Annotated in this window: 112 protein-coding genes, 1 tRNA gene, 1 other RNA gene and 2 pseudogenes (2 of these 116 only partly in view); 77 read left to right on the top strand and 39 right to left on the bottom strand. The window is 59.8% G+C overall.

Features of this window, described 5'->3' with window-relative positions:
• Window positions 1-508: pseudogene (locus AB8B33_RS15185) on the bottom strand (L,D-transpeptidase family protein) (it extends 45 nt beyond the left edge of the window).
• Between the two features lie 528 nt (window positions 509-1,036).
• On the opposite strand from AB8B33_RS15185, the gene rpoD reads away from it, so the two are divergent.
• The 6 genes from rpoD to AB8B33_RS15155 all read left to right on the top strand — a co-directional run bounded on the left by rpoD (window position 1,037) and on the right by AB8B33_RS15155 (window position 6,754).
• Complete coding sequence (rpoD, locus tag AB8B33_RS15180) at window positions 1,037-3,091, top strand: RNA polymerase sigma factor RpoD (RefSeq protein ID WP_112543627.1); 2,055 nt, start codon at window positions 1,037-1,039, stop codon at window positions 3,089-3,091.
• Window positions 3,092-3,335: 244 nt separating this feature from the next.
• The gene (locus tag AB8B33_RS15175; RefSeq protein WP_113324502.1) at window positions 3,336-3,629 is read left to right on the top strand and encodes a GYD domain-containing protein; all 294 of its coding nucleotides are present in this window, start codon (window positions 3,336-3,338) and stop codon (window positions 3,627-3,629) included.
• Window positions 3,630-3,737: 108 nt separating this feature from the next.
• The gene (locus AB8B33_RS15170; protein WP_439017257.1) at window positions 3,738-4,478 is read left to right on the top strand and encodes a DUF930 domain-containing protein; all 741 of its coding nucleotides are present in this window, start codon (window positions 3,738-3,740) and stop codon (window positions 4,476-4,478) included.
• A 48-nt stretch (window positions 4,479-4,526) separates the two neighbouring features.
• Window positions 4,527-5,642 carry a DUF930 domain-containing protein gene (locus AB8B33_RS15165; protein ID WP_439016001.1) on the top strand — a complete coding sequence of 372 codons (1,116 nt, stop codon included), beginning with the start codon at window positions 4,527-4,529 and terminating at the stop codon, window positions 5,640-5,642.
• A gap of 101 nt (window positions 5,643-5,743) precedes the next feature.
• On the top strand, window positions 5,744-5,905 hold the full coding sequence (locus tag AB8B33_RS15160; RefSeq protein ID WP_183740999.1) for a hypothetical protein: 162 nt from the start codon (window positions 5,744-5,746) through the stop codon (window positions 5,903-5,905).
• 51 nt (window positions 5,906-5,956) lie between these two features.
• A complete protein-coding gene (locus tag AB8B33_RS15155; RefSeq protein WP_439016000.1) occupies window positions 5,957-6,754 on the top strand; it encodes an APH(3') family aminoglycoside O-phosphotransferase in 798 nt (265 codons plus the stop codon).
• Here AB8B33_RS15155 and AB8B33_RS15150 read toward each other — a convergent pair.
• On the bottom strand, window positions 6,751-6,873 hold the full coding sequence (locus AB8B33_RS15150; protein ID WP_439015999.1) for a hypothetical protein: 123 nt from the start codon (window positions 6,871-6,873) through the stop codon (window positions 6,751-6,753). The two genes, AB8B33_RS15155 and AB8B33_RS15150, sit on opposite strands and share 4 nt — an antisense overlap.
• Between AB8B33_RS15150 and AB8B33_RS15145 the strand changes: the two genes are divergently transcribed.
• On the top strand, window positions 6,872-7,672 hold the full coding sequence (locus AB8B33_RS15145; RefSeq protein WP_439015997.1) for an AraC family ligand binding domain-containing protein: 801 nt from the start codon (window positions 6,872-6,874) through the stop codon (window positions 7,670-7,672). The genes AB8B33_RS15150 and AB8B33_RS15145 overlap by 2 nt on opposite strands.
• Window positions 7,673-7,744: 72 nt before the next feature.
• Window positions 7,745-8,632, top strand: a complete 888-nt coding sequence (locus AB8B33_RS15140) for a DMT family transporter (RefSeq protein ID WP_439015996.1) — start codon at window positions 7,745-7,747, stop codon at window positions 8,630-8,632.
• Here the strand turns inward: AB8B33_RS15140 and AB8B33_RS15135 are convergent.
• On the bottom strand, window positions 8,629-9,492 hold the full coding sequence (locus AB8B33_RS15135) for a helix-turn-helix domain-containing protein (RefSeq protein ID WP_439015995.1): 864 nt from the start codon (window positions 9,490-9,492) through the stop codon (window positions 8,629-8,631). The genes AB8B33_RS15140 and AB8B33_RS15135 overlap by 4 nt on opposite strands.
• A 135-nt stretch (window positions 9,493-9,627) precedes the next feature.
• Here AB8B33_RS15135 and AB8B33_RS15130 point away from each other — a divergent pair, with 135 nt between their 5' ends.
• The 8 genes from AB8B33_RS15130 to AB8B33_RS15095 all read left to right on the top strand — a co-directional run bounded on the left by AB8B33_RS15130 (window position 9,628) and on the right by AB8B33_RS15095 (window position 15,241).
• Window positions 9,628-10,563 (top strand): phytanoyl-CoA dioxygenase family protein, encoded by a 936-nt coding sequence (locus AB8B33_RS15130; RefSeq protein ID WP_439015994.1) that lies wholly within the window; start codon window positions 9,628-9,630, stop codon window positions 10,561-10,563.
• 226 nt (window positions 10,564-10,789) lie between these two features.
• A complete protein-coding gene (locus AB8B33_RS15125; RefSeq protein ID WP_007824207.1) occupies window positions 10,790-11,188 on the top strand; it encodes a DUF427 domain-containing protein in 399 nt (132 codons plus the stop codon).
• A gap of 140 nt (window positions 11,189-11,328) precedes the next feature.
• A complete protein-coding gene (locus AB8B33_RS15120) occupies window positions 11,329-11,985 on the top strand; it encodes a hypothetical protein (protein WP_439015993.1) in 657 nt (218 codons plus the stop codon).
• A 124-nt stretch (window positions 11,986-12,109) separates the two neighbouring features.
• Window positions 12,110-13,333: an MFS transporter gene (locus AB8B33_RS15115; protein ID WP_439015992.1), complete on the top strand. Its 1,224-nt coding sequence runs from the start codon at window positions 12,110-12,112 to the stop codon at window positions 13,331-13,333.
• 106 nt (window positions 13,334-13,439) lie between these two features.
• Complete coding sequence (locus AB8B33_RS15110) at window positions 13,440-13,793, top strand: DUF1428 domain-containing protein (protein WP_113324512.1); 354 nt, start codon at window positions 13,440-13,442, stop codon at window positions 13,791-13,793.
• Window positions 13,794-13,866: 73 nt separating this feature from the next.
• The gene (locus AB8B33_RS15105) at window positions 13,867-14,289 is read left to right on the top strand and encodes a secondary thiamine-phosphate synthase enzyme YjbQ (RefSeq protein ID WP_439015991.1); all 423 of its coding nucleotides are present in this window, start codon (window positions 13,867-13,869) and stop codon (window positions 14,287-14,289) included.
• Window positions 14,290-14,411: 122 nt separating this feature from the next.
• Complete coding sequence (locus tag AB8B33_RS15100) at window positions 14,412-14,717, top strand: hypothetical protein (protein WP_439015990.1); 306 nt, start codon at window positions 14,412-14,414, stop codon at window positions 14,715-14,717.
• A 152-nt stretch (window positions 14,718-14,869) separates the two neighbouring features.
• Window positions 14,870-15,241, top strand: a complete 372-nt coding sequence (locus tag AB8B33_RS15095; RefSeq protein ID WP_113324515.1) for a hypothetical protein — start codon at window positions 14,870-14,872, stop codon at window positions 15,239-15,241.
• A 115-nt stretch (window positions 15,242-15,356) separates the two neighbouring features.
• Here the strand turns inward: AB8B33_RS15095 and AB8B33_RS15090 are convergent, their stop codons facing one another.
• Window positions 15,357-16,100: an SIMPL domain-containing protein gene (locus tag AB8B33_RS15090; RefSeq protein ID WP_113324516.1), complete on the bottom strand. Its 744-nt coding sequence runs from the start codon at window positions 16,098-16,100 to the stop codon at window positions 15,357-15,359.
• A gap of 229 nt (window positions 16,101-16,329) precedes the next feature.
• On the opposite strand from AB8B33_RS15090, the gene AB8B33_RS15085 reads away from it, so the two are divergent.
• From AB8B33_RS15085 to AB8B33_RS15060, 6 genes are all read left to right on the top strand, one after another.
• Window positions 16,330-16,476, top strand: a complete 147-nt coding sequence (locus AB8B33_RS15085) for a hypothetical protein (RefSeq protein ID WP_439015989.1) — start codon at window positions 16,330-16,332, stop codon at window positions 16,474-16,476.
• On the top strand, window positions 16,455-16,628 hold the full coding sequence (locus AB8B33_RS15080; protein ID WP_439015988.1) for a hypothetical protein: 174 nt from the start codon (window positions 16,455-16,457) through the stop codon (window positions 16,626-16,628). Before AB8B33_RS15085 ends, AB8B33_RS15080 begins: the two co-directional genes overlap by 22 nt.
• Window positions 16,625-16,858, top strand: a complete 234-nt coding sequence (locus AB8B33_RS15075) for a hypothetical protein (RefSeq protein WP_439015987.1) — start codon at window positions 16,625-16,627, stop codon at window positions 16,856-16,858. The genes AB8B33_RS15080 and AB8B33_RS15075 overlap by 4 nt, the downstream gene beginning before the upstream one ends.
• A complete protein-coding gene (locus tag AB8B33_RS15070) occupies window positions 16,852-18,195 on the top strand; it encodes an O-antigen ligase family protein (RefSeq protein WP_113324517.1) in 1,344 nt (447 codons plus the stop codon). Before AB8B33_RS15075 ends, AB8B33_RS15070 begins: the two co-directional genes overlap by 7 nt.
• 62 nt (window positions 18,196-18,257) lie before the next feature.
• On the top strand, window positions 18,258-18,437 hold the full coding sequence (locus AB8B33_RS15065) for a hypothetical protein (protein WP_162748099.1): 180 nt from the start codon (window positions 18,258-18,260) through the stop codon (window positions 18,435-18,437).
• 199 nt (window positions 18,438-18,636) lie between these two features.
• A complete protein-coding gene (locus tag AB8B33_RS15060; protein ID WP_439015986.1) occupies window positions 18,637-20,859 on the top strand; it encodes an adenylate/guanylate cyclase domain-containing protein in 2,223 nt (740 codons plus the stop codon).
• A 7-nt stretch (window positions 20,860-20,866) separates the two neighbouring features.
• Here AB8B33_RS15060 and AB8B33_RS15055 read toward each other — a convergent pair whose 3' ends face one another.
• Window positions 20,867-21,379: a YHS domain-containing (seleno)protein gene (locus AB8B33_RS15055; RefSeq protein WP_439015985.1), complete on the bottom strand. Its 513-nt coding sequence runs from the start codon at window positions 21,377-21,379 to the stop codon at window positions 20,867-20,869.
• Between the two features lie 30 nt (window positions 21,380-21,409).
• Complete coding sequence (locus tag AB8B33_RS15050) at window positions 21,410-22,000, bottom strand: ankyrin repeat domain-containing protein (RefSeq protein WP_439015984.1); 591 nt, start codon at window positions 21,998-22,000, stop codon at window positions 21,410-21,412.
• A gap of 254 nt (window positions 22,001-22,254) precedes the next feature.
• On the opposite strand from AB8B33_RS15050, the pseudogene AB8B33_RS15045 reads away from it, so the two are divergent.
• From AB8B33_RS15045 to AB8B33_RS15035, 3 genes and pseudogenes are all read left to right on the top strand, one after another.
• A pseudogene (locus AB8B33_RS15045) lies at window positions 22,255-22,530 on the top strand (trypsin-like peptidase domain-containing protein); the annotation flags it as partial.
• A gap of 27 nt (window positions 22,531-22,557) precedes the next feature.
• Window positions 22,558-22,914, top strand: coding sequence for a phage tail protein (locus AB8B33_RS15040; protein ID WP_439015983.1), 357 nt, complete (start codon window positions 22,558-22,560; stop codon window positions 22,912-22,914).
• Between the two features lie 203 nt (window positions 22,915-23,117).
• Window positions 23,118-23,792 carry a helix-turn-helix domain-containing protein gene (locus AB8B33_RS15035; RefSeq protein WP_439015982.1) on the top strand — a complete coding sequence of 225 codons (675 nt, stop codon included), beginning with the start codon at window positions 23,118-23,120 and terminating at the stop codon, window positions 23,790-23,792.
• On the opposite strand, the gene AB8B33_RS15030 is transcribed toward AB8B33_RS15035, so the two are convergent.
• The 3 genes from AB8B33_RS15030 to AB8B33_RS15020 all read right to left on the bottom strand — a co-directional run bounded on the left by AB8B33_RS15030 (window position 23,789) and on the right by AB8B33_RS15020 (window position 25,649).
• Window positions 23,789-24,745, bottom strand: coding sequence for a site-specific integrase (locus AB8B33_RS15030; protein ID WP_439015981.1), 957 nt, complete (start codon window positions 24,743-24,745; stop codon window positions 23,789-23,791). The genes AB8B33_RS15035 and AB8B33_RS15030 overlap by 4 nt on opposite strands.
• Window positions 24,745-25,473, bottom strand: a complete 729-nt coding sequence (locus tag AB8B33_RS15025; protein WP_439015980.1) for a DUF6538 domain-containing protein — start codon at window positions 25,471-25,473, stop codon at window positions 24,745-24,747. Before AB8B33_RS15025 ends, AB8B33_RS15030 begins: the two co-directional genes overlap by 1 nt.
• A 100-nt stretch (window positions 25,474-25,573) precedes the next feature.
• Window positions 25,574-25,649 (bottom strand) — tRNA-Ile (locus tag AB8B33_RS15020).
• Window positions 25,650-25,841: 192 nt separating this feature from the next.
• Here AB8B33_RS15020 and AB8B33_RS15015 point away from each other — a divergent pair.
• The gene (locus AB8B33_RS15015; protein ID WP_439015979.1) at window positions 25,842-26,210 is read left to right on the top strand and encodes a response regulator; all 369 of its coding nucleotides are present in this window, start codon (window positions 25,842-25,844) and stop codon (window positions 26,208-26,210) included.
• A 15-nt stretch (window positions 26,211-26,225) separates the two neighbouring features.
• Here AB8B33_RS15015 and AB8B33_RS15010 read toward each other — a convergent pair whose 3' ends face one another.
• The 4 genes from AB8B33_RS15010 to AB8B33_RS14995 form a co-directional block, all read right to left on the bottom strand.
• Window positions 26,226-26,456 (bottom strand): DUF2934 domain-containing protein, encoded by a 231-nt coding sequence (locus AB8B33_RS15010; protein ID WP_439015978.1) that lies wholly within the window; start codon window positions 26,454-26,456, stop codon window positions 26,226-26,228.
• Between the two features lie 141 nt (window positions 26,457-26,597).
• Window positions 26,598-26,789 carry a hypothetical protein gene (locus tag AB8B33_RS15005; protein ID WP_007824152.1) on the bottom strand — a complete coding sequence of 64 codons (192 nt, stop codon included), beginning with the start codon at window positions 26,787-26,789 and terminating at the stop codon, window positions 26,598-26,600.
• The gene (locus tag AB8B33_RS15000) at window positions 26,786-27,451 is read right to left on the bottom strand and encodes an acyl-homoserine-lactone synthase (RefSeq protein WP_113324525.1); all 666 of its coding nucleotides are present in this window, start codon (window positions 27,449-27,451) and stop codon (window positions 26,786-26,788) included. The genes AB8B33_RS15005 and AB8B33_RS15000 overlap by 4 nt, the downstream gene beginning before the upstream one ends.
• A gap of 247 nt (window positions 27,452-27,698) precedes the next feature.
• Window positions 27,699-28,424 (bottom strand): LuxR family transcriptional regulator, encoded by a 726-nt coding sequence (locus AB8B33_RS14995; RefSeq protein WP_007824148.1) that lies wholly within the window; start codon window positions 28,422-28,424, stop codon window positions 27,699-27,701.
• Between the two features lie 126 nt (window positions 28,425-28,550).
• Between AB8B33_RS14995 and AB8B33_RS14990 the strand changes: the two genes are divergently transcribed.
• Together AB8B33_RS14990 and AB8B33_RS14985 are read left to right on the top strand one after the other, a co-directional pair.
• Window positions 28,551-28,736 carry a hypothetical protein gene (locus AB8B33_RS14990; RefSeq protein ID WP_007824145.1) on the top strand — a complete coding sequence of 62 codons (186 nt, stop codon included), beginning with the start codon at window positions 28,551-28,553 and terminating at the stop codon, window positions 28,734-28,736.
• A gap of 599 nt (window positions 28,737-29,335) precedes the next feature.
• Window positions 29,336-31,264: a DUF5054 domain-containing protein gene (locus AB8B33_RS14985; protein ID WP_439015977.1), complete on the top strand. Its 1,929-nt coding sequence runs from the start codon at window positions 29,336-29,338 to the stop codon at window positions 31,262-31,264.
• On the opposite strand, the gene AB8B33_RS14980 is transcribed toward AB8B33_RS14985, so the two are convergent.
• Window positions 31,261-31,506 (bottom strand): DUF2934 domain-containing protein, encoded by a 246-nt coding sequence (locus tag AB8B33_RS14980; protein WP_113324527.1) that lies wholly within the window; start codon window positions 31,504-31,506, stop codon window positions 31,261-31,263. The genes AB8B33_RS14985 and AB8B33_RS14980 overlap by 4 nt on opposite strands.
• A 238-nt stretch (window positions 31,507-31,744) precedes the next feature.
• Window positions 31,745-31,951 (bottom strand): hypothetical protein, encoded by a 207-nt coding sequence (locus tag AB8B33_RS14975; RefSeq protein ID WP_007824135.1) that lies wholly within the window; start codon window positions 31,949-31,951, stop codon window positions 31,745-31,747.
• Between the two features lie 321 nt (window positions 31,952-32,272).
• On the opposite strand from AB8B33_RS14975, the gene AB8B33_RS14970 reads away from it, so the two are divergent.
• Together AB8B33_RS14970 and AB8B33_RS14965 are read left to right on the top strand one after the other, a co-directional pair.
• The gene (locus AB8B33_RS14970; protein WP_007824133.1) at window positions 32,273-32,656 is read left to right on the top strand and encodes a hypothetical protein; all 384 of its coding nucleotides are present in this window, start codon (window positions 32,273-32,275) and stop codon (window positions 32,654-32,656) included.
• Window positions 32,657-32,751: 95 nt separating this feature from the next.
• The gene (locus AB8B33_RS14965; RefSeq protein WP_113324532.1) at window positions 32,752-33,159 is read left to right on the top strand and encodes a DUF4174 domain-containing protein; all 408 of its coding nucleotides are present in this window, start codon (window positions 32,752-32,754) and stop codon (window positions 33,157-33,159) included.
• A gap of 4 nt (window positions 33,160-33,163) precedes the next feature.
• Here the strand turns inward: AB8B33_RS14965 and AB8B33_RS14960 are convergent, their stop codons facing one another.
• Window positions 33,164-33,874 carry a GntR family transcriptional regulator gene (locus AB8B33_RS14960; protein WP_007824129.1) on the bottom strand — a complete coding sequence of 237 codons (711 nt, stop codon included), beginning with the start codon at window positions 33,872-33,874 and terminating at the stop codon, window positions 33,164-33,166.
• Between the two features lie 267 nt (window positions 33,875-34,141).
• On the opposite strand from AB8B33_RS14960, the gene AB8B33_RS14955 reads away from it, so the two are divergent.
• From AB8B33_RS14955 to AB8B33_RS14925, 7 genes are all read left to right on the top strand, one after another.
• Complete coding sequence (locus AB8B33_RS14955) at window positions 34,142-35,230, top strand: ABC transporter ATP-binding protein (RefSeq protein ID WP_113324528.1); 1,089 nt, start codon at window positions 34,142-34,144, stop codon at window positions 35,228-35,230.
• Window positions 35,231-35,259: 29 nt separating this feature from the next.
• A complete protein-coding gene (locus AB8B33_RS14950; protein WP_037072416.1) occupies window positions 35,260-36,558 on the top strand; it encodes an ABC transporter substrate-binding protein in 1,299 nt (432 codons plus the stop codon).
• Window positions 36,559-36,647: 89 nt separating this feature from the next.
• Complete coding sequence (locus AB8B33_RS14945) at window positions 36,648-37,559, top strand: ABC transporter permease (protein ID WP_439015976.1); 912 nt, start codon at window positions 36,648-36,650, stop codon at window positions 37,557-37,559.
• Window position 37,560: 1 nt separating this feature from the next.
• Window positions 37,561-38,382 carry an ABC transporter permease gene (locus AB8B33_RS14940; RefSeq protein WP_113324565.1) on the top strand — a complete coding sequence of 274 codons (822 nt, stop codon included), beginning with the start codon at window positions 37,561-37,563 and terminating at the stop codon, window positions 38,380-38,382.
• 1 nt (window position 38,383) lies between these two features.
• Window positions 38,384-39,127 carry an aspartate/glutamate racemase family protein gene (locus AB8B33_RS14935; RefSeq protein WP_439015975.1) on the top strand — a complete coding sequence of 248 codons (744 nt, stop codon included), beginning with the start codon at window positions 38,384-38,386 and terminating at the stop codon, window positions 39,125-39,127.
• 110 nt (window positions 39,128-39,237) lie between these two features.
• Window positions 39,238-39,726 carry a heme-degrading domain-containing protein gene (locus AB8B33_RS14930; protein WP_439015974.1) on the top strand — a complete coding sequence of 163 codons (489 nt, stop codon included), beginning with the start codon at window positions 39,238-39,240 and terminating at the stop codon, window positions 39,724-39,726.
• A 123-nt stretch (window positions 39,727-39,849) separates the two neighbouring features.
• The gene (locus tag AB8B33_RS14925; RefSeq protein ID WP_007824115.1) at window positions 39,850-40,473 is read left to right on the top strand and encodes a DUF2799 domain-containing protein; all 624 of its coding nucleotides are present in this window, start codon (window positions 39,850-39,852) and stop codon (window positions 40,471-40,473) included.
• A gap of 10 nt (window positions 40,474-40,483) precedes the next feature.
• Here AB8B33_RS14925 and AB8B33_RS14920 read toward each other — a convergent pair whose 3' ends face one another.
• On the bottom strand, window positions 40,484-41,728 hold the full coding sequence (locus AB8B33_RS14920) for an AGE family epimerase/isomerase (protein ID WP_439015973.1): 1,245 nt from the start codon (window positions 41,726-41,728) through the stop codon (window positions 40,484-40,486).
• Window positions 41,729-41,909: 181 nt separating this feature from the next.
• Between AB8B33_RS14920 and metH the strand changes: the two genes are divergently transcribed.
• The 3 genes from metH to AB8B33_RS14905 all read left to right on the top strand — a co-directional run bounded on the left by metH (window position 41,910) and on the right by AB8B33_RS14905 (window position 46,513).
• Entirely contained in the window at window positions 41,910-45,683 is a 3,774-nt protein-coding gene (gene metH, locus AB8B33_RS14915) for a methionine synthase (RefSeq protein WP_439015972.1), read from the top strand.
• 198 nt (window positions 45,684-45,881) lie between these two features.
• On the top strand, window positions 45,882-46,115 hold the full coding sequence (locus AB8B33_RS14910) for a type II toxin-antitoxin system Phd/YefM family antitoxin (protein ID WP_439015971.1): 234 nt from the start codon (window positions 45,882-45,884) through the stop codon (window positions 46,113-46,115).
• On the top strand, window positions 46,112-46,513 hold the full coding sequence (locus AB8B33_RS14905; RefSeq protein ID WP_439015970.1) for a type II toxin-antitoxin system VapC family toxin: 402 nt from the start codon (window positions 46,112-46,114) through the stop codon (window positions 46,511-46,513). The genes AB8B33_RS14910 and AB8B33_RS14905 overlap by 4 nt, the downstream gene beginning before the upstream one ends.
• Before the next feature lie 3 nt (window positions 46,514-46,516).
• Here the strand turns inward: AB8B33_RS14905 and AB8B33_RS14900 are convergent, their stop codons facing one another.
• Window positions 46,517-47,281, bottom strand: coding sequence for a GntR family transcriptional regulator (locus AB8B33_RS14900; protein WP_439015969.1), 765 nt, complete (start codon window positions 47,279-47,281; stop codon window positions 46,517-46,519).
• Window positions 47,278-48,162: a BadF/BadG/BcrA/BcrD ATPase family protein gene (locus tag AB8B33_RS14895; protein ID WP_439015968.1), complete on the bottom strand. Its 885-nt coding sequence runs from the start codon at window positions 48,160-48,162 to the stop codon at window positions 47,278-47,280. Before AB8B33_RS14895 ends, AB8B33_RS14900 begins: the two co-directional genes overlap by 4 nt.
• A 532-nt stretch (window positions 48,163-48,694) precedes the next feature.
• Here AB8B33_RS14895 and AB8B33_RS14890 point away from each other — a divergent pair.
• The 5 genes from AB8B33_RS14890 (at window position 48,695) to AB8B33_RS14870 (ending at window position 54,033) form a co-directional block, all read left to right on the top strand.
• Window positions 48,695-49,954 (top strand): ABC transporter substrate-binding protein, encoded by a 1,260-nt coding sequence (locus AB8B33_RS14890; RefSeq protein ID WP_439015967.1) that lies wholly within the window; start codon window positions 48,695-48,697, stop codon window positions 49,952-49,954.
• A gap of 201 nt (window positions 49,955-50,155) precedes the next feature.
• The gene (locus AB8B33_RS14885) at window positions 50,156-51,100 is read left to right on the top strand and encodes a carbohydrate ABC transporter permease (protein ID WP_439015966.1); all 945 of its coding nucleotides are present in this window, start codon (window positions 50,156-50,158) and stop codon (window positions 51,098-51,100) included.
• A 14-nt stretch (window positions 51,101-51,114) separates the two neighbouring features.
• A complete protein-coding gene (locus AB8B33_RS14880; protein WP_439015965.1) occupies window positions 51,115-51,957 on the top strand; it encodes a carbohydrate ABC transporter permease in 843 nt (280 codons plus the stop codon).
• Window positions 51,954-53,021 (top strand): Gfo/Idh/MocA family protein, encoded by a 1,068-nt coding sequence (locus AB8B33_RS14875; protein WP_439015964.1) that lies wholly within the window; start codon window positions 51,954-51,956, stop codon window positions 53,019-53,021. Before AB8B33_RS14880 ends, AB8B33_RS14875 begins: the two co-directional genes overlap by 4 nt.
• Before the next feature lie 10 nt (window positions 53,022-53,031).
• Window positions 53,032-54,033, top strand: a complete 1,002-nt coding sequence (locus AB8B33_RS14870) for an ABC transporter ATP-binding protein (protein WP_113324553.1) — start codon at window positions 53,032-53,034, stop codon at window positions 54,031-54,033.
• Between the two features lie 66 nt (window positions 54,034-54,099).
• Here the strand turns inward: AB8B33_RS14870 and AB8B33_RS14865 are convergent, their stop codons facing one another.
• The 7 genes from AB8B33_RS14865 to AB8B33_RS14835 form a co-directional block, all read right to left on the bottom strand.
• Window positions 54,100-54,978 (bottom strand): DMT family transporter, encoded by an 879-nt coding sequence (locus AB8B33_RS14865; RefSeq protein ID WP_439015963.1) that lies wholly within the window; start codon window positions 54,976-54,978, stop codon window positions 54,100-54,102.
• 184 nt (window positions 54,979-55,162) lie between these two features.
• On the bottom strand, window positions 55,163-55,468 hold the full coding sequence (locus AB8B33_RS14860) for an NIPSNAP family protein (protein WP_439015962.1): 306 nt from the start codon (window positions 55,466-55,468) through the stop codon (window positions 55,163-55,165).
• A gap of 224 nt (window positions 55,469-55,692) precedes the next feature.
• Entirely contained in the window at window positions 55,693-56,754 is a 1,062-nt protein-coding gene (locus AB8B33_RS14855) for an ABC transporter ATP-binding protein (protein WP_439015961.1), read from the bottom strand.
• Window positions 56,755-56,766: 12 nt separating this feature from the next.
• Window positions 56,767-57,555, bottom strand: coding sequence for an ABC transporter permease (locus AB8B33_RS14850; protein ID WP_113324551.1), 789 nt, complete (start codon window positions 57,553-57,555; stop codon window positions 56,767-56,769).
• Window positions 57,552-58,445 carry an ABC transporter permease gene (locus AB8B33_RS14845; RefSeq protein ID WP_310389255.1) on the bottom strand — a complete coding sequence of 298 codons (894 nt, stop codon included), beginning with the start codon at window positions 58,443-58,445 and terminating at the stop codon, window positions 57,552-57,554. Before AB8B33_RS14845 ends, AB8B33_RS14850 begins: the two co-directional genes overlap by 4 nt.
• A 74-nt stretch (window positions 58,446-58,519) precedes the next feature.
• Entirely contained in the window at window positions 58,520-59,623 is a 1,104-nt protein-coding gene (locus AB8B33_RS14840; RefSeq protein WP_439015960.1) for an ABC transporter substrate-binding protein, read from the bottom strand.
• Window positions 59,624-59,811: 188 nt separating this feature from the next.
• A complete protein-coding gene (locus AB8B33_RS14835) occupies window positions 59,812-60,684 on the bottom strand; it encodes a MurR/RpiR family transcriptional regulator (RefSeq protein WP_113324548.1) in 873 nt (290 codons plus the stop codon).
• Window positions 60,685-60,860: 176 nt separating this feature from the next.
• On the opposite strand from AB8B33_RS14835, the gene AB8B33_RS14830 reads away from it, so the two are divergent.
• The 7 genes from AB8B33_RS14830 to AB8B33_RS14800 all read left to right on the top strand — a co-directional run bounded on the left by AB8B33_RS14830 (window position 60,861) and on the right by AB8B33_RS14800 (window position 69,636).
• Window positions 60,861-61,631, top strand: a complete 771-nt coding sequence (locus AB8B33_RS14830) for an N-formylglutamate amidohydrolase (protein WP_439015959.1) — start codon at window positions 60,861-60,863, stop codon at window positions 61,629-61,631.
• 121 nt (window positions 61,632-61,752) lie between these two features.
• Window positions 61,753-63,300: an amino acid permease gene (locus AB8B33_RS14825; RefSeq protein WP_310389261.1), complete on the top strand. Its 1,548-nt coding sequence runs from the start codon at window positions 61,753-61,755 to the stop codon at window positions 63,298-63,300.
• A gap of 146 nt (window positions 63,301-63,446) precedes the next feature.
• Window positions 63,447-64,811, top strand: coding sequence for a glutamine synthetase family protein (locus AB8B33_RS14820; protein ID WP_439015958.1), 1,365 nt, complete (start codon window positions 63,447-63,449; stop codon window positions 64,809-64,811).
• 96 nt (window positions 64,812-64,907) lie between these two features.
• Window positions 64,908-66,293, top strand: a complete 1,386-nt coding sequence (locus AB8B33_RS14815; protein ID WP_439015957.1) for an aldehyde dehydrogenase family protein — start codon at window positions 64,908-64,910, stop codon at window positions 66,291-66,293.
• Window positions 66,290-67,444 (top strand): iron-containing alcohol dehydrogenase, encoded by a 1,155-nt coding sequence (locus AB8B33_RS14810; RefSeq protein WP_439015956.1) that lies wholly within the window; start codon window positions 66,290-66,292, stop codon window positions 67,442-67,444. Before AB8B33_RS14815 ends, AB8B33_RS14810 begins: the two co-directional genes overlap by 4 nt.
• 236 nt (window positions 67,445-67,680) lie before the next feature.
• Window positions 67,681-68,391: a ParA family protein gene (locus AB8B33_RS14805; protein WP_007824085.1), complete on the top strand. Its 711-nt coding sequence runs from the start codon at window positions 67,681-67,683 to the stop codon at window positions 68,389-68,391.
• Window positions 68,392-68,520: 129 nt separating this feature from the next.
• Window positions 68,521-69,636: a helix-turn-helix transcriptional regulator gene (locus AB8B33_RS14800; protein WP_439015955.1), complete on the top strand. Its 1,116-nt coding sequence runs from the start codon at window positions 68,521-68,523 to the stop codon at window positions 69,634-69,636.
• Between the two features lie 6 nt (window positions 69,637-69,642).
• On the opposite strand, the gene AB8B33_RS14795 is transcribed toward AB8B33_RS14800, so the two are convergent.
• Complete coding sequence (locus tag AB8B33_RS14795) at window positions 69,643-71,028, bottom strand: L,D-transpeptidase family protein (protein WP_439015954.1); 1,386 nt, start codon at window positions 71,026-71,028, stop codon at window positions 69,643-69,645.
• A 255-nt stretch (window positions 71,029-71,283) separates the two neighbouring features.
• On the opposite strand from AB8B33_RS14795, the gene AB8B33_RS14790 reads away from it, so the two are divergent.
• The 3 genes from AB8B33_RS14790 (at window position 71,284) to AB8B33_RS14780 (ending at window position 72,965) form a co-directional block, all read left to right on the top strand.
• The gene (locus tag AB8B33_RS14790) at window positions 71,284-72,120 is read left to right on the top strand and encodes a DUF4432 family protein (RefSeq protein WP_439015953.1); all 837 of its coding nucleotides are present in this window, start codon (window positions 71,284-71,286) and stop codon (window positions 72,118-72,120) included.
• Between the two features lie 86 nt (window positions 72,121-72,206).
• On the top strand, window positions 72,207-72,545 hold the full coding sequence (locus AB8B33_RS14785) for a TIGR01244 family sulfur transferase (protein WP_113324539.1): 339 nt from the start codon (window positions 72,207-72,209) through the stop codon (window positions 72,543-72,545).
• 75 nt (window positions 72,546-72,620) lie between these two features.
• Window positions 72,621-72,965 carry a RidA family protein gene (locus AB8B33_RS14780; RefSeq protein ID WP_113324538.1) on the top strand — a complete coding sequence of 115 codons (345 nt, stop codon included), beginning with the start codon at window positions 72,621-72,623 and terminating at the stop codon, window positions 72,963-72,965.
• Window positions 72,966-73,024: 59 nt separating this feature from the next.
• Here AB8B33_RS14780 and AB8B33_RS14775 read toward each other — a convergent pair whose 3' ends face one another.
• From AB8B33_RS14775 to AB8B33_RS14760, 4 genes are read right to left on the bottom strand one after another with little or no spacing between them, the layout of a single operon-like run.
• Window positions 73,025-74,683, bottom strand: coding sequence for a thiamine pyrophosphate-binding protein (locus AB8B33_RS14775; protein WP_439015952.1), 1,659 nt, complete (start codon window positions 74,681-74,683; stop codon window positions 73,025-73,027).
• 13 nt (window positions 74,684-74,696) lie between these two features.
• Window positions 74,697-75,896 (bottom strand): CaiB/BaiF CoA transferase family protein, encoded by a 1,200-nt coding sequence (locus AB8B33_RS14770; RefSeq protein WP_439015951.1) that lies wholly within the window; start codon window positions 75,894-75,896, stop codon window positions 74,697-74,699.
• Between the two features lie 44 nt (window positions 75,897-75,940).
• Window positions 75,941-76,897, bottom strand: coding sequence for a DMT family transporter (locus tag AB8B33_RS14765; protein ID WP_113325781.1), 957 nt, complete (start codon window positions 76,895-76,897; stop codon window positions 75,941-75,943).
• Window positions 76,894-77,841, bottom strand: a complete 948-nt coding sequence (locus AB8B33_RS14760; protein ID WP_439015950.1) for an alpha/beta fold hydrolase — start codon at window positions 77,839-77,841, stop codon at window positions 76,894-76,896. Before AB8B33_RS14760 ends, AB8B33_RS14765 begins: the two co-directional genes overlap by 4 nt.
• Before the next feature lie 170 nt (window positions 77,842-78,011).
• Here AB8B33_RS14760 and AB8B33_RS14755 point away from each other — a divergent pair, with 170 nt between their 5' ends.
• From AB8B33_RS14755 to metF, 4 genes are all read left to right on the top strand, one after another.
• Window positions 78,012-78,749, top strand: a complete 738-nt coding sequence (locus AB8B33_RS14755; RefSeq protein WP_439015949.1) for a ribonuclease T2 family protein — start codon at window positions 78,012-78,014, stop codon at window positions 78,747-78,749.
• A gap of 108 nt (window positions 78,750-78,857) precedes the next feature.
• The gene (ettA, locus tag AB8B33_RS14750) at window positions 78,858-80,507 is read left to right on the top strand and encodes an energy-dependent translational throttle protein EttA (RefSeq protein WP_113322247.1); all 1,650 of its coding nucleotides are present in this window, start codon (window positions 78,858-78,860) and stop codon (window positions 80,505-80,507) included.
• 158 nt (window positions 80,508-80,665) lie between these two features.
• Complete coding sequence (locus AB8B33_RS14745; RefSeq protein ID WP_113181102.1) at window positions 80,666-81,691, top strand: metalloregulator ArsR/SmtB family transcription factor; 1,026 nt, start codon at window positions 80,666-80,668, stop codon at window positions 81,689-81,691.
• The gene (metF, locus tag AB8B33_RS14740; RefSeq protein WP_439015948.1) at window positions 81,692-82,594 is read left to right on the top strand and encodes a methylenetetrahydrofolate reductase [NAD(P)H]; all 903 of its coding nucleotides are present in this window, start codon (window positions 81,692-81,694) and stop codon (window positions 82,592-82,594) included. It abuts the gene before it with no gap.
• 428 nt (window positions 82,595-83,022) lie between these two features.
• On the opposite strand, the gene AB8B33_RS14735 is transcribed toward metF, so the two are convergent.
• The 5 genes from AB8B33_RS14735 to AB8B33_RS14715 all read right to left on the bottom strand — a co-directional run bounded on the left by AB8B33_RS14735 (window position 83,023) and on the right by AB8B33_RS14715 (window position 88,164).
• The gene (locus AB8B33_RS14735) at window positions 83,023-83,928 is read right to left on the bottom strand and encodes a DMT family transporter (RefSeq protein ID WP_439015947.1); all 906 of its coding nucleotides are present in this window, start codon (window positions 83,926-83,928) and stop codon (window positions 83,023-83,025) included.
• Window positions 83,929-84,023: 95 nt separating this feature from the next.
• Complete coding sequence (locus tag AB8B33_RS14730) at window positions 84,024-85,250, bottom strand: lytic murein transglycosylase (protein ID WP_113322248.1); 1,227 nt, start codon at window positions 85,248-85,250, stop codon at window positions 84,024-84,026.
• 83 nt (window positions 85,251-85,333) lie between these two features.
• Window positions 85,334-86,131 (bottom strand): glycoside hydrolase family 25 protein, encoded by a 798-nt coding sequence (locus tag AB8B33_RS14725; RefSeq protein WP_113322243.1) that lies wholly within the window; start codon window positions 86,129-86,131, stop codon window positions 85,334-85,336.
• 120 nt (window positions 86,132-86,251) lie between these two features.
• Entirely contained in the window at window positions 86,252-86,905 is a 654-nt protein-coding gene (locus tag AB8B33_RS14720) for a class I SAM-dependent methyltransferase (protein WP_439017256.1), read from the bottom strand.
• A gap of 14 nt (window positions 86,906-86,919) precedes the next feature.
• The gene (locus tag AB8B33_RS14715; protein ID WP_439015946.1) at window positions 86,920-88,164 is read right to left on the bottom strand and encodes a DUF3419 family protein; all 1,245 of its coding nucleotides are present in this window, start codon (window positions 88,162-88,164) and stop codon (window positions 86,920-86,922) included.
• Between the two features lie 196 nt (window positions 88,165-88,360).
• On the opposite strand from AB8B33_RS14715, the gene AB8B33_RS14710 reads away from it, so the two are divergent.
• Window positions 88,361-89,764 carry a serine hydrolase domain-containing protein gene (locus AB8B33_RS14710; RefSeq protein ID WP_439015945.1) on the top strand — a complete coding sequence of 468 codons (1,404 nt, stop codon included), beginning with the start codon at window positions 88,361-88,363 and terminating at the stop codon, window positions 89,762-89,764.
• 27 nt (window positions 89,765-89,791) lie between these two features.
• On the opposite strand, the gene AB8B33_RS14705 is transcribed toward AB8B33_RS14710, so the two are convergent.
• From AB8B33_RS14705 to AB8B33_RS14695, 3 genes are all read right to left on the bottom strand, one after another.
• A complete protein-coding gene (locus AB8B33_RS14705; RefSeq protein WP_439015944.1) occupies window positions 89,792-90,760 on the bottom strand; it encodes a transglycosylase SLT domain-containing protein in 969 nt (322 codons plus the stop codon).
• Between the two features lie 115 nt (window positions 90,761-90,875).
• Window positions 90,876-91,511 carry a LysE family translocator gene (locus AB8B33_RS14700; protein ID WP_439015943.1) on the bottom strand — a complete coding sequence of 212 codons (636 nt, stop codon included), beginning with the start codon at window positions 91,509-91,511 and terminating at the stop codon, window positions 90,876-90,878.
• A 57-nt stretch (window positions 91,512-91,568) separates the two neighbouring features.
• Complete coding sequence (locus AB8B33_RS14695; RefSeq protein WP_439015942.1) at window positions 91,569-92,780, bottom strand: pyrophosphate--fructose-6-phosphate 1-phosphotransferase; 1,212 nt, start codon at window positions 92,778-92,780, stop codon at window positions 91,569-91,571.
• A 468-nt stretch (window positions 92,781-93,248) separates the two neighbouring features.
• On the opposite strand from AB8B33_RS14695, the gene AB8B33_RS14690 reads away from it, so the two are divergent.
• The 17 genes from AB8B33_RS14690 to murB form a co-directional block, all read left to right on the top strand.
• Window positions 93,249-93,956: a J domain-containing protein gene (locus AB8B33_RS14690; RefSeq protein ID WP_113322237.1), complete on the top strand. Its 708-nt coding sequence runs from the start codon at window positions 93,249-93,251 to the stop codon at window positions 93,954-93,956.
• On the top strand, window positions 93,953-94,714 hold the full coding sequence (locus AB8B33_RS14685) for an N-acetylmuramoyl-L-alanine amidase (RefSeq protein WP_113322236.1): 762 nt from the start codon (window positions 93,953-93,955) through the stop codon (window positions 94,712-94,714). The genes AB8B33_RS14690 and AB8B33_RS14685 overlap by 4 nt, the downstream gene beginning before the upstream one ends.
• Before the next feature lie 263 nt (window positions 94,715-94,977).
• A complete protein-coding gene (locus tag AB8B33_RS14680) occupies window positions 94,978-95,595 on the top strand; it encodes a lytic transglycosylase domain-containing protein (RefSeq protein ID WP_439015941.1) in 618 nt (205 codons plus the stop codon).
• An 81-nt stretch (window positions 95,596-95,676) separates the two neighbouring features.
• The gene (locus AB8B33_RS14675; RefSeq protein WP_439015940.1) at window positions 95,677-96,852 is read left to right on the top strand and encodes an NAD(P)/FAD-dependent oxidoreductase; all 1,176 of its coding nucleotides are present in this window, start codon (window positions 95,677-95,679) and stop codon (window positions 96,850-96,852) included.
• Between the two features lie 58 nt (window positions 96,853-96,910).
• An RNA gene (rnpB, locus tag AB8B33_RS14670) (RNase P RNA component class A) lies at window positions 96,911-97,304 on the top strand.
• 430 nt (window positions 97,305-97,734) lie between these two features.
• A complete protein-coding gene (gene mraZ / locus AB8B33_RS14665; protein ID WP_439015939.1) occupies window positions 97,735-98,172 on the top strand; it encodes a division/cell wall cluster transcriptional repressor MraZ in 438 nt (145 codons plus the stop codon).
• A 17-nt stretch (window positions 98,173-98,189) separates the two neighbouring features.
• Entirely contained in the window at window positions 98,190-99,215 is a 1,026-nt protein-coding gene (gene rsmH, locus AB8B33_RS14660; RefSeq protein WP_439015938.1) for a 16S rRNA (cytosine(1402)-N(4))-methyltransferase RsmH, read from the top strand.
• A gap of 1 nt (window position 99,216) precedes the next feature.
• On the top strand, window positions 99,217-99,642 hold the full coding sequence (ftsL, locus tag AB8B33_RS14655; protein WP_113322231.1) for a cell division protein FtsL: 426 nt from the start codon (window positions 99,217-99,219) through the stop codon (window positions 99,640-99,642).
• Window positions 99,642-101,390, top strand: a complete 1,749-nt coding sequence (locus tag AB8B33_RS14650) for a peptidoglycan D,D-transpeptidase FtsI family protein (protein WP_113322230.1) — start codon at window positions 99,642-99,644, stop codon at window positions 101,388-101,390. Before ftsL ends, AB8B33_RS14650 begins: the two co-directional genes overlap by 1 nt.
• Before the next feature lie 64 nt (window positions 101,391-101,454).
• Window positions 101,455-102,915: a UDP-N-acetylmuramoyl-L-alanyl-D-glutamate--2,6-diaminopimelate ligase gene (locus AB8B33_RS14645; RefSeq protein WP_439015937.1), complete on the top strand. Its 1,461-nt coding sequence runs from the start codon at window positions 101,455-101,457 to the stop codon at window positions 102,913-102,915.
• The gene (locus AB8B33_RS14640) at window positions 102,912-104,345 is read left to right on the top strand and encodes a UDP-N-acetylmuramoylalanyl-D-glutamyl-2,6-diaminopimelate--D-alanyl-D-alanine ligase (RefSeq protein WP_439015936.1); all 1,434 of its coding nucleotides are present in this window, start codon (window positions 102,912-102,914) and stop codon (window positions 104,343-104,345) included. Before AB8B33_RS14645 ends, AB8B33_RS14640 begins: the two co-directional genes overlap by 4 nt.
• 20 nt (window positions 104,346-104,365) lie before the next feature.
• Window positions 104,366-105,466 (top strand): phospho-N-acetylmuramoyl-pentapeptide-transferase, encoded by a 1,101-nt coding sequence (gene mraY / locus AB8B33_RS14635; protein WP_113324358.1) that lies wholly within the window; start codon window positions 104,366-104,368, stop codon window positions 105,464-105,466.
• 7 nt (window positions 105,467-105,473) lie between these two features.
• On the top strand, window positions 105,474-106,886 hold the full coding sequence (gene murD, locus AB8B33_RS14630) for a UDP-N-acetylmuramoyl-L-alanine--D-glutamate ligase (protein ID WP_439015935.1): 1,413 nt from the start codon (window positions 105,474-105,476) through the stop codon (window positions 106,884-106,886).
• A gap of 1 nt (window position 106,887) precedes the next feature.
• Complete coding sequence (ftsW, locus tag AB8B33_RS14625) at window positions 106,888-108,042, top strand: putative lipid II flippase FtsW (RefSeq protein ID WP_007824016.1); 1,155 nt, start codon at window positions 106,888-106,890, stop codon at window positions 108,040-108,042.
• A gap of 6 nt (window positions 108,043-108,048) precedes the next feature.
• A complete protein-coding gene (gene murG, locus AB8B33_RS14620) occupies window positions 108,049-109,173 on the top strand; it encodes an undecaprenyldiphospho-muramoylpentapeptide beta-N-acetylglucosaminyltransferase (protein ID WP_439015934.1) in 1,125 nt (374 codons plus the stop codon).
• Window positions 109,170-110,585, top strand: a complete 1,416-nt coding sequence (gene murC / locus AB8B33_RS14615; RefSeq protein WP_113324355.1) for a UDP-N-acetylmuramate--L-alanine ligase — start codon at window positions 109,170-109,172, stop codon at window positions 110,583-110,585. The genes murG and murC overlap by 4 nt, the downstream gene beginning before the upstream one ends.
• On the top strand, window positions 110,582-110,619 hold the beginning of the coding sequence (gene murB, locus AB8B33_RS14610) for a UDP-N-acetylmuramate dehydrogenase (RefSeq protein ID WP_439015933.1). It continues 937 nt past the right edge of the window; the window shows 38 of its 975 coding nt (coding positions 1-38); its start codon is at window positions 110,582-110,584; its stop codon lies off the right edge, out of view. The genes murC and murB overlap by 4 nt, the downstream gene beginning before the upstream one ends.

The following is a 110,619-nucleotide window of genomic DNA, read 5'->3' as shown; positions in this document are numbered from 1 at the left end:
GATATCGCGCATCTCCTGGTCGGTCACGGCAATACACCCATCCGTCCAATCCCACAGCCGGTGCATGTTCTGGAGAAAGCCCCAACCATTGGGAAGCCCGTGGATCATGATATCGCCGCCGGGAGCAAGGCCTTTCGCTTCGGCATTCTGCCGATCGGCCGGATTTGGATAGGAGATGTGCAGACTGAGATGCGCCATGGAGTTGGGATTTCGCCAGTCGATTTCATAACGCCCTTCCGGAGTTTTTTCATCGCCCTCCCGTTGCTTCGGCCCTCCATCGGCAGCACTGCCGAGAGAAATCCGATACGTCGAGACGGGAGTGTCGCCTTTGAAAAAGGACCATGCGGCGTTGGGATTTGTAGACCCTAATGAGGTCAGCCTGTTGCGCAAGCGGCGCGTCCGGAGGCGGCGAGCCTGAGCCGATCCTCGCCATTACCTTCGTATAGCCGAGAACGCTGACGGCGACGGCTGCTAGGACGGTTGCCAGAATGATCAGCTTATTTCTCAACGCGATCCTCGCCCCACCACCGGATTATGGCTTTTGAAGAATTAGAGATTCGCCATAATCGTGCGCGATTTGCTTTTGCAACTCATGTTGGCGATTTGCGAAGAATCTGTGGCGTGCGGTTGGAATGATCCGCAGCTATTCTCGTGTTTATCCGAAAGCCCTTGTCTTTCCCTGGTGACATACTAAATAAGCGTAGCAATCGCTGGCGCGGTTCAAAGCCTGTGGATAAGGCTTTTTCCGGGTTTTCGGGGGCTTTTTTTCTGGAAAAGCTTGACGAGAACGAATTTTGTGGGAATCACCGTTCGACTTGAGCGGTGAACTGGGTCAAGGCGGATCGCACAACCATGGCCGGAAATCCAATAGCAATGAAATTTTGCTGTCCGATGCCGGCTATCGTGGTTAATCAGGCTTTAAATGTCATCCCGTTAGGTGGGTATAGGTGATTCGAGGCCGGCGCGCACGTGCCAGGCCACGACAGGGCCATTCACCGAAGCGAGTATGAATAGCGTCAGGAAGGCGACGATATAAATGGCAACGAAGGTCAAAGAGAACGAAGAAGCGGAAGTCGAACGCGACGGCGCAAGCGACGGCCCTCTTCTCGATCTTTCCGATGACGCGGTCAAGAAGATGATCAAGGCCGCCAAGAAGCGCGGCTATGTGACGATGGACGAGCTGAACGCCGTCCTGCCTTCCGAAGAAGTGACGTCCGAACAGATCGAAGACACGATGTCGATGCTGTCAGATATGGGCATCAACGTCATCGAAGACGAAGAAGCCGAGGAAGCCGGCGCTTCCGGTAGCGATGACGACGACAGCTCTGATAGTGAGGACGGTGAGGGCGGCGAACTCGCACCTTCCAGCGGTACCGCGCTTGCGACCGCCAAGAAGAAAGAGCCGACCGACCGTACCGACGACCCGGTGCGCATGTATCTGCGCGAAATGGGTTCCGTCGAGCTTCTGTCGCGGGAAGGCGAAATCGCCATCGCAAAGCGCATCGAGGCCGGCCGCGAAACGATGATCGCAGGCCTCTGTGAGAGCCCGCTGACGTTCCAGGCGCTGATCATCTGGCGCGACGAACTGAACGAAGGCACGACGCTGCTGCGCGAGATCATCGATCTCGAAACGACCTATTCCGGTCCGGAAGCCAAGGCTGCCCCGCAGTTCCAGAGCCCCGAGAAGATCGAGGCCGACCGCAAGGCTGCCGAGGAAAAGGAAAAGACCCGCCGGGCCCGTTCCGGCGACGACGACATCACCGATGTCGGCGGCGAAGGCATGCCTCCGGAAGAGGAGGAAGAGGACGAGGACGAATCGAACCTCTCTCTCGCCGCGATGGAAGCCGAGCTTCGCCCGCAGGTCATGGAAACGCTCGACATCATTGCCGAGACCTACAAGAAGCTGCGCAAGCTGCAGGACCAGCAGGTCGAGCAGCGCCTTGCCGCCACCGGCACGCTGTCTTCCGCCCAGGAGCGCCGCTACAAGGAGCTCAAGGACGAACTGATCAAGGCCGTGAAGTCGCTGTCGCTCAACCAGAACCGCATCGATGCGCTGGTCGAGCAGCTCTATGACATCAACAAGCGCCTCGTGCAGAACGAAGGCCGCCTGCTGCGTCTGGCCGAATCCTACGGCGTCAAGCGCGACTCGTTCCTGGAACAATATCAGGGCGCCGAGCTCGATCCGAACTGGATGAAATCGATCGGCAATCTGGCTGCCCGCGGCTGGAAGGAATTCGCCAAGAGCGAGAACACGACGATCCGCGACATCCGCCAGGAGATCCAGAATCTCGCAACGGAAACCGGCATTTCGATCTCGGAATTCCGCCGCATCGTGCACATGGTGCAGAAGGGCGAGCGTGAAGCGCGTATCGCCAAGAAGGAAATGGTCGAAGCGAACCTTCGCCTCGTCATCTCCATCGCCAAGAAGTACACGAACCGCGGTCTGCAGTTCCTCGACCTCATTCAGGAAGGCAATATCGGCCTGATGAAGGCGGTCGACAAGTTCGAATACCGCCGCGGCTACAAGTTCTCGACCTATGCGACGTGGTGGATCCGTCAGGCGATCACCCGCTCGATCGCCGACCAGGCCCGCACGATCCGCATTCCGGTGCACATGATCGAGACGATCAACAAGATCGTCCGCACTTCGCGCCAGATGCTGCATGAAATCGGCCGTGAGCCGACGCCGGAAGAACTGGCTGAAAAGCTCGCCATGCCGCTCGAAAAGGTCCGCAAGGTCCTGAAGATCGCCAAGGAGCCGATCTCGCTCGAAACCCCTGTGGGCGACGAAGAAGATTCGCATCTCGGCGATTTCATCGAGGACAAGAACGCGCTTCTGCCGATCGACGCCGCCATCCAGGCGAACCTGCGCGAGACGACGACCCGCGTTCTGGCATCGCTGACGCCGCGCGAAGAGCGCGTTCTGCGCATGCGCTTCGGTATCGGCATGAACACCGACCACACCCTCGAAGAAGTCGGCCAGCAGTTCTCGGTCACCCGCGAACGTATCCGCCAGATCGAGGCGAAGGCGCTGCGCAAGCTCAAGCATCCGAGCCGCTCGAGAAAGCTGCGCTCGTTCCTCGACAGCTGAGCTTTTACGTCTTCCAGACGATCGATACCAGAACCCGGCCAGCCTTGTTGGCCGGGTTTTTCTCTGCCTGCGATCCTGAGTGGATTAGCCCGTCGGGGAACGTCTAGCCCGATTGATGACTCTCGCGCCGCTTGTCCCTATGTGGTGACAGGCCTATAATTTCGGTAGCGGGGGAAGAGAGCGGTCGCGGCGTGCGAGCTGTATCATGCGCCGCGTGACCGTGACCTCCGTCGGGAGGTGCAGCATGACCACCTACATTCTGCTGATAAACTGGACCGATCAGGGCATCCGGAACGTGAAGGATTCTGCCAAGCGACTGGATGCGGCAAGGAACATGCTCGGCGGCATGGGCGGTTCCTTCGACAAGTTTTATCTCACCATGGGCGAATATGACATGGTGGCCGTTTGCGAGGCGCCTGATGATCGCGTGATGGCGCGCTTCACGCTGTCTCTTGCCACAGGCGGAAACGTCCGCACGAAAACCATGAAGGCATTTTCGGAAGTGAACTACCGCGACATCATCGCGTCGCTCTCGTAGGTCAGGATGGCCAATAGCTGGTGATGAGCCGGATGCGGCGTTGCGGTTGTCCCGCGGCGCTGGCAGTGTCGCTGCGCCTTGAACCCAGAGCATGGACTTGCCTTGCCGATGGAACATGCCGGCCAGTTGCAGAGAGGAAAGTTCGATCCGGCCTGGCCGGTGTCGCTCGTACTGCATCTGGTCATCGGCCTGCTTCTGCTTGCTTTCCTGCCTGATGTGCAGTCCATCAGGCCTGCGCCGGAAGACAGCATCGACGTTGAAGTCGTGACACCGTCCGCGATCACCACTCCAGCTCCGCCGCCTGCTGTCCAGCCGCTGCCGGACAAGAGCGAAGACAAAGCAAATTCTGCCGCGGGAGAGGATGCCCCGCCGGCAGCCGAGACGGCATCGAGGGAGATGCCTCCTCCATTGCCAACATCGCCGAAGCCGGTGACGTCGGGTCCGCCGGAGCTGACGCAGGCAAAAGAGCTCTTTTCGGGAAAGACGCTGGCCAGTCCACGCAGTCGCGAGGCGCGCCAGTTGCTCGGCACATTGTCCGGCGGGGAGCGCAATCTGCAGCTCTGCAATCTCGAAGCGCTGGAGCAGATCAGCCGTTCGCGTCCGGGCTCTGCCCCTGACCTCGTTGCGCCCTATGCCATGAAAGCGGAGAAGGTGAGGGGTAACAGCGTCGAGGTGGATGGCGGGGCTTTTCGCAGCAAGCGCAGCTGGTTCAACGTCCGGTTCCATTGCGAGGTCGACCCAGCGGGGCAGGCGGTTGTCGCCTTTGCCTTTGCCATAGGTGACGCCATTCCGAGGAGCGAGTGGCAGGAACACAATCTGGTCGCCGATGATGGCGAGGCCGATCAGTGAGCCAGGAGCGAGAAGCGCTGTGGGCAAAGTTCACGAGGTTTTTTCGATTTGTGGCTTGATGCTGCCAGTTTTAAAGGCCACATCGCTGCTGTGACAGAAGAAGACGTCGAACCGGCAGATACCGATCACGAAAAGGAGCACCAGGAGCCTCGCGTTCGCTGGCGTGTCATTGCGTCTGTACTTCTGCATGTTCCTGTTGTCGCGCTTCTGATTTTCGGCCTGCCGAAGATCCAGGCGAAACCTGCTGACGACGAAAGCGTGAAGGTGGAACTCGTCCCGCCGCCTGAGGAGAAAAAACCGGAGGAAAAGAAGCCGGAGGAAAAGCCGAAAGAGGAAGAGAAGCCGAAGGAGCAGGCAAAGGCTGAGCCTCCTCCTCCGCCACCACCACCTCCTCCTCCGCCGGCTCCTTCTCCCGCGCCATCGCCTTCGCCGCAAACGCGCGCTGGCGGAAGCGCGCCTGTTTTCGAGTTTGGAGACAAAAACAGCGGCCCAGCGAAGTCGGTAAACGGAAACGCATCGGAGGGGGAGAAAGAGAATACGCCGCTTCCTCCACCATCTTCATCTCCGCAACCGATAGAGGAGCGAGCGGCAGAGGCGGTTAAAACACCGCAACCATCGGAGCAGCCCACGGGTAATCCGGTTCCTGAGGATGTGAAACTGCCTGAGATAGCGGCGACTGATACCCATTCAGAACGGAATACACCCGTCGCTGCAGCCACCGAAGAAGTGAAGACGAGTTTCGAACCTGAAAAGCCTTTGGAGCCTAAAAAGCCAGTACAGCGACAGGATAAGGCATTGAAGGCGCCATTGCCAGAAGTAAAGACGCTGTTTTCGCAGAATATGACAGACGATCAGATTGCGCAGACGGCAATGGGTAATATGCCGCGAGGCAAACGCATGGACGAATTATGCAGGACAGAACTTAACCAGCAAATAATTCACGAGAATCCGAAATTTCAGGGCGCTGCGTTACCAACATATCCGCTTACCAACGAGACCGTAGTTGAGGTGAGGAAAGGGGCCTTTTTCAAGGGCGGAAAGTGGTACAATATCCAGTTCCGATGCGAAGTTGACGCTGACGCCAAGAAGATACTGTCATTTGCCTTTAAGTTCGGCGGGCTGATTCCTCAAAGCCAATACCCAAACTATAACCTCCGCCGGTAGTCGGCGGTGCTCTTGCTTCGTTTCGTAACAGCCACGCGCAAGGCACAAAGCCTATCTTCCCGCTTGGCCGCAATGGTACGGTGGATAAGGGGACGAATGATATGTCGAACGAGATCGAGCACTTCTTCGAGCGCCAGGAAGAAGCCGTCAGCCTGATGTTTCTGGAAAACAAGGCAGACGAGCTGACCGATATTCTGGTCGCCGCTCTGGAAGAAGCTTTCGAAATTCTGCTGGAAAGCGCGCCGGCCGAAACCTTCCACTAAGGCGCCCACACGGAGCTCTCGGGCAGAGCCTCTTCCCATCACAGGATCGTCATGGTCGTTCCGCTTCAAGAGGATGGCAGACTTCCGGTTTCGCTCCGGAGCCATCTTGGTGGCTTTGAATGGCGGCGGGACGCGCTTGGCCGTTCCTCGGCTTGCGTTTTCCGATTGGAAGGCGAGAGGCGTCCCGGGCTTTACCTGAAGGTCGAGGAGGCGGGGCCGTTTTGCGAGCTTGCCGATGAGGCCGAGAGGCTTGTCTGGCTTCGTGGCCAAGGCCTCTATTGCCCCGAGGTCATCGCCCATGAGAGCGATGGCGAACGCAGTTTTCTCCTGATGACGGAGCTGCCGGGTGCGGATCTCGTCAGTGCCGCGACGCTGTTGCCGGAAGAGCGCGTCGGGATCTTCGCCTCTGCGCTCAGCACTCTCCATAACGTCGATATCAGCGCCTGTCCGTTCGATCATCGTCTGGAGAAGCGCCTCGCGGTCGCTGAAGCGCGCATGCGAGCCGGCGTCGTCGACGAGACGGATTTCGACGAGATACGGCTCGGCAAAAGCGCCTTCTTCCTCTTCAGCGAATTGCAGCGGCTGCGGCCCGAAAGCGAAAATCTCGTTGTTGCGCATGGCGATGCCTGCCTGCCGAACTTCATGGTCGCAGACGGGCGGTTTGCCGGTTATATCGATTGCTGCCGCCTTGGCGTCGCCGACCGCTATCAGGATGTCGCGCTTGCCTGCCACAGCATCGCCTATAATTTCGGCGAGGAGTTCGTGCGGCTGTTTCTCAATGCTTACGGCCTGTCGATCATCGATCCCGTGAAGCTGGACTATTATCAGCTCCTGGATGAGTTCTTTTAGAACTCTTTGATTTGGCGCAATTCCTGACGCAAAACCGCTGCGCACTCTTGCTGGACCTGCTTCAGCGCTTGCCCGGCTTGCTGCCGGCTGGCAAAATCGGCCGCGAAGGAGATTGCCATGGCCACCAGCCAGTTCAGGATGCTGCGTTCGTCCGTGCCGGGCGTTGAAGCAGTGGTGGCGACATCAGGCCATCGTTTCGCGCGCCATACGCATGAGCAGTTCGGCATTGGCCTCATCTTTTCCGGTGCGCAGAAATCGCTGAGCGGACGCGGCATAGTCGAGGCGGAGGCCGGCGATCTCATCACCGTCAATCCGAATGAGGTTCATGACGGAACGCCGATCGGCGAGGCGCGCTCCTGGAGCATTCTCTATTTCGATCCTGCCATGATGGAGGGTCTTGCGCGCGAGGTTGCACAAGGCGGGATCGGCCGCTCGGAGATTCCGCACCCCGTCATTCACGACAGGTTGCTCGCCGAACGATTTCGCGCGCTGTTTTCTGCCGTGACCGGCAACGAGGAACGAATGCGCTGCGAGGAACTGCTGTTGTCGGTCATTGCCGATGCCCTGCGGGAAACGGCGATGCGGGAGGAGCCGGCAACGGCACCGCATGCCATTGTTCACGCCCGCAGCATGATCGATGACGATCCGGCGGCCGAGATTTCGCTTTCCGATCTGGCAGGGGACAGCGGCCTCAGCCGGTTTCAGGTGCTGCGCGCTTTTGCACGGGCGACGGGTTTTACGCCGCATGCCTATCTCGTTCAGGCTCGCGTGCATCTTGCCCGGCGGCTGATCGCCGGTGGTAAGTCGCTGGCGGAGGCTGCTGCCGAAAGCGGCTTTGCCGACCAGAGCCATATGACACGCGCCTTCGTTTCCCGCTATGGCCTGACACCCGGCGCTTATGCGCGCGGCCGTTCCTGATCTCCTGCAATTTCCTTCAAGACCCCGCGCTGTCCAACCTGTTTGTTTGCTTCATCTCGAAGGGAGCGGCAGATGAGCAGGGAATTTCAGGGTTATATCTATCTCACGCTGGCCATGGTGACGGTTGGCAGCACTGTCATCGCCAGTAAGGTCATTACCTCGGGCCTGCCGCCTTTTACGGCGACGGCGCTACGTTTTGCCGTGGCTTTTCCCTTCTTCCTTTTCCTCATGTGCTGGACGGGATCGCGGCTGCCGCGGCTCTCCGGGCGGGACTGGCTGATCCTCGTCACACAGGCGGGGGCCGGGAGCGTCGGTTACACGACCTTGCTGATTTCAGGCCTGTCGCTGACATCGGCGGCCAATGCCGGTGTCATCATCGGCACGCTGCCGGTCGTCTCCGCGGTGATCTCCATCCTCCTGCTTGGCGAGAGGCCGCATCGTTTCCTGCTGCTGGCGATCGGGCTTGCGGCTGCGGGTGTCTTTTCCATCGCCTTTTCGCCGGCGGCCGGGCGAGGGTCTCTTGTCGGTGATATCATGATTTTCTGGGCCGTCATCTGCGAAGGGCTGTTCATTCTGTTGAACAAGCGGCTTGGTACGGCCATTCCGCCGCTGACGCAGTCGGCATTGATGACGGCGATCGGTTTTATGGTCGCAGCCGTACCGGCTCTGTTCGAGTATCATGATATCGGCATCGGTTTGCGGTCCGCCATCCTTGCCGTGGTCTATTATGCGCTGGTACCGACAGTCGGCGGCTTCCTGCTCTGGTATGCGGGGGCGGAGCGCGTCAGCGGTGCAGAGGCGTCCCTGTTTACCGCCGTAGCGCCGGTATCCGCCGTCATCTTCGCCTTCCTTTTCCTGGGGGAAGCGATCGGCCTCAACCAGATATTCGGGATCGCCTGTGTGCTCGCAGCCGTCATCGGGCTTGGTTTCGCCAGCCTACGCCGAAACGTGAAAGCTTAGGCGCGGCGGAAGACGTTGCGATATTCCCGCGGCGTCATTCCGGTTTGCGTTCTGAACTGCCTGTTGAAATTGGCAAGCGAACTATAGCCGACCGCATCGGCGATATGGCCGACGGGCTGGACCGTGGCCGAAAGGCGCGCGCAAGCATCACCGATGCGCATACGGATCAGATAGTCGGAGACGGTCGTACCAGTGTGGCGGCGGAAGAGCCGGTGCAGGCCGGAGACGCTGAGTGCGGCTATATCGGCGAGCTCTTCCAGTGCGATCGTGCGAGCATAATTCAGATGCAGGTGGGTGAGTACCCGGTCGATGCGCTCACGGCTCTCCTGCAATTCCCGGCTTTGGCCGGGTGTGCTGGCCAGCGCAGATGCCTGCCGGTCGCCGGCGATGGAGCCGAGAATGTCGAAGAGCGAGAGCAGCCGTTCGGCAGGCGGCTTTGCGAAGATCGCCTCGATATCGTTGCGGACGGCTTCGGCGGCCTCCTTCGAGAAGTGCAGGCCGCGATCTGCGCGGGCAAGCATGGACTCGACCGGACGAAGCTCCACAGCCCCTGATGTCATCTTCTGTATCCAGTCCGGATGGAACCAGAGCACGAGGGCGATATGCGGGTTTGCCTCGTCGTATTTCGCACGCGATACCCAGGTGTGCGGCAGGTTTGGGCCGACCAGCACGAGGTCGCCATCCTCATATTCCCCGGTATGGTCGCCGATGAAACGTTGGCCAATGGAATTCAGCGTCAGCGTCAGCTCGAACTCGGGATGGTGGTGCCACTGGAACGGGATCGCGTCATCCAGCCGCCGGTTCAGCATGCTCCAGGAGCTGTCGGCATGCCGCGGCAATATCTCTAGATAAGGCCTCATCGGGCGCCTTTCAGACCATTGACGCCAGAATAGTATCATAATTTGCCAAGCTGGCACAACATGGCCGGCGCCCGTGTACTACACTCTCTTTATTGCCTGAAACCACAGGGATGGATCAAACGATGGGAGGATCTCATGCAACTGGCAGCGAAACGCGACGCTCATCCGACGGCCTCGTCGGTCACCACCCAGCTCAAGGACATCAGGAAGAGATTGCCGCTGCGCGTGCTCTCGGAGGCGGACTGGCAGCATTGGACGACGAAGGGCTATGTGATCGTTCGCCAGGCCGTTCCTGCAGCCAATGTCGAGCGGCTTGCGGAAGTGCTCTGGCGTTTTGACGAGAAGGATCCGAACGCTTCTTCCACCTGGTATGCGCCGCAGCGCCGTGAGCACAAGATGAAAGAGCTCAACAATACCGGCATGCTGGAGATCTACAATCACCAGGCCCTCTGGGATAACCGCATGGAAAAGCGCGTCTACGATGTCTTCGTCGACATCTGGGACCGCGAAGACCTGTGGGTGACGATCGACCGCGCCAATCTGAACCCGCCGAAGAAGGTCAAGGGCAATCCGAACGGCTTCATCCATTGGGACGTCGATACGTCCATCCGGCCGCTACCGATCGGTGTGCAGGGCGTACTGAGTCTCAAGAAGCAGGACGGCGATGTCGGCGGCTTCCAGTGCGTTCCCTATCTCTTCGAGCATTTCGACGAATGGGTGAAGACGCAGCCCGAGGATCGCGATCCGATGCATCCAGATATGACCGGCCTTTCGGTCGTCAATATCGACATGGAGCCGGGCGATCTGATGATCTTCAATTCGCTGCTTGCCCATGGCGTTCGCCCGAACCATGCAGAGAACCGCGTGCGCATGGCGCAATATATCTCCATGCATCCAGCTGAATACGACAATGCCGAAGAACGCGACGAGCGCATCCGCCTATGGCGGGAACTCGACCATCCGAAGCGTGATGCCTTCCCCGGCGATCCGCGCGAATGGGAAAAGCACAATGCCAAGACCGCCGAGCTGACGCCGCTCGGCCGCAAGCTGCTCGGCCTCGACCGCTGGTAAGCGGATAGCAGATCATAAGCCGCGGAGGTGGACGCCTCCGCGGCCCTTTCATCATCATTGGCGATATCACTGCGAAGTCCGGCACGAAGCCGCCGATGCTGTCCCTCAACCACACATCTGCAGGCCTATAAAATCTCGAGAACGAGAAGGGGGCTGCTGACCCCTTGGGATGGTCGCTTGCGTACCCTATCTCTTTCCAAGAGATTTCAATCCGGAGATGACATCCATGTCAGGCAAGCCGATCAAGATTCCCGGGCCGGACCATCCGATCACCGTCGAACACAATCCCTCCCGTATCGTCGTCAAACTGGGTGGCCGAGTGATTGCCGATACGCATGATGCGCTGACGCTTCGCGAGGCTTCCTATCCGCCGGTGCAATATATTCCACGCAAAGATGTGGACATGTCGCTGCTGGAGCGCACCGACCACGAGAGCCATTGCCCCTATAAGGGGGACGCCTCCTACTACAGCATTCCTGTTGGCGGTGAGCGTTCGAAGAATGCGATCTGGACGTATGAGACGCCCAATCCCGCCGTCGCCAACATCAAGGGCTATATGGCCTTTTACCCTGACAGGGTCGATTCCATCGAAGAGCTGTCGTCGCCCGAAGCAGGGCAGTTTTAAGGGATAACTTGACTTCCACCTATGATCTACGCACCAGGTTCAAGATGACGCCGGATGCGTAAGCGTATTGGGTTAATATGAATCCCTCTCAGGTTGCAGTATCTTTGCCGCGCGCGAGGATACTGCAGACCGGGGGCTTCATGAAACTGGATCAGGTGGAGCTTCGCTCCGAAGTATTGGATATCCGGATTGTAGAGAGCATCGGCGATGGTTCTTTCAATCTTGAATTCGATATTTCTCGCAGTGACGGATACGTTCTGATCCTTCTGGAAATACTGGCGGGAAGGGGCGATTTTCTTGTTCAGGGTTTCAATGAGGAAAATAGTGCCGCCACCTCACTCAGGAGCCGACAAAGGGTCTACATATTGAGACCTGTCGACGCTGCCCGCAGGATCGCAGTCGGCATGTTCGCAGCCGTCAACAGCAAGGTCCGGGCGACAATCGCCTGTTTCAAACGGAAGATCGTCAATACATCCGAGGAATTGTCCTGTCCTCTGTGCCGGGCGCTTTCCAAAGTGCTCGTCGCTTCCGCACTTGCCTGGATGGGCATTCCGTCTCCGGACATCCTGGATAGGGTCGAGATTTCCACCGCTCCCTCTGTCGAGCAGATGAGGAAGCTTCTCGGCGGCACAGCGACCATAGGCAGTTCGCAGAACGAGCTACTCGCTCTTGTCGATCCGGGTTTGCGTACGGCAATCCTTGATGTCATGGAAGAGACCATGTGGCTGCTCGATATGCGCGACCAACTCCATACTGCCGCGTGCCAAATGGTCGGCTGCTGTCCGCCCCCACGTTGATGCGGCAATTGCGCGCCGGAGCTTATTCCCGGTTGACATAAATCACTTTCAAGCAGAACACCGTCCCGTTCTTATAAGATTCCTATATGTGCCTGTGGCTCGGCCGCAGGCCGGTGACTGAACAATGGACATACCAGTGAAAGAGCGGGATAGCGTTCTGCGCCATCCCGGCTATCTGAACTTCGCCGCCTCCCGAGTCTTCTCCTCGCTTTCTTTCCAGGCCGTCGGTATCGCCATGGGGTGGATGATCTATGATCAGACACACAGCGCCTTCGCGCTCGCCCTCGTCGGTTTCTGCCAGTTCCTGCCGATGGCCGTGCTGACCTTTGTCGTCGGTCACGTCGCCGACCGGTTCGATCGCCGGCGGATCGGGCTCGCCTGCCAGCTGATCGAGGCGATCACTGCAATGGTGCTGGCGATCGCGACCTGGCAGCAATGGCTTTCGCCGGTTGGAATTCTGGTCGCGGTCACCATCATGGGCGCCGTCGTCGCGTTCGAGCGGCCCACCATGGCGGCTCTCCTGCCCAATATCGTGCCGGCCTCGATGCTGCAGAGAGCCGTTGCCACTTCGACCTCGCTGATGCAGACGGCGCTGATCATCGGCCCGTCGCTCGGCGGTCTTCTCTATGGCGTCAGCCCCGTTGCGCCTTTCGCGGTTGCAGGCGTGCTTTTTGCTGTGGCGAGCTTCAACGTGATTTCGATCCGCATGGAGTGGACGCCTTCAAAACGCGAGCCGGTAACACTTGCCTCCGTCTTCGCCGGCGTTTCCTTCATCCGCAGCCGGCCGGTGATGCTCGGCACGATTTCGCTCGATCTCTTCGCGGTGCTGCTTGGCGGCGCGACAGCGCTGCTGCCGATGTTTGCGCGCGATATCCTGCATGCCGGCCCGTGGGGTCTTGGCCTGCTGCGCGCGGCGCCCGCAATCGGTGCGCTTGCCATGTCCATCGTGCTGGCCCGTCGGCCCCTCACATCGGATGTCGGCCGGAAGATGATGTTGGCGGTCGCGGTCTTCGGTGTCGCCACCATCGTCTTCTCGCTCTCGACCAATATCGCGCTTTCCGTCATCGCGCTGCTCGTCATCGGTGCCTCCGATACGGTCAGCGTCGTCGTACGAAGCTCTCTCGTGCAGCTTCTGACACCGGATGAGATGCGCGGCCGCGTCAATGCCGTGAATTCACTCTTCATCGGCACCTCGAACCAGCTTGGCGAATTCGAATCCGGCATGCTTGCCGGCGTGGTCGGCCCGTTCATGGCCGGCATTGTCGGCGGGTTCGGTACGATCGTCGTCGTGCTCTTGTGGACGCGGCTTTTCCCCGACCTTCTGAAGGTGAAGACCCTTCAGGGCTAGGCTTTATCTCCTTGTTGCATCGGCCGCGGGCGTTAATTGACGCGGCAATGTCGGATGTGGCCGGCGTCGAGCGTCCTTCGGACGTTAACACGAGAGGAGAAATGCTATGTCCTATGTTGATGGTTTCATCGTCGCCGTTCCCCGCGAGAATGTCGATGCCTACAAGGAATTCTCCGCCTATGCCGGATCGATCTGGAAGGAATACGGCGCGCTCGAATATGTCGAATGCCTTGGCAACGACGTGCCCTATGGCGAGCTGACCTCATTTCCACGCGCGGTGATGGCCAAGGATGACGAGGTGGTGGTCTTCTCCTGGATCCTATACGAATCCAAACAGCAGCGCGACGAGGTCAATGCCAAGGTCATGGCCGATCCGCGCCTTTCCAGCGACAAGTGGAAGATGCCATTTGACGGCAAGCGCATGATCTATGGCGGTTTCGAGGAGTTGCTGCGGCTCTAACATCGAGCCGATGCCATTGACTTCGAGGGCAAGGCACGGCACCTCGCAGAGACAATCTGCGACGGAGACAGCCTTGCCCCAGACTACCTTTGTGATTTCCACCCTCGGCCAGGGCCTCTACGAATTTACCGATCAGGCCAATGACTTCGTGTGCCGGTCCGGCTTGGAAGAGGGGTTGCTGACGGTCTTTGTGCGCCACACCTCTTGCTCGCTGCTCATTCAGGAAAATGCCGATGCCGACGTGAAGACGGATCTCAACAGTTTCTTCCGTCGCCTCGTGCCGCCGTCATCCGATCCGTCGATGGGCTGGGTCGTCCATACGACGGAGGGGCCTGACGACATGCCGGCGCATATCAAGGCGGCGCTCACGCAGGTTTCGATCAGCGTTCCCGTCAGCAGCGGCCGGCTGATGCTCGGCACATGGCAGGGCATCTATCTCTTCGAGCACCGAGACCGGCCGCACCGACGCGAGGTGGTGTTGCATCTGAGTCCGTGAGGTCATTAACCCTTGTGAATGCCAACTGAATGGGCGGTTCGAGCGGCATTCAGCTTCATGCGTTTAGTCTCCAGACAATCCCAAAAGGGAGATCGAGGAAACACTACGAGGAGACAACCCCAATGTCGCATTTCCTTGCCAAGGCTTCGCTTGCCGCACTGCTCGCCCTGAGTTCCCTCCCGTTTGCCGGCTCCGTTGCTTTCGCCGCGCCCCAGACGGATTTCGTCGTCAAGGCGCAGTATCATCGCCCGCCGGTTCGCGGCTGCTCGCCGATGCAGGCCATCCGCAAGGCCCGTTATTCCGGCCTGCGCGACGTGCGTATTTCCAACATTACGCCCCGCCGGGTCGTCATTGCCGGCCGTGACCGCCGTGGCTGGGACCGCATGACCTTCGCCAATGTGCGCGGTTGCCCGCTCATGTATCGCTAATTCGTTCAGCCGGAGTCAGGAAAACTTGAGCTCCGGCCGTTTTGCCTTGACCGCGACACCGTCACCCGTTTTCTCTCGGAACTGTATGTAAGTGATTCCGGAACAGGCTCCGGCAGTTGCCCGCGCGGCTATCAACCACGAGGATCTTTTTCATGATGCAGTTTCTGGCGAAGGCGGGGCTTGCCGCCCTTCTTTCCGCTGCTGCACTGGCCGGCACCGTTGCGCCGGCTGCAGCACAGGTGAATATCATTATTGGCGAACCGGACCGTGGTCCGCCCCCACCGGACTGGCGCCGCCCGCCGCCACCGCCGCCGGGTTACGGCCGTCCGCCGGGTTACGGGCGTCCACCGCGTGGCGGCTGCGATCCGCGCATGGCGGAAAACATCGCCGAGGATTACGGCCTGCGCCGCACGCGCGTCGTCGATGTCACGCCGCGCCGTGTCGTCGTACAGGGCTGGAGCCGCCGCGGCCCCGACCAGATGACCTTCGGCAACGTTCGCGGTTGCCCGCTCATGCGCCGCTGATACCAGGCGCACGATCGTCCATCGCATAAAAAACCGCCCTTGCAGACAGCAAGGGCGGTTTTCTTTTGAGCAGCTTTTCACGTCGGGACAGGGCGCCGAAGCGCCCTGTCGAGCTTTACTGCTCGATTGCGAAAGTCATGCTGACGGTGACATTGTAGCTGTTCTCGCCGCCCTGGACCGGAACGGCAGCGGCATCGGAGGCTTCCTTCATCATCGCGGCGCGGTAGACCGGCTGCGGCATCGGGCGCATGACATTCTCGCTGATCTCGACGATGCGGCCGACCTTCACGCCGGCGGCTTCGCTCAAGGTCTTCGCTTTCTTGATCGCGTTGGCGACAGCGTTTTTGCGGGCTGCCTCCAAGGCTGCTTCCGGCTTGTCGTTGGTGAACTGGATATCGCCGCCCTGATTGATGCCGAGCGTGACAGACTGATCGATGATCTCGCCCAGTTTGGACAGGTCGCGGACGCGGACAGTGACCGAATTGCTGGTCTGGTAGCCGATCAACTGCGGCGGCTGCGGCTGGTTGTCGACCGGCTGCGGGTAATTGTACTGCGGCTGGATCGAAAAGCCCGAGGTCTGCAGATCGCGATCGGCAATGCCGCTCTTTTTGAGCGCGGCCAGCACCTCGTTCATCGCCTTGTTGTTTTCGTCGAGCGCTTCACGGGCTGTCTTTGCCTGTTTGACCACTGCGAGATTGACGACGGCCATATCGGGAGCCAATGCCGATTCGCCTTCTCCTGATACGTTGATGACCGCTTCGCGCGGCCGATTCTCCTGCGCAAGAAGCGGAGCTGATGCCGCGAGCGGCAGGCTCAGAAAGGCTGTCAGAAGGGCAGTCTTGGTGTAGTTCGGCGCCATGTTTGTTCCTCGGCTGTTTGCGTCCCTGCGAGCTTTGTGTCTGTGGATTGTGAAGCTATTGCGGCAGGAATCGATATGAGAATTGCTTTACCATGATGATTGCTTTCGACTAAAGGGTGTAGGGGGTAATCAACGCATGGTAGGTAATCTGGGCGTGTGGATGTTGCCCGCGGTTGAGCCTCGACTTATAAAGAACCGCATTTCTGTCTCATGCTGAAGTTTCGCTTTTATGAAAATCGGTGCCTATGTCATCAACCTGAACCGCTCCATCGCCCGATGGGAAGGGCTTTCGCGGAAGGCCGATTCGCTGGCGCTCGACGTCGGCATGATGCAGCGATCATCATGGAAGATGACGTGGAACCGCAGCCCGATCTGATGGAACGTGCAGAGGCTGCGCTTGCCGCGGTTCCGAAAGCGGAACTGGTCAAGTTGCTCAACCACCAGTCCAAAGGCATCCTGAAGAAGGCGACGACGAAATTCGGCGATGCCACCGGCCGCTGCATCCACGGGCCGCAGGAAGGACGATGACCGTCATGGTCTATCCCTTCGATGTGGCATTAGAACGCGGGTGGTCGACCGAGGTTAATACCTTTACGGTCGAGAACAATCTGATAGAGCTAGGGCTAAACAGCCACGAAACGGCGATTGCGACGAAGCTCGACTACAGACGGCAGAAATTCAAGGGAATACGCCGCTCGGTCACGTATCTGCTTCGCGCCGCCGATTATGCTAGAAGGGTGCAATATTCTCTATGGTAGCGAGCGAAGAGCCGATTGCCACGCCCTCCCGCCTCAAGCCCGTCCTCGTCATCCTGTGGCTGCTGCTGATTTCGGCTCCCATTCTGGAAAGCGATAGCTATCGCTATGCGGCGCTGTTGCTGATCGGGACGACCTTTGTCTGGTTCAAGCCGAATTTAGGTCTGCTGAAGCGAGACTGGCTGGCCAATGCCTGCCTTGCCTGGGGCGCCTACGCGCTGCTGCGCTTCCTCTTCGGCCTGATCGTCGACGGTGAAAAGGGCGCGTCCGACTGGCTCTACGCCTTTCCGCTGTTTTTCCCGGCTGTTGGCATCGCGCTTTATTCCAGCCGGAAACATGTCGAAACGGTCTTTGCGATCTATTTCCCGATCGCACTTGCCGCCCTGCTGATCTCCACCGACTACCGGCAGATTCTGGAAGGCGATGACCGTATTTCGCCGCTCTTCCATAACAATCTGATCCACGGCGCGATCGGCTGCGGCTTCCTGATGATCGGCGCCTTCTACTGGCTGTTGCACGCCTGGGAGACTGGCAAGCTCGCGCGCCGTTCCGGCAACTGGATTGTTGCCGTCGCGACACTCGTCATCGCGCTCTGCCTTTTCAATATTTACGGCTCCAAGGCGAAAGGCGTCTGGCTGAGCCTCGTCCTCGTCGGGCCGCTCATGCTGGCCTCGCTGCTGCTTTACGCAAATAAACGCCGGGCCGCCTTGGTAGGGGCTGTTGTCGTCGCCCTTATCGCAGCAGCGCTTTTTGTCGGTGGTGATGATATCTGGAGGTTTGCCGGCCCGACCTACGAGGCCACCGCACGGATCGAGACCGAAATCTCTGCGCATGGCGCATGGAATGCTGTCGCTGCTGCGATCGCGTCAAAAGATACGCCGGAGTCGATGAGTGAACGGCTGCAGCTCTGGGCAAATGCTTCGGAAGTGATTGCCCAGGCGCCTCTCTTTGGTGCCGGCAACCACTGGCTGACGCTCTGGAACTCGACCACCTATGCCAGCGTGCCCTATACGCTGCTTCATAACGGCTATTTCGAAATGCTTGTCCGTCACGGGCTGTTCGGCATTATCGTTTTCGCCATATTGGCAACGGCCATGTACAGTCGCGTTTTCGCTGCGTGGAGAGCCAAGTTGATCAGCCTCAGCGCGCTACTCGCCTATAGCACGGTGACGCTATTCTTCCTTGGAACGATCCTGTCCAACTCCAACAACCGGTTGGCAATCGGCGAATCGTTCTTCTTCGTGTTCTCCGCCGTCGCGTTTGCCTGCGGGATCATGTTGAAGAAGGGAGAGATCAGGCAGAATACCGGCATGGTATCTCGGGATCAGAAGGCTGCCTGAGAGGGCGATGGAACCTAGCCCAAAAAGGGATTGCAGAGCGCTCCTAGGATGGAGCGCCCGCGTTGTCAGATACCGAAATCGTCCAGAAACGAGGGATGGATCGCGGTCTTCCTTGCCTCGCGCGCATCACGATAGCGCTGCTGGGCAGAATCGAAGCTGTTAACGATCCGTCGTATAAGGCCGCTTTTGCGGCGTTTGAAAATCAAGTGCATAGCAAGCTCGCTTTTTCTTATTTTTGTTAGCCGGCAGCATATAATTTGCGCAACGTGGCGCGGCAATGGGCATTTTGGCATGCCACCTATGCAGAATATGACAGTGATATGACATGGAAGGGATCGCGGTCAGCCTAAGGCATTCGAGATCCGGTCAATGGCCGCGATGGTATCGGCCATAGCGGTGCTGTAAGATGCCGCTGTCGTCCTTTCGGGGGAAGAGACTGACATGGAGCGCCGCCTTGCAGCCGTCCTGATTGCCGATGTCGTGGGCTATGGCCGTTTAAGCCAGGTCGACGAGGAGGGGACGCGTCTGCGTTTCCAGGCAGACATGAGGGAGGTTGTCGAGCCCCTGATAGCCGAGCATAGCGGGCGGCTGGTCAAAACCATGGGCGACGGGCTGCTGGTCGAATTTCACAGTGTGGTCGAGGCCATGCGCTGCGCGGTGGACGTGCAGAAGCTGAAGGCGAAGCACAATGCGGAGATTCCGGCCGATTTTCGCCTGGATTTCCGCATCGGCATCAATCTGGGTGACATCATCGTCGAGGGGAACGATATCCACGGCGATGGCGTCAATCTCGCCGACCGTATGCAGGTGCTCGCCGAGCCCGGCGGGATCGCGATCTCCGGGCCAGCCTACGACCAGGTGAAATCGAAGCTCGATGTCAGTTTCATTTCGCTTGGCGAGCAAAGGGTCAAAAGCATCCCCGAACCCGTGCGCGTCTACCGCGTCGTGTTCGATCCGGCGGCAGCCAAGAAGTTCAGCAATCTGCGAAAATATCTCAGCCGCCGGCGCATCGCGGCAATGGTTGCTGCTGCCGTCCTGCTCATTCTGGCCGGAGCGGCGCTGTGGTGGCAGCCATGGGCGCTGCTCGAAAATCCGTCGTTGACCCAGCGCTTTGCCTATCCTTTGCCGGACAAGCCCTCCGTGGCCGTGTTGCCATTCATCAATGTCAGCGGCGACGTCGAGCACGATCATCTTGCCGAAGGCCTGACCGATGATCTGATTACGGAACTGTCGAAAGTCTCCGGGCTCTTCGTCATCGCGCGACACTCCGTTTTCGCCGTGCGCGACAACAGCGGCAAGATACAGGATGTGGCGGCCGAGCTCGGCGTCCATTATGTCCTTGAAGGCACGCTGCAGCGCGCGGGCTCGCGATTGCGCATCAATGTCAAACTGATCGATGCGCTGACCGGCCTTTCCCTCTGGGCCGAGCGCTACGACCGCGAATATGCCGACCTTTTCGCGGTCCAGGATGATGTCATCAGCAAGATCATCGCAGCACTTGCCATCAGGCTCAGCGAGGGCGAGCGCACGCAACTGGCGCAGATCCCCACGGAGAATCTCGAGGCCTACGACTATTATATGCGCGCCGAGCAGGCGGGTCTCACCTATGGAGACGTCGCGACCTACCGCGAGGCGCTGTCCTATTATCAGAAGGCGATCGACCTCGATCCGAATTTTGCCGATGCACATGCGGGTATCGCGCGCATCGCCGTCGATGTCTGGCGCAACGACTACAATATCCTCTGGTCGGCGGCCGTGGCCCGCAAGATCGCCTATGACGCGGCAGGGCAGGCATTGAAGATCGATCCGAACAATGCGCGGGCGCATACGGTCCTTGCCCTCCTGCAATTGGTGGATGGTCGCCAGACGGAGGCGCTGATATCGGCGAACCGTGCCGTGCAGGCGCAGCCGAGTGATGCTGAAGCCAATGGCAATCTGGCCCTCGTGCTCGCTCACATCGGCAATCGCGAGCAGGCGATCAGCGAAATGGAAAAGGCGCTGCGCTTCGATCCTTCGCCATCTCCCGGCTTCCAATTGCTTGCGGGTATCGTCTTCTACATCGTCGGTGATGACGACCGGGCGATCTCACTGATGGAGGCGGCCCGCGACGCGCTTCCCAATGCGGAGGCTGCGCGCGAATTCCTGGCTGCAGCCTATATCGAGGACGGCGATAAGAAACGCAGTCTGCAGGAGAAGACGAAGCTGCTGGAGCTCTTTCCAGAAAGCAATCTGACCTATTACAGCTATCTCTACGACTACTGGCGCAAGGAGGATCTGAACCTGCATTTGAGCAGGCTGCAGAAAGCGGGAATTCCCGAATGGCCTTTTGGATTTCAGGGCGAGAAGGCTGATCAGGTCACCGGCGAGCAGTTGCGCGATCTCATCAGTGACAAGACCTGGAACGGCAAACACCGCAACGGCACGCAATTCGTCCAGTTCTTCGACAAGGCCGGCAATACCGCCTATCGCAGCGCCAACACGAATATCACCGGCACCGTCGAGATCAGTGGAGACTGGCTCTGCGAGAAATTCGCGGGCTATTTCCTCGACAGGATGGTCTGCGGCAATGTCTATCGCAATCACGCTCCCGAGGAGCCCGGCGCGACATACGTGCATGTCACGCCGCAGGCGCTGAAATTCTTTTCGATCGACGCTGACCGGTGATTGTCACCTACTGAGCAGATGGATGCTGCCAGTCTTTCTGCGCCTTCTCCGAGATCAGAATGTTCTGCACTTCCGACCAGTGCTTCTGGGAGTCGACCACTTTCGTCGGGTTCTTCACCAGTCCATCGGCCGCGCCCGGATCATAGCTGATATAGAGCTTGCCTTCGATGATCCGCCAGGCATTCGGATCGATATTGGTGGTTACCGTTCCGAAGGACACGCCATCGGCGCAGTAGCCGCCATATTGCGGGGCATATTTGCCGGGATCCTTGACGAACATGTCACGATGCTCGGCGCTGGCGAAATACCAGGTCGCGCCCAGCCAGTGATGGGAATATTGCGGCGACCCTTCCACAGCTTTATCATCCGTGAAATAGGCGACCGGGTCATAACCCTTGATGGCCACATCCCCGAAATAGCCCGTATTGACGAAATCTTCCGCTGTGGCCTCGTTTGCCAGCAGCAGGACGGCGATGCCGCCTATCGCTGCGGCCTTCACAAATCCATTCCAGTGAGACATTTCAATGCTCCCGTTTTCAGGCGCGCACGCTCATTTTCGCTTCGTGCATTCGTCATAGAGCCACTGACCCGTGAGGTCCGCTCCCTGACAGGCGGCGCCCGCTTTCAACAATAGAGTGACGGCGTCCCAGTGCGATCGCCATCCGGCCTGGGTCACCGGCGTGTAGCCGTTTCTTTCCTTCGGCTCGATATCGGCCTTTTGCGCAAGCAGAAAAGCAACGACATCGGCATGGCCTTCCTCGGCTGCCGCATGCAGCGGCGTCATGCTGTAGAAGTTCTTGTGATCGTTGACGGAGGCGCCTTTCGCCACCAGCAGTTCCACAATATCGAGATGGCCGCCATAGGCCGCCGCATGCAGGGCCGTCAGCCCGCCCTTATTGCGGATTTCGATATCGCAGCCGCGATCAAGAAGAAGGCTGACGACATCGGCCTTGCCGGACAGGGCCGCAATCAGCAGCGCCGGCTCGCCCGTATCATCCAGTTCAGCGAGGTTTGCGCCTTGATCGGCAAGCTGTTTGACGCGCTCGACATTGCCTTCGCGCGCGGCATCGTGCAGTGGGCCCGCGGACGCTGCGGAAATCCCAAGGCCGAAACAGATGAAGCTGATCCAAAAGACATTCATCGCGCACCCCCGTCTTGCCATCCCTGGCTTACAAGCGCGAAAGTGTAGTTAAGCTATCATGAATATGTGGGGGCGGCAATAAATGGCGGTGTCTTCCGCTGCATTGAGTCCTTTAAGGTCTAGGGGAACCTTGCACTGGGATTAAGGTGAGCATCCGCGTGCGTTCACATCAACGCTCATTAAGACTGACTGCAAGAGATGGTTGAAAAACACCCGCCCGGAGTTCTAGTCTTCGGACAACTGGGGATTTCACTATGCCATCCGTGTCTCGCGTAGCTCTAAGCGCGGTCTTTTCCGCCATTCTCGCCTCCACGTGTCTCGCTGAAAACCCGACGTCATCGGGGACTGGGTTTGCCGTCACAGCCGACGGGTGGTTGCTGACCAACGCGCACGTTGTCCAGGCATGTCAGCGGATCGAGGTGAAGGGCAGGGGCGATGCATCCGATCCGAGAATCGACGTCACGAACGATCTGGCTCTGGTGAAGGTGAACGCTCCGGAATCGCTGAAGCCCCTTATCTTCCGTCATGCAGGCGGCCTCCTCGCAGGACGATAAGCCATGACCACACCCAACCTACCTCTACCGAACGACGTCGAGATTTCCGTCGGCTCCAGCCGCGACGAGGTCGCCCGTGTCCTCAAGGCGCAGTTCGGCAATGGCTATGCGCAGCGGGCCGGCGACGGCCTCAATCCGATCAACGCCGAATACTCGGTGTCGTTCGAAAACCTCACCCGCGCAGAGGCGGCGACTATCATTGCCTTCTTCAAAGAGCGTGCAGGGTGGCAGGCATTCTATTACACGCCCCCAAGCGAAGAAGGTCCGCGCATGTGGACCTGCGAGAAGTGGCGAATTGTTCACGTGGGATCAATTCATGACAGCGTTTTCGCCACCTTCACTCAGGTCTTTGCCCCCTGAGGGGGCATGAACGCCACTAACGAACAGATACGCGGGGGCTTAAACCGCCCAACGGCAATTTGAGTGTCGCCCCACTGTCGCGGGACTGTCGCCCGACTGTCGCATTGCTGTCTCCTCACTGTCGCACTAAAGTCGCTCGCGCGTCGTCGGCGCATTTTATAGGAGGTGCGACTATGGAACCGTCAAAATCAAGGAGGCCTAGAATGGCAATTGACGGTGAAAAGCTGCGCAAGTTGAGAACTGCAAAGGGTTGGTCCCAGGAAAAGCTCGCAACGATGAGCAGCGTCGATCGACGTACTATTCAGCGAGCGGAAAGTGGGGCCCCGGTCGCTCTTGAAACCCTTGCTTTCATAGCTGAAGCGATCGAAGTCCCGCCCACAACGTTGCGTGCGGCTCAACTAGAGATTTTCGAGCCGAAGGAAAGAAAATGGAACGACATTGTTCTTCCGCCGGCTAAATCCGGGAGGCGCATCATCGAAGCACTGATGGGCAGTTTTGAGGCTCAAATTAGTTTCGATGTTGAGCCAGTTTTTGAGAACGTAAAACCGCTCGCGGAGCTCGGGGCGACGTTCGAAACCTTTAAGCCGGACCCGTGGCTAAACCCAATGCAAAAAGCCCAATGGGGGTACAGTACGTTCATTAAAGAGCAAGCTAACCTGAACATGTTGCTGGAAACACTTGCGGGAATGGGCATAGCCGTCTTTCTGGCGACTTACACTGCAAGGAAGCAAATACCCTACTATTCCGTGATGGAGGGCAGTATGGTTGTCTCCGGCGAGGATGACGAGCAAGAAGTTGACATTGCTATCATCGTGGTCAGCGACAGTGCCGCACCGCACCTCGTTCGGCAACCGGATGATTTGTGGCCTCCATTCTAGGACGTCGCAGCCGATGGAAGGATCAGGCCGTCGTAAGATACTTCGGCCATCCATCTTGCAAGTGTCGAGGGCCGCGTTCCCTGACCGTATCGTTCCTCTACGCCACCTGACCGTGCCCAGCCCCCTAGGGCGCGGGTGCTGTCGATGGGGACGCCGGCTTCGCGCAGTGCGTCGCGGAAGCCGTGGCGAAAGGAGTGGAACGACACGCCCCTCTCATCAATGCCTAAGGTCTTTTTCTGCCAGTAGGCAAAGCGTTTTTGGAACAGGTCGGAAATCTCATCTTGCGTTTCGCCCGGCAGTTCGGGGAACAGGCGCCCGCCGCCCTCATCGCGGATTTTTGCAACGCGTTGCATTAGGCCGAGCTTCACGAGTTCCGGGTGTATCGGGATCACGCGTTCGCTACCGGGCGTCTTCAGGCTGCGATCTTCCGTCTTGCGAAGAATGAAGCATTCGATGCCGTCCCGCACGCCAATGTCATCCACTCCCAGGGTGACTATTTCGCCCATCCGCATGCCGGAGTAGATTGCGATCATCGGCACCCACCAGCGGCCGGCAAGCTTGCCACCGTCGGACCAGTCGCCAAGGCCGGCAACGATTGTATTCATTTCAGCTATATTGAACGGGCGTTTGGTTACATCACCGGTGCTCCGCCCAGGCGCGAGACGAGTTGCCGGGTTTACTGTGAGGAGTCCTTTCTTGATGCACCAATTGAAGAAGGCGCTCATGGTATGCGTGTATACGGTGATCGTCGTGGACGACATCATCTTGTCATGGCGCTTGGTTGCCAGCTCAACAATCTCGCGTAGGGTTTGGCACTGGTCATAGGCCTTCAGCTTTTTAACGTTGGCCGGTAACCCCGCGATCATCTCCTGGGCGGCGGCACACTCGGCACGCGTGATCGAAGTCAGCTTCCTATCGTCGCCGATCACTTCTCGCATGGCGCGAAAGGTCATTACGTATTTCGCATCGGCGGTATCACCAACTGCGCGCGCAGCGGGTCATTCTGCATTCTCATGATGGCCTCGCCGAGCGTCACGCCGTCGTTGATCGCTGGGGCGGATGAAACCGAATTGACGCCCTCAAAGAGTGGATCATGCGCCCGGTCGCCATGATTACCATCCATTCTATCAAGCATCCTTTTCAGGTGCTCGATATCCGCACGGCGCACCAGCTCAAGCAGACGGACAAGTTCAGGTGATACCGTGAAGGGCTCTCCCCGCTCTCCGATCTTGAGATCGGCTGGCAGAGGGATATTCAGCTTCTTTTCCTTGATGATCGTTTTTGCTTGGATGAAGAGGGCAGCTTCGGCGGAAGGGTCTTTCTCCTGATAGCCGCCGATCTCGTGTTCGATGTGCTCGCGGACCTCATCATCATTAGTCACGACGACAGCTTGCTCCTGCCGCCAGAAGCTGCCGAGCACTGCCCGGCGCATGTCTGCATCGGTAACAACAGGTTTCGAGCTGACCTTGTCACCTCGTTTGATCGCCTCGCGATGCTTCTCCCAAAGGAGGTCAAGTTGCACCGCCCGGATGTGCGCTTCTTTGACCGCGACTTTGTAATCACTCGTGCCAAGTGAGATTTTTTCTTCGGTCTTTCCGATCGACTCGACCAGGTCGACCGGTACCCTTTTGCGATAGATGTAGGTATTCCCGCGCAGCTTCAAACCAGGAACTTTTGCCATTGAATAAGTCCTATCGTGTACCGGTATTGTGTACCAGATTTTCCACGGAATGTCTTGAATTCAATGAGTTTTTAGGAAGATCAACCACTTAAAAGTTGAATGGTGGGCCCGGAGGGACTCGAACCCCCAACCAAGCGGTTATGAGCCGCCGGCTCTAACCATTGAGCTACAGGCCCGGCACCCAGGGTGCGGTCAGCCGGGGCAATGGCACCCGCGGCTTTTGTCCGCTTAACGCAAATCCGGGACAGTCACAAGCCATGAGAGCAAGCATCTGTGGACGATGCATATTTCCGGTTTGCCCTCTGGAACCTTCGCACGCGGGCTACATTTACTGCTGTCAGGCTAGATCTGAAGAGGGCGATCGCAGAATGGTGGCTTCCCAGGGTGCCGTGGTGCTCATCGTCGAAGATGAGCCGCTGATCAGGTTTAATATCTTGGATGTGCTTGAAGAGGTGGGGCACGTGGCGCTCGAGGCTGGGAGCGCGGATGAGGCAATGGTGCTCCTGAAGACCCGCGACGATGTCGATGTCCTCTTCACCGACGTCAACATGGCCGGTTCGATGGACGGCATCCAGCTGGCCAAGCGGGTGAGGGCAATGCGGCCGAATATCGGCATCATCATCACCTCGGGCCTAGTGTGGCTCGATCCCATGTCGCTGCCGGCCAACACGGCTTTCCTGCCGAAACCATATCAGCACGAAGCCTTGATCTCGGCGATCGCTTCCATGACGCGGTAGCTCAGGCCCTAGCGATCAATCGGGGCTCGCCATCGACGGCGGCGGGAGGGGGTCGCCCGTTGCCCTGGTCGCGGCTTCGGTTTCTTCGATCTGCTCGCGAGGTTGTTCGTTGGCCTTTGTCGTTTCGCCAGGCAGTTCGGCTTCGGCATCGCTCCAATGGCGCAAATCTTCACCATCCGGCCTGCCTTGCCCTTCCCAGATTGCGTAGGCGCGATTGCGCACACGGTCCTCATTCCGGTCCGTCATGGCGATCTCCCCTGGTTTTTCGATCATCGTAAACCGGCCGGGGAGCCGAATGTTCCGGCGAGACGCCTGAGATCGAGAGGCGCAGCCGAGCCTGAAGGGGAGGTCTGCTTCAAGCCCGGCCGCTGGCCCCCGGGGGAGCCGTTAATTGTAGCTGCTTTTCAGCAGGTCGTTTTCCTGATGCGCCTTCTTCTCATAGATCGTGAAGAGGGCCATCGAGAGGAGATAGGAGAGGAAGGGGTCTCCCATCTGCGTGGCGATATCGCGGGATGCGAGGATATGTCGTTCCAACGCACCGATATCTTTTTGTACGGTGGTTTCACTCAAGCGGTTCATGCTGCCATCTCCAGGAATTGCGTCACGACGGAACGCGTCGGGACGTAGCGGGTGTAGAGGGGGGTATCGATGCCGAGGGATGCACGCATCCTGTCCAGCACGCGTTCGGAAACTTCGAAGGCGCCGCAGCAGACCGGATATTTGCCGTAGCCGTCGGCGCGACCGAGTTCATCGACCTCGGCGCCGGCGCGCTTGTAGACGCGTTTCAGGTGGGGTTCGTAGTTGGAGATCATGGTGTGGATGCCGTGATCGAGGGCGCATTCGCAGAGCGCCAGCAGCAGCATGGAGAAGGCGCGGCCGGCATCGACATCGGGAAAATCGTCGGCGATTGCTTCCTCGTCGATACACATGCGGGTGCCTTCCCAGATGCCGGGGGCGACGAGATTGGCTGCCTGCGGGAAGGTTGCGCGGAAGACGTCATAGAGGAGGGTCGGTCCCGTCGTCGGCATCAAGCGCATGCCGCCATAAAGGCGGGTGCGGGTTTCGTCGCACCAGACGAGATAGGCCGGGCAGAGCGAGTCATAGCTGTCGCGCTCGAAGGGGCCGATTACCGGAACGTTCCAGCCAAGGGTGTCCGCAAAGACTTTCTTGCGCAGGCGGAACATCTGGTCGAGTATGAAAGCGTATTTCTGATACTCATGTGCCTGAATGATAACGAACATTTTTCCCTCCAGCGTGTTGGGTTCGTGAGGGCAGAATGGTTCAGGACGGCGGGATCGGAAATTCCCTCATATGGGTGCCTACAGATGAGCCCCCGCATATGAGGGGGGTCGGCTCGAGCCGTGTCTGGTCAGGTCAAAGCATTCTGCAGAGCAGGCTCTCGCAGGGCATAAACTGATGGAGAAGGGCATACCTTCCGGTACGTCCGACGTTTAAGCCAGCAGAAGTCTCCAATCTGGTCAGGAAGTTCTAGGGGTTGATGATGCGCAGCTGCACGGCCCGCGAGGCGGCCGCGGAAATCGTGGCGCAGCCGAGCTTGAAGCGGGCGGTTTTCAGGTAGTCGCGAGTCGTATGCTCGGAAATGCCGAGGATGACGGCGATGTCCTTATAGTCCTTGCCGAGCGCCGTCCAATGCAGACATTCGATTTCGCGCGGGGAAAGCGCCGGCACCGGGTCATTCTCGCCGTGAAGCTCGTAGATGGCCTTCCGATGGATGACATGGGCGATCTCGATCCACTCATTGCGATAGAGCTTGACCATGGCGGTCCAATCATCGAGCGGAATGCGGGCATTGATCGAAAGCAGCGCGCGACGCTGCGCCTTGTCGGCAACGGGGATCGAATAGCCATTGCCGCCGATCCCGTGCTTCTGGGCGTCGACGAGCATGGCATAGGCTTCCGGCGTCGGCTCCACCTCGCTCCAGTCGAAGGGCAGCTGACGCTCGAAGCCCTGTTTGACGATCGGATCGACCTTCACATAGCTGTTGAGCAGATAGCGTGACACCCAGGCATCCGGATAGGTGGTGCGCACGAAAGGGGCGTCGATCTTTGCCGCAATGGTCTGAGCGAGGTGATAGGTGACATAGTCAACGGCATACTCCGCCTGGAAAATGCGGATGGAAGCATCGACATTGATCGCAGCCTTGATTTGTTCGAAAACGGTTTCGAACTTTTGGGAATAACTATTTTCCGTCATCGTGCCGCCTGTCTCAAACCGTTCAATCCTACCGCGAGGAATGTCAAAAATACAAGGCATCCCCACATATGCGGGGAATGACTTTTCCAGATCCGTCTGTTAGCGCCTTTTTCGGGGAGGCTCCAGATGGACAGCAAGAGAACGTTCGATATCGCCGAGTGCCATCAGGCAGCCAAAGGGCTGAGATCGAGCTGGCAGGACATGGCTGGCTCCGAGGCGCTGATCCGCGCGCTCGTCGCCGAACGCAACGGCGATACGTTGCTCGCCTTGTTCTGGACAGAGGTTCATCGGACGCTCTGCGAAGAGAAATAATCGCTCCTTTATCGCTACATCAGTCACGCATTTCTTGACGGGATCGGCGAGTGCTTGCCAGACAGGCCGCGGCGCCATTTTGACGCCGCACAACTGCCAGAAAATCGGCCCGCCCGGATAAGGCCGTGTTGGAATCTCGCAGCGCAATCTCGCGCGGGAGAAGGAATTCGCTCGCCTGATCGGAACGTGGGACATGGACGGTGATTTCGATCATGGAGGCCATTGGCAAGAGGTCCGGGCTATGTCGTGTAAGGCAGCAAGATGACAGGTGTATCGCGAGTTCAACGCCTTGGTCGGTCAGGTTAATGGCGTATGAACACGTTTTCACATTTTGTAGCCACTTAATTTGCGTTGCCTGCCGGAAGCAAGGTGGGCAAAGTCCAGCTCGATGAAATATCCAGCATATTCGGGGCTGCTCAAGCAAATATGCTTGACGGATCGTTACCACAAAGCGCAAAGGTCTTTGTGGAAACGATTACACAAAATGCCATTGTGCCATATTGGGAGGGCATCGGGATTGCGTGTCGAACGCAAAATCATTTGCGTTGCGTCTCATGAGAGCTGCTTGACGACGGCAGGACTGATCTAGCGGAATGCAGATGACGGAAAAGCGCGTGCACCTGGTCTTCAAGACCCATCTCGATATCGGTTTCACCGACCATGCCGAGAAGGTCCGCCGTCAATATCACGAGCGCTTTATCCCGCAGGCGATCGAGACCGGCGCGCATTTCTATTCCGAAAACCCCGAGGAGCCGAAGTTCATCTGGACGACAGGCGCCTGGCTGATCTGGGATCATTTGAATTCGCGCTCGCCTGCCGAGGTCGCAGCACTGGAGCAGGCGATCGAGCGCGGGCTCATCCGCTGGCACGGGCTGCCGTTCACCACCCATACGGAGCTGATGTCGTCAGACCTGTTCCGAGCAGGCCTTTCCTATTCGCAGGAGCTCGACCGCCGTTTCGGCAAGCAGACGATAGCGGCGAAGATGACCGACGTTCCCGGCCACACACTCGGCATGGTGCCGTTGCTTGCCGAGGCTGGCATCCGCTTCCTGCATCTCGGCGTCAACACGGCTTCACCGTCGCCAGACGTGCCTGACATCTTTCGCTGGCGCGCGCCTGATGGTGCCGAAGTCGTCGTCATGTATCAGCGCTCGTACGGCGAGACCTATTTCCCCGAAGATTTCGACGACGGGCTCAGCTTTGCGCATACGCAGGACAATATCGGCCCGCAGAGCGTGCCGCAGACGGCAGAAGCGTATCGCGATATGCGTCGCCTGCAGCCTGACGCGGTCATCCGCGCGGCGACGCTGGAGGATTATGGCGCGATCCTCTGGGAAAAGCGCGAGCGTTTCCCGGTGCTGGAGCTGGAGTTGGGCGATAGCTGGATCCATGGCAGCGCCGCCGACCCCTTGAAGACGGCGAAACTTCTGGCCCTGCAGCGGCTTTATGACCGCTTTGCGGGCGAGGGGCTCAATTCGCGCAGGCTCGCCTTCGGCCGCGGGCTTGCCATGGTGGCGGAGCATACGTGCGGGGTGGATATCAAATCCTATCTGCGCGACGACAAGGCTTGGGCAAAAGCCGATTTCAACGCCGCGCGCAAAACGGATTACCGTTTCGCCTATACCGAGGCGTCATGGGATGAGCAGCGCGGCTATATCGATCAGGCCGTCGCCGAACTCGATGCCGATGACCAGCAGCAGGCGCAGGCCGTGCTCGCAGAACTCTTCGCGCCGACGCTCGTCGGCAGTACGAACCGCGAGACCCGCCTGATTGCCGGCGGCTGGTCGATCGAGCTTGATGAGGTGACGGGCGATGTCATGGCGCTCACATCACCACGGGGGTGGCGGATTGCCGGACGCAACGGCTCGTTGATCGCCTATCGCTACGAGAGCTACGACGCTGCCGACGTCAACAGGCATATGGATAGCTATCTGACACATCGGCAGGAATGGGCAGTGCTCGATCACGACAAGCCCGGGCTTGGCCGTTCGGATGCTGCGCTTTCGAAGGTTTTTGTGCCGAGCCTGGAAGGTGCGGGCGAGGGCGGGGTTCTCTTGTCCATGCCGGCCGAAGCGGTCGAGCGGTTTGGGGCGCCACGCCAGATCGCCGTGGAATTTTCGGCTGATGACAGTGCCCTGCAACTGCGTCTCTCACTGCGCGACAAGCCGGCCAATCGCATGCCGGAGGCGAGTTTCCTGTCGTTCACGCCTGATGGCGCAAAGGACTGGGCCTTCAGGAAGATGGGGCTGTGGCACCGGTCCGGCAATTTCGCCGGGTCCGGCGGCGCGCAGCTACAGGCGGTCAATGCTGTCAGCGGCGAATTTGGGGATGCAGGAGCGCTCGTCATCGAGCCCCTCGATACGCCGCTGGTTGCATCGCAGAGCTGGGATTTTATGTCCTTTTGCAAAGGCTTGCCGGATTTCGACGATGGAATCCGCTTCAACCTGCATAACAACAAGTGGGGAACCAACTTCCCGATGTGGTGGGAAGGTGATTTCTCCGCTCGGTTCAGGATCACTCTGGATTAACCGGTGCGCGACAGCCTCTGGCGTGGGGTGGCGGTAACTGCCGGCCTGGGTGCTTGGGGCGTTTTCGGGAATTTGACGAGGACTTCATTGCCATCCGTCGAGGCACGCGTACGTTCCAGCCGTTCGCGTTCGGCTGTTGCCTGGAGCCAATGTTCGGCATCTCGGCCATACGGCCTGCCTTCCATTTCCCAGATTGCGTAGGCTCGCTTGCATATCCACTCATGCCGGGAGGTGTTGCTCATCGTTCCGTCCTTCTTGGCCGATCTTTTCCCTCCAATCGATTCCACACGGATGGCCTCCGCCGAAGCGGTACCTCAAGCTCATCTTGTAGAAGGGGTCGGCAATCTGCCGGCATTTTCGATGGGGGCGGCATGGCGTTTTGCCATGCCTACCGGAAGAACGATTTCACCTGACATGTGTTCCCGACACATTTTGTGAAATTTTGTCGCAGAGCGCGGAGACGATTGTCTGGGCCTTGCCTCATTCGCTGATGCGATCTGGTAACATTGGTGGACGGCGTTTGGCGGCCATCAGCAGGTCCAGTTCGACCGAGGAGGGGCCGAAGCGGGTGTACAGGCTTTCTGCCTGCTCGTTTCTCAAGCCATATTTGGCGGCGAATTCGTTAAGACTGTAGGGACGTCCGCGCAGCGTCCGGCTGCGTCGTTCGGGTTGGCGAATTTGCGTCATTGCATTTCTCCCCAGGCTGATTGCCGAGGTAAAACCGACCAGCACGTTAAAGGTTCCAGATTTGGCCTTCCGGTAGGAGCCTAGAGCTGAAAATGCCGGTTTTGCGCGCTGCGACTGCAAAAAAATGACTGTAAGTCTCAATGAATTTCAATCGGTTAGATGTTGCGGCCGGGTGGGGTGGGCAGAAATGGCTTTATCACACGTGTGTTACTCTATAAAATGAATCGTGTATCCGGTCCGAAGGAGGAGCCGAGCGTTGTTTCCGCGTCGATCCGGACCGGATCTTGAGGAAGCTGGCTAAATCCATCAGAGGAGACAGACATGATGAATGCACTGCCGCCACTTCACAACGGACATGCACCGTTTACCCTGCAGCAGCTCTTCCGTGAGGCGCTTTACGCCTATGAGGAATGGGACAGCGAATTGACGGAGCCGATCGTCACCTATGAAGGTAGGGTCATCCCTATCAGCTTCGTTTTCGAAGCCATGCGCGAATGCACCGATATCGTCCCAGCCAATATCGTCAGCGCCGTCACGGAACGGCTGACCAAGCCCTGGGAAGGCGAGGGACCACTGGACCAGATGACCTTCTCCACGGCGGCGCGCGTCATGCGCGTTCTGGTGCGCAAGCGCCTTCTTGCCAATGGCACGCCTGATATCGTCGCGCTTTCGGCGCGCGCATCCGAAGCGGAACCCCGCGAATAGGCATTCGGGATCGCGGCATTGGCCGCGATCCTATTCCTCGCGGGGAACCCTGCTCATTTCCAGCCGTTGAAACAGGCAGAGAAGGAATGAGCACCATGTTGAGATCCATTCTACACGAAATTATGGGAACGGGCGTTCGCGAGGCGCATCTGCCGCGATCGCTGGAACAGTTTCTCGGTGAAAAGAAAGTTCTGATCGTCTTTGCGGATGCCGAGGACGACAGGCCGATCGTTCAAGACGAATTGCTGCGCAAATCACAGATGCGGCTAATCGAAGATGATATCGAGGTTTTCACGATCGCCGGCGGCGGCGCATTCTCGTTTTTCGAGGATGGGGGCGACCTTGATGCCGACGAGCTGCGCGATGAGCTTCAGGGGCCGCTCAGCGGCGAATTCGGGCTCGTGCTGGTCGGCATTGACGGCAAAGTGAAGATGCGCTCCAGCGAGCCGATGAGCGTGGAGGATATCAGCCGCGCAGCTGATATCTCGCCGCCGAGCCACTGAGCTATCAGAGTTCGAATGCTTCCTTGAGGCCGAGGCTCTTGCGTTCGCGCAGATCGAGGTCCGCCTCGATATGAGCAATATGGTGAAGCATCAGATGGCAGGCACGGTCGAGCTCCTTGCTCTCGATCGCGTCGATGATATCGCCGTGTTCGGAATGGCCGCAGCTCGAGACCGTCGACTGGCCGTAGAGGGCAATGACCAGCGACGAGCGGGCGACCAGTTCTTCCATGAAGCGCTGCATGATGGCGTTGCCGGAGATCGCGGCGAGTGTCAGGTGGAAATCGCCTGATGCCTTGATTTCGGCCCGTCTGGCGGTCTGGCCGCGCTCGCTCATCAGCCGGCCCTCTTCCAGAAGCAATTGCTTGAGATGCTGGATATCCGAGGGAGTGATGCGGGCGGCCGCGTCCCGCAGGATGCCGGGCTCGACCAGACGGCGGGCTGCAAAAATCTGCCGGGCCTCTTCCGGTGAGGGATAGGCAACGAAGGCACCGCGGTTTTTCTCCACGCTGACGAGACCTTCGTAGGCAAGTGCCTGCAAGGCGGCGCGCGCCAGCGTGCGGCTAACATTGAAGAGATTGCCGACATCGCTTTCCGACAGTTTCGTGCCGGGTGACAGGCGCCGCTCGACGATAGCCTCCCTGATTGCATCGCGGATCTGCGGGACGCCCGTTTCCTGGGTGTCGTCGTGGCTCATGGCGCTGGCGGCGGATTTCATGAAATCGGTTTCCTTGATGTCAGCAAACCATAGCCGCCTTCGTCTCAAAAGTTAAATAGAATTTGTTCTCATAACAGAGGTCAAATTGTATACGATTTTCTGCACGAATTGAGGACGAAAGCCCATTTTGTGTGCAGTGCGAAAAGTGCCCGAGATTTCGCCGATCGGCATGCTGTCATGAAAAGTTCATGATTTGCAAGGGTTTGAGATGCAGTGATCAAATTGGCACGGCAGATGCATCGTCTTTCTCGAACAGGGGAAGACACGATGTCGAAAGCGGCAGAGATCGATATAGCATCCGTTTCCAAGGTCTATGGCGCGACCACGGCGGTCCATGCCATCAGCCTGAAAATCCCGGCCGGTTCTTATTGCTGCTTCCTGGGTCCGTCAGGCTGCGGCAAGACCTCGACGCTGCGCATGATCGCGGGTCACGAGAGCATTTCATCGGGCGATATCCGTCTCGGCAATGTCGTTGTCACCGATTTCCCGCCGGCAAAACGCGGCACGGCGATGATGTTCCAGTCCTATGCGCTGTTTCCGCATCTCGACCTCATCGACAACGTCGCCTTCAGCCTGAAGATGAAGGGTGTCGACAAGGATGAGCGCCGCGCCAAGGCGCTGGAGATGCTGAAGCTAATGCAGATGGAGGCCTATGCCAGCAGGCGGCCGGCGCAGCTTTCCGGCGGCCAGCAGCAGCGTGTCGCATTGGCGCGCGCACTGATCACCGATCCGGAGGCGCTGCTGCTCGATGAGCCGCTTTCCGCACTCGACCCGTTCCTGAAGATCCGCATGCGGGCGGAACTGAAGAAGCTGCAGAAGACGCTCGGCATCACCTTCGTGCATGTGACGCACAGCCAGGAAGAGGCGATGGCGCTCGCCGATATCATCGTCATCATGAATGACGGCAAGATCGAACAGGCGGCGTCACCGCGGCAAGTATTCGAAAAACCGGCAACCGCCTTCGTCGCTCGCTTCATGGGCGATCACAACGTGCTCTCTGGCCGCGTCACATCGAGCGAGAATGGCGTGATCGTGATGACGGTGCCGGAAGGGCAGAGCTTTTCCGTACGCGGGACGGGCAGGGAGGTCGGCGAGCCTGTTGATATCGGCATCCGCACCGACCGCGTACGCCTTCAGGTGGCGACCGAGTGGACCCTCGGCTTCAACGGCATCGTCTCCAATATCGAATATCGCGGCTCCTCGGTGAAGATCACCGTCTTTGGGGCTGGCAGCGACGATTTCACCGTCATCGCAAGCGACAGCGATTACTTCGCCAACCCGGTCTCGGTCGGCGATGCGGTGTCTTTGAGTTGGGCTTTGGAGGATGCCGTCCTCCTTGGCCGCGTTTCCGCATGAACTTCAGTATCAAGAAAAGGGGAACTGCCATGACGACTGAAACGAAAACCACCAAGGCGGAAAAGGGAATTTCCCGCCGCTCGCTTCTGAAGACGGGTGCTGCCGCCGTCGGCGCTATCGCCGGTTCGGGCGCCATCACCGGCTTCCCGACCATCTGGGCGCAGTCCAACATCACGCTTCGCCAGTTCGGTACCGGCGTTTCGAACATCAATGCGATCGCCGAGAAGTGCAAGCAGGACCTCGGCATCACGCTGGAAATGACTGCGACGGATTCCGACGCTGCTGCCCAGCGCGCCGTCACCCAGCCTGACAGCTACGACATTGCCGATATCGAATACTGGATCTGCAAGAAGGTGTTCCCGACCGGTGTTCTGCAGCCGATGGACGTCAAGAAGCTCAAGTATTTCGACAAGGTCGTGCCGATCTTCACGACCGGCAAGCTGAAGGCGGACAGCACGATTGCCCAGGGCACGGCGCCGCACACCGTCGGCTTCGTCGAGGCGCAGGACTCCAAGAAGTTCGCCAAGGAGCAGACCCAGTGGTTCACGATGATGCCGACGATCTACAATGCCGATACGCTCGGCATTCGCCCTGACCTGACCGGCCGCGAAATCACCTCCTGGGCCGACATTCTCGATCCGGCCTATAAGGGCAAGACGGCCATCATCAACGTGCCGTCGATCGGCATCATGGATGCGGCAATGATCGCTGAAGCCTCCGGCAAGATCAAATATGCCGACAAGGGCAACATGACCAAGGAAGAGATCGACAAGACGATCGAATTCCTGATCAAGACCAAGGGCGATGGCCAGTTCCGCGCCTTCTGGAAGAGCTTCGACGAGTCGGTCAACCTGATGGCTTCGGGCGAGGTCGTCATCCAGTCCATGTGGTCGCCGGCCGTTGCTGCCGTCCGCTCGAAGGGCATTGCCTGCACCTTCCAGCCGCTCAAGGAAGGCTACCGCGCATGGGGCGGCGGTCTCGGCCTTGCTGCGCACCTCAAGGGCGCGCAGCTCGATGCCGCCTATGAGTACATCAACTGGTACACGTCCGGCTGGGTCGGCGCCTATCTCAACCGCCAGGGCTATTACTCGGCCTGCCTTGAAACCGCCAAGGGTTTCATGACCGCCGACGAATGGGGCTACTGGATGGAAGGCAAGCCGGCACAGGGCGACATCCTCTCGCCGGAAGGCAAGGTCATGGAGAAGGCCGGCTCGGTTCGCGACGGCGGCTCCTTCGAAGACCGTATCGGCCACATCGCCTGCTGGAACTCCGTCATGGACGAAGACCGCTACATGGTCCGCCGCTGGAACGAGTTCATCGCGGCTTAAGCAAAACCCCCTCCCGCTTGGGAGGGTTGGGGAGGGGTCTTCACCGATCCCTCCCTATTCGGACAGGGCAGATTTCCGAAGGGGGAAGAATGGCCACGATCGCTTCAGAGCAGACGATACCGGCAGCGGAGGCGCCCAAACGCTCCTTCCGGCTTGCGCCATGGGCGATCTCCTATCTGCAGGCGACGCCGCTGATGGCCATTCTGGGCTTCTTCTTCATCCTGCCGATCCTGATGATCGCGGTTGTCAGTTTCTGGGACTATGATTTCGCCGGTATCTATCCCGACTTCCTGACCATGAACTATACCGACACGCTCGGTTCATGGGTGACGTGGAAGACCTATCTCAATACGCTGAAATTCACCGTCATCGTCTGGGGGCTGACGCTCTTCATCGGCTTCTGGGTCGCCTATTTCCTGGCCTTCCATATCCGCAAGACCTCGACGCAGATGATCCTTTTCCTCGTCTGCACCGTGCCCTTCATGACGTCGAACATCATCCGCATGATCTCCTGGATTCCTGTGCTCGGGCGCAACGGCCTCGTCAATTCGGCGCTGGTGGAGATGGGCATCGTGCCGCAGCCGGTGGAATGGCTGCTCTATTCCGATTTCGCCGTAGTGCTCGCCATGGTGCATCTCTACACGCTCTTCATGGTCACGCCGATCTTCAACACGCTGATGCGCATTGACCGCTCGCTGTTCGAAGCGGCGCGTGATGCCGGTGCTTCCGGCTGGCAGGTACTGTGGAATGTGGTGATCCCGCTTGCCAAGCCCGGCATGGCGATCGGCACGATCTTCGTCGTCACACTCGTCATGGCTGACTTCTCCACCGTGCAGGTCATGTCCGGCGGGCAAAGCGCCTCCGTGGCGCTGATGATGAAGAACCAGATGTCGCTGCTGCAATATCCGGCCGCTGCCGCCAACGCGGTCGTGCTCCTGGTGGTCGTGCTGATGATGGTCGCTGCGATCCTGCGCGTCGTCGATATCCGCAAGGAGCTCTGAGATGAACCGAGAAAAACGCTCCCTCGAATTCTACGTACTTGCCGCCTTCTTCGGCCTTTTCGTGCTCTTTCTCTACGGGCCGCTTTCGGCGATCGTCATCCTCTCCTTTCAGGGGCCAGATGGCGGTTTGACCTTCCCGCTAAACGGCGTTTCGACGCACTGGTTCTTCAATCTCTTCGAAAAGCAGGCGGTCGGCGATTTCGGTGCCTCCTTCCAGCGATCCTTCATTCTCGGCCTGATGGTGATGGTGGTAACCGTCGTCGTCTCGCTGATGGCGGGCCTTGCATTTCGGCGGCGTTTTCGCGGCTCGTCGGTATTGTTTTACGCGACGGTTGCAAGCCTCGTCGTGCCATCGATTATCATCTCGCTCGGCATCGGCGTGGTTTTCCAGCAGGGTGGAATACGGCCCGCCTGGTATTCCTCGGCCTTTGGCGCGCATCTGACCTGGACGCTGCCGTTCGGCGTTCTGATCATGTTTGCCGTCTTCAATCGCTTTTCTCCAGCCTATGAGGAGGCCGCGCGCGATCTCGGAGCGACCTCCTGGCAGACCTTTCGCCATGTCGTGTTGCCGATGATCGCGCCGAGCCTGATCGGCGTCGGCCTGTTCGGCTTTACGCTCTCCTATGACGAATTCGCCCGCACGCTGATGACGTCCGGCACCTACAATACGCTGCCGCTCGAAATCTACGGCATGACCACGAACGTCACGACGCCGGTGCTCTATGCGCTCGGCACGGTCACGACGCTCTTCTCCTTCACCATCATTCTCGTCGCACTCGGCATCATGACGATGCTTGGCCGGCGGCAGGCAAAGACCCGCTGACATGCGCATATTGATCGTTAATCCCAATACGACTGCTTCCATGACCGAGAAGGCAGCGACCGCCGCGCGTGCGGTCGCCGCTGTCGGCACCGAGATCATCGCCGCGACCTCGCGCATGGGGCCGGTTTCCATCGAGGGGCATTATGACGGGGCGCTTGCCATCCCGGGTCTGCTGACGGAGCTGAAAGAACGGGAGGAGGCCGGTTACGATGCGGCGATCGTCGCCTGCTTCGACGATACGGGGCTCGACGCCGCGCGCACCTTCGCTGACGTGCCTGTTCTCGGGCTCTGCGAATCCGCTGTCGCTACCGCAGGCTTCCTTGCCCAGCGCTTTACGGTGGTGACGACGCTGGAGCGGTCCCGGGTGCTGATCGATAATCTCGTGCGCCGCTATGGCATGGGCAGTCGTGCGAAGGTGAGGGCATCGGATATTCCGGTGCTGGAGCTGGAAGATGCTGCGTCTGGCGCGATCGGCAAGCTGAGAGCGGAAATCGAACGGGCGCTTTCTGAAGACGGTGCGGAGGCGATCGTGCTCGGCTGCGCCGGCATGACGGATCTGGCGCGCGAGTTGCAGGATATCTACGGCGTGCCCGTCATCGATGGGGTCGCGGCCGCCGTCAAGCAGGCGGAAGCGCTTGTGTCGCTCGGTCTTTCGACCAGCAAGCGCGGCTCCTATGCCTCGCCGCTGCCGAAACATTTCACCGGCGCAATGAGCGGTTTTGCGCCGATCCGGGCGGTCGGCTGAGCATCGCACCGATGCTCTTGACGGTGCATAGTGCCAAGTTTCTGCTTTACTTTTCCCCCTTGCGTGAGAATTGTCACAGCCGATCATCACGCTGAGAGGAGAGCCGTGCCATGTCGATCGACGAAGATCTGATCCGTATCGCGGAACAGGAAAAGGCACTGAGCTTCGATGCCTTCGATCTGACGACTGCATGGCAGCTTGGCAAGCTCTTGCAGGAACTCGCTACCGAGCGCGGCCTCGGCATTGCCATCGATATCACGCTGCATTCCATGCCGGTCTTCTATGCGACCCTGCCGGGTGTGACCCCTGACAATGTCAATTGGGTCCGCCGCAAGCGCAACATGGTGTTCCGCTATTTCCGCAGCAGCTATGCCTCCGGCCTCAAGCTCCAGAAGGAAGGCAAGACGGTTGAGGACAACGGGCTTCCTCCCGCTGATTATGCCCCGCATGGCGGCAGCTTCCCGATCAATGTCAGGGGCACGGGCTGCATCGGCGCCGTCACCGTATCCGGCCTGCCGCAGCGCGACGACCACAATCTCGCGGTCGAGGCCCTGGCGCTGATCCTGGCGAAGGATCTCGAAAGCCTGAGGCTTGCGTGAAGCCTGCCGCATTTTTGACAAATAAAAGCCACGGAAACTGCAAGATCGCGATCCGTTCCCGGTGACGGTCGTATTTCGTGACGATAAGGTGCGCCCGGTTTTGTGACTTGCTGCCGGGACATCATGTTACGTTTTCTCTTTGCCTTTGCTGCCATTGGTTTCAGCCTTTTCCTCGCCTCCTGCAATACGCTTTCGAAGGAAGAATGCGTCGCCGCCGACTGGCGGGTGATCGGTGAATCCGACGGGGCTGCCGGATACGAACCGCAGGAGCGTTTTGCAGCGCATGCCAAATCCTGCGAGCGGGTGAAGATCGTGCCCGATCAGACGATCTGGTATCAGGGTTATCAGGCGGGTCTCGTGCGCTATTGCACGCCAATGAGCGGCCTGATGCACGGGCAGGCGGGTCACGGCTACTCCAATGTCTGCCCGCCGGAGACGGCAGCAGGCTTCCTGCGCGGCTATACGCTCGGGAATCGCCAGCATTCGCTACAATCACGGCTAAGCTCGCTGCAGGGCGACTACGGATCGAAGGAAGCCGAGATCGACGACCTGTCGCGCAAGCTCAAGGATGCGCCTGATGCGGACCGGCATGATATCCGCCGGCGGATGGATGATCTCGAAGACGATATGCGCCGCATTCGCAGAGAGCAGCGCGACGTTGAGGACGAACTCGATGACGCGAGCGCTGAGGTGCAGTGGTTCCAGCAGAACCCGAACGCAGCGCCGCCGGTCGCGCCCGGCTACTGAGGCTTTCGCCTCAGAGCTTGCCGCCGGCTTCGCTGATGCCCTTGGTCAGACTGCCCGTTGCCGGGAAGAGCGGGATGAGGCAGGCCTGCAGGGCGTGGTAGATGTCGCCCTTGCCGGGGAAAAGCGAGTGTGAGGGCACGAGGTCTTCCGTCAGTTCCTCGTGCCAGCCGCCGTTCTTGTGGTCGATGAAGCTGCGCTCGATCACGTTCCAGATCTTGCGGTAGCATTCTTCGTGATAATCGCTCGGCAGGTGTTCGTTGAGGAAGTGCGCGGCAGCCGCACCCTCGCAGGCCGGCCACCAGAGCTTGTTGCGCTTGGCCGGTTTATCGGCCCAGTCGAGCGTATAGAAGAAGCCGCCCTTGTGGTTGTCCCAGCCGAGCACCATGGATTGCTCGAAGAGGGCCTTTGCCGCATCCGGCATCCATTCTATGCGCTTGCCGCCGAGCGCCCAGAGCTGCAGGATCAGGCGGGTCCATTCCAGCCAGTGGCCGGGTGTCGTGCCGGCCGGGCGGAACATTTCGTTCGGATGATAGTAATCCTTGTCGAGACTCCATTCGGCATCGAAATGTTCGGCGACGCGCCAGCCGACGGAGCCAGCCGAGCGGCGGATGACGAGGTCGGCGATGCTTTCGGCCTTGGTGAGGTAATCCCGATCGCCAGTCGCTTCGAATGCGGCCATCAGCGCTTCGGTGAGGTGCATGTTGGAGTTCTGGCCACGATAGGCGCCGCCATCGAGTGGCTGCCAGTCGGCGGTGAATTCCTCGGCGATGGCACCGTGCTTGGCTTCCCAGAACTTCGTGTTCAGGACCTCGGTGATATCGGCGAGCATGCCGTCTGCCAGGGGATGGCCGATCGTCTTTGCCGAGGAGGCTGCGAGCAGCACGAAGGCGTGGCCGTAACCCTGCTTGTTGGAATCAACCGGGCCGTCATTGTTCAGCGACCAGAAGTAACCGCCATTCTTGCGGTCGCGGTGGTGGTTCCAGAGATAATCCATGCCGTGGTCGACGACATCGGCGGCACCGGGGCGGCCGAGCAAGGTGCCGATCGAGAAGCAGTGGACGGCGCGCGATGCGATATGGATCGGACGCACCTGTCCCCCGGCATTAAGCGGCTTGCCAGCGTCGTCGAGATCGTAGAAGCCGCCTTTGGGATTGATGGAGTTATGCTGGAAGAAATCAAAGAGGCCGTTGGCCTGCGAAAGCAGCCAGCCGCGATGATAGGCGCGGGTGGACCAGTTGCCGAGTGCAGGTGCCATGATACTCCTCCGAATTCGTGCACAATGCCTTTAGGAAAACGCCTATATAGAGGTCGGGCGAGTCTGTCATCCGCCAAGGCTTGCAATGGCCTAAACCGATAGGCATATGTTGACATAAAGATATCTTTATGTGATTTGTCGTTTCCGATCTTATGATCCTATGATGTCAAGGAGCCTTCCCGTGTTCGATAATCTCTTTGGTCCCGAAGGGGGCAAGCGTGATGGCAGTGAAGTGTTTGCGGCGCTGAGACAAGCTGCCAGCGAGCGCATCCTCGTTCTTGACGGCGCCATGGGCACGCAGATCCAGGGGCTGGGCTATGATGAAGACCATTTCCGAGGCTCGCGTTTCATCGGCTGCGCGTGCCATCAGAAGGGCAATAACGACCTGCTGATCCTGTCCCAGCCGGACGCGATCGAGGAGATCCATTATAAGTATGCCAAGGCCGGCGCCGACATCCTCGAAACCAATACCTTCTCCTCGACCCGCATCGCGCAGGCCGATTATCAGATGGAAGGCGAGGTCTATGCGCTGAACAAGGAAGGCGCGGAGATCGTTCGACGCGCCGCCCAGCGTGCCGAACGCGAAGACGGTAAGCGCCGCTTTGTTGCCGGCGCCATCGGCCCAACCAACCGAACGGCCTCGATTTCGCCCGACGTCAACAATCCCGGTTTCCGCGCCGTCACTTTCGACGACCTGCGCGATGCCTATGCAGAACAGATCGACGGCCTGATCGATGGCGGCGCCGACATCATCCTGATCGAGACGATCTTCGATACGCTGAATGCCAAGGCTGCGATCTTTGCCTGCGAGGAGCGCTTCGAGGCCAAGGGTATCCGCCTGCCGGTCATGATCTCTGGCACGATCACGGATCTCTCGGGCCGTACACTGTCCGGCCAGACGCCGAGCGCCTTCTGGAACTCGGTGCGCCATGCCAACCCGTTCACCATCGGCCTCAACTGCGCGCTGGGCGCCAATGCAATGCGCCCGCATCTGCAGGAGCTTTCGGGCGTTGCCGATACCTTCATCTGCGCCTATCCGAATGCCGGCCTGCCGAATGAATTCGGCCAGTATGACGAGACGCCGGAACTGATGGCCGCGCAGATCGACAGCTTCGCACGCGAAGGCCTCGTCAACATCGTCGGCGGCTGCTGCGGCTCCACGCCCGAGCATATCAGGATGATTGCGGAGACGGTGGCCAAGTACAAGCCGCGCCCGATTCCCGAACATCGCCCCTTCATGTCGCTGTCGGGTCTTGAGCCCTTCGAGCTGACCAAGGACATTCCCTTCGTCAATGTCGGCGAGCGCACCAACGTCACCGGTTCGGCCCGCTTCCGCAAGCTGATCACCAATGCCGATTTCACGGCAGCGCTCGATGTCGCCCGCGACCAGGTCGAGAATGGCGCGCAGGTGATCGACATCAACATGGACGAAGGGCTGATCGATTCCGAAAAGGCGATGGTCGAGTTCCTGAACCTGATTGCTGCCGAGCCCGATATTGCCCGCGTGCCCGTCATGATCGATAGCTCGAAGTTCTCGATCATCGAATCCGGCCTGAAGCGCGTTCAGGGCAAGCCGATCGTCAACTCGATCTCTCTGAAGGAAGGCGAAGAAAATTTCCTAGCCCAGGCACGTCTGCTGCACAATTACGGTGCGGCCGTGGTCGTCATGGCTTTCGACGAGACGGGGCAGGCGGACAGCTACCAGCGCAAGGTGGACATCTGCACGCGCGCCTACAAGCTTTTGACGGAGAAGGTCGGCTTCCCGCCCGAAGACATCATCTTCGACCCGAACATCTTCGCTGTCGCGACCGGCATCGAGGAGCACAACAACTACGGTGTTGATTTCATCGAGGCGACGCGCACGATCCGCAAGACCATGCCGCTCGTCCATATCTCCGGCGGTGTGTCGAACCTTTCCTTCTCCTTCCGCGGCAATGAGCCGGTGCGTGAGGCGATGCACGCCGTGTTCCTCTACCACGCCATTCAGGCGGGTATGGACATGGGTATCGTCAATGCCGGCCAGCTGGCCGTCTATGACCAGATCGATCCAGACCTGCGCGAAGCCTGCGAAGACGTGGTGCTGAATCGTCGTCCTGACGGAACCGAGCGGTTGCTGGAAGTGGCCGAGCGTTTCCGCGGAGCTGCCGGCAAGGAAGGCAAGGTGCAGGATCTCTCCTGGCGCGAATGGACTGTGGCGAAGCGTCTCGAACATGCGCTGGTCAACGGCATTACCGAATATATCGAGGCCGATACCGAGGAAGCCCGCCAGGAGGCGGCTCGTCCGCTACACGTCATCGAAGGCCCGTTGATGGCCGGCATGAATGTGGTCGGCGATCTCTTCGGCTCGGGCAAGATGTTCCTGCCGCAGGTGGTGAAGTCCGCCCGCGTCATGAAGCAGGCCGTTGCCGTGCTTCTCCCCTACATGGAGGAGGAGAAGCGCCAGAATGGCGGTGAAGAACGCAAGTCTGCCGGCAAGATCCTGATGGCGACCGTCAAGGGTGACGTGCACGATATCGGCAAGAACATCGTCGGCGTCGTGCTCGCCTGCAACAATTATGAGATCATCGATCTCGGCGTCATGGTGCCGGCAACGAAAATCCTCGAAACGGCTATAGCCGAGAAGGTCGATATCATCGGTCTCTCCGGACTGATCACACCGTCACTCGACGAGATGGTGCATGTGGCGGCCGAAATGGAGCGGCAGGGCTTCGACATTCCGCTTCTGATCGGCGGGGCGACGACCAGCCGCGTGCATACGGCCGTCAAGATCCATCCGGGCTACAACAAGGGCCAGTCGATTTACGTGACGGATGCCAGCCGCGCCGTCGGCGTCGTGTCCTCGCTGCTCTCGCCTGAAAACCGTCAGGGCTATATCGACGATATCAGGACCGAATATGCCAAGGTTGCTGCCGCCCATGCGCGCAGCGAAGCCGAAAAGGTGCGCCTGCCGCTTTCGCGTGCCCGCGAAAATGCGCAGAAGGTCGATTGGGCGGCCTATAAGCCGAGCAAGCCGAGCTTCCTCGGCACCAAGGTGTTCGAAGACTACGATCTGGCCGAGCTTGCAAAGTACATCGACTGGACACCGTTCTTCCAGACCTGGGAACTGCGTGGCCGCTACCCGGCGATCCTCGAGGATGAGAAGCAGGGTGAAGCTGCACGGGCGCTCTGGAACGACGCCCAGGCGATGCTGAAGAAGATCATCGACGAGAAGTGGTTCCGGCCGCGCGCCGTCATCGGCTTCTGGCCGGCTGGTACCGTCGGCGACGATATCCGCCTCTTCAAGGACGATGCGCGCAAGGAGGAGTTGGCGACGTTCTACACGCTTCGCCAGCAGCTTTCGAAGCGCGACGGCCGCCCGAACGTGGCGCTGTCGGATTTCGTGGCGCCGGTCGATAGCGGTGTGCAGGACTATGTCGGCGGCTTCGTCGTGACGGCCGGCTTCGAGGAGATTGCCATTGCAGAACGTTTCGAGCGTTCGAACGACGACTATTCCTCGATCCTCGTCAAGGCGCTCGCCGACCGCTTCGCCGAGGCCTTCGCCGAACGCATGCATGAGCGCGTGCGCCGCGAATATTGGGGTTATGCCAAGGACGAGACGTTCTCCAACGAGGATCTCATCACCGAAGCCTATGCCGGCATCCGCCCGGCGCCCGGCTATCCGGCCCAGCCCGACCACACCGAGAAGAAGACGCTGTTTTCTCTTCTCGACGCGGAAAATACCGCTGGCGTGAAGCTGACCGAGAGCTATGCGATGTGGCCCGGTTCGTCGGTGTCAGGCATCTATATCGGTCATCCTGACTCTTACTATTTCGGTGTTGCCAAGGTCGAGCGTGACCAGGTGGAAGACTATGCCAAGCGCAAGGGCATGGACGTCACCGAGGTCGAGCGCTGGCTCGGACCGGTGCTCAACTACGTGCCGCGCAAGATCAATGAAGAGATCGAAAACGCGGCTTGATTGCGGAGTGTTTCCCGTCGCTTAGGGCGGCGGGCTCAGCGATTGATTCAATGAATGAAAAAGCCGGGGAGTGTTTCACCTCCCGGCTTTATCTTTTTGATGTACTTCATAATTCCCGGAATTTTTGTTCCTTTGAATTTGATGGCGAAATTGGTGATGAGATGGTATGCTTAGCCAAGTTAGCTAATGAGGACTGCCATGCAAGTGACCATCCATGCCGCAAAAACCAATCTATCGAAATTGATCGATGCCGCCCTTTCCGGTGAGGAAGTGGTGATTGCCAAGGGGCGCAAACCCGTCGTGAAGATCGTCCCTATCGGTCAGTCGCCCTTCAAGATCGGCCTGCTGAAGGGGCAAGTTGCCGGCAAAGGCCCGGATTTCTTCGAGCCTATGGATGAGGAGGAATTCGCATCCTGGGAAGGGGCCGAGTGAATTCGTTTCTTCTCGACACCCATGCCTGGGCATGGTCGCTGACCGGCGACGATCGGCTTTCGGCCAAAGCGGTCGCTTTGATCGAAAAGGCGGAGACCATTCTCGTTAGTCCCATATCGCTGTTCGAAATCGGTCAGAAGGTTCGCCTCGGCAAATGGCCTGAGATGGAGCCCTTCATCGATCGGTTCGCGGACCTCTTGCAGGAGCAGGGTGGCATGACCGCCGCGTTAACACCGGACATATGCCTGTCTGCTGCTGTCATGGACTGGCAGCATCGCGATCCCTTCGACCGGCTTCTCGCGGCGACATCAATGCAGAAGGGAATCCCGATCATTTCCGCCGACTCGGTCTTCGATGAACTCGGAGGGCACGAGAGTTGGATCGCTCGCTTCTGGTAGGGCCTATGTTGCGCCAATCGTCAGCTCGGCGACGAAGTCATAGGCGTCGCCACGATAAAGCGAACGGGTGAATTCCACCGCGCGGCCAGAGCCGAGATAGGAAATACGTTCGATGGAGAGCCCGGCCTGGCCGACGGGGACGCCGAGCAGGTGGGCGTCGGCTTCCTTCATGTTGGTGGCGGATATCCGCTGGACGGCGCGCACCGGGCGCACGCCCCGTCGTTCCAGCTCGGCATAGAGCGAATTGGTGACAGTAGAGGGATCGGGCAGGAATTCGCCTGATACGCTCGCATGTTCGATCGCCAAGGGCTCGTCGTCGGCTATGCGCAGGCGGGAGAGGCGCGAGACCTTGATGTCGGTGCCGAGGCCGAGGATCATCATCTCGTCGGGCGAGGGGGTGTGGATGCCCTTGTGCAGCCATTCGGAGCGGGCGGTCATGCCGCGCCGGGCCATGTCCTCGGTGAAGGAGGTGAGCTGCGACAGGCGCTGTTCGACTTTCGAAACCGGCTTTGCGACAAAGGTGCCGGAGCCGTGGCGGCGCACGAGCAGGCCGTCGGCCACGAGCTCGTCGATTGCCTTGCGTACGGTCACGCGGCTGACGGCGGCAAATTCGGCGATGTCGCGTTCGGGGGGCAGGGCATCGCCATGGGCGAGCGTGCCGGTACGCACGGCATCTTCGAGTGTGCGGCGCAGCTTCACGTAAAGTGGGCCGGTGCCGCCGGCCTGCAAGCGTTCGGGTGAAAGGATGGAGGCGAGATCGTCGGTCATGCCACACCTCTCTGCCGTTCGTTCCGAAGCTTTACGGCAAGGTCGACGGCGCCCTGCAGCGCATCGGCCTTTGGTTCTACGAGAAGGGCCTTGTGCCGATCGGCAAGCCACGGATGGTAGGCTTTGGCCAGTCCGCCAAGCAGGCAGATGGACGGGCATTCCGCCCATGAGAGTGCATCGAGGCTTTCACCGATGGCGCGCGCTGCATCCTTGACGATCTCGATTGCGGTGACATCGCCGGCCTGAGCGCCTTCGAAGACCATCGGCGCAAAACGCGCGAAGTCCGTCGGCCGGGCTGTGTGGGCAAATTCGACGACGCGTTCCGGATCGTTGCCGTATTCGGCCATGACCTTTTCCGTCAACGGTGAGGCAGCGCGAACTCTATCATAGGCAAGCAGGGATTTTTCCAGGAGATCGCGGCCAAGCCGGGCGCCGCTTGCCTGATCGCCGACGATCGAACCCCAGCCGCCGATCCCGTGCAGGTTGCCGTCCCGGCGGGCATTATAAACGGAGCCGGTTCCGAGAGCGCCGATAATGCCGTCGCCGTCTCCGAGCGCGCCCTGCAGCGAAATCAGCGCGTCGGTGACGACCTGGCCGTTTCTGAAGGGAAGAGCCTTTTCGATGCGCTTGCCGTAATCGCCGACATTGGCACCGGCGACACCGATGACCGCAGTGGCGGTGGAAACGGTTTCATTTTTAAATCCTGCATCACGCAGAGCCTGACGAGCGGATTCGACAATATTGACGAGAGAGTTTTCCAGATCGGAAAGGATGTTGGCAGGGCCGGCCTTGCCGCGGCCGATGACATTGCCCATTCTGTCCGCAACTGCGGCCCGGCAGCTTGTTCCACCACCATCTATACCGATTGCAAGTTCCGTCATCGGACCTCCGGATACGCCGTTCCCTTGTGTTTTTTAATACAATACCAAAAAAATACCATTTACCAAGCAGAAATGACCGGGAAATTCTTTGTTTTTAACATATTGATTTTAAACAATAAAATTTTTTTATGAATTTTCTCAGGTCCAGAAGTTAATTTCGGCTGGACAATTGGTATTTTTTTGGCCTTAATTCCGCAAAAGGGAACAGCGTATCGAGGCATGTGAAAACCGGCAAAGAAAAACAGCGCCGGCCAGGTTTCGAGAAAGGTGCAGGCAATGATCCGCAGGAGCCGACATGGCTCGCGGAAGCGCGCGGCATCCTTCCAAGTTTTCCCTTATTTTCTGGCGCCCGGTTCAGTGTATCGGGAGGGCGCACCGTCCGGCCGGAGGCTATCGTCTTCCGTGTCGACAGAGCTTCGGGGCCGGCAATCTTGGCGGCTCTAAAAGGGGCGTTGGGTGTTTCCTCAGACACGCCAACTGCTTGTTTCAGATCGAAAACAGCGCCTAGCGGCGCTCAAAACAGGAGAGGGAAATGAAAAACACTGCTCTGAAAAGCCTGCTGCTTGCCTCCAGCCTGCTGTCGTCAGCTGGTCTCGTTCATGCCGCCGATGTCACGCTGACGATCGAAAGCTGGCGTAACGATGACCTGCAGATCTGGCAGGAAAAGATCATCCCGGCTTTCGAAGCCAAGAACCCGGGCATCAAGCTCGTCTTCTCGCCGACCGCGCCGACAGAATACGATGCTGCAACCTCTGCCAAGATCGATGCCGGCAGCGCCGGTGACATCATCACCTGCCGCCCCTTCGACAAGTCACTGGCGCTGTTTAAGAACGGTAATTTGACGAGCTTGAACGATCTGCCGGGAATGGAGAACTTTTCGCCGGTGGCGAAGGCCGCCTGGACGACCGACGACGGCAAGTCGACCTTCTGCGTGCCGATGGCTTCGGTCATCCACGGCTTCATCTATAACAAGGATGCCTTCGACAAGCTCGGCATCGCCATTCCGAAGACAGAAGACGAGTTCTTCGCAGCCCTCGACAAGATCAAGGCTGACGGCACCTACATCCCGCTCGCCATGGGCACAAAGGATCTCTGGGAAGCCGCAACCATGGGCTACCAGAACATCGGCCCGAACTACTGGAAGGGCGAGGACGGCCGTGAAGCCCTGATCGCGGGCAAGCAGAAGCTGACCGACGCCGACTGGGTCAAGCCTTATGAAGAGCTTGCCAAGTGGAAGCCCTATCTCGGCGACGGTTTCGAAGCCCAGACCTATTCGGACAGCCAGAACCTCTTCACGCTCGGCCGCGCCGCCATCTATCCGGCCGGCTCTTGGGAAATCTCGCTCTTCAACACGCAGGCGCAATTCAAGATGGGCGCCTTCCCGCCGCCGGTTCCGAAGGCCGGCGACCAGGGCTACATCTCCGACCATCCGGATATCGGCGTTGCCCTGAACGCCAAGAGCAAGCACCAGGAAGAAGCCAAGAAGTTCCTTGCCTGGGTCGCTTCGCCCGAGTTTGCGGATATCTACGCCAATGCGCTGCCGGGCTTCTTCAGCCTGAACTCCAACCCGGTCAAGATGACGGACCCGCTCGCTCAGGAATTCGTTTCCTGGCGCGGCCCGTACAAGTCGACCGTCCGCTCGACCTACCAGATCCTGTCGCGCGGCACGCCGAACCTCGAAAACGAGACCTGGGTTGAATCGGCTAACGTCATCAATGGCACGGACACTCCGGCCGTTGCTGCCGAAAAGCTCCAGAAGGGCCTCGACAGCTGGTACAAGCCGGCCAAGTAAGCTGAAAGCATGAGAGGAGGGCGGCAGTCCGATTGCCGCCCTCATTCCTGTCTCCTCGGGCTAGCCCGAGGGATGTCATAGGAATCTAGCCACGCAAAGTCTTTCGCGTGAAAGAGTCTCCCGCGCCGCCGAGGCGGCGCTGCTCGATCCCTGTGACAAGTAGGGATGAGGGAGAGAACGAAGCCAAAAGCGAGCCAAGCGATGACCGATCAGACATCGGCAATTCCTGAACCGATCAAGCGTCCCATACGCTGGCATATCGGTATCTTCCTTCTCCCGGCATTGATCGTCTATTCGGCGATCATGGTCCTGCCGCTGATCGAAACGCTCCGGCTTTCCTTCTACAACACGGTCGATGGCGCACCGACGTTTGTCGGCTTCGCCAATTACAAGGTTCTGTTCGGCGACCAGCGCTGGGCGCACGACTTCTGGAACGCGCTCGTCAACAACCTGATCTTCTTCGCCATTCATATGTGTGTGCAGAATCCGATCGGGATTGCGCTTGCCGCGCTTCTTTCGACGCCGAAGCTGCGCTTCGTCGCCTTCTATCGTACGGCGATCTTCCTGCCGACGCTGCTTTCCTTCGTTATCGTCGGTTTCATCTGGAAGCTGATCCTCTCGCCGATCTGGGGCGTTGCTCCCTGGCTGATGAGCCTTGTCGGTGCGAAGTGGCTTTTTGCGCCCTGGCTCGGCCAGTCCGGTCCGGCGCTGGTGGCTGTGTCGCTGATCTCCAACTGGCAATATATCGGCATCCCGATGATGCTGATCTATGCTGCACTTCTGAGCATCCCCGAGGAGGTGATCGAGGCTGCCGAATGCGACGGCATCACCGGCTGGGCGCAGTTCTGGAAGATCAAGCTGCCGCTGATCCTGCCGGCGATCGGCATCATCTCGATCCTGACCTTCGTCGGCAATTTCAACGCCTTCGACCTGATCTATACCGTGCAGGGCGCGCTTGCCGGCCCCGACATGTCCACGGATATTCTCGGCACGCTGCTCTACCGCACCTTTTTCGGCTTCCAGCTGCAGCTCGGCGACCGCTCCATGGGCGCGACGATCGCAACGGTGATGTTCCTCATCATCCTTGCCGGCGTCTCCTTCTATCTTTTCGCCATTCAGCGGCGCATGCGCCGCTACCAGTTCTGAGGAGTGTGAGCCCCATGTCGAACAGAGCGCGCACATCCCCCATCCGCACCGGCCTCGTGCATCTGGCGCTGATCGGTTACACGCTGATCGCCATCTTCCCGGTGTTCCTGACGATCATCAATTCGCTCAAGGACCGCAACGCGATCTTCCGGTCGCCGCTGCAGGTGCCGACGCCTTCCACCTTCAGCCTCGTCGGCTATCAGACGGTGTTGGGGCAGGGTGACTTTGCCACCTATTTCCAGAACAGCTTCATCGTGACGATCGTTGCGATCTTCCTTGTGCTGCTGTTCGGGGCGATGGCCGCCTTTGCGCTGTCGGAATACCGTTTCCGCGGCAATACGGTGATGGGCCTCTACATGGCGATCGGCATCATGATCCCGATCCGCCTCGGCACGGTCGCCATCCTGCAGGGCATGGTCGCGAGTGGCCTCGTCAATACGCTGACGGCGCTGATCCTTGTCTATACGGCGCAGGGCATACCGCTTGCGATCTTCATCCTGTCGGAATTCATGCGCACCGTCTCCGACGACCTGAAGAATGCCGGCCGCATCGACGGGCTCTCGGAATATTCGATTTTCTTCCGCCTCGTGCTGCCGCTGGTGCGGCCGGCTATGGCGACGGTCGCCGTCTTCACGATGATCCCGATCTGGAACGACCTGTGGTTCCCGCTGATCCTGGCGCCATCCGAAGCCACCAAGACCGTGACGCTCGGTTCGCAGATCTTCATCGGCCAGTTCGTCACGAACTGGAATGCGGTTCTGGCAGCACTGTCGCTCGCGATCCTGCCGATCCTCGTCCTCTATGTCATCTTCTCGCGGCAGCTGATCCGCGGCATTACCTCGGGAGCCGTCAAGTGAGCCAATCCGAAAAGCCGATCCGCGTTCTCGTTGCCGGCCTCGGCAATATGGGCCGCAGCCATGCGCTCGCCTATAACAACAATCCGGGCTTCGAGATCGTCGGCCTCGTCAACCGCTCCAAGCCGTCGCAGCTCGCGCCCGAGCTGGATCAATACACGATCCATCCGGACTTCATGACGGCGCTTGCCGAGCTGGAGCCGGATCTCTGCTCGATCAACACCTATTCCGACAGCCATGCCGATTATGCCGTGGCTGCCTTCGAGGCCGGCTGTGACGTTTTCGTCGAAAAGCCGCTGGCAACGACGGTTGCCGATGCGGAGCGTGTCGTGGCTGCGGCGAAGAGGGCCGGCAAGAAGCTGGTCATCGGCTATATCCTCCGCCACCATCCGTCGTGGAAGAAGCTGATCGAGGAGGCAAGGAAGCTCGGTGGTCCCTATGTCTTCCGCATGAATCTCAATCAGCAGTCCAGCGGCCCGACCTGGGCGACGCACAAGTCGCTGATGCAGACGACTTCGCCGATCGTTGATTGCGGTGTCCACTATGTCGACGTCATGTGCCAGATCACTGATGCGAAGGCGGTCGAGGTGCGCGGTATGGGTCTGCGGCTGTCGAACGAGATTGCGCCCGACATGTATAATTACGGCCACCTGCAGGTGCTCTATGAAGACGGTTCCGTCGGCTGGTACGAGGCCGGCTGGGGGCCGATGATCTCCGAGACCGCCTTCTTCGTGAAGGATGTCATGTCGCCGAACGGCGCGGTTTCGATCGTCATGGATCCGAAGGCGAAGTCCGACGATATCGACACGCATACCAAGACATCCGTCATCCGGCTGCATACGGCAGAGACCGGCCCGGACGGCAAATTCATCCGTCCCGATCAGGACATGACGATGGAAGGCGAGCCCGGCCATCAGGCGCTTTGCGACCTGGAACAGGCCTTCGTGCTGCGCGCTGTCAGCGAAGATCTGGACCTTACCCGCCATATGGATGACGCCGTGGCCTCGCTGCGCATCTGCCTTGCCGCTGACGAAAGCGTGCGCACCGGCCGACCGGTTAGACTATAAGGAAAGACTAGTGGGATCGCTTCAACTCAAATCCATCCGCAAGGCCTATGGCACGCATGATGTGCTGAAGGGCATCGACCTCGAGGTCAAAGACGGCGAATTCGTCATTTTCGTCGGCCCTTCCGGCTGCGGAAAATCAACCCTGCTTCGCAGCATTGCCGGCCTGGAAGACGTGACCTCGGGCGCCGTCATCATCAACGGCCGCGATGAGACGCTGACACCGCCGGCCAAACGCGGTATCGCCATGGTGTTCCAGTCCTACGCGCTCTATCCGCACCTGACGGTCAAGGACAACATGGGCCTCGGTCTCAAGCAAGCCGGTACGGCCAAGGACGAGATCGAGAAGCGGGTGAGCAAGGCGTCGTCGATGCTGTCGCTCGAACAATATCTGGCGCGTCGCCCGGCCGAGCTTTCTGGTGGTCAGCGCCAGCGCGTGGCGATCGGCCGTGCGATCGTGCGCGAGCCGGAACTCTTCCTGTTCGACGAGCCACTCTCCAACCTCGACGCGGCGCTGCGCGTGCAGACGCGCCTCGAAATCGCTCGCCTGCACCGCAGCCTCAAGGCGACGATGATCTACGTCACCCACGACCAGGTGGAAGCCATGACGCTCGCCGACAAGATCGTGGTGCTGAATGCCGGTGCAATCGAGCAGATCGGTTCGCCGATGGAACTCTATAACCGCCCGGCCAATACATTCGTCGCCGGCTTCATCGGCTCGCCGCAGATGAACTTCATTGCCGGCGACAAGGTCGGCGATGCGGAGGCAAAAACGGTCGGCATCCGCCCCGAGCACCTGATGCTGTCTCGCGACAATGGTACCTGGAAGGCGAAGACTGTACATGTCGAGCATCTCGGCGCCGACACAATCGTCTATCTGGAATCCGACCAGTGCGGCCTGCTGACCGCGCGTCTCTTCGGCGAACATAAGTATGAACCCGATGAGATTGTCTATGCGACGCCCGATGGCGGCCACGTCCATCGCTTCGATGCGAACGACCAAGCGATCCGCTGATTGCCACCTGAATGAAAAGCCCCGCCATCGAGCGGGGCTTTTTCTTTCGAGCAACAGGTAGATGGGTCAACGCCGAAAAAGCCGTCCATCGATGATGATCAGGCTCGTCATGATCAGGATCATCCCGCTGAACTCGAACGTTTCCAGTCTTTCGCCGAGAAAGACCGTGCCCAGCAGGATCGCGCTGACGGGCACCAGCAGCGTCACGAGGGAAGCATTGGTCGCTCCGGCCGAGGCGATGAGGTTGAAATACAGAATGAAGGCGAAGGCGGTTGTCAGGATCGCGAGAACCAGTACGGCCATCCATATCGGAACAGACGGCGTGACGATGTCGGCCGGGCTGTAGAAAAAGAAAACGATCGGCAGCATGAGGATGGTCGCGCCTGTCAGTTGGCCGGTCGCGACCACCGTCGGGCTTATGCTTTTGAAGCGTTTGGCGTAGACAACGGCGAAGGCATAGGAGACAGCGGCTCCGATGACTGCGAGTTTTGCCCATGTGGGTCCGCCAAGATTGGAAAGAAGTCCAGGGCCGATCATGACGGCAGCGCCTGCGATGCCGATCGCGACGCCTGCGATCTTCACGGTTGAGATCTTTTCATCCGGTGTCAGCGCGTTTGCTACGAGGATCGTCCAAAGAGGTGTTGTTGCGTAGAACACCGAGGCGAGGCCGGCGCCGATTTCCGTTTGGCCAGTGAAGATCAACGAGAAGGGAATGACGTTGTTGAGCAGGGCGAGACACAGAAAAGAGCCGGGCCGGGCGAGAACGGGCGCGAAGGAAATGCCGCGCAGCTTCAACCAGAGATGCAGGACCAGCGCGGCAATCGCCACGCGATAAAGCACGAGGGCCAAAGGCGGAATTTCGGATACGGCTATGCGGGCGAAGAAGAACGACCCGCCCCAAAGTGCGCCCAGGAGCGCGAGCTGGCCCCAATCCTTCGCCGACATTGATTGTGTCATCGCTTCGGTGCGCAAAGCCGTCATCCAATAGATGGAGATATGCCTTGCACTCTATCCCCGGCTGGGGCGGCCGACAGTAACGGAACAATCCGGATATCCGAATTCTATGGAATCTGGTGCTGTCTTATCCCGATCGGCCGGATTGATATGTCTGGACTGAATTCCAGGGGGATCAGCCGAGAACCGGGCGCATGAAGCTGCGCTCATAGCTGATGATGCTGCGGTTGCGCTTGTCGAGCTCGAAGGCGGCCTGGCATTCCGGGTCGCTTGCCATACGGGTGCGATAGTCCTCATAGGCGGCAAGGCTCGGGAAGGAAAACAGCGCAACCGCAATGTTGTTTGCGCCCTCGGACGGCAGGAAATAGCCGTGATGGGCACCGCCCATCCTGTTGACGATGGGGATCCAGAGCCGGGCGTATTGTTCGAATTCGGCAAGTTTGTAAGGGTCGATGACGTATCGCAGATGGCAGGTAATCATTGAAAGACCCCGTTGTGGAGCGACCGAGCGGATGGCCGTCCGGTCTGTATTGCTTGCCCGGATTCGAGGCAAGCCGTTGGTCAGTTCCTTTACGCTGCCTTCCGTTTCGATGCTATCTCCCTGGCCTGGATATTCAGAGGGGCAGGGGCTCATGAAAATTAGGTAGCAGGCATACAAAAGGCGCCGCGTTGGCGGCGCCTTCGTTTTATTTCAGTCCGTTTCGATCAGTCGCGGATGACGAGCAGGTCGGCGGCCATGAAGCGGAGCGTCACGGTTTCGCCAGCGGCCGGAGGGGTGACGCCGGGGCTATTGAACATGTCGAAGGAGATGACGTTGCCGCCGACATTCATGCGGGTGCGGATGACCGAACCCAGGAAGTGGGCGGAGACGACCTGACCGGTCAGCGCAGTGTCGCTCTGGGTGCCTTCGGCGAGCGAACCGGCTTCCGGGCGGAGCGCTAGCTGAACGGTGTCGCCAGCCTTGTAAGTCTGGACGGACTGTTTCAGCGTCACACCCTGATCGCCGATCTGGATACGGTTGCTATCCGGGTCGACTACCTTGGCTTCGATGAGGTTCAGCGTGCCGACGAAGGAGGCGACGAAGCGCGTTGCCGGCGTGTTGTAGATCTCGAAGGGCGTGCCGATCTGGTCTGCCTTGCCGCCATTCATGACGACGATGCGGTCGGAGATCGAAAGCGCTTCTTCCTGGTCATGCGTGACGAAAACCGTGGTGATGCCAAGCGACTGCTGGATCTGGCGGATTTCTTCGCGCAGCGACACGCGGATCTTGGCATCGAGAGCCGAGAGCGGTTCGTCGAGCAGGAGCACCTGTGGCTTGACGGCAAGCGCACGGGCGAGTGCGACGCGCTGCTGCTGGCCGCCGGACATCTGGTAGGGGAAGCGATCTGCCAGATGATCGAGCTTGATGAGGCCGAGCATTTCCTTGACTCTGCTGTCGATCTCCGGCTTCGGAGCGCCCGCGACCTTCATGCCGAAGGCGACGTTGTCATGCACCGTCATGTTCGGGAACAGGGCGTAGGCCTGGAAGACCATGCCGATGTTGCGCTGGTTTGGCTTCAGCGCACGCTGGTCCTTGCCGTTGATCGTCAGCGTGCCGCCGGTCGGCGTTTCAAAACCAGCGATCATGCGCAGGACGGTCGTCTTGCCACAGCCCGATGGTCCGAGGAAGGAGACGAATTCCCCTTTCTCGATGTTCATGTTGAAGTTTTTGACGACCTGCGTCTGGCCGAAGGATTTCTGAATGTTGGTCAGCGTAAGAAAAGACATGAGCCAAATACCTTATACCCTAGCCGGGCGGGCTTTGCCAAAGCGGGAAACGAGATTGAGCAGGCCCATGCTGAGCCAGGTGATCGAAAATGCGATGACGGCGAGCGCCGAAGGCTCATAGGCCTGGTTGGCGCCGACACGCTGCAGGTAGGGGCCGAAAGCAGGGCGGCCGAGCAAGGCTGCCATGGTGAATTCGCCCATGACGATCGCGAGCGTGATGAAGGCGCCCGAAAGCACGCCGCTCATGACGTTCGGAAAAATGCACTTGAACATGATCGTCGTCCACCTCGCACCAAGGCTTTCGGCTGCTTCCGTCAGCGTGCGGACGTCGATGGCGCGCATGGCGGTATCGACGGCGCGGTACATGTAGGGCAGCGAGAGCGTGATGTAGGAGAACATCAGCAGGATGTTGGTGCCCGTCGTGGAGCCGGTCAGCGGCAGGTACGAGGAGGACTTGTACATTTGAATATAGCCGAAGACGATGACGATCGCCGGGATGACGAGCGGCAGCAGCGTGATGAATTCGACGACCTGACGCATCTGCGGCAGGCGCAGGCGTACCCAATATGCGGTGGGTACGACGAGCAGCATGCCGAAGACGATGGTCAGCGCGGCCATCATCATGGAGTAGCCGAACGTCTCGCGGAAACTGGCATCGGAAAAGACAGACTGATAGGCGTCGAACGAATAGGCGTCACGACGCTTGCGCAGGGAGAATTCCAGCGTACCGAGAAGCGGGACGATGAAATAGGTTGCACCGATGATGATGGCGATCCAGGCGCCGATACGTTGTCCCTTCATTTTTGCCACCGTTCAGCGCGCATGCGCAGCATGAGATAGAGAACATTCGAAACGCCGGTGATGACGATCATGCCGAGCGCGATCGCGTAGCCGAGATTGGCGTTGTGAAGCACGTCGCCCTGGATCTGTGCGTAGAGCAGGATCGGGACGATGTTGAGCGACGAGCCGGTCAGCGCATAGGCCGTTGCAATAGCGCCGAAAGCGTTCGCAAACAGAAGCAGCGTGGTACCGAGCAGGCTTGGCCAGAGGATCGGCAGCGCAACCATTGTCCAATACTGGCGGTTGGTGGCGCCGAGGATTTGTGAAGCTTCGCGCCATTCCTTCTTCATGCCGTCGAGCGCCGGCGTCAGGATCAGCACCATCAGCGGGATCTGGAAATACATGTAGGTGATGGTGAGGCCGAAGAAGGAGAGAAGGTTGAAGCCGGTGCCGTAAAGGTTGAAGCCGAACCAGTCGCGCAGGAAGAGGGTCACAAGGCCGGTGCGGCCAAGCGTTGCCAGGAAGGCGAAGGCGAGCGGCACACCGGCAAAGTTCGAGGCGACGCCCGAGAATGTCAGCAGCGTTGCGCGGACCCCGCTCGGCAGCCCGCCGAGCACGACGGCCCAGGCGAGAAAGAAGCCGATCAGCGCGCCACCAAGAGCGGATGCGACCGAGACGCGGATACTAATCCAGTAGGCGCTCATAATGGATGGGGTGAAAAGATCGCTGATATTTTTCAGCGTTAAATCGCCATCGGGCGTCAAAAACGCGCCCGCCACAAGATACAGAGTGGGGATGATCAGGAATAGCAGAGAAAAAATAATAAAGGGTGCAATGCCCAGCCAGTCGATCACACGATCTTTGTTGATCAAGGGGGCAGTGCTTACCATAGGCGTTGAAACGGTGCTCATGGAAAAGCTCATCCTGGGGCGTCGGAGTGAGAAAAGCCTCCCCGCCTTGGTAGGCGGGGAGGCGAGGTCAGATATTACTGAACGTTGGCGCCGACGACGCTATCCCACTTGGTGGTGATTGCGGTCTTGCCCTTGTCCTGCTCGTCGAGCGTCGGGAAGACGGCCTTTGCATAGCCTTCAGCCGGCGGCAGCTTGTCGAGCAGTTCCTTCGGAACCTTGCCCTTCTGAGCGAGGTCGTTGAAGCGGATCGGGTGGCAGTAGCCCTTCAGCCAAGCGAGCTGGCCTTCGTCCGAATAGAGATATTCCATCCAGAGCTTGGCAGCGTTCGGGTGCGGAGCGAAAGCGGAGATCGCCTGAACGTAAACGCCTGCGACAACGCCGGTCGACGGAACGACGACTTCAACCGGCGGGTTGCCGGCAAGGCTGTCGCGCCATGCGAGGCCGTTGTAGTCCCATGCGACGACGATCGGGGTCGAGCCCTGAGCGAGCGAAGCGGACTTGCCGATAACCGGAACGAGCGCGCCGGCCTTGTTCAGCTCTGCGAAGTAAGCGAGACCAGCTTCACCAGCCTTCGTTGCGTCCTTTTCACCGGTTGCAAGACCGGCAGCGTAAACGGCCTGAACAGCCTGGTTCGAAGCGCGCGGGTCGCCGGCGAGCGAAACCGTGTTGGCATATTCCGGCTTCTTGAGGTCAGCCCAGTCCTTCGGGACGTTCTTGACGATATCGGTGTTCACGACGAAGGAGAGAACGCCGTAGTAATCGCCGTACCAGTAGCCTTCGGCATCCTTGGCGCTGTCCGGAATGGAATCCCAGGTGGAGACCTTGTAAGGCTGGATCAGGCCGTCCTTCTTGGCAGACGGACCGAAGGAGAGGCCGACGTCGATGACGTCAGGCGCCTGCGGGCCGGTGTTGCCCTTGTTGGCCTTGATTGCTTCGACTTCGTCGCCCGAACCTGCATCCGGGTTCAGTTCGTTGATTTCGAGGCCGTACTTGGCCTTGAAGCCTGCGATGACGTCGCCGTAGCCGCACCAGTTATGCGGGAGAGCGATCGTGGTCAGCGTGCCTTCCTTTTTGGCGGCAGCGATAAGATCAGCGCTCGGCTCAGCTGCTGCGATCGCAGTCGAAGCAACGATCATCGCAGTAGAAAGCGAGAGCAGTCGAGAAATGTTAGAGATCACTGTTGTTCTCCTTCGGGTTTTCAGTGTCCGATGTGCTGTTACTGGCGTTAGATGAAGCTTGTATGACAGTTGAATGACGTTAATTTTCTCATGAATAGCAGGTGCTTGCGCCAATGTTTCATTTGCGACAGGCTGTCCTGTTTCCGCGAAATCCGTCATTGTTTTTGCCCTTTTTTTAGTTGTCCCTCCTAACCGGGTTTGCGGAAAAGCCGGGTCTGTTCGAACAGGCCTTCCAGCGTTTTCATGCGCTCCTTCGTTTCGTCCCAGGTCGAGTTCTGCACCGCCTCGATGAGCGCCTCGACGATAAAGAGTGTGACAACGGAGGAATCCCAGGCCGACGGCGCCTCGATCTGCACGCGAAAGGCGTGACGGGCGAGCTTGGCAGCGGGCGAAGCCCACTGGTCGGTGAAGACGATGATTTCGGCTCCGCGCTTACGGGCGGCAGTGGCGAGGCTCACCATTTCCTGCTCGTAGCGGCGGATATCGAAGATGATGAGCAGGTCACCCGGATTCATATTGAGGACGTATTGCGGCCAGCTCGACGAATTGGAAGAAAGCAGCGCCGTGTTCGGGCGGATGACCTGCATATGGGTGAAGAAATATTCGGCAAGTGCGCCGGTGATGCGTCCGCCGACGAAATAGAGCGTGCGCTTGCGGTCCGAGAGCAAGGCTGCGGCGTTATCAAAGGTAGCCGTATCGAGATCGGAGAGCGTCTGGCGCAGATTGCCCATGATGGCATCGGCGAAGCGGTTCAATATATGGGTGCCCGGCGCGTTCTGGGCCCAGCGGTCGTGCTTGGCGATCGGATTGGAAATCGTCGCCTCGACTTCCTGATGCAGATGCTGCTGGAAGTCTGGATAGCCCTTGTAGCCAAGCTTCTGGACCATGCGCACGACCGTCGGCGTAGAGACGCCGGCATTTTCAGCAATCGTGGTGATGCTGCCGAGGCCGGAGACGGGGTAGTTGTCGAGCAGGCTTTCGGCCAACTGCTTTTCGGCGCGTGTGAGCACGCCGAGATGTGAATGAATGACGTCCGAAACGGTCTTAGCCGCGACACTCACGTGATTTTGCTCCCCGGGATGGTCTGATGCCACTTTCCCACTGAAAGTTAACAACGCTGTCACAATCCATGTCAACAAGTGTCATGAAAAGAAATTTTCAGAACGCGCTTGACACTGTCGAGAACCTGAAGAATTCTTTTCTTGTAAAGATTTTATTAAGCGATGGAGAGGTGCTGTTGGTGCTGGCTCAGCCCCGAATTCTCAGCGAAGCGGACGGCGATTGCGTCGCAATCGAACGCGTCCGCGGCAAGAGTCCCGTGCTCATCATCTGCGAGCACGCATCCCGCACGCTTCCTGAACATTTCGGTAATCTCGGCCTCTCCGAAGAAGCGCTTTTAAGCCACATCGCCTGGGATCCGGGCGCGCTTGCCGTTGCCCGCGGCATTTCGGCTGCTCTCGATGCGGCGCTCATCTACCAGCGCTTCTCCCGGCTGATCTATGACTGCAACCGGCCGCCGAGTTCGCCGGGCGCCATGCCCGAGGTCAGCGAGATCTACACGATCCCCGGTAACAAGGATTTGACCGGGGAAGAGCGCCTTGCGCGCACCGAAGCGCTTTACCAGCCGTTCCACGATGCTGTTCGCGCCTTGATCCGTGACCGCCAGGCGAGGGGGCAGGATAGCGTCATTGTGACGATTCACAGTTTCACACCGGTCTATAATGGCCAGCAACGCGCCGTCGAGCTCGGCATCCTCCATGACGAGGACAGCCGCCTTGCCGACCGCATGCTGGTATCAGCGGCCGAGGCGCCGCTCTACCGCACCGAACGCAACGAGCCCTACGGGCCGGAGGACGGCGTGACGCACACGCTGATCCTGCACGGCATTTCCAACGGGCTTCGCAATGTCATGATCGAGGTCCGAAACGACCTCATCGCAGACGATACCGGCCAAGGGGTCGTGGCCGACTATCTCGCAAGGCTCATCCAGGAAAGTCTGGACGCCTGAATAAAACATAAGACCCCGGGGAGCAGTTTAACTGCGAACAGCCCGCAAGGCGAAAAGCCACGGGCACTATTGGCACTGGATTGGCCGCAATTCCGCGGGCGATTGTCAACAGGGGGAAGTCATGTCGGACTATACCGAAAGTGATAAAAAGCAGGATGTGCATATCCTGCATTCCATGGGCTATGCCCAGGAACTCGAACGGCGGATGAGCTCGTTTTCGAATTTCGCCGTTTCCTTTTCGATCATCTGCATCCTCTCCGGCGGTATCAACTCGCTGGCGCAGGCGACCTCGGGCGCGGGCGGTGCCGCCATCGGCATCGGCTGGCCGATCGGCTGCTTTGTTTCGCTCGTTTTTGCCGTCGCCATGGCGCAGATCAGCTCCGCCTATCCGACGGCAGGCGGGCTCTATCACTGGGGTTCGATCCTCGGCAACCGTTTCACCGGCTGGCTGACAGCCTGGTTCAACCTGCTTGGCCTCGTCACGGTTCTCGGCGCCATCAATGTCGGCACCTATTACTTCTTCATGGGCGCCTTCGGCACGAGCTATCTCGGCCTGACGGACACGACGCTGGTGCGGATCGTCTTCCTGGTGATCATCACCGGCGCACAGGCGCTTGTGAACCATATGGGCATCGGGCTCACCGCAAAGCTCACGGACTTCTCCGGCTACCTGATCTTTGCAACCGCGATCGTGCTCGCAGCCGTGTGCCTGCTTGCCGCACCGTCTTATGAGTTCGGCCGGCTCTTCACCTTTGCCAACTATTCCGGCGAAGTCGGCGGCAATGTATGGCCCACGACATCGGGCGCCTGGGTGTTCCTGCTCGGCCTTCTGCTGCCGATCTACACCATCACCGGTTATGACGCTTCCGCGCATACTTCGGAAGAAACCGTCAAGGCGGCGCATTCCGTTCCGCGCGGCATGGTCGCGTCGGTCCTGTGGTCGGCGCTTTTCGGCTACATCATGCTGTGCGCCTTCGTGCTCATGCTGCCGAACATGGACGACGCGGCAAAGCAGGGCTGGAACGTGTTTTTCTGGGCGATGGACAGCCAGGTGAACCCGATCGTCAAGGATATCCTGTATCTCGCGATCTTCGTCAGCCAGTGGTTGTGCGGCCTTGCGACCGTCACCTCGGTCTCGCGCATGATCTTCGCCTTCTCGCGTGACGGCGGCCTGCCGGCCTCCAAGGCGCTGTCGAAGGTCAGCCCGAACTACCGCACGCCGGTTGCTGCGATCTGGACGGGCTCGATCCTCTCGGTGCTCTTCGTCTGGGGCTCGTCGCTCGTCTCGATCGGCGACACGCCGGTTTACACGATCGTCGTATCCTGCACGGTCATCTTCCTGTTCTTCTCCTTCGCGATCCCGATCGCACTCGGCCTCTTTGCCTGGGGAACCTCGAAGTGGGACAAGATGGGTCCGTGGAACCTCGGCGAAGGCATGTTCAAGCTCTTCGCGGTCCTCTCGATCCTCGCGATGATCCTGATCTTCGTTCTCGGCATTCAGCCGCCGAACAGGCCGGCGCTCTACGTCACGGTAGGGTTCCTGGTGCTGACGGGCATCGTCTGGTTCGGCTTCGAAAGCCGCCGCTTCAAGGGCCCGCCGATCGGCGACGAAGTGGCAAAACGCCAGGCCGAGATCGCAGCGGCCGAAAAGGCCGTCGGCGAAAGCTAAGAACTGAGGCTTCCCTCTCACATGGCGGGGCCGCATCACGCGGCCCCCTCACGGTTCAACGAAAAGGCATCGGGCGGGTTGATCCCGGCGGTCGCATGCCGTTTCGTTTTCCCGATTTCTCAGGTTCAATTTCAGGCGGATACATCATGAGCAGCTATACTCTCGACGATCTCAGACAGGACGTTGCCGACGGGCGCATCGATACGGTGCTGGCCTGCCAGGTGGACATGCAGGGGCGCCTGATGGGCAAGCGTTTCCAGGCGGAATTCTTCCTCGAAAGCGCGTGGAAGGAAACGCATAGCTGCAACTACCTACAGGCCACCGACATGGAGATGGAAACCGTCTCCGGCTACAAGGCGACCAGCTGGGAGAAGGGCTACGGCGACTATACGATGAAGCCGGACCTTTCGACGCTGCGGGTCATCCCCTGGCTCGAAGGAACGGCCCTCGTTCTCTGCGACGTGCTCGACCACCATACGCATGAGGAAGTGGCCCATTCGCCGCGCGCGATCCTGAAGAAGCAGGTCAAGCGCCTGGAGGACATGGGCATGAAGGCCTATATGGCCTCCGAACTCGAATTCTTCCTGTTCGACCAGACCTACGAGGCGGCACAGGCGTCCGGATACCGAAACCTGAAGCTCGCCAGCGCCTATAATGAGGACTACCACATCTTCCAGACGACCAAGGAAGAAGAGGTAATGCGGGCGATCCGCAAGGGCCTGCAGGGTGCGGGCATCCCGGTCGAAAATTCCAAGGGCGAGGCTTCCGCCGGCCAGGAAGAAATCAATGTGCGTTATGCCGATGCGCTCACCATGGCCGACCGGCATGCGATCATCAAGAACGGCTGCAAGGAGATCGCCTGGTCGAAGGGCAAGGCAATCACCTTCCTTGCCAAGTGGCATTACAATGCCGCCGGCAGTTCCTCGCATATCCATCAGTCGCTCTGGAGTCTCGAAGAAAAGCCGCTCTTCTTCGACCATGCCGGCCATCACGGCATGACACCGCTGATGCAGAACTATATTGCCGGCCTGCTCAGCCACGCGAGCGAGATCACCTATTTCCTGGCGCCTTACATCAATTCCTACAAGCGCTTCATGGCCGGCACCTTCGCGCCGACCAAGGCCGTCTGGAGCAAGGACAACCGAACGGCGGGCTACCGCCTCTGCGGCGAGGAGACCAAGGCGATCCGTATCGAATGCCGCGTCGGCGGCTCCGATCTCAATCCCTATCTCGCCTTCGCGGCCCTGCTTGCCGCCGGCATCGACGGTATCGAAAGGAAGCTGGAACTGGAGGCGCCCTATGTGGGGGACGCCTATTTCGGCAAGGACATTCGCGAGATCCCGCGCACGCTGCGGGCTGCCACCAAGGCGATGACGGAATCGGAGATGCTGCGCGCAGCCTTCGGTGACGACGTCATCGACCACTATACCCGCGCTGCCGAATGGGAGCAGGAAGAATACGACCGCCGCATCACGGATTGGGAAGTGGCGCGCGGCTTCGAGAGAGCTTAAGAACATATCCGAAGCGGAAAGCCGCCCGACCGGATTCTCCTACGGAGAACAAGTCGTGGTGTCTTTCCCTGCGGCCAAGAAAACAGGATTTAGATCATGACGATGATCCAATGCATTTCGCCGATTGACGGCTCTGTTTACGCGGAGCGTCCGGCGCTTTCGCTTGAAGCGGCAAAGGAAGCCGTGGCGCGTGCGCGCAAAGCGCAGAAAGCCTGGGCCAAACGCCCGCTCGAAGATCGCGTCCAACTGGTGCTGAAGGGCGTCGCCCGTCTCAACGAGATGTCCGATGTCGTCGTGCCCGAGCTTGCATGGCAGATGGGCCGGCCGATCAAGTATGGCGGCGAATATCGCGGCTTCAACGAGCGCTCCAACTATGTCGCCTCGATCGCAGCCGATGCTCTGGCTCCGCTCGTCGTCGAAGAAAGCGACAAGTTCGAGCGCCGTATCGAGCGCGAAGCCCATGGCGTCGTCTTCGTCGTGGCGCCCTGGAACTACCCCTACATGACGGCGATCAACACGATCGCGCCGGCGCTGATGGCGGGCAATACCGTCGTGTTGAAGCATGCCTCGCAGACGCTGCTCGTCGGCGAGCGGCTGGTGCAGGCCTTTGTTGAGGCCGGTATTCCAGAGGATGTGTTCCAGAACGTCTTCCTAGACCATGAGACGACCTCGGCGCTGATCGCCGCCGGCAGCTTCAACTTCGTCAATTTCACCGGTTCGGTCGAAGGCGGTCGCTCGATGGAACGCGCTGCGGCCGGCACCTTTACCGGTCTTGGCCTCGAGCTCGGCGGCAAGGATCCGGGCTATGTGATGGAGGATGCCGATCTCGACGCCGCCGTCGACACGCTGATGGATGGCGCGACCTATAATTCCGGCCAGTGCTGCTGCGGTATCGAGCGCATCTATGTGCATGAATCGCTCTATGACGCGTTCGTCGAGAAGTCGGTCGCCTGGGTTTCGAACTACAAGCTTGGCAACCCGCTCGATCCGGAGACCTCGCTCGGCCCGATGGCGCACAAGCGCTTTGCCAAGGTGGTGCGCGAGCAGATCGCCGATGCTGTTGCCAAAGGCGCCAAGGCGCTGGTCGATCCGAAGCTTTTCCCGGCCGATGACGGCGGCGCCTATCTGGCACCGCAGATCCTCGTCAATGTCGACCATTCCATGGCCTTCATGCGCGAAGAGACCTTCGGCCCAGCCGTCGGCATTATGAAGGTTAGGAATGACGACGAGGCATTGGCGCTGATGAATGACAGCCAGTACGGGCTGACTGCTTCGCTCTGGACCAAGGATGCGGAGCGGGCAGGACGGCTCGGCCGTGAAATCGAAACAGGCACTGTCTTCATGAACCGCGCCGATTATCTCGATCCGGCTCTGTGCTGGACCGGCGTCAAGGAAACCGGCCGCGGCGGCTCGCTGTCGATCATCGGCTTCCACAATCTGACGCGCCCGAAATCTTACCATCTCAAGAAGGTTACAGCATGAGCAGCGCCAACATCACCGCAAACTGGAGCTATCCGACATCAGTCAAGCTCGGCCGCGGCCGCATCAAGGAACTGGCCGACGCCTGCAAGAGCCTCGGCATGAAGAAGCCGCTGCTCGTCACTGACCGCGGCCTCGCCTCGATGGCGATCACCAAGAACGCGCTCGACATTCTCGAAGATGCCGGCCTCGGCCGCGCGATCTTCGCCGATGTCGATCCGAACCCGAACGAGAAGAACCTCGAAGCCGGCATCAAGGCCTTCCGCGACGGCGGCCATGACGGCGTTGTTGCCTTCGGCGGCGGTTCGGGCCTCGATCTTGGCAAGTGCGTGGCCTTCATGGTCGGCCAGACGCGCCCGGTCTGGGATTTCGAGGATATCGGCGACTGGTGGACACGGGCGAGCGTCGAAGGTATCGCGCCGATCGTTGCCGTACCGACCACGGCGGGCACCGGCTCGGAAGTCGGTCGCGCCAGCGTCATCACCAATTCCGTGACGCATGTGAAGAAGATCATCTTCCATCCGAAGTTCCTGCCGGGCGTCGTCATCGCCGATCCGGAACTGACGGTCGGCATGCCGAAGATCATCACGGCCGGCACCGGCATGGATGCCTTCGCCCATTGCCTGGAAGCCTATTCCTCGCCCTTCTACCATCCGATGTCGGCCGGCATCGCGCTGGAGGGCATGCGGCTCGTCAAGGAATTCCTGCCGCGCGCCTATAAGGAAGGCACGGATCTGGAAGCCCGCGCCAACATGATGTCGGCAGCCGCTATGGGCGCTGTCGCCTTCCAGAAGGGTCTCGGCGCCATCCATGCGCTCTCGCATCCGATTGGCGCCGTCTACAACACCCATCACGGCATGACCAATGCCGTCGTCATGCCTGCAGTGCTGCGCTTCAACCGCTCGGCTATTGAAGAGAAGATCGCACGTGCGGCAGCCTATCTCGGAATTTCGGGCGGCTTCGACGGTTTCTATGATTACGTGCTGAAGCTGCGTTCCGAACTCAACGTCCCTGACAATCTGACGGCGATGGGAATCACCCCCGACCGGCTCGACGAACTGGCGGCGATGGCGATCGAAGACCCGAGCGCCGGCGGTAATCCGGTTGCATTGACGCTTGAAAATACCAAGACCCTGTTTGCGGATTGCTTCTGATCAGATAAAGGCGGACCTATCAACTGGCCCGGAAAACCTTGGTTTTCCGGGCTTTTTTGTTTTTAGCGCATGCTTATTTCTGATGATGCGAAAAATGCAGGCCGCAATTTCAGCGGGTCCGTTTAACGGTTTGTTAACCACGATTGGCAAGGATGAGTTAACCGCACGATGCTCCGACAGTGCGATTAACAACGAGCGATGCCGGCTCGCGCCATTTCCCTTCGAGGACTAAGAATATGCCAGTCATCACATTCGCAAATACCAAGGGCGGTGCCGGCAAGACCACAGCCGTATTGCTGCTTGCTACCGAACTTGCCCGTCAGGGCTACCGCGTCACCATCCTCGATGCCGATCCGCAGCACTGGATTTCGCGCTGGCACGAAATTTCCGGCCATGTGGCAAACATCAGCGTCATCGATTTCGTAACGACCGCCTCGCTGCCGCAGCACATCAGCGAAAACAAGCAGAATACCGATTACTTCATCATCGACCTGCCGGGCGCGCGCAATCCGCTGCTGGCAACAGCCGTCGGCCTCTCCGACCACGTGCTGATCCCGATCCAGGGCTGCGCCATGGATGCACGCGGCGGCGCCCAGGTTCTCGAACTGCTCCAGTATCTGGAGGAGAAGGCAGGCATCAAGATCGGCCATTCGGTCGTGCTGACCCGGGTCAACTCCATGGTCACTACCCGCGCGCTGCAACTCGTCAAGGCGCTGCTGAACGAGCGCCACGTGCCGGTTCTCGATACGGCGATCATCGAACGCTCGGCCTTCCGCGACATCTTCGATTGCGGCGGCACGCTGCATACGATGGATCCGATGCGCGTCAGCAATCTCGACAAGGCTCGTGAAAACGCCCTCTGTTTCGCCGAGGAAATCATCCGCAAGGTGCCGGGCCGGCTGCCGGTTGCCATTCGCCTAGCAAACGCCATGGGCCGTGCTGCCTGATCAGACTAGCGGGGGGTAGGGAAATTGATGCCTCGGCTTCGACCGGGGCATTTTCCATTTGAAATTACATTTGCTCACTGGTGTAATGGTTATCAGGTTGTAAAAATCCCTTCACGCGCGAAGCAACGCATGAGCATCACCCGGCAAGTCGACGACAAGCTTATCGATTCCATCTACGGAATCGTTTTTGGCGAAGCGCGATGGGATACGTTTCTGACGGAGTTGAACGGGCTGTTGCCGGGGGCGGGAACCAGCCTTTTCTATCACGACGCTGCGCGGGCGGAAGGTTCGTCGCAATTCCACATCAACATGGATCAGTCGTGGATCGACACCTACACGCGCTATTACTGCCGGCTGAACCCGTGGATATCCGGTCTGGATAGGACACCCACGGGGCAGGGGGCAATCGGCGAGGATTTCATATCCTATGCGGAGCTTTCCAGGACCGAGTTCTTCAATGACTTCTGGCATCGGCATGAAGGTCACGGCGCCGTCGGCATGGCGATCCTGCGCGAGGGCAGCCGGTCGTTCAATCTTTCGATCACCACGACCCGCTGGACCGACCCGAATGAGAGCCGGGCCTGTGCTGGGCTTCTGACACGGATCGGGCCGCATCTGAGGCGGGCCTTCATCGCGCTGGAATCCGGTGGCCGGCAAAAGAGCCATTCGGAGATCAACGGACGACTGTTCGATGCCATTGGGGTCGGTGTGCTCCTCCTGAATTCAGAGCGACGACTGATGTCCACCTCTGGCTTGGGAGAGGCGGTGCTCGAACAGGGAACAGGTGTTTGGCTTTCACCGCTCGGAACGGTGCATCTTGCCGACAAGGATGCCGACGACCGCCTCACACTGATGCTGCGGCATGGAGAGGAGGCGGAGCGTCAGCAGACGGTTCTGACCGACGGCCGGAAGATCACCTTGCTCAAGCTTGAAAAGAGCCTCCAGCCACGCTTCTTCGAAAGGCCTGTTGTCGCCGTCCTGATCGAGCCGAAACAAAGGCCCGCGGGGCTGAGTGATGAGAAACTGCGCAACGATTTCGGTCTCACGCAGGCTGAAATCAGGGTCGTCAGGGCGCTGGTTTCGGGAGGCTCGGTTGCGGGCCTGGCTGCCGAAACCAGCCGTTCACGAGAGACGATCCGCTCGCAGGTGCGGTCCGTCTACATGAAGACGGGTGCCAGGAAGCAGGTAGAGCTCTTGCGTCTCATCCAGTTCGGCGAGCGCCCGGCCGAGGCGCCGGGCGAATAGATTTCCTCAATCGACGAATTCGACCGTCACGCCAGGCTTGACCATCTTGGCAAGCTCCGTCGCATCCCAGTTCGTCAGGCGAATACAGCCATGGCTCTGGGTGCGGCCGATCCTGGAGGGGTCGGGCGTGCCGTGAATGCCATAGGTGGGCTTGGAAAGCGCCATCCAGACCGTACCAACCGGGCCGTTTGGACCGGGCGGGATATCGAGGATCCTGTCATTGGCGCCTTGCTGGAAATTGATCTTGGGATTGTAGGTATAGCCTGGATTGAAGGCGACGCGCTCGACGGTGACGATGCCTGATGGAGATGGCGTGTCGGTGGAGCCGATCGAGGCGGGGTAGGCGGCAACGAGGTTGCCGGCGTCGTCATAGGCAAAGACCTGCTTGCGGCCCTTGTCGGCGAGGATCTTCGCGACTGCGCCCTTCTTGTTCTCGCCGGGATTGACGACCTTGATGACGGTGCCTGGAATTGTGAAATCCGCGCCGGGGTTCATTTCCTTCAGGAAGTTCTCGTCCATGTGGAAACGTTCGGCGAGCGCTTCGGTTACGGATGTGTAGGCGAGGGACGGCAGGAGCGCCTTCTGTGAATAATCTTCCGGGATCTGTGCGACATAGGGACCGGCCGCATCCGCATCCGTGATCGTGTAGTTGACGACCGGCAGGCCGCCATTCATGCGCAGTTCTTCGAGGATCGCATCCGTATTGTTTGGATCGAGCTTGGTGCCGGTCATCTGTTCATAGGCGTAGACCGCCTTGGTGACATTGGAGCCCATATGGCCGTCGATGACACCGGGCGAAACGCCTGAGCGATCCAGAAAGACCTGAAGGGCCACGATCTCGGGCTTCGACTTGTCCTTGAGGGTGATCACAGGTTCCTGCGGTACCTGACGCGGCTCATCGGCGGGTGGAATCTGCTGATCGGGCTCGATTGCGGCATAGTCGTCCTGACCCTGTTGGTCGCCGGGGTAAGGCTGATCCTCGAGTGGCCGGCGCTCTATGGCAGCATCCTGCGGAATGGAACCGGTTACCGGGCCGCGCTCGGAATAGCGCGTGTCGCCATGGCGGTTATCGTCAGGATAATAGGGATCGTTATTGTAGGCGTCGTTATAGACTTCGCGATTTGTGCGCGGTGAATAATAGCCGCGGGCGCGCATCTCGGTGGCGATGATGTTGCCGTAGCGGTCGACCAGTACGCGATTGCCGCTGTAGTCACGGGCATAGACGAAGCCGCGGCCGGGCGGGACATAGTCGAGAATTTCGCCGCCTGGCGTCACCAGCACGATATCGCTCCGGTTTCGGCCATATTGCTGGGCATCGGCCTGTGGCGCGACGGCAGCGAGCGCCAACAGCATGGCCGAAAAAGAAAAGGCCGATTTCATAAAGCGATTCACGTCTCACACCTCGATCAGTGGCTCGGCAGACACACACCTGCGAATTTTGACGCTAGTGTGGAATTTCTTAAGCCGTGCTGAACAAAACATAAAAACAACGGTGTTTTGCGTTTACTCATAAACGCTTGCGCGAAGATGACGTTCCTGTGAAGTCGCCGGTTGCGGTGCTCCCTGACCATTTCACCGGTGTCGATTGACGAGGGTGATCGCACGACCTAACCCTACCGCAACCAAGATTCCCCGGGAGGACAGCCGATGATCGAATTTGCCGCCGCAAGCGGGCCGCGCCTGATGCTGGACGAAACATCGGTGCTGGATATCGCCGGCTGCATTATCGAGGGCGTGGATATCGCGCCCAAGCGGGCCATTCCCGACGATGGCGACCCGCGAATCGATCACTCGCTGGAAGGCTTCCTCTTCACCTGCGGTCCTGATCATATCCGCCACCGGCAGCCCATTCCCGGCACTGATGGTAAGATCTATCCGCTGCACGGCTCTGCCTCCGGCCATCCGGCCAAGGTGCTGTGGACGAGGTTGGAAAACGGCGATGCCGAATGCCGCGCCGATATCGACATCACTACGGTCGAGGGCCTGCCGCAGCGCATCGAGCGGCTGTGGCGGATCGACGGGGCGACCGGCGAGGTCTCGCTCGAAGATCGCGTCGTCAATACGAGCAGCGAGACGGTGCCGACCTTCCTGATGTACCATATGAATACCGGCGGCAAATGGCTCGACGCGGCGACACGGCTCGAAGGCCGGATGCTGGAAGGCGGTGGCTTTCCCTGGACCTTCGGCGAGGAGCCGGGCGGCATTTTCTGCGTCGAGGCTCCGGCCACTGAAGATGGTTTCGCCGAAGTCCGGCTCGGGCCGATTGCTGCGATCCGCGGCAAGACGCTGAGGGTGCGTTTCCGCGCCGATACGTTGCCGCATCTGCAGATCTGGCGGAACCAGAAGGCGCCGGCGCATATTATCGGTATCGAACCGGTGTCGCACCGGTGGGTGCTGCGCCATGAGCTGGAAGCGGCCGGTGAGTTCAACTGGCTGAAGCCGGGTGAAAGCCGCAGCTACGGCCTGCGTTTCGCTTTCGTCTAATGAAGGGGCGTTCGGCGAAGACGTGTTGACGCCTACGGGAGTGCGTCGTAGACCTTCAGCCCACCATTTTCGAGGAGATTGAGACGATGGATATCCGCCAGATCGACGATGAATACTCCGTTTCCGGCCAGATCACGGTTGACGAACTCGACCAGATCAAGGCGCTCGGCTTCAAATCCATCGTCTGCCATCGTCCGGACGGCGAAAGCCCGGACCAGACGCCTTTTGCCGTCATCGAAGCCCGTGCCAAGGAGCTTGGCCTGCAGGTCACCCATGTGCCGGTCGGCCCGATGGGCGTGACCGAGGAAGCTGTGCAGGGCATGGTCGACGCACTCGACGAATTCGAGCGCCCGATGCTCGGTTACTGCCGCTCCGGCGCACGCTCGACGGCGATCTATCAGAAGACGCACCACATTCGCGCTTAGTCTTCAGTTTGGAAGGCTGAATATTCCGATGCCGCCTGAAGGCGGCGTCTTTCATTTGATGAACAGGAGAACACGATGAGCATCAAGCGTATCGACATCGGCGCCCGCATGAGCGGTGCCGTCATCCACGGCAACACCGTCTATCTCGCAGGCCAGGTCGGCGAAGGCGAAAGCGTTTCCGATCAGTGCAAGTCGGCACTCGGCGAAGTCGACCGTCTGCTCGCCGCTGCCGGCAGCAGCAAGTCGAAGATCCTGCAGACGATCATCTATCTCTCCGATATCGCTTACTTCGCAGAGATGAACGCCGTCTGGGAAGGCTGGATCGACCCCGCAAACCCGCCGGCCCGCGCCACCAGCGAAGCCAAGCTCGCTGCGCCGAAGTACAAGGTCGAGTTCATCGTCACGGCTGCTCTCGACTAAGAGCGCTCAAGAGCGACCAATCAAAGCCGGTGAAGTGTGAACCAGATTGGTTCACGGCCTCACCGGCTTTTTGTTTGGGCGATTTCCGAGAGAGTGCGGGTCGGCGTGATCGCTTCGGGATCAAGCTTGATTTCGATGATCGCCGGCTTTCCGCTGTCGCGCGCCCGCTCGAAGGCCGGTGCAAAATCCTCGGTCTTTTCCACCGTCTCGCCATGGCCGCCATAGGCGCGGGCAAGGGCTGCAAAATCCGGATTGGTGAGGTCGGTGGCGCTGACCCGGCCCGGATAGTCGCGCTCCTGATGCATGCGGATCGTGCCGTAGATGCCGTTGTTGACCACGACCGCTATGATCGGCAGGTCGTAGCGCACGGCGGTCGCAAATTCCTGTCCGTGCATCAGGAAACAGCCGTCGCCGGCAAAGCAGATGACTTGCCTGTCGGGAAAGAGCCGCTTGGCGGCAACGGCGGCCGGCAGGCCGTAGCCCATGGAGCCTGAGGTTGGCGCTGCCTGCGTATTGAAGCGGCGGAAGCGGTGGAAGCGATGCACCCAGGTGGCATAGTTACCGGCGCCGTTGGTGAAGATCGTGTCCGGCTTGGTATTGGCTTCCAGCCATTCCATGATCGGTCCCATTTGGACGGCGCCCGGACCCGTCGCCGGCGGCTTCGACCAGGAGAGATAGGCCTGATGCATCCGCTCGGTTCGTTCGGCCCAGCGCGGTTCAGCCGGGGCTTCCAGATCGGCGAGCGCTTCGACGAAATCGGCGGGACTGGCGCAAATCGCCAGATCCGGGCGGTAGACACGACCGAGCTCGGACGGATCCGGATGGATATGGACGAGTGACTGAGCCGGGTAGGGGATATCGAGCAGCGTGTAGCTCGATGAGGGCATTTCCGACATGCGGCTGCCGAGCAGGATCAGCAGGTCGCTTTCCTTGATCTCTTTCGCCAGCGCCGGATTGATTCCGATACCGACATCGCCGGCATAGGAGGGATGCAGATGATCGAACAGCATCTGGCGGCGGAAGGAGCAGCCGACCGGCAGGTTGAAGCGCTCGGCGAAGGTCTGGAAATCGGCGACCGCGTCGGCATCCCAGCGGGTGCCGCCGAGGATGACCATCGGCCGCTCGGCCTTCAAGAGGCGCAGGTAGAGATCATCGATCTGGCTGCGGCCCGGATGGGCTTCGACGCGCGTATGGCGCTTGGCGCGAGGCGCTTCGACCTCGTCGCGCAGCATATCCTCGGGCAGCGTCAGTACCACCGGACCCGGACGGCCCGATGTGGCGATCGCAAAGGCGCGGGTGACGAATTCCGGGATACGGGCGGCATCGTCGATCTCACCGACCCATTTGGAAAATTCGGTGAAAGCGCGGCGGAACTCGACTTCCTGGAAGGCTTCGCGCTCGCGCGCCTCCCGCTGCACCTGGCCGATGAAGAGGATCATCGGGATCGAATCCTGCCGGGCAATGTGCAGGCCGGCGGAGGCATTGGTGGCGCCGGGGCCACGGGTGACCATGCAGATGCCGGGTTCGCCGGTCAGCCGGCCCCAGCAATCCGCCATCATGGCAGCACCACCCTCCTGGCGGCAGACGATAACGTCGATATCGCTGTCATGCAGGGCGTCGAGCACGGCGAGGAAGCTCTCTCCCGGCACGCAGGAGAGGCGTTTCACGCCGTTTGCCTTCAGCGCCTCGACGATCAATTGCCCGCCTGTCCTCTTCATGGCCCCTTCCTTCTCATGGCGATGTCTTCCTCTCCCATTCTACCAGTTCGGTCAGAACCTCTTCATTGTGCTCGCCAAGGCGCGGGCTCGGCCGTTCGTAACGCAGCGGCGTTTCCGATAGCACGACCGGCGTGCGCACACCCGGGATCATCGTGCCTGCGGCATCCGGCAGATCGATGCGCAGGCCGCGCGCGACAATCTGCGGATCGGCAAACATTTCTTCGATCGTGTTGATGGCGCCGGCCGGGACGGCGTTGTCCTCGCAAGCCTTCAGGAGGTCGGCTTTTTGCCATTTCAGCGTTTCGGTGGAGACCATCCGGCGCACTGCATCTCTGTTGGCGACACGTGCCTTGTTGGTCGCGAAGTTCTCGTCATCGGCGATGACGAGGCCGAGGATCGTGCAGAGCCGGCGAAACTGGCCGTCATTGCCGACGGCGAGAATGAGATAGCCGTCAGCCGTCGGCACGACCTCATAGGGCGAGATATTCGGATGTGCATTGCCGAGGCGCACTGGCGCGCGGCCGGAAACCAGATAATTCATGTTCTGGTTGGCAAGAATTGCCGATTGCACATCGAGCAGCGCCATGTCGATCAGCTGGCCTTCGCCCGCCTTCAGGGCATGGATGAGGGCAGCTTCGATCGCCGAGACCGCATAGATGCCGGTGAAGATATCTGCAATCGCGACACCCGCTTTCATCGGCTGTCCATCTGGTTCGCCCGTTATCGACATGAAACCCGACATGCCCTGGACGATATAGTCGTAGCCGGCGAGACTGGCGTAGGGGCCGGTCTGGCCGAAGCCGGTGATGGAGCAATAGACAAGGCGCGGATTGATCGCTTTCAGGCTCTCATAGTCGAGCCCGTATTTGACGAGGCCGCCGAGCTTGAAGTTTTCGATCAGCACGTCGGCGGTGGCGACGAGGCGGCGCACCAGCGACTGGCCTTCCTCGCTTTTCAGGTCTGCGGTGACGGAGCGCTTGCCGCGATTGGCGGAATGATAATAGGCGGCGGAGAGATTTTCGCCATCCGCGCCTTCGACGAAGGGCGGCCCCCAATGCCTGGTGTCGTCGCCGCCATCAGGGTTTTCCACCTTGATGACATCGGCGCCGAGATCGGCCAGCATCTGCCCCGCCCAGGGGCCGGCCAACACACGCGCAAGCTCGATCACCCTAATGCCCGCAAGCGGCGGCTTCTTCTTCACGTCTTCCGTCATGTTCCTCCCAAATTCCTCCCAATTCCTCCTATGGGCGGCGGATTTCAGGGCGCCCTCGTTGCCTCAGATGTATCGGATACGGGTTTGGAAGCAAAGCGCCGCTCGCGCCAGATGATGTAGAGGCCCGACGCGATGACGATGAGGATGCCGAGCCATTTCAGCGCGTCCGGGAAATCGGCGAATACCAGCCAGGCAAAGACCGTGGCCGAGACGATTTCCAGATATTGCAGCGGCGCAAGCGTGGAGGCCGGGGCGGCGCGATAAGCGTAAGCCGCGAGAATGCCCGTTATCGCTGCGGCAATGCCCGTACCCAGCAAGTAGCCGAAGGCGGGAAGATCGGGCATGGTCGTGTCGAAAATGTCGGAGCCGCTGCCATAACCGAAGAACAGGATGACGGTGCAGAAGAAGATGCCCCAGAGGCCGGTTTGGAACTGCATGGCCCAGGGATCTTCCCGGTGTGACAGCACGCGTGTCATCAGCGCGAAGACGGCGATGCAGAAGGCGCTGACGACGGGCAGCAGGGCGATATAGCCCACCTGCTCGAAGCTCGGCTGGATGATCAGCATGGCGCCCAGGAAACCGACGGCGCAGGCGCTGTAGCGGCGCCAGCCGATGGTTTCCTTCAGGAAGATGCTGCCGAGGATCGTCAGGATGATCGGCTCGACGAAGAAGATAGCGATGGCATCGGCAACCGCCATGACCTTCAGCGTTGTGACGAAGCAGATCATCGAGATGGTGACCATCGCGCCGCGGATGGCATGATACCAGCTCTGCTTCAGCGAGAACTGGATCTTTGCGCCGCGCAGGAAGATGAAAGGCAGCATTGTGAGCGCCTGGATGACGAAGCGGAAGCCGGCCACTTCAGTGGAGGAGATGGTTGTCGTCGCCAGCTTCGAGAAGATGTCGATCAGCGGCGAGATCAGCACCGAGAGCAGCATGAAAAGCAAGCCGAACGTCACCTCGGATGAGGCGGGATGGCGGGTGGAACTCAGGCTCGTCATCTCAGGTCCTTTCGCTCGGGACCGCGGATTGCCTCGTCGCACCAACCGGCGAAATCCGCAATTGCCGTTTCCGCGCCGATCTCGTTCAGCGTTTCATGTCGCATGTCCTGATATATCTCAGTGCTGATACGGGAGAAGCCTCGGCTTTTCAAACGCTTTGACAACCAGAGCACGGCTTTTCCATTGTTGGTTGCCGGGTCCTTGCCGCCGCCGACCAGATGGATCGGCATGTTCTTCGGCAGGGTCTCGAGCCGTTCCTTTTCGATGCCGCGGAAGGTGAGGGCGAAGACATCGAGCCAGAGCGACACCGAAGCATCGAAGCCGCAAAGCGGATCGGCAATATAGGCGTCGACCTCGGCCGGATCGCGCGACAGCCAGTCGAATTCCGTACGGTGATCGGGAACGGATTTGCCCCAGGCGGAAAATGTCAGCCTCGGCAGCATGTCACTCGGCACGTCCGAGCCTTTCAGCATGCGTTCGGCAAGGAGGATCGCCTGTGCAGCGCGGCCGGAGAGACCGACGGCGAAAATCGAATTCCAGACGGCAAGGGCTGCGAAACGGCGGGGAAGATCGGCGGCTGCATTCAGCGCGATCAGGCCGCCCATGGAGTGACCGAGCAGAATGACGGGCAGGCCCGGGTGACGGCCCGTGGCAAAGGTGTGCATGGCGGCGATATCGCTGATGACACTCTCAACACCGTTGCGTCTCGCAAAGCGACCGAGCGGCGCATCATCGGCCGTTGTCTCGCCGTGGCCGCGATGGTCATGCGCATAGACATGGTAGCCGCTTGCCGCCATGGCCCCGGCAAAGCGGCGGTAACGGCGGGAATGTTCGGTAAGACCGTGTGAAATCATCAGGATGGCGCGCGCTTGCCCCACGGCGGGCTGGTGATGATAGGCAAGCGAAGCCGCGGCGTTTTGCAGCCGCAATGTCTCGGAAAACATGCATTCCTCCCACGCCCAAAAGACCAGATATCAAGGCAAATGCAATATTGCGGTTTCGCTCATACATAAGAAAAGCATGCTTGCCCCTGCGATTCAGGGTTGCGCAAACTTCGGCTTCATGCTTGTTTGTTCCTGTATTGTTCTTTGTCGGAGCTATTTCGGGGCTAATAATGGGCAAGTTTCTACTCTCGGTTTCCATCCTGTTCCTTTCGCTGTCGTCAGTCGTTTCCGTATCCGCACAGGAAAGCGGGCGCACACGGTTCATCCTTGCGGCAAGCTGGCAGCCGGCATTCTGCCAGACCAACCAGAAGAAGGCTGAATGCGCCAGCCAGAGCGGCGACCGCTATGACGCCACCAACTTTTCTCTCCATGGTCTGTGGCCGATGCGGAAGGACTATTGTGACGTATCCGCCGACCAGAAAGCCGCCGACAAGGACGGCCAGTGGATGAGCCTGCCGGCGGTGAACCTTTCGGCCGAGACGAAGAGTGCGCTCGACAAGGCGATGCCCGGCACGCAATCGGCGCTCGAGCGGCATGAATGGATCAAGCACGGCACCTGCACGAAAATGAGTGCCGACGATTATTTCGCCACCGCCATTCATCTGATGGGCGATCTCAATGCTTCGGCCGTGCGTGATCTCTTTGCCGCCAATGTCGGCAAGACGCTGAAGGCCGATGCAATCAAGGCGGCCTTCGACAAGAGCTTCGGCGCAGGTGCCAGCGACCGGGTGAAGATGAGCTGCCGGCGCGTCGGCAACAAGCGCGTGATCAGCGAACTGACGATCGGGCTTTCGCAGGATACCGTTTCGGCTCAAGCGAAGGAGAAGGGCCTCGGTGGCCTCATCCAGGGGGCAGGGCAGACTTCCTTCGGCTGTGACGAAGGCATTGTGGATGCAGCCGGCTTCTGACGGAAACATGCCGAAATCCCGACGAAACGGGGTTTCGGCGTTGCCCGACGGCGTGGTTTCGCCTACATAGCGGCCACGATTTCAAGTTTCCGCCCGGAGCATCCCAGCATGGCACGCCAGTTCATCTATCATATGTCCGGCCTCAACAAGGCCTATGGCAATAAGAAGATCCTCGAGAATATCCACCTTTCCTTCTATCCCGATGCCAAGATTGGTATCCTGGGTCCGAACGGCGCCGGTAAGTCCACCGTGCTGCGCATCATCGCCGGTCAGGACAAGGAATATACCGGTGAAGCCTGGCTCGCCGAAGGCGCGACGGTCGGATACCTGGAACAGGAACCGAAACTCGATCCGAACAAGACAGTGTTTGAGAATGTCATGGAAGGCGTTGCCTCCAAGACGGCTGTGCTCGAGCGCTACAACGAATTGATGATGAACTATTCCGACGAGACGGCGGACGAGGGTGCAAAGCTCCAGGACATCATCGACAGCCAGAACCTCTGGGATCTGGAAAGCCAGGTCGAGATGGCAATGGAAGCCCTGCGCTGCCCACCGCGCGACGCCGAAGTCACCAGCCTTTCGGGTGGTGAGCGTCGCCGTATCGCACTTTGCCGCCTGCTGCTGTCGCAGCCGGATCTGCTTCTGCTCGACGAACCGACCAACCATCTGGACGCCGAAACCATCGCCTGGCTCGAAAAGCATCTGCGCGATTATCCGGGCGCCGTGATGATGATCACCCACGATCGCTACTTCCTGGACAACGTCACCGGCTGGATCCTGGAACTCGATCGCGGCCGTGGCATCCCCTACGAAGGCAACTACTCGGCTTACCTGCTCGCCAAGGCCAAGCGCATGCTGCAGGAAAACCGCGAAGAGGCAGGCCGCCAGAAGGCGATCAGCCGCGAACAGGAATGGATTGCTTCCAGCCCGAAGGCCCGCCAGGCCAAGTCCAAGGCGCGTATCAAGTCCTACGAGCAACTGGTGGAGGCCGCCGAGAAGCAGCGTCCCGGCGACGCGCAGATCATCATCCCGGTCAGCGAGCGTCTCGGCCAGGTTGTCATCGAAATGGAAGGCATCACCAAGGGCTTCGAGGGCCGCACGCTGATCAACGACCTGTCGATCAAGCTGCCGCCGGGCGGCATCGTCGGCATCATCGGCCCGAACGGCGCCGGCAAGACGACGCTGTTCAAGATGATCACCGGCCAGGAAAAGCCGGATGCTGGATCGGTCCGCATCGGCGAAACCGTGCATCTCGGTTATGTCGACCAGAGCCGCGATGCTCTCGACGGTAACAAGACCGTCTGGGAGGAAATCTCCGGCGGCGCCGAAATTATCAAGCTCGGCAAGTTCGACATGAATTCCCGTGCCTATTGCGGCGCCTTCAACTTCAAGGGCGGCGACCAGCAGCAGAAGGTCGGCAATCTCTCGGGTGGTCAGCGCAACCGCGTTCACCTTGCCAAGATGCTGAAGGCCGGCGGCAACGTTCTGCTGCTCGACGAACCGACCAACGACCTCGATACGGAAACGCTGGGTGCTCTGGAAAGCGCGCTGGAAGCATTTGCCGGCTGCGCCATCATCATCAGCCACGATCGCATGTTCCTCGACCGTCTGGCCACGCACATCCTCGCTTTCGAAGGCGAGGGCCATGTCGAATGGTTCGAAGGCAACTTCGAGGACTATGAGCAGGACAAGGTCCGCCGCCTCGGCCCCGACGCCTTGAACCCGGGCAGCCAGGCCCACAAGCGCCTGACGCGCTGATCGGCTCTTTGCGCTTTTCGAAAGCCCCGGCTGGTCCGGGGCTTTTTTGATGTCTGCTGTCGTTATCACCACAGGCAAGTTCGCAAATCGGTAAAATGCCGCTTGCCTCGGCTATCCAAATCACATAAAGATATCTTTATATCTTGATTGGGTAGAATATGAGCGAACCCCTAAGGCTTGGACTGGATGCGCTGGTGGACGTCTTGAAGGCGGCCGGCGAACCGACGCGCCTGCGGCTGCTGGCGCTGCTGGCGGCGGGCGATCTCACCGTGACAGATCTTACGGAAATTCTCGGCCAATCCCAGCCCCGTATCTCCCGGCACCTGAAGCTGCTTGGCGAAGCGGAATTGATAGACCGCTATCAGGAAGGCGCCTGGGCCTATTTCCGGCTGGCGCAGGAGGGCAAGGCCGCTGCCCTGGTACGGGCCTTGCTGAAGCATGTCTCCGAAAACGATCCTGTCGTCCAGCGTGACGGCGAGCGTCTGGCGTCCGTCAAGCGCCAGCGTGCCGAGCGGGCGCAGGCCTATTTCAGCCGCAACGCCGCCGAATGGGACGAGCTTCGCCGTCTGCATGCTGCTGACGAGGAGGTGGATGCGGCCGTCATCAAGCTGCTCGGGGCCAATCCGATCGATTCCCTGCTCGACCTCGGCACCGGCACCGGCCGCATGCTGGAGCTTCTCGCCGGCCGTTATCGCCGGGCGATCGGCGTCGATGCCAGCCGCGACATGCTGAGCGTGGCGCGCGCCAATCTCGACAAGTCCCGCATCACCACGGCTTCGGTGCGCCACGCCGATATCCTGAACCTGCCTTTCGAGGGGCAGGATTTCGATCTGGTGACCATCCATCAGGTGCTGCACTTCTTCGATCAGCCTGACATCGCGATCACGGAAGCCGCGCGCATGCTGCGGCCGGGCGGACGTCTCGTCATTATCGATCTGGCGCCGCACAATCTCGAATATCTTCGCGACGAACATGCCCATGTGCGTCTCGGCTTTTCGCATCAGGCCATGTCGGACTGGGTGCGCAAGGCTGGGCTCGATATAGAGCAGGTCGTCGACCTTCATCCGGGTCAGCAGGGCGAGCAGGGCCTCACGGTCACGGTCTGGCTCGCACGCGACCCGAGGCGCCTGATGGCCTCACTGGAGACGGAAGGCGCCGTACCTACATTTGCCGGGAGAGAATAAATGACCCAGAAAAACGACGCCCGCCGCCGCGATATCAGGATCTCCTTCGAGTTCTTCCCGCCGAAGTCCGAGGAGATGGAGGGCCAGCTCTGGCACACCGTCCGCGACCTGCAGGACTGGAACCCGGAATTCGTCTCGGTGACCTATGGCGCCGGCGGCACCACCAAGGCGCCGACGCTCTCCACGGTCACGCGCTTCCTGACCGATACGCCGCTTGCGACTGCGTCACACCTGACCTGCGTCAGCGCCACGAAGGAAGAGACGCATCAGGTGGTCGACAGCTTCCGCAAGGCAGGCGTCACGCATTTCGTGGCGCTGCGCGGTGATGCGCCTGGCGGCGTCGGTGCGCCCTATCAGCCGCATCCGGGCGGCTATGCCAATGCAGCCGAACTGGTGGCCGGCCTCAAGCAGATCGGCAATTTCGAAATCTCCGTCTCGGCCTATCCGGAAAAGCATCCGGAAAGCCGCGACCAGGCGGCTGACATCGAGATGTTGAAGCGCAAGGCCGACAATGGCGCCGACCGCGCCCTGACACAGTTCTTCTTCGACAATGACAACTTCGAGCGTTACCTCGAAAAGGTGCGTGCAGCCGGCGTCAGGATCCCTGTCGTGCCGGGCATCATGCCGATCCAGAACCTGACGCAGCTGAAGCGCTTTGCCGGCGCCTGCGGCACGGTCATCCCTGATTTCCTCGATCAACGTTTTGCCGGATATGACGACAAGCCGGAGGAGCGCGCCAAGGTTGCCGCCGATGTCGCAGCCGAGCAGATCGAGGATCTCGTCCGTCGCGGCCTCCACGAGTTCCATCTCTATACGATGAACCGTGCGCCGCTGGTTTCTGCCGTTCTCGCCAACCTCGGCCATTCGCGACAGACGGCGAGAAGCGCCGGCGCTGCCGCCTGATCAGACAGATACTGTTATCAGCATATAGGAAAAGCGCATGCCGGGCGGGGCATGCGCTTTTCAATATCTGGGGCTGATTGTTTCAGGAGTTCGGTATTCAGTCTTTACGCTTCGTATCGGCTCAAATGAAGAGCATGGATACGACGAATGCGAACGCTGCACTGACCAACAGGACATTCAAGGATTGCGTAAGTCCCATGTCTGCCTCCTCGCGTTAACCAGCTAATAATATGTCGGAAATGTGTTAGTTGGGAAGCGCTTCTTGTGCTGCACTGCCGAAGAGGGCAGTGGATAAGTCTAGCAACCACCCTGCAAGCTACTGAAATATAATTAGAAAATTAAGCTCTCAAAATTTAACGCTTCGTTACAAACCGATAGCAGCGATTCACGCTTTTGGCGAAAGAATGGCGCACTGCAGCATAATCATTTCAGGTTACCACGCCAGAGCGGTGGTAGATGCGACCATCCAGTATGACAAGTCCCGCGCCGATCAGCGCCATGCCGGCAATCTCGGTCATTTCCAGTCGCTCACCCAGGAACAGGAAGCCGAGCAGGATCGCGCTCGGCGGCACGAGCAGCGTCACCAGAGAGGCGTTGGTCGCGCCTGCAGCGGCCAGAATACGGAAGTAGAGAATATAACCGAAGGCGGTGGATAGCAGGGCGATTGCCAGAATGGCGGCGATGGCGTTGGCCGAAGGGATGGAGAGTGCCCAGGGATGGTCCATAACGAGCGACAGCGGCAGGGCGACCAGCGAGGATGCCGTCATCTGGCCGGCAGCGATGACGGGCGGCGCCACGCCCTTGAAGCGCTTGCTGTAAGTGGCGGCAAAGCCGTAGGAGACCGCTGCGACTACGGGTAGGAGAAGTGCCCAGAGGGGCAGGTCGCTGCCATCAGTGATACTCGGGCCTATGAGGACGACTGTGCCGAGAAGGCCGGTAAGGCAGCCGATGATCTTGGCCGAGGAGAGCTTCTCATCTGATGTCAGGTAATTGGCGATCAGCACCGTCCAGATCGGCGTCGTGGCATTGAGAATGGAGGCAAGGCCGGCGCCGATGCGTGTCTGACCGAAGAAGATCAGCGCGTGGGGCAGTGCGTTGTTGAGGATGCCGAGAATGAGGAATTCGCGCCACCGGCTCTTCAGCAGTGGATAGATGCTGAAGCGCCCGCCGATGTAGATATGCAGCGCGACGGCTGCGATGGAGAGGCGCAGGAAGACGAGGGTGAGTGGCGGCACCTCCACAACAGCGATGCGCGCGAAGAAGAAGGAGCCGCCCCAGATCAGACCGAGCAGGGCAAGAAGCCCCCAGGTCAAAGCACTCATTTTCTGTTCCATGCCGATCCCTCCCATTTGCTGGGAGGTTTAACCGATCGGCGGATAGCCGCCACCCGATTCATGCAGCCGGGTGGCGAAAGAGAAAATGTGAAGTCTCAGAGCGCGTTCAGCAGGGCCGGTGTCGCCCAGCCGTCGGCCGGTATGCCGAGGCGGAGCTGTTCCTTCTGGATCGCCACACGAGTGCCGGAGCCAAGGATGCCGTCGATCTCGCCGACGTCATGGCCAAGCGAATCGAGCTTCGTCTGCAGCTGCTTCATCTGGTCGTTGGAAAGGCCCTGTTCGGGCGTGCCCTTCTGATAGGTCGGGGCGCCGGAGAGGCGGGTCGCGAAATAGGCCGCAGAGGTCGTGTAGATGAACGACTTGTTCCATTCCAGATAGATCTTGAAATTGGGATAGGCGATGAAGGCTGGTCCAAGGCGACCCTGCGGCAGGACGAGATCGCCTTCGAGATTGGCGAAAGCGGTGTTGCCGTCACGCGGCTTGACGCCGAGGTTGAACCATTCGCCAGCCGTCATCGTGCCGCCGAGGCCCGACTTTTCCCAGGGAAGGTTATCTGGCACGGTGACTTCCTGCAGCCAGGGCTGGCCGCGCTCGAAGCCGAGATGCTGGATAAACTTGGCGGCCGTCAGGATCGCGTCCGGGCCGCTCTGCTTGAGGCGAACATGGCCGTCGCCGTCGCCATCCATGCCATAGGCGATGATATCGCGCGGCAGCATCTGAACCTGGCCGATTTCACCGGCCCAGGCGCCGGTGTTGGTCTGCGGGTCGAGGTCGCCATGCTGCACCATTTCGATGAGGGCGATCAACTGCGGGCGGAAGAGTTCCGGGCGCCGGCAGTCATGGGAAAGCGTCACCAGCGCGTTACGCGTGTTGAAATCGCCCTGTACGGCGCCGAAATCCGTTTCCATTGCCCAGAAGGCGGTGATGATCCCGGCGGGAACGCCGAATTCCTGCTCGGCGCGGGCAAAAACATCGGCATATTGCTTCATCTTCTGGCGGCCGATATCGAGGCGAGCCTGGCTGACGGTGCGCTGCGAGAATTCCAGAAAGGTCTGGCGGAAGACGCCCTGGGCCCGGTCGCGGCTCAGGACTTTGGGATCGATCTCAGCGCCGGCCAACGCCTGGTCTGCTGCTTCGGCGCTCGCACCCGCTGCAATCGCCTCTTTCTTGACGCCCTGGAGGAAGGTGGAGAGATCGCCACCGCAGGGTGCTGCCGGGGCCGAAGCTGCCGCATCCGGAGCCTGCTGGGCGGCAGCGCCTGTTGCTAGGACGCAGGCAAACAGAAGGGCAAGTGCAGAGCAGCTTTTGAGCGAGCGGTGCATGAAACGATCCTCGTAAAATGACATAGAATGCCGCCGATTTCACAGATGAATGTGACGGAAGCAAGAAAGATTAGGGCACGTTACTAAGAATTTCTATCCTTGGAAACGTCAGCCACCCAGTTGTTCCAGTTTTTCGCGGAGCCGGCGAAGACATTGATATCCGTTGGCCCCTGAATGCCGGGAATGACGCCTGTCGACGTATACTGCCAGAAGGCCCAGCGTCGGTCGGCATAGGTCACGTCAGGATGTTTGGCGGTCGAGCGGACCCAGAAATGATAGTCCTGGAAATAGCCGGCTAGATTCTCGCGGTGGAAATCGACAGAGGTGTAGATGATCGGCCGCTTGCCGTAATAGGCTTCCAGGCGATCCATGAAGCGCTGCATTTCAGAACGTACGGTGGCCGGGTCGGGGCGGAAGCGACAGGTCTTCGATTCTGCATTCCACTCGACATCCAGCACCGGCGGCAGACGCATGGATTCCCTGGGAACGTTGCGGATGAACCAGTCGGCCTGGTCGTCGGCGGAGGAGCAGAAATAATAGAAGTGATAGGGCGCATGCGGAATGCCTGACGCAGCTGCCTCGCGCCAGTATTCGTCAAAGCGCGGATCGATCCTGTCCTTGCCTTCGGTCGCCTTGATGAAGGCGAAGGCGACGCCGGATTTGCGCACCGTCTGCCAGTCGATATCACCCTGCCATTTGGAAATGTCGATGCCGTGGACAGCGTTTTGCTGCGGGCGCTTGGGCCCGAAATCCTGGGGATCGGTATCCTTGAAGCGGGCCTTCGGCTTTATAGAAGCGGTTTCGAGATAATCGTAACCCGTGGAGCTGCAACCGGCGAGCAGCAGGGCAAGCGGCAGGACGCAAAACAGAAGCCGACGCATAAATGTTCCGTCGTGATGATGGATCTGCCCCACAGCCTGACCTTCGAAAAGACGCGCCCTGCAGAGGGTATAACCCTCTTTTCTAATATCAACGTAAAAAAATGGTTATTTACAAGCGAATTATGAGCGCCTGCTGATAATCGCCGCCCGCCAGGCGTAACCGCCGCCGATCGTCTCGAACGACAGCCGCGCGTTGTTTTCAGCGGATTGCGCTTCCAGAACCTCGCGCAGATTGGCACGCGGCGTGACATGGAATTTGGCGAGCCAGGCCTGCAGCAGGCTGCGGAACCAGCCGGGCAGGCCCTCCTGCTGGCCGAAATCGACGATGTGGAGCTGGCCGCCGGGATTGAGCGCGGCAATCGACGCATCCACCGCGCGTTCCCAATCCGGGATCATCGACAGTGCATAGGAAATCAGAATGCGGTCGAAACCGGTGGTGCCGAATTCGCGCGGCGTATAGGCCGTGGCATCCGCCACCCGGAAATCCGGGACCGTCGCCTTGGTGGCGAAAGTCTTGCGGGCGGAAATCAGCATTTCCTGGGAAATGTCGAGACCGTAGAGCTTGGCCGTCGGGAAATGCTTGTGGGCAAGCGCCATGTTGCGGCCGGTGCCGCAGCCGACTTCTAGGAGCGTGCCGCCCTCGGGAACGTCGAGATTGCGGATCGTGCTGTCACGGCCGAGAAGATAATATTTGCGGGTGAGATCATAGAAATGGCGCTGGTAGCGGTACATGCCGTCCATCAGGTCGGCATGTTCCTCGCTCTTGACGGTCATCTCGTCGACTTTGCTCACGCCTTCTTCCCGTAGATGTGGAAGCCGCCGTAGATTGCCGAGCGGTCCTGGGTGGTCATCTCACGCGACTGCTCTTCGAAATAATGCCACTGGTCGCGGATTTCAGGGGCAAGGCGGCCTTCGATGATGCTCTTTTCGGCGGCCGTGCGGAAGATCACGCGGGCTCCATCGCGGGCGGTGCGGGTGATTTCGCGCCAGACATCATTGAGCTGCTGGTCCGTCATCCAGTCCTGCGCGTCGAGCAGGATGTAGCGGTCGCGCGATGCGGCGGGCTCGCCGGCCAGAAGCTCGGTGAAGCTTGCGTGGTGTACGTTAACGCGGTCGACATTGGCGCGGATCACCTCATAGTGCTCCGGCTTCAGATAGGTCGGCAGCGGGCCTTCCTCGCCATCGGCGTAGCGGCGCGCAAAGGCCTGCCAGGCGAAATAGTTGTCGCGCATCGGGAAATGGCAGGCGAGCTTTTCCAGACGGTGTTTCAGAACCGGTGCGATGGAATTGTCGGCGGCAAGGCTTGCCAGCTCGTCATATTGCTGCGGCGGAATGCCAAGACCGAAAAGCGAGCTCTTGCGGTTGGTGATCCAGCGAACGACGGGCTTTTCAAAGAGAGGAGCGATCTGATCGTCGAAGAACTGGCGCTGCTCGCGAATCGTGCGGGCCTTGGTCATTTCCTGCAGTTTCACGCCATGCAGGCGGGCGAGAAGATGAGCGGCACCGATGAAGCGGCCGAGCAGGCCGGTTTCATAAATGTTGCGGTCAAAAACCGTGACGCGCCGGCGGCCGAACTTGCGGGTGTTCCAGTAGGCGCGGGTCGTATCATCGAGATTGGACGACAGATAGCGGTCGAAAACCCGGCTGTTCGACTTCTCGTTCGGCATCGCCAGGAAGCGCACGAGATCGGAATGGCCCGGCAGGTTCTTGAAGGCGGCAAGCTTCAGCCTGTTCAGCGCAATGTGGTGCGGATTGAGGTCGACCACGTCGATCGAAGCCGGCGCCTTGGAAAGGTAGGCCAGCATGTTGCAGCCGCCCGAGCCGATCGTGACGATACGGTGATTGGGCTTCAGCTCCATCGCCTGCATATCGAGATCCGGGTCTTCCCAGATCTGTGGGTATACGAGGCCGGAGAAGAGAAGGCCGAAGAGACGCTCGGAGAAGCCGTCCTTGGAAAAAGCCTTGTGGCGGAGAAGCGCTGCCTTGAGTTTCCGGTTCTTGCGGAAGCCGGTATCCGGTGCAAATTCCGACATGAGTCTGTCACCTTTTTAGCGTTCAGGGCGTGTAACGCGCCTCTGCTACAGTTTGATGACGAGCCCTGTGGGCCAAGGCTTCGAGGAGACCCGGCCAAGACTTCCGCGAAATTTGAAGTCGATTAAAACACTTCTTTTCGCTTCTCTCTTTCCGTGAGCCAAGTTTCCTGCTTCTCTCCGTTCCGTGGAGGATTGCATGCGAGTTGTTCCGCGTATCTTCAAGGGCTTGACCCTGCTCGTCATTCTCGTTGCCATAGGCGCAGTCGCGTGGCTCTCCATAAGCCCGCCGGAGCTCCTGAAGGTGGGCAATGGCTACGCAGCCAAGATCGTCTGCTCCAATGTCTTTATTGCCGGTCGTGATCCCGACGCCGTTCTTTACGACGATGTCCAAGCGCCTGGAAACCCGCTGCTCAGGCTGATGCGCGTCGAGATCGATCGTGACAGCGGGCGGGTGACTTCGCGTTTCATGGGCCTGTTTGCGCCGAGCTACGCGCTTTATCGCGGTGCTCTGGGCTGCACGAGCGTGCCTGATGGCGATTTCGATGCCGCCGCCAGGGCCGCACCGCTGGTGCCGGCGCCTCAGGTGGGTGAAAATGACGCGGTCTGGCCGGACGGCGACGGCGTTGATCCTGCGACCGGCAATGCCAAAGTCGCGGCCCTTCTCGCCGACGCCAAGCTTGCTGGGCCTGCCATGCGGGCGATGGTCGTCGTGCAGGATGGTCGCATCATTGCCGAAAGCTACGGGCCGGGCTTCAACGCCGATACGCCGCTGGTCGGCTGGTCGATGACGAAGACCGTCAATGCGGCGCTGATCGGCAGGCTGATGCTGTCGGGCAAGATCTCCTTCGATGACACGCATCTCCTGCCGCAATGGGCGAATGATCCGCGCGGCGACATCAAGCTCTCCGACTTGCTCGGCATGGAAAGCGGGCTCGCTTTCAACGAGGATTATGGCGCAGTTGCCGATGTGACGCGCATGCTCTACCTCGACCCCGATATGGTTTCCCTGCCGGCCGGTGCGCCTCTGGTGGCTGCTCCGGGCTCAGTTTTCCGGTATTCCAGCGGTACGGCCGTGCTTCTGTCACGTATCTGGATGAACAAGGTCGGCGATCCGCGGGCGGCGTTCGATTATCCCCGCGATGCGCTGTTTTCTCCACTCGGGATGACGAGCGCTGTCTTCGAGGCCGATGAGCGCGGTACGTTTACCGGCAGTTCCTATCTCTATGCCACGGGGCATGACTGGGCGCGTTTCGGCCAGTTCCTGCTTCAGGATGGCGTGTGGAACGGCCAGAGGCTTTTGCCGGAAGGGTTTGTTGCGATGATCCGCACGCCGACGGCAAGTTCGGGCGGCAAATATACGCAAGGCCAGGCCTGGCTTGCGGGGCCGGGGGGCGGCACGAGCGCGGAATTCGGCCTGCCGCAGGATACGTTCTGGATGCAGGGCCATGACGGCCAGACGGTGGCAATCATTCCTTCGGCCAATCTCGTTTTCGTCCGCATGGGGTTGACGCCGAGCTGGCTGGGCTACAGGCCGCAGATCGTGCTGAAGGAAATTCTCAATACGCTTCAGTCGGCGAAGCCGGCTGAGGCCCGTCACTGATGGTGTTTTGTATCAGTAATTGGACTATCAGTAATTGCCTTGGGCAATGTCGGTCATGCCCTTGCGCTTGGCGTCATAATAGTAACCGCGGGCATAGAGACGAACGGCGTCGTCTTCCTTCTTGTCGGCTACCTGCCAGGCGCCCTGCAGGTACTTGCCTGCATATTTGATATTGGTTTCGGCGTCGAAGAGGCCGGCGGGATTGCCGCCGTAACCCATCGACTTTGCGGTGTTGTACTTGATCTGCATGAGACCGAAGTAGCCGCGCTTGTTGTAGGCCTTGGAATTGTAGCGGCTCTCGCGATGAACGACGCGGTGGAGCAGCGATTCCGGAATTTCGTAAAGCTTCGAATATTTGCTGATGAGCTTGCTGACGAAGCTCTTTTCGACGGTCGGCGCATCGTCGCGGTCGTCATCGCTGAACATCGGCGGGGCGGCCGGCGGATCGATCGGACCGGACTCGTCGAAGCCGTAGTCCATGGTGAAGCGCGGTGTGGTGTCGACGGCGGCAAGCGCTGCGAGCGCGCCGTTCTGCGGTGTGGTGGCGGCGAAGGCAAGCTGCGTGGAGGGGCTTGCCGGCGAGCCCGGACGCGGCGTCGGAACGACGGACTGGATCGCCGTCATTTCGGGCGTGAGCGGAATGGGAGCATAGCCGTTGACGGCAACCTGCTGGACACCGCCCTGCATGGCAAAATCGCCAGCCTGCTGCTGCACGGGGGAGACGACATTCGGCATTGCGGCTGCAGTGAGAACAGGTGCGGCAGTTGCTGCCTGGGGATTGAGAGTGGCGACGGCCGGGCCGTTTGCGCCTTCAGCAGTCGGGATAGCAGCCAGCGTTGCATCTTCACCCGGCTTCGGCATGGGAATCACGGTCTGTGCGGCGGTCAGTTCCGCCTGAGAGGTATATTCGACGCTCGCGCATCCGGAAATGACACCGCAGAGCATGGTAGAGACCACAAGACTGCGTTTCAGGCCGGAAAATCCGATCGCTACCATTCTCTCACTTTCGTGAATCCCGCCGCCCCGGCAGCGTCTTAAAAGTTACTAAATACCTTAAGCCCGGGGATAGCCATTAACCTATTCGTGGCTTTCCAGCAACCACGGAATATTACTAGGCTGCAATACGACGATACCCGGCGGTTACGGCGCCGGCAGCGATGAGGAGAGTGCCACCGGTGCGGTTGACCGCGCGCTGCACGCTGGCCTTACGAATCAGGCCTCGGGCGGCATGCGCGGCCATGGCGTAGCAGGACGCATTAATGGTGGCGAGAACGAGGAATGTCGCTTCCATGATCAGCATCTGATCGAAGAAGGGAAGGGCGGGGTTGAGGAACTGCGGAACGAAGGCGACGAAGAAGACAATGCTCTTCGGGTTCAACGCCGTCACCATATAGGCGTGCAGGAAGATCCGCAGCGACTTTTCTTCCGGCAGGTTATCGTTGTCCGCGATGTGTTCGCCGACGATCGGAGCCCGCCAGAGCTTGATTCCGAGCCAAATCAGGTAAGCGCCGCCGATCCACTTCAGCACGGTGAACAGTGTCGCGGATGCGGCGAGCAGTGCGCCCAGTCCAAAAAGCGACGCCGTCATGGCCGTGAAATCGCCGAGCGCCACGCCCGAAACGGTCGCCAGCGCCGTTTTCCGGCCATGACCCAGCGCATAGGAAACGACCAGAAGAATGGTCGGTCCCGGTATGGCGAGCATGATGGCGGATGCGGCTGCAAAAGCGAGCCAAGCTTCAAGCGACATGGAATCTCCTCCTATTCCTAGAGAACAAGCAAAGACACCATATTAGCCATCCGTCAATCATGCCGCCCTGTATTTTTGCCCGATCTGGCTCATTACTTCACCAAACCATGCGGTTGCAAGATCAAATGGCTTGCCACCCTTGATGCGCGGAAATTCTATTGTGCGCAACTTGCCGTTCTGCGCTTCATCATGGCCGGTTACACCCGAGATCTTGTTGAGAGCGCTTTCGACTGCGAGGTCTACCATGCTCTGGATCAGGCGCAGATCGTCGCCGTTTGCCGGTGCTGAACGGGCGAAATAACCGGATTTCTGGACGAGCGAGCGCTCGGCATCGAGCAGGCTTGCGAACTGCTTCTGGAACCAGGCGCCGACATTGATCGTGTCGATCTTCACATGTCCGAAGGCATCGCGCTTGACCGTCTCGCCGGCGGCCTCGCGTTCGGCAACGATGGCATCGAGGCAGGCGCCTTCCGATACGAAGACCGTGGCATGGCCGGTGCGGTCCATGATCTCCTTCAGGCGCGCGGCCTCGGCATCGAGATCGAAGGCCATTTCCGGCAGGTAGACGGCGTCGATGCTCTTCATATGCGCGTTCATCATCAGGCCATCGACATATTCATTGCCTTTGGTGCGCTGGAGATAGGCGCGGGCGGTAGCGGCCGTCAGCCAGCCGCAGTGGCGGCCCATGACCTCGTGAATGACGAGCGTGCGCGGGGCGGCGGTCTGTTCGTTGCTGACATTGTCGAAGAAGTGGGCGCCGACTTCGGCGGCCGTCCAGGCGCCGAGCGACTGGCGGATCGGCACGACGTCGTTGTCGACGGTTTTCGGCAGGCCGACGACCGTGAGATCATAACCGTTTGCCGCAAGATAGGCGGCCAGATCCGCGGCTGTCGTATTCGTGTCGTCGCCGCCGATCGTATGCAAGATGGTGACGCCGTCATTGGCAAGGCGCTCCGCGGCGACCCGCAACGGATTTTCGCCTTCCTTGACGAGACCGCGCTTCACGCAGTCGGCGGCATTGGTGAGCTTCACGCGGCTGTTGCCGATCGGCGAGCCGCCATAACGGTGCAGGCGCGGCGCCTTCTCGCGCATTTCCTTGTTGATCGCGACGCTGTCGCCGAGCAGCACGCCCTGATAACCGGACTTGTAGGCGATGAGCTCGATATCGGGTGCAACGTCGCTATATCGTTCGATGAGGCCGCCGACGGCGGATGAGAGGCAGGGCGCGAGGCCTCCGGCGGTCAGCATTGCGACTTTCTGTTTGGCCATAATCCCTCCTTTGGCGCCCGATGCGCGACTACGTGCAGCCTAAAGCGTGTCACGATTTTTCAGATCCGTCTGCCACGCGTTAAGTCTTTGTTTTCCGCATGTCGTGACCGCAAAACCGCTGTACAGTTTTGCGCGACATGCTTCAGGTAACGCATGGATGCGGCAGGGAAAGTGGCCTGTAAAGTAAAGAATTTACGAAAAACGCGCCTTTCTGCGGAGCGGGTGCCGGAAGCGGCGATATAATCGGTTCAATGCCAGTCCACCTATCCATAAGTGTTGTGGAAATCGCCGGCCGCTGTGTGGATAATACAGGAAATGGCGGACACAGCGGATGGTCGCGGCATCAGCGACCATTACCGAATTGTGAAAACTGTTTTCAAACCTACGACCAATAGCCGCCTTGCAATGGCAACGATTATTTGGTCAAGGTGTTTCTTCTAGAACTTGCTGCATTGCGAGAAGATGACGATGTCTTTCTGGGAAAAACTGGTGAATGCCATTGGCAATGCGGCGGGCAATGCGCTCTCCGCGGTGGTCGAGGCTATTCGCACGGTTTTCGAAGGTGATCCGGAGACGCGCCGCAAGGTTGCTTTCTCCGTAGCTGTCATTGCGCTTTCGGCCAAGATGGCAAAGGCTGACGGTATCGTCAGCGAAAAGGAAGTGCAGGCTTTCCGCGATATCTTCGAGTTTCCTCCGAGCGAGGCGAAGAATGTCGCGCGCCTCTATAATCTCGCCCGCCAGGACGTTGCCGGTTACGAGGCCTATGCAGCGAAGCTGTCTACGCTCTGCTCGACCTGCGCCGCCAATTGCCCGGTTCTGGAAGACGTTCTTGATGGTCTGTTCCATATTGCCAAGGCGGATGGGCTGATCCACGAGAATGAAATGAATTTCCTGCGCCATATCGCCGAGATCTTCCAGATGAGCGAGGCCCGTTTCGATCAGATCGCTGCGCGTCACGTTTCCGATGGACGCGACCCCTACAAGGTTCTCGGAGTTTCGCCGGCAGATGATTTCCCGACGATCCGCCGCCACTACCATGTGCTCGTCAGCGAGCATCATCCGGACCGGCTGATCTCGCGCGGCGTGCCGGAAGAGTTTCATGCGATTGCCAATGAACGTATGGCAGCGCTGAACGACGCCTATGCGGCGATCGAAAAGGAACGCCGCGCCGCATGACCTCATTCGAGGCCGATTACAAGCAGGCGTGCGTCCAGCCTTCGCCGAACCATGGCGAGCGCGCTGACGGACGCAAGCCTGATATGATCCTGCTGCACTATACCGGCATGCCGAGCCCGGAAGGAGCACTCGAGTGGCTCTGTCGGGACGAAAGCCAGGTCTCAAGCCATTATTTCGTGCACCCGGACGGCGAGATCGTGCAACTCGTGCCTGAGAATCGGCGCGCATGGCATGCGGGCAAGAGTTTCTGGCACGGCGAGACGGATATCAACTCACTGTCAATCGGCATCGAGATCGCCAATGCCGGCCATCCGGGCGGGCTTCCGGATTATCCGAAAAAGCAGATTGCGGCGGTGATCGAATTATGTCGCGATTGCGGCGATCGCTGGTCAATCGCGCCTGAAAGGGTGCTCGGCCACTCCGACGTCGCCCCTGTGCGCAAGGTCGATCCGGGCGAAAAATTCCCCTGGCGCGAGCTGTATCGGGCCGGCATCGGCCATTGGGTGGAACCGGCCGCTATTACCGGCGGGCGCTTCTTCCAGCGCGGTGATCGCGGGCAGCCGATCGAGGCACTGCAGTCCATGCTGTCGCTCTATGGTTACGGCACTGAGATCACAGGCGAATTCAGCGATAAGACGGCCGGGGACGTGGAAGCCTTCCAGCGGCATTTCCGCCCCGAACGGGTAGACGGGATCGCCGATTTCTCGACGATCGATACGCTGCATCGCCTGCTTTCGGCGCTGCCGCGGTATTCCTGACCTTTCATAGTTTCTGACATTACCGATTTTCCATGTTCAGACGCGAAATTCGGACTGCCACATCATTTCCCTATTATCTCCTCATTGCGATGGTCTAAGAGCTTCCGCTAAGCGGCGCCGATGGTTGTTCCCAAGTTAAATCGAAGGCGTCATGTGAAACGATAAGAATTGCTGCGAAACCTGATCAGTTCTTGGTCAGGTATTCTCCATGCTGGCGAGGCGCGCAGCCCGGCAATTCTTTGGGTCGGAGTGATCAAGACTACATGAGAAAATTGATTGTTGTTGCTGCAGCATGCGTTGGCATGGTGCTGGCGGGAAATAGCTTTGCCTTTGCGAATGACTGGGGCGTACGAGCCGATGCGCCCGTGAAGAAAGTGGAGCGTCCGCAGAAGACAGCGGAGCGCGTGCATAAGAAAGAACGCCCGCAGAGAACGGCGCAGCGTGTACAGAAGAAAACAGAGCGTCCGCTGAAGACGGTCGAGCGCCAGAGTGGCTATCCCGTCGCCGATGTTTCCGGCAATTCCTATTCCGCATTGATCAGCAAATATGCCAATCAATATGATGTGCCGGTGGCTCTTGCGACTGCTGTCATCCGTGTTGAAAGCAATTTCAATCCGATGGCGCGCGGCAGCCACGGCGAAATCGGCCTGATGCAGATCAAGCCGGCGACGGCCCGCATGATGGGCTATTCCGGCGGTGCCAAGGGTCTGTTCGATCCGGAAACCAACATCAAATACGGCATGAAGTACCTGGCGGCCGCCCACGATCTCGGTGGCGGGCAGACCTGCAATACCATCCTCAAGTACAATGCCGGTCACGGCGCGACGCGCATGAACCCGGTCTCCAAGTCCTATTGCGGCAAGGTTCTTGCGATGCTCTGAAACGGAAACGCTTGTCTCTGACAGGGGCCGGATGATTCAGAACGATTGCCATGTTATCGCTAGCCTTTAGCGAGGTGAGATATGGCAGTCGATTTTAAATTCATCGTCATCGGCCGCGGCATGATGGGTGCCGCGGCCGCAAAATATCTGGCGCGCCAGACGGACGGCGTTGCCGTCATCGGCCCGGACGAGCCTGAAGACCGCAAGGCGCACGACGGCGTCTTCGCCAGCCATTATGATGAAGGACGCATCACCCGCACCATCGATCCGGATCGCGACTGGGCCCTGCTCGCCAATCGCTCCATCGCCCGCTATGGCGAGATCGCCAAAGAAAGCGGCATCGATTTCTATACGGAGGCAGGCTGTGTCGCCGTGGCGCCTTCCGAAAGCGATTATCTCAACGATACAAGGCGGGCAGCGATCTCGCTCGGTGTGGAGACCGCCTCCCTCGATGAGGTTGGCCTGAAGAGACAGTTTCCCTATTTCGCCTTTCCCTCCGGCAGTACCGGCATTTTCGAAGCGAAGGGAGCGGGGCATATCAGCCCGCGCAAGCTTGTAAGGGCGCAGTCGCTGCTTGCCGAGAAGGCAGGTGCGGCGGTGATCCGTGATCATGTCATCTCGATCCGGGAGGAGGGCGGTGCGGCTGTCGTCACAATGGCGGGCGGCGAGGTCTATCGCGCCGAGAAAGTGCTGCTTGCGGCCGGCGGTTTTTCCATTTCGCAGAATCTCTTGCCGCAATCCGTTGATATGACGGTTTACGGGCGCACCGTGACACTTTTCGAAGTGGCGGAAGAGGATGCGCATCGCTTTGCCGGCATGCCGTCGCTGATCCTCGATGCACCCGGCATCGACATCTACCTGCTGCCGCCGATCCGCTATCCCGACGGCAGGCTTTATCTGAAGATCGGCGGTGATCCGGACAATCTGGTGCTGAACAATGATAAAGACATGCGTGCCTGGTTCCGCACCGACGGGCGCGAGGTTGCGCGCGAACACTTCGAGGGCATCGTTGCACGCATCGTGCCGGAACTCGAGGCACGGTCCATTTCGAGTGCATCCTGCGTGGTCTCCTATACCAAGAGCCGCTATCCGATGATTGGCTATACCGCTTCGCCGCATATTGCCGTTCTGACCGGCTGCTCGGGAACGTCTGCCAAGAGCTCCGACGAGATCGGCAGGCTGGGGGCTGAACTGCTTCTGGCAGGCAGAATCAAGGATCAGGGCTACGCCACGGATTTCACACCTTATTTCCGTTAAGCCTACCACCCCATATTTCGTTGGCATTTGCGGGCTTCCTCGTTTAAGGGAGCCCCTGCCAGTTGGCCGGGCAGCCGCGCTTTACCAATGCCGAAAGGCGGTAGGGTGAGGAAAGTCCGGGCTCCACGGAAACACGGTGCCGGATAACGTCCGGCGAGGGCGACCTCAGGGAAAGTGCCACAGAAAGCAAACCGCCTGTCTTGACAGGTAAGGGTGAAAGGGTGGGGTAAGAGCCCACCGCATCTCCGGCAACGGATATGGCACGGTAAACCCCACCGGGAGCAAAACCGAATAGGGATGACGCGGTTGGCGAAAGCCTTCCGGCCTGTTTCTGGGTCAGTCATCCGGGTGGGTTGCGTGAGGCAGCGTGCAAGCGCTGTCCCAGATGAATGGCTGCCACGTTCCGGTTCGCCGGAGCCATACAGAACCCGGCTTACAGGCCAACTGGCGATTACCTTTTCCGGCGTCCGCTTTGCCGCAAAATCCAATATCCTTCCTATCAAGCCATTGAAATGTCTGAAATGGAGGCGAGGTCTCACGGATCTTGCTTGGCCGGATCTCCCGTTCGCTCAGTGTGCTTCGGGTGGCGTTTGAGAATCGCTTTCCTAACCCTTTGTTAAACTTAACAGCTTATAAATGTTTGATACTGCGCCCGCCTCAAAATGGGCTCATCCCATTGACGCCCATATGGTCCCATGCTATCCCAAATGCGCACTGCATCAGGGCAATCATCTGCCCATCAATCGCAAAGCAAAGGCGCCTTCCGGATCGGAAGCGTCGGGAGGGCCTTGGTTCTTTCGGCTTGCGAAGCTGTGCCTGACTTTGAGGGTTTCGGGCGGCCAATGGCATTCCGGGCTCTTTCGGAAACGGATGTTTCGTGTCATGAGCCGCTTCCTTTCGAATGCGACCAACAGGATCGATACCAAGGGCCGGGTTTCCGTGCCGGCGGCGTTTCGTTCCGTGCTGGCGCAGCGCAACGTTCAGGAGCTTTATTGCTTTCAGGACTTTGTGTTTCCGGCGATCAGCGTCGGCGGTTTGGATCTTCTGGAAAGGTTCGAGCGGCAGATTGCGGCGGAGGATCCGTTTTCGCCGGATGCAAACGAGATGTCGCTTCTCATTCATGGGGGCGGGGTCTTCATGAAGCTCGACGCCGAGGGGCGGTTGATGGTCACGGATTTCATTCGCGGCTTCACCGGTATTTCGGACGAGGTGACCTTCGTGGGTCGGGCGGATCACTTTCAGCTCTGGCAGCCGCAAGCATTCGCGGCCGCACAGGCGCAGGCACGAGGGGAGCGCAAGCTGGCGGGCAAGCGTTCCTGAACGAACGAGGGAACGGAATGGCGGCGAATCCTGGCGGAGGTTCAACTGAAGCCGGTGGCGGACCGGTTCGCCACATTCCGGTTCTTCTCAAGGAAGTGGTTGCGGCGCTGGAGCCTTTTTCCGGCAAGGTCATCCTCGATGGCACCTTTGGTGCGGGTGGCTATACCTCCGCCATTCTCGACGCAGGTGCCGATGTGATCGCGCTCGATCGCGATCCGACGGCGATTGCCGCCGGCCAGGCGCTCGTCGCCGCCCATAGCGGTCATCTCAAGCTCATCCATTCGCAATTTTCGCAACTTGCCAATCATGCGCCCGGTGGCGGGCTTGATGGCGTGGTGCTCGATATCGGTGTTTCCTCCATGCAGATCGATGAGGCCGAGCGCGGCTTCTCGTTCCAGAAGAGCGGGCCGCTCGACATGCGCATGTCGGCTGCCGGTGTTTCCGCTGCCGATGTGGTCAATCGCGCCAAGGTCGCCGATCTCATCCGGATTTTCCACTATCTCGGCGAAGAGAGCCAAGCGCCACGCATTGCGCATGCGATCGAAAAGCGCCGCGTCGAAAAAACTTTCGAGACGACGCGCGATCTCGCCGGCCTGATCGAGCTGGTGACGCCGCGCAAGATGAAGGACAAGATCCATCCGGCAACGCGCGTCTTCCAGGCGCTGCGCATCTTCGTCAATGACGAGCTCGGCGAGCTGGCGCAGGCGCTGTTTGCTGCCGAGCGGGCGCTGAAGCCCGGCGGCCGTCTCGTCGTCGTCACCTTCCATTCGCTGGAAGACCGTATCGTCAAGAAGTTCTTCTCCGACCGTGCCGGCAAGGCTTCCGGCTCCCGTCATCTGCCCATTGCGCATGAGCGCGCCGCGACCTTCGAGCCGGTCGGCAAGTCGATGGTTTCTGCCAGCGAAGAAGAAGCTCAGGCCAATCCGCGCGCCCGTTCCGCCAAGCTGCGCGCCGGCCAGCGCACCACCGCCCCCGCTGAATCCGAAGACATGTCGCTCTTCGGATTCCCAAATCTTGCCAGCCTCGGAAAGCTTGGAGGTTGATATGCTGAGAACGTTCGATCTTGTGCTCATCGGCATCATGACAGCGGCAGCCGCCGTCACCTATACGATCAAGCACCGCGCGGAGCTTAAGCTCGAGGAGGTTCATCGCCTCGAAGCGGAGATCAAGCTGGAGAAGGACACGATCGATCTCCTGAAGGCCGACTGGGCGCTGCAATCGCAGCCGAACCGGCTGGAGCGGCTGGTCAATGCCTATAACAGCGAGCTGCAGCTGCAGCCGACGGATTCGACCTCGCTTGCCCATGCGCGCGAGCTGCCGATGCTGAAGTCGCAGGTTCCTCCGCCTGATATCACCGAAGCCAAGGCGGGCGCCAAGCCGGGTGCTGCCGCCAAGGCTCAACCGATCCCGATGCCAGCGCCCCGCGAAGCCGAAGACGCGGACCAGATCGAAACGGGAGCGGTGGAATAATGTCCTTCCTTTCCCGCATCATGGTGCTGAAGAGCCAGGCGCATTTTTCCGCCGGCGTCTACGACCGTTTCGGCGCCCCCTCGGGCATGGCGATCGAAGGCTCGCGCAAGCGCAGGGCCGGGCAGGCCAGGAGCCGCGTCGGCCTGCTGATCGTCGGCTTTACCGCCCTCTATGCGGTTATCGGCGCCCGTATGGTCGAATATGCGATGAAGGAACCGGAATCGGTCTCGTCCATCCTTCCGCCCGATCGGCTGATGGCGTCGCGCCCCGATATTGTCGACCGCAACGGCGAAGTGCTGGCGACCGATATCCGAACCGTTTCGCTCTTTGCCGAGCCGAACAAGATCGTCGATACCGACGAGGCCGTAGAGAAGCTGCAGACGGTGCTTTCCGACCTCGACGTCAAGGATACCTACAAGAAGCTCTCGAGCCGCACCTCGCATTTCGCCTGGCTGCGCCGCCAGCTGACGCCGAAACAGCAGAGCCAGATCCTGGCGCTTGGTATTCCCGGCATAGGTTTCCGTCCGGAAAAGCGCCGCTTCTATCCGGGCGGCGCGACGGCCGCGCATATCCTCGGCTATGTCAACATCGACAACCGCGGCGTGGCCGGCATGGAAAAATATATCGACGACCAGGGGCTTGCCGATCTCGCCTCGGTCGGCATGACGAGCAACCAGCCGCTGGAGCCGGTGCGCCTTTCGATCGATGTGCGCGTGCAGGCGATCGTGCGCGATGTCGTCGCCAATGCGGTGGTCAATTACAAGGCAAAGGGTGCGGGGGCCGTCGTGCTGGATGCCCATACCGGCGAAGTGCTCGCCATGGCGTCTGCGCCGGATTTCGATCCGAACAATCCGCAGGAAGGCTCCAAGGACGGCTGGCTGAACCGCATGTCGAACGGGACGTTCGAGATGGGCTCGACCTTCAAGACCTTCTCGACCGCAATGGCGATCGACAGCGGCAAGGTCTCGCTGAAGGATAGTTTCGACGCGACCAACCCGATCCGCATCGGGGGCTTCACCATTCACGACTTCCACGGCCAGCGCCGCTGGCTGACCGTTCCGGAAATCTTCGAATATTCCTCCAATATCGGCACGGCGAGAATGATCGATATCGTCGGCATGGAGATGCAGAAGGACTATCTGACGCGTTTCGGCCTGCTGACCAAGATGCAGACCGAGCTGCCGGAGGTGAAGATGCCGAGCCAGCCGCGCGTCTGGAAAAAGATCAATTCCATCACGATCTCCTTCGGCCATGGTGTGGCGACGACGCCGCTGCAGACGGCTGTCGCTGGTGCTGCGCTCATCAATGGCGGCAAGCTGATCGAGCCGACTTTCCTGCCGCGCACCCGCGACCAGGCTGATGACGTGGCCGAGATGGTCGTCAAGAAGGGGACGAGCGACGACATCCGCTATCTCTTCAAGCTGAATGGCCAGAAGGGCTCCGGCCGCAACGCCGACGTGCCGGGCTTCAATGTCGGCGGCAAGACCGGTACAGCCGACAAGGTCGTCAACGGCCGCTACGCCAGCAACCTCAATTTCAACGCCTTTCTGGCGGCTTTTCCGATCGACAATCCAAGATATGTGGTGCTGACCTTCTGCGACGAACCGCTTGATGGCGAGCAGCACCAGCGCATCGCCGCCTATACGGCGGCGCCCATGGTCAAGAACATCGTACGCCGTGCAGCGCCCATCCTCGGCGTCGAGCCGGAATTTGGCGAAGACGGTTCGGCCTTGTTGGTGTCTTATTGAGTGTGAATCAATGTCGGTGTCGATTCGTAAGGGGCGGTCGACCTGAACCAGAAAAGTGCATTCGATGAAATTGCGGGACCTCGCCGGAAATGCGTTTCCGGAACTCAAAGCTGAACTTGAAGGACCGGCCGGGGCGCTGGATATATCAGGATTGTCTTCCGACAGCCGGAAGGTCGCGCCCGGAATGGCTTTCGTGGCGATTGCCGGCTCCAAGGCCGATGGTGCGGGTTTCATCGCTGATGCGGTTGCCAAAGGTGCTGCCGTCGTCATCGCATCGCATGCGGCCGAGACCCCCGTACCGGTTCTGGTCGTTGCCGAGCCGCGCCGTTTCCTCTCCGTTGCCGCTTCGCATTTCTACGGCCGCCAGCCGGCGACGATGGTTGCGGTGACGGGCACGGCCGGCAAGACCTCGGTTGCTTCCTTTACCCGGCAGATCTGGGCGCATGCCGGCCATGCGGCCGCGATGATCGGCACGACCGGCGTCATCTCGCCGACACGCAATGAATATGGATCGCTGACGACGCCTGATACTGTATCGCTGCACGAGTTGCTCGCCGAACTCGCCGATGAAGGCGTCACGCATGCCTCGATGGAGGCTTCCAGCCACGGCCTCGACCAGTATCGCCTCGACGGCGTGAAGCTCGCAGCTGCCGCCTTCACCAATCTCGGCCGCGACCATATGGATTACCATCCGACGGTCGAAGACTATATGGCCGCCAAGATGCATCTCTTCGACCGGGTGCTGCCGAAGGGCTCGCCTGCCATCATCTTCGCAGACGATCCGTGGTCGGAGCAGGCGATCAAGGCGGCGACGGCTGCCGGCCACGATGTGCGTACGGTTGGCCGCAAGGGTGCCTATCTGACGCTGAAGCGTGTCGAGCATTTCCGTCACAAGCAGGTTGCGGAAGTCCATGCCGAAGGTGAGATCTTCGAAGTCGATATTCCGCTTGCCGGGGATTTCCAGATCGCCAATGCGCTGGTTGCTGCGGCGCTCGCCATGTCGACCGGCGTTCCGGCAAAGATCGCGATGGCGGCACTCGAAAAGCTGCAGGGTGCTTCCGGCCGTCTTGAGCTGGTCGGTCATACCAAGGACGGCGCGCTCGCCTATGTCGATTACGCCCACAAGCCGGACGCGCTGGAAAATGTGCTAAACTCGGTGCGTCCGTTCACGACGGGCCGCGTCATCGTCGTGTTCGGCTGCGGCGGAGACCGTGACCGCGGCAAACGGCCGATTATGGGCGAGATCGCCTGCCGGCTTGCCGATGTCGTCATCGTCACCGATGATAATCCGCGCTCGGAAGAGCCGGCTGCGATCCGCGGCGAGATCATGGCCGCGGCCAAATGCGCTTCCGAGATCGGCGACCGCGCCCAGGCGATACGTGAGGCGGTTCTGCAGCTGAAATCCGGCGATACGCTGATCGTTGCCGGCAAGGGACATGAAGAGGGGCAGACGGTCGGCAGCGTCACGCTGCCGTTTTCCGATCATGCCGAAGTGCGCAAGGCTTTGGAGGAGCGGGTACCATGAACTGGCTCTGGACCACCGAAGACATGATCGCCGCGATGGCGGGCCGTCCGTTCGGCTCGCTGCCGCAGGGTATTACCGGCATTTCCATCGACAGCCGCTCGATTGCGCCCGGTGAGGCCTTCTTCGCGATCAAGGGCGACCGCGTGGATGGGCACGATTATGCTTCGATGGCGATGGCAAACGGCGCGTCGCTGCTGGTCGTCAGCGAGGCCCGCCTGCCGGCCATGGGGCGCCTGACAGTGCCGATGATCGTGGTCGAGGACGTGCTTGCCGCGCTCGGCCGTCTGGGGCTTGCGTCGCGTGAGCGTTCGCGGGCGAAGATCATTGCCGTCACCGGATCGGTCGGCAAGACGACGACCAAGGAGATGCTGCGCCATGTGCTGTCTCCCTCCGGCAAGGTGCATGCGTCCGTTGCTTCCTTCAACAATCATTGGGGCGTGCCGCTGACCTTGGCACGCATGCCGATCGACACCTATTTCGGCGTCTTCGAGGTCGGCATGAACCATCCGGACGAGATCCGGCCGCTTGTGAAGATGATCCGACCGCATGTCGCTGTCATCACGACGATCGCGCCGGCCCATCTCGGCAATTTCCAGAGCGTTCAGGAAATTGCCGCCGCCAAGGCGGAAATCTTCGAGGGGCTTGAGCCGGGCGGCGACGTCGTTCTCAACCGCGACAATGATCAGTTCAATTTCCTGGAGCAGGCAGCCCAGGCGCTCGGCATCACGAAGATCCATTCCTTTGGCCAGCATGCCAAGGCGGAGTTCCGTCTCGCTGAATTCAACGGCTCGGACGAAAGCTCGACGCTCTGGATGACGGTTGGAGGCGATACCAAGGAAGTGCGCATCGGCGCGCCGGGCCGCCACATCGCTGAGAATGCGCTGGCTGCATTGGGTGTCGTGACGATCGTCGGCGCCAGCCTCGACAAGGCAATCGAAGCACTTGCGACGCTGAAGCCGGAAAAGGGTAGGGGCAAGCGCTACAGGCTTCCGATCGGCAATGGCAGCTTCACGCTGATCGATGAGAGCTATAACGCCAATCCGGCCTCCATGCGCGCGGCGATCGCGCTGCTTGCGACAGCCGAACCGACCGGCCGGGGACGCCGCATCGCCGTGCTCGGCGACATGCTGGAAATGGGTGAATTTGCTGAGCAGGTGCATGCGGATCTTGCCGGCCCGCTGCTGGCCGCCGGTCTCGAACATGTCTGGCTCGCGGGGCCTGAGATGGTGGTGCTGAAAGAATCGCTTCCCGACAGCGTCGCAGTCGAGCATCGCGAGAAGACGGAAGAATTGTTGGAATTCGTATTGAACTCGATCGCACCTGGCGACGTGTTGATGGTGAAGTCGTCTCTGGGGATCGGTTTCGGCAAGATTGTCGCCGCGCTCCTTGACAAGTACCCGCCAGTTTCAGACACGCAACGCGAACTATGATCGGGTAAAAGGGGCCTTGAATGCTGATTTGGCTAGTCGAACTGTCGGAATATTTCAAATTTCTGAATTTGTTCAGGTACATTACCTTCCGGGCGGGTGCCGCTCTTTTTACCTCCGCTCTGATCGTCTTCCTCTTCGGGCCTGCTATCATCAACTCGCTGCGCATCCGGCAAGGCAAGGGCCAGCCGATCCGCGCCGACGGGCCGCAAACGCATTTCAAGAAGGCCGGTACGCCGACCATGGGCGGCCTGATGATCCTTGCCGGCATCGTCGGCGCGTCGCTGCTCTGGGCCGATCTTTCCAATGTCTATGTCGTGGCGACGCTGCTCGTGACGCTCGGCTTCGGCGCCATCGGCTTCTATGACGATTATCTCAAGGTCACCAAGCAGAGCCACAAGGGCTTTTCGGGCAAGGCGCGTCTCGGCATCGAGTTCATCATTGCCGGCATCGCCGTCTATTTCATGATGCGCACGGCGCTCGTCTCGGGTCCGGCAGGCTCCACCTTCGGCTCCTCGATTGCATTTCCCTTCTTCAAGGACTTCCTGATCAATATCGGCATCATGTTCGTCGTCTTCGGCGGCTTCGTCATCGTCGGCGCCGGTAATGCCGTGAACCTGACTGATGGCCTCGACGGCCTTGCTATCGTGCCGGTCATGATTGCCGCCGCCGCCTTCGGCATCATCGCCTATCTCGCCGGTAATGCGGTCTTTGCCAATTACCTTCAGATCAATTTCGTGCCCGGTACTGGCGAGCTTGCCGTCGTGCTCGGCGCCGTTATCGGCGCGGGCCTCGGCTTCCTTTGGTTCAACGCCCCCCCGGCGGCGATTTTCATGGGGGATACCGGGTCGCTGGCGCTCGGCGGCACGATCGGTACGGTTGCCGTCGCCACCAAGCATGAGATCGTCATGGCGATCGTCGGCGGCCTCTTCGTCATAGAAACCCTGTCGGTCATCATCCAGGTCGGCTTCTTCAAGATGACTGGCCGGCGCGTCTTCCTCATGGCGCCGATCCACCACCATTTCGAAAAGAAGGGCTGGACTGAGAGCCAGGTGGTGATCCGCTTCTGGATCATCGCCGTCGGCCTTGCCATGCTCGGCCTTTCCACCCTGAAGCTGCGGTGAGGCGGTCATGATCCCGGTCACGACGCTTGCAGGAAAGAAGGTCGCTCTCTTCGGTCTCGGCGGCTCCGGCTCAGCGACCGCCAAGGCGCTGATCGCTGGCGGTGCTGATGTCACAGCTTGGGACGACAATCCTGACAGCGTTGCCAAGGCCGCATCGGAAGGCATTACTACCGCCGACCTGCACACGATCGACTGGAGCGCGCAGGCGCTCTTCGTGCTTTCTCCCGGCGTGCCGCTCACCCATCCGAAGCCGCACTGGACCGTTGATCTCGCGCGTGCTGCCGGTGTCGATATCGTCGGCGATGTCGAACTCTTCGTGCGCGAGCGCCGGGCGCATGCTCCCGATTGCCCATTCATCGCGATCACGGGGACAAACGGCAAATCGACGACGACGGCGCTGATTGCCCATATCCTGAACTCGAGTGGCCGCGATACGCAGCTCGGCGGCAATATCGGCACGGCCGTGCTGACACTCGATCCGCCGAAAAGCGAGCGCTATTTCGTCGTCGAATGCTCCTCCTACCAGATCGATCTTGCGCCGACGCTCAATCCGTCCGCCGGCATCCTGCTCAACCTGACGCCCGATCACCTCGATCGGCATGGCACGATGCAGTACTATGCCGATGTCAAGGAACGGCTGGTCGCCGGCAGCGATGTCGCTGTAGTCGGCGTCGATGACAGCCATTCGGCGCTGATTGCCGACCGCATCGAGCGGGCAGGGGTGAAGGTGATGCGGATATCCCGCCGCAATGTGCTGGCCGACGGTATTTATGCCGAAGGCACGAAGCTCATCCAGGCAGCGGGTGGTGCCATGCTGCCCTTCGTCGATCTCGACGGCATCCAGACGCTGCGCGGCAGTCACAATGCACAGAACGCTGCTGCCGCGGTCGCCGCCTGCCTTGCGGTGGGTGTCTCCGCCGAGGACATCCGTGCGGGTCTTGCATCCTTCCCCGGCCTCAAGCATCGCATGCAACCGATCGGCCGGCGCGGTAATGTCGTCTTCGTCAACGATTCCAAGGCGACGAATGCGGATGCTGCGGCTCCGGCACTTTCGAGCTATAACAGGATCTATTGGATTGCCGGCGGATTGCCGAAGGCGGGCGGTATTACGACGCTTGCGCCCTATTTCCCGCGGATCGCCAAGGCCTATCTGATCGGTGAGGCGGCGGCAGAATTTGCCGCGACGCTCGGCGAGGCGGCACCCTACGAAATATCAGGCACGCTGGAACGGGCCGTGGCGCATGCCGCAGCTGACGCCGAAAAGGATGAAACCGGTCCCGTGGCCGTGATGTTATCCCCGGCTTGCGCAAGCTTCGACCAGTACAAGAACTTCGAAGTCAGGGGCGATGCCTTTGTCGGCCATGTGGCCGCCCTTGACGGCGTGACCATGCTGATCAATTCGGCAACAGGAGACAAATGAGATGGTGAGCCGCGCGGAACGTGGAGCATTGGCCGATTGGTTCTGGACCATCGACCGCTTTTTCCTGGCCTTGTTCCTCTTCCTGATGGGCATCGGCTTCATGCTCTCCTTTGCGGCTTCGCCGGCAGTTGCCGAGCGCATCGGCCTGGAGCCCTTCCATTTCGTCAAGCGCCACGCCGCCTTCATGATCCCGTCGATTGCGGTCATGCTTGGCCTCTCGTTCCTGACGCCGCGCCAGGTGCGGCGCACCGCAATCATCCTGCTGATCGTGGCACTCGCCATGATGCTGCTGGTGCTGTTCTTCGGCCAGGAGGTCAAGGGTGGAAGGCGCTGGATCTGGATCGCCGGCCTTTCCATCCAGCCGTCGGAATTCATGAAGCCGGCCTTCGTCGTGGTCTGCGCCTGGCTCTTTGCCGAACATGCGCGCCAGCCGGAGATACCGGGCAATCTCTTCGCCATCATCCTGTTCGGCATCGTCGTCGCCCTGCTCGTCGCACAGCCTGACCTTGGCCAGACGATCCTGACGACGGCTGTCTGGGGAGGGATGTTCTTCATGGCTGGCATGCCGTGGCTCTGGATCATCGTGCTGGGTGTCGGCGGTGCCGGCGGCCTTGTGACCGCCTACTACGTTTTCCCGCATGTGGCGGGCCGAATAGACAAGTTCCTTACCGGCGAAGGCGATACGTTCCAGATCGATACCGCCCGCGAGGCGATCATCCGCGGTGACTGGTTCGGGCAGGGGCCGGGCGAAGGCATCGTCAAGCGCATCATTCCGGATGCGCATACCGATTTCATCTTTTCGGTCGCGGCCGAGGAATTCGGCATCGTCTTCTGCATCGCGCTCGTCGTCATCTTCACCGTGCTGGTGCTGCGCGGCCTGTCGCATGCCTATCGCGAACGCAACGACTTCAACCGCTTTGCCGTCGCCGGCCTTGTGCTGCAGATGGGCATCCAGTCGATCATCAATATCGGCGTCAATCTTGAGCTGCTGCCGGCCAAGGGCATGACGCTTCCGCTGATTTCCTACGGCGGTTCGTCGATGGTGGCGATCTGTGTGACGGCCGGCTTCATTCTGGCGCTGACGCGCCATCGCCCGGAAAAACGTGCGCAGGACCGGAGCCTCTTCCGCGTGCCGCACGGCATGCCGGCGGAGTAGGGCATTATGAGCAAGGGCATCGTCCTTCTTGCCGCCGGGGGAACCGGCGGCCACGTCTTTCCGGCAGAGGCGCTGGCCTTCAAGCTGAAGGAGCGCGGCTATTCCGTGCATCTCGTCACCGACAGTCGTGCCGAGCGATATGCCGGTAAGTTTCCGGCCGACGAGATTCATGTCGTGCCGTCGGCGACGATCGGTTCCAAGAACCCTGTGGCCGTTGCCCGTTCTCTGTGGAAGCTCTGGACCGGAATGCGCGCCGCAAAGCGGCTGATCCAGCGGTTGAAACCGGTGATCGTCGTTGGCTTCGGCGGTTATCCGACCGTGCCGCCGCTGCTTGCCGCCAGCCGCCTCGGTGTACCTTCAATGCTGCATGAGCAGAATGCCGTCATGGGGCGTGCCAACAAGGCGCTTGCGCCGCGCGTCAGGGCAATTGCCGGCGGCTTCCTGCCCGAGAGCGGCGGCACGTTTTCCGACAAGACGATTGCGACCGGCAATCCTGTGCGGCCGGCGATCCTTGCCGCGGCCGAACAGCCTTACATTCCGTCGCATCCGGGCGAGGATTTCAATCTCGTGGTCTTCGGCGGCAGCCAGGGCGCACAATATTTCTCCAAGGCGATGCCGACGGCGATCAGCCTGCTCGACGACGCGCTGCGCGCGCGGCTCCGGGTAACCCAACAGGTTCGCTCGGAGGATATGGAGACGGTGCGCGGGTGTGTAGTGCAGTTGCAGATGGCTGCGGATATTGCGCCGTTTTTCAACGACATGGCGGAGCGTCTTGCCAAGGCGCATCTGGTCATCTGCCGCTCCGGCGCCTCGACGGTTTCGGAAATCTCGGTCATCGGCCGTCCGGCCGTGCTGGTGCCTTATCCGCATGCGCTGGACCACGATCAGGCGGCTAATGCCGCAGCGCTGGCGGCGACCGGCGGAGCCAAGGTGATCGCCCAATCCGAGCTTTCGCCCGAGCGTATCGCCTCTATCCTGACGCATGTCATGAACGATCCGGAAAAGCTTGCAACCATGGCGGCTGCCGCCAAGCTTGCAGGAAAACCGGATGCAGCGAACTTGCTTGCCGACATGGTTGAGGCTATTGCCGCCGGTAAGACAGTTGCAGAATTCAAGGGGGCACGCGTATGAAGCTGCCAAAGGCGATCGGCCTTGTCCATTTCATCGGCATTGGCGGTATCGGCATGAGCGGTATCGCTGAGGTGCTGCATAACCTCGGCCACAAGGTGCAGGGATCGGATCAGTCCGACAGCGCCAACGTTCAGCGCCTGCGCGATAAAGGCATCGAAGTCTTTGTCGGCCACAAGGCGGAAAACCTCGGCGATGCCGAAGTCGTTGTCGTGTCGACCGCGATCAAGAAGAGCAATCCGGAACTCATTGCCGCACGCGAGAAGCTGCTGCCTGTCGTGCGCCGCGCTGAAATGCTGGCCGAGCTGATGCGTTTTCGCAATGCGATTGCCATTGGCGGCACGCATGGCAAGACGACGACCACGTCGCTCGTCGCCACGCTGCTCGAAGCCGGCGGGCTGGACCCGACCGTCATCAATGGCGGCATCATCAATGCCTACGGCACGAATGCGCGCATGGGCGAGGGTGAGTGGATGGTGGTCGAGGCGGATGAGTCCGACGGCACTTTCCTGAAGCTGCCGGCCGATGTGGCCGTCGTCACCAATATCGATCCTGAACATCTCGATCATTACGGCAATTTCGACGCGGTTCGCGCCGCCTTCCGGCAGTTCGTCGAGAACGTTCCCTTCTACGGCTTCGGCGTCATGTGCCTCGATCATCCCGAGGTTCAGGCGCTGGTCAGCCGCATCGAAGACCGCAAGGTCATCACCTACGGCGAAAACCCGCAGGCCGATGTGCGCTTCATGAATGTGCGCATCGACGGCACGCGCTCGATCTTCGACGTTGAAATCCGCCGCCGCCGCACCGGCGAGGTCATCAGGCTTGACGATCTCGTCATGCCGATGCCCGGCCGTCACAACATCTCGAATGCAACTGCGGCCATCGCCGTCGCCAACCGCCTCGGTATGTCCCGCGAGGATATAGCCAAGGGGCTTGCCTCTTTCGGCGGCGTGAAGCGGCGCTTCACGCTGACCGGCGAATGGAACGGCGTGCAGATCTTCGACGACTACGGCCATCATCCGGTCGAGATCAAGGCGGTGCTGCGCGCCGCCCGCGAGGCCTGCAAGGGCCGTATCATCGCCGTGCACCAGCCTCACCGCTATACCCGCCTGTCGAGCCTGTTCGAGGAATTTGCCGCCTGCTTCAATGATGCGGACAGTATTTTCATCGCGCCTGTTTATGCTGCGGGCGAGGAGGCCATCGAGGGCGCGGATTCGGAATCGTTGGTTTCCCGCATCAAATCGGGTGGTCATCGCGACGCGCGCTTCCTTCCTTCGGCGGAAGCTCTACCGCAGATGGTAGCAGAGATTGCAAAACCCGGGGACTTTGTAGTTCTGTTGGGTGCTGGTAGCATTACATATTGGGCAGCGGCGCTGCCGAAGCAGTTGCAAGACCTTTCAGGAAAATCCGCATGAAACAGGTTAATGGGGAAAAACTTCTTGCCTCTCT

Origin of the sequence: Rhizobium sp. 768_B6_N1_8 (genome assembly GCF_051811225.1) — a bacterium.
Classification (GTDB): Bacteria; Pseudomonadota; Alphaproteobacteria; order Rhizobiales; family Rhizobiaceae; genus Rhizobium.
Note: the sequence above shows the minus strand (reverse complement) of the source record. Positions and strands in the feature narration are given on the sequence as shown.

Bases quoted from the DNA above. Each gene is read 5' to 3' on its own strand.
- AB8B33_RS15035 (WP_439015982.1), top strand. From the start codon at position 23,118: ATGGCAATTGACGGTGAAAAGCTGCGCAAGTTGAGAACTGCAAAGGGT.
- AB8B33_RS14650 (WP_113322230.1), top strand. From the start codon at position 99,642: ATGTCCTTCCTTTCCCGCATCATGGTGCTGAAGAGCCAGGCGCATTTT.
- AB8B33_RS15135 (WP_439015995.1), bottom strand. From the start codon at position 9,492: ATGAGGCCTTATCTAGAGATATTGCCGCGGCATGCCGACAGCTCCTGG.
- AB8B33_RS14930 (WP_439015974.1), top strand. From the start codon at position 39,238: ATGTCGATCGACGAAGATCTGATCCGTATCGCGGAACAGGAAAAGGCA.
- AB8B33_RS14825 (WP_310389261.1), top strand. From the start codon at position 61,753: ATGTCGGACTATACCGAAAGTGATAAAAAGCAGGATGTGCATATCCTG.
- AB8B33_RS15125 (WP_007824207.1), top strand. From the start codon at position 10,790: ATGTCAGGCAAGCCGATCAAGATTCCCGGGCCGGACCATCCGATCACC.
- AB8B33_RS14675 (WP_439015940.1), top strand. From the start codon at position 95,677: ATGGCAGTCGATTTTAAATTCATCGTCATCGGCCGCGGCATGATGGGT.
- AB8B33_RS14900 (WP_439015969.1), bottom strand. From the start codon at position 47,281: ATGACCGACGATCTCGCCTCCATCCTTTCACCCGAACGCTTGCAGGCC.
- AB8B33_RS14855 (WP_439015961.1), bottom strand. From the start codon at position 56,754: ATGTCTTTTCTTACGCTGACCAACATTCAGAAATCCTTCGGCCAGACG.
- AB8B33_RS15015 (WP_439015979.1), top strand. From the start codon at position 25,842: ATGGTGGCTTCCCAGGGTGCCGTGGTGCTCATCGTCGAAGATGAGCCG.
- AB8B33_RS15110 (WP_113324512.1), top strand. From the start codon at position 13,440: ATGTCCTATGTTGATGGTTTCATCGTCGCCGTTCCCCGCGAGAATGTC.
- rpoD (WP_112543627.1), top strand. From the start codon at position 1,037: ATGGCAACGAAGGTCAAAGAGAACGAAGAAGCGGAAGTCGAACGCGAC.
- AB8B33_RS15170 (WP_439017257.1), top strand. From the start codon at position 3,738: ATGGAACATGCCGGCCAGTTGCAGAGAGGAAAGTTCGATCCGGCCTGG.
- AB8B33_RS14745 (WP_113181102.1), top strand. From the start codon at position 80,666: ATGAGCGAACCCCTAAGGCTTGGACTGGATGCGCTGGTGGACGTCTTG.
- murG (WP_439015934.1), top strand. From the start codon at position 108,049: ATGAGCAAGGGCATCGTCCTTCTTGCCGCCGGGGGAACCGGCGGCCAC.
- AB8B33_RS15100 (WP_439015990.1), top strand. From the start codon at position 14,412: ATGTCGCATTTCCTTGCCAAGGCTTCGCTTGCCGCACTGCTCGCCCTG.
- AB8B33_RS15150 (WP_439015999.1), bottom strand. From the start codon at position 6,873: ATGGCAATCTCCTTCGCGGCCGATTTTGCCAGCCGGCAGCAAGCCGGG.
- metF (WP_439015948.1), top strand. From the start codon at position 81,692: ATGACCCAGAAAAACGACGCCCGCCGCCGCGATATCAGGATCTCCTTC.
- AB8B33_RS15130 (WP_439015994.1), top strand. From the start codon at position 9,628: ATGCAACTGGCAGCGAAACGCGACGCTCATCCGACGGCCTCGTCGGTC.
- AB8B33_RS14705 (WP_439015944.1), bottom strand. From the start codon at position 90,760: ATGGTAGCGATCGGATTTTCCGGCCTGAAACGCAGTCTTGTGGTCTCT.
- AB8B33_RS14910 (WP_439015971.1), top strand. From the start codon at position 45,882: ATGCAAGTGACCATCCATGCCGCAAAAACCAATCTATCGAAATTGATC.
- AB8B33_RS14680 (WP_439015941.1), top strand. From the start codon at position 94,978: ATGAGAAAATTGATTGTTGTTGCTGCAGCATGCGTTGGCATGGTGCTG.
- AB8B33_RS15055 (WP_439015985.1), bottom strand. From the start codon at position 21,379: ATGTCTCACTGGAATGGATTTGTGAAGGCCGCAGCGATAGGCGGCATC.
- AB8B33_RS14985 (WP_439015977.1), top strand. From the start codon at position 29,336: ATGACGGAAAAGCGCGTGCACCTGGTCTTCAAGACCCATCTCGATATC.
- AB8B33_RS15005 (WP_007824152.1), bottom strand. From the start codon at position 26,789: ATGAACCGCTTGAGTGAAACCACCGTACAAAAAGATATCGGTGCGTTG.
- AB8B33_RS15120 (WP_439015993.1), top strand. From the start codon at position 11,329: ATGAAACTGGATCAGGTGGAGCTTCGCTCCGAAGTATTGGATATCCGG.
- AB8B33_RS15030 (WP_439015981.1), bottom strand. From the start codon at position 24,745: ATGACCTTTCGCGCCATGCGAGAAGTGATCGGCGACGATAGGAAGCTG.
- AB8B33_RS14695 (WP_439015942.1), bottom strand. From the start codon at position 92,780: ATGGCCAAACAGAAAGTCGCAATGCTGACCGCCGGAGGCCTCGCGCCC.
- AB8B33_RS15040 (WP_439015983.1), top strand. From the start codon at position 22,558: ATGACCACACCCAACCTACCTCTACCGAACGACGTCGAGATTTCCGTC.
- AB8B33_RS14850 (WP_113324551.1), bottom strand. From the start codon at position 57,555: ATGAAGGGACAACGTATCGGCGCCTGGATCGCCATCATCATCGGTGCA.
- AB8B33_RS15095 (WP_113324515.1), top strand. From the start codon at position 14,870: ATGATGCAGTTTCTGGCGAAGGCGGGGCTTGCCGCCCTTCTTTCCGCT.
- AB8B33_RS15145 (WP_439015997.1), top strand. From the start codon at position 6,872: ATGGCCACCAGCCAGTTCAGGATGCTGCGTTCGTCCGTGCCGGGCGTT.
- AB8B33_RS15050 (WP_439015984.1), bottom strand. From the start codon at position 22,000: ATGAATGTCTTTTGGATCAGCTTCATCTGTTTCGGCCTTGGGATTTCC.
- AB8B33_RS14755 (WP_439015949.1), top strand. From the start codon at position 78,012: ATGGGCAAGTTTCTACTCTCGGTTTCCATCCTGTTCCTTTCGCTGTCG.
- AB8B33_RS14725 (WP_113322243.1), bottom strand. From the start codon at position 86,131: ATGCGTCGGCTTCTGTTTTGCGTCCTGCCGCTTGCCCTGCTGCTCGCC.
- ettA (WP_113322247.1), top strand. From the start codon at position 78,858: ATGGCACGCCAGTTCATCTATCATATGTCCGGCCTCAACAAGGCCTAT.
- AB8B33_RS14810 (WP_439015956.1), top strand. From the start codon at position 66,290: ATGAGCAGCGCCAACATCACCGCAAACTGGAGCTATCCGACATCAGTC.
- AB8B33_RS14790 (WP_439015953.1), top strand. From the start codon at position 71,284: ATGATCGAATTTGCCGCCGCAAGCGGGCCGCGCCTGATGCTGGACGAA.
- AB8B33_RS14640 (WP_439015936.1), top strand. From the start codon at position 102,912: ATGAACTGGCTCTGGACCACCGAAGACATGATCGCCGCGATGGCGGGC.
- AB8B33_RS14865 (WP_439015963.1), bottom strand. From the start codon at position 54,978: ATGTCGGCGAAGGATTGGGGCCAGCTCGCGCTCCTGGGCGCACTTTGG.
- AB8B33_RS15140 (WP_439015996.1), top strand. From the start codon at position 7,745: ATGAGCAGGGAATTTCAGGGTTATATCTATCTCACGCTGGCCATGGTG.
- AB8B33_RS14980 (WP_113324527.1), bottom strand. From the start codon at position 31,506: ATGAGCAACACCTCCCGGCATGAGTGGATATGCAAGCGAGCCTACGCA.
- rsmH (WP_439015938.1), top strand. From the start codon at position 98,190: ATGGCGGCGAATCCTGGCGGAGGTTCAACTGAAGCCGGTGGCGGACCG.
- AB8B33_RS15060 (WP_439015986.1), top strand. From the start codon at position 18,637: ATGGAGCGCCGCCTTGCAGCCGTCCTGATTGCCGATGTCGTGGGCTAT.
- AB8B33_RS14995 (WP_007824148.1), bottom strand. From the start codon at position 28,424: ATGACGGAAAATAGTTATTCCCAAAAGTTCGAAACCGTTTTCGAACAA.
- ftsW (WP_007824016.1), top strand. From the start codon at position 106,888: ATGGTGAGCCGCGCGGAACGTGGAGCATTGGCCGATTGGTTCTGGACC.
- AB8B33_RS14820 (WP_439015958.1), top strand. From the start codon at position 63,447: ATGAGCAGCTATACTCTCGACGATCTCAGACAGGACGTTGCCGACGGG.
- AB8B33_RS14775 (WP_439015952.1), bottom strand. From the start codon at position 74,683: ATGAAGAGGACAGGCGGGCAATTGATCGTCGAGGCGCTGAAGGCAAAC.
- AB8B33_RS14735 (WP_439015947.1), bottom strand. From the start codon at position 83,928: ATGGAACAGAAAATGAGTGCTTTGACCTGGGGGCTTCTTGCCCTGCTC.
- AB8B33_RS14955 (WP_113324528.1), top strand. From the start codon at position 34,142: ATGTCGAAAGCGGCAGAGATCGATATAGCATCCGTTTCCAAGGTCTAT.
- AB8B33_RS14780 (WP_113324538.1), top strand. From the start codon at position 72,621: ATGAGCATCAAGCGTATCGACATCGGCGCCCGCATGAGCGGTGCCGTC.
- murC (WP_113324355.1), top strand. From the start codon at position 109,170: ATGAAGCTGCCAAAGGCGATCGGCCTTGTCCATTTCATCGGCATTGGC.
- AB8B33_RS14895 (WP_439015968.1), bottom strand. From the start codon at position 48,162: ATGACGGAACTTGCAATCGGTATAGATGGTGGTGGAACAAGCTGCCGG.
- AB8B33_RS14815 (WP_439015957.1), top strand. From the start codon at position 64,908: ATGACGATGATCCAATGCATTTCGCCGATTGACGGCTCTGTTTACGCG.
- AB8B33_RS15010 (WP_439015978.1), bottom strand. From the start codon at position 26,456: ATGACGGACCGGAATGAGGACCGTGTGCGCAATCGCGCCTACGCAATC.
- ftsL (WP_113322231.1), top strand. From the start codon at position 99,217: ATGCTGAGAACGTTCGATCTTGTGCTCATCGGCATCATGACAGCGGCA.
- AB8B33_RS15160 (WP_183740999.1), top strand. From the start codon at position 5,744: ATGTCGAACGAGATCGAGCACTTCTTCGAGCGCCAGGAAGAAGCCGTC.
- AB8B33_RS15155 (WP_439016000.1), top strand. From the start codon at position 5,957: ATGGTCGTTCCGCTTCAAGAGGATGGCAGACTTCCGGTTTCGCTCCGG.
- AB8B33_RS14685 (WP_113322236.1), top strand. From the start codon at position 93,953: ATGACCTCATTCGAGGCCGATTACAAGCAGGCGTGCGTCCAGCCTTCG.
- AB8B33_RS14935 (WP_439015975.1), top strand. From the start codon at position 38,384: ATGCGCATATTGATCGTTAATCCCAATACGACTGCTTCCATGACCGAG.
- AB8B33_RS15075 (WP_439015987.1), top strand. From the start codon at position 16,625: ATGACCGTCATGGTCTATCCCTTCGATGTGGCATTAGAACGCGGGTGG.
- AB8B33_RS14945 (WP_439015976.1), top strand. From the start codon at position 36,648: ATGGCCACGATCGCTTCAGAGCAGACGATACCGGCAGCGGAGGCGCCC.
- AB8B33_RS14880 (WP_439015965.1), top strand. From the start codon at position 51,115: ATGTCGAACAGAGCGCGCACATCCCCCATCCGCACCGGCCTCGTGCAT.
- AB8B33_RS14645 (WP_439015937.1), top strand. From the start codon at position 101,455: ATGAAATTGCGGGACCTCGCCGGAAATGCGTTTCCGGAACTCAAAGCT.
- mraY (WP_113324358.1), top strand. From the start codon at position 104,366: ATGCTGATTTGGCTAGTCGAACTGTCGGAATATTTCAAATTTCTGAAT.
- AB8B33_RS14845 (WP_310389255.1), bottom strand. From the start codon at position 58,445: ATGAGCACCGTTTCAACGCCTATGGTAAGCACTGCCCCCTTGATCAAC.
- mraZ (WP_439015939.1), top strand. From the start codon at position 97,735: ATGAGCCGCTTCCTTTCGAATGCGACCAACAGGATCGATACCAAGGGC.
- AB8B33_RS14765 (WP_113325781.1), bottom strand. From the start codon at position 76,897: ATGACGAGCCTGAGTTCCACCCGCCATCCCGCCTCATCCGAGGTGACG.
- AB8B33_RS14730 (WP_113322248.1), bottom strand. From the start codon at position 85,250: ATGCACCGCTCGCTCAAAAGCTGCTCTGCACTTGCCCTTCTGTTTGCC.
- AB8B33_RS14890 (WP_439015967.1), top strand. From the start codon at position 48,695: ATGAAAAACACTGCTCTGAAAAGCCTGCTGCTTGCCTCCAGCCTGCTG.
- AB8B33_RS15115 (WP_439015992.1), top strand. From the start codon at position 12,110: ATGGACATACCAGTGAAAGAGCGGGATAGCGTTCTGCGCCATCCCGGC.
- AB8B33_RS14920 (WP_439015973.1), bottom strand. From the start codon at position 41,728: ATGGCACCTGCACTCGGCAACTGGTCCACCCGCGCCTATCATCGCGGC.
- AB8B33_RS14965 (WP_113324532.1), top strand. From the start codon at position 32,752: ATGTTGAGATCCATTCTACACGAAATTATGGGAACGGGCGTTCGCGAG.
- AB8B33_RS14800 (WP_439015955.1), top strand. From the start codon at position 68,521: ATGAGCATCACCCGGCAAGTCGACGACAAGCTTATCGATTCCATCTAC.
- AB8B33_RS15000 (WP_113324525.1), bottom strand. From the start codon at position 27,451: ATGTTCGTTATCATTCAGGCACATGAGTATCAGAAATACGCTTTCATA.
- murD (WP_439015935.1), top strand. From the start codon at position 105,474: ATGATCCCGGTCACGACGCTTGCAGGAAAGAAGGTCGCTCTCTTCGGT.
- AB8B33_RS14925 (WP_007824115.1), top strand. From the start codon at position 39,850: ATGTTACGTTTTCTCTTTGCCTTTGCTGCCATTGGTTTCAGCCTTTTC.
- AB8B33_RS15175 (WP_113324502.1), top strand. From the start codon at position 3,336: ATGACCACCTACATTCTGCTGATAAACTGGACCGATCAGGGCATCCGG.
- AB8B33_RS14960 (WP_007824129.1), bottom strand. From the start codon at position 33,874: ATGAAATCCGCCGCCAGCGCCATGAGCCACGACGACACCCAGGAAACG.
- AB8B33_RS14710 (WP_439015945.1), top strand. From the start codon at position 88,361: ATGCGAGTTGTTCCGCGTATCTTCAAGGGCTTGACCCTGCTCGTCATT.
- AB8B33_RS14970 (WP_007824133.1), top strand. From the start codon at position 32,273: ATGATGAATGCACTGCCGCCACTTCACAACGGACATGCACCGTTTACC.
- AB8B33_RS14860 (WP_439015962.1), bottom strand. From the start codon at position 55,468: ATGATTACCTGCCATCTGCGATACGTCATCGACCCTTACAAACTTGCC.
- AB8B33_RS14785 (WP_113324539.1), top strand. From the start codon at position 72,207: ATGGATATCCGCCAGATCGACGATGAATACTCCGTTTCCGGCCAGATC.
- AB8B33_RS14950 (WP_037072416.1), top strand. From the start codon at position 35,260: ATGACGACTGAAACGAAAACCACCAAGGCGGAAAAGGGAATTTCCCGC.
- AB8B33_RS15085 (WP_439015989.1), top strand. From the start codon at position 16,330: ATGAAAATCGGTGCCTATGTCATCAACCTGAACCGCTCCATCGCCCGA.
- AB8B33_RS15025 (WP_439015980.1), bottom strand. From the start codon at position 25,473: ATGGCAAAAGTTCCTGGTTTGAAGCTGCGCGGGAATACCTACATCTAT.
- AB8B33_RS14700 (WP_439015943.1), bottom strand. From the start codon at position 91,511: ATGTCGCTTGAAGCTTGGCTCGCTTTTGCAGCCGCATCCGCCATCATG.
- AB8B33_RS15070 (WP_113324517.1), top strand. From the start codon at position 16,852: ATGGTAGCGAGCGAAGAGCCGATTGCCACGCCCTCCCGCCTCAAGCCC.
- AB8B33_RS14885 (WP_439015966.1), top strand. From the start codon at position 50,156: ATGACCGATCAGACATCGGCAATTCCTGAACCGATCAAGCGTCCCATA.
- AB8B33_RS14990 (WP_007824145.1), top strand. From the start codon at position 28,551: ATGGACAGCAAGAGAACGTTCGATATCGCCGAGTGCCATCAGGCAGCC.
- AB8B33_RS14805 (WP_007824085.1), top strand. From the start codon at position 67,681: ATGCCAGTCATCACATTCGCAAATACCAAGGGCGGTGCCGGCAAGACC.
- AB8B33_RS14690 (WP_113322237.1), top strand. From the start codon at position 93,249: ATGTCTTTCTGGGAAAAACTGGTGAATGCCATTGGCAATGCGGCGGGC.
- AB8B33_RS14715 (WP_439015946.1), bottom strand. From the start codon at position 88,164: ATGTCGGAATTTGCACCGGATACCGGCTTCCGCAAGAACCGGAAACTC.
- AB8B33_RS14770 (WP_439015951.1), bottom strand. From the start codon at position 75,896: ATGACGGAAGACGTGAAGAAGAAGCCGCCGCTTGCGGGCATTAGGGTG.
- AB8B33_RS14940 (WP_113324565.1), top strand. From the start codon at position 37,561: ATGAACCGAGAAAAACGCTCCCTCGAATTCTACGTACTTGCCGCCTTC.
- AB8B33_RS15090 (WP_113324516.1), bottom strand. From the start codon at position 16,100: ATGGCGCCGAACTACACCAAGACTGCCCTTCTGACAGCCTTTCTGAGC.
- AB8B33_RS14760 (WP_439015950.1), bottom strand. From the start codon at position 77,841: ATGTTTTCCGAGACATTGCGGCTGCAAAACGCCGCGGCTTCGCTTGCC.
- AB8B33_RS14720 (WP_439017256.1), bottom strand. From the start codon at position 86,905: ATGACCGTCAAGAGCGAGGAACATGCCGACCTGATGGACGGCATGTAC.
- AB8B33_RS14975 (WP_007824135.1), bottom strand. From the start codon at position 31,951: ATGACGCAAATTCGCCAACCCGAACGACGCAGCCGGACGCTGCGCGGA.